Raw genomic sequence first — 115,343 nt, forward strand, 5'->3', positions numbered from 1 at the left:
CCGTTCGACTTGCATGTGTTAGGCACGCCGCCAGCGTTCATCCTGAGCCAGGATCGAACTCTCACGTTAAAATAAGTTCAATTCCAGCCAGAACTAAAACGTTAGCTTTCGTTCTGTCCGTTATTACTTTTGGTTTGTTACTTCTGAATAATTCTCTTGGAATTTTTCAGGGTTGCATTACTGTTTATTTGTCAAGGTGCTATAATTATGACCCTTACTGATTGCGTAAGGCAACGCAGAAGGAGGGATTTGAACCCTCGCGCCGCTATTAACGACCTGCACCCTTTCCAGGGGTGTCTCTTCAACCACTTGAGTACTTCTGCAAAATAGTTGATACACAATAACTTATATTGTTGTAGCAGCGTGTTCATAATTAAGCGGAGCGAAAGGGATTCGAACCCTTGTGGCGTTGCCGCCAAACGGTTTTCAAGACCGCCTCGTTATGACCGCTTCGATATCGCTCCGAGTTAACTTACCACATATATCTCAGATAAGATAACGCTCTGTTTGAGTTGCTGTGGCATCTCGCGCAGCGCAAGATTTATATTAACAAAGCAGGGGGTAGATGTCAACTACATTTTTTAATTTTTTTCTTTTATTTTATAATTTATCAAATTAAAAACGAGCTTTGTGACAAAATAACAAATATCAAATCAGAGAATTGTAGATATTTACTAGTCTTTCCACACTGGCGCTGCTCGAATAATTTTCCTCAACTTTTTTAAAGGCGCTTACTCTAAGTTTATCGGCAAGAGTCTTGTCATTCATAACCTTAAGCACTGCATTTTTCAGCATTTCCGGATCCTTAGGAGGCACAAGCACGCCTGTTTCTCCATCTGTCACCACATCAGGAATGCCCCCAACCTCGCTGGCTACTACAACACAGCCGCCTGCCATAGCCTCAAGGACTGACACCGGGAAGCCTTCATAGTACGAAGGAAGCACGAAGATGCCACATTCGCCCAGGTACTTCTCCTTCTCTTCTCCCGAGATCCATCCCAGGAACTCAACCAGATTGTTACCTTCTATCCTCTTTCTGTAGCTCTCCTCTTCGTAAATTCCACCTATATAAAGCTTTACATCCTTGTTTTCGCGTCCAATCTCCGTAACGGCATCCAGAAGTTCATCAATGCCCTTATCCTTACAAATACGTCCCAGAAAGAGAAGCTTATTCATATCCCTGCAAGACTCCACGCCTTCAGCAAAAGAGATATCTCTTTTAACCGCAACGCAGTTGGGGAAGACTTTGATCTTTCCGGAATCAGTCAAATTAGAGAAATACTCCTTCCAGGAAGGGGTCAGAACCAGCATCACATCTGCCATATCAAGAATAGACTTAAGATACGCTCTTCTCTTATCGCTTATCTGGTTCTCGAAGTAATTCTTGAAATCACCACCATGCTGATGGAGCACGATCTTTTTGTTGCGTCGATAGGCTGCTCTTATAAAGAAAGACTTCCTCATGATGCTGCTGTCTGAGGAGGCGTTAACATGCACAACATCGCACCATGAAAGAGAGCACAAAAACTTAAAGTAAGCAGCGGCAGCTACCAAAAACTTCTTGCCCCTGCTTCCCTCTTTCATTGTTCCTATATATTTGAGGTCGACCTTTTTATCAAGGCCGGCCTCATAGTAGTTGTTAACTATAGCAGCGATTCCGCCGTGGACGCCCCTGTCAGGACCCACCATCAGAACTCTTTTTCTTTCGCTATCCATGTAACCTATCCTTATTTCCTTCCAAGGATTGCCTCTGCTACGGCGATATCCTCTGGTGTAGTGATCTTGATATTATCGTAGGAGCCCTCTACGAGCTTGACCTTTGTGTCTGTGTAATACTCAACAACCATGGCATCGTCGGTGAAGTTGATGCCCTTGGCCATGAGGTCGCCCTCCTCACGATCGAGTCTCTGATAGAGATCCAGTATCATCTTATAAGAGAAACACTGCGGAGTCTGAATAGTCCACATAAGATTTCTGTCCGGGGTTGAAGCTGCAAAGCCCTTTTCGTCAGCGATCTTGATGGTGTCCTTGGCAGGCATACCAACTACGCAGGCCTTGTATTCCTTAACAGCCTGAAGTGCCCTCAGAATAATGTCTCTGTTTATGAAAGGTCTTGCACCATCGTGGATAAAGGCATAGTCGCAATCTGCAGCTGCTGCCTGAAGTCCGAGCCTTACGCTGTGGTATCTTGCAAGTCCGCCTTCAACAACCGCCGTAACCTTATCAAACTTATATTTCTCCACGATTTCTTTTGTCACATAGGAAACGTCGCCTCTTGAGACCACCAGAACGATGTCGTCGATGATGCTCTCCTCAAAAGCCTTGAGAGAATAGTAAATAAGAGGCTTTCCTCCGATCTCCATGTACTGCTTCTTGACATCCGACTGCATTCTGCTGCCGGAGCCTGCTGCCAGAACTACCGCAACTGTCTTCATCTTCGTCCTCCAAAATCCCGCTCAAGCGCATCCAGACGGCTGGCTCTGCCGTGGAAACGTCTCTCGCGATCACCCAGCGGAAGGTTTGGAACTGCGTTCATGTCCAGTCCGAACCTGACGCCTTTTCTGTATTCATAGTATGCTGCTGCACCGATCATTGCCGCATTGTCGGTGCATAAAACAGGACTTGGCCTGTAGAATTCGATATTATTGGCCGCGCACTCTTTTTCCAAAAGCTCGCGAAGTGCAGTGTTGGAAGCAACTCCTCCGGCGATGGCAAGCTTGTTCATGCCGTATTCCTTGCAGGCGCGGATTGCATGTCCGGCGAGGACCTCTACTACTGCCTTCTGGAATGAAGCTGCGATGTCTACCTGGTTGAGCTCCTGTCCCTGCATCTTGGCCTGATTGATGAGGTTTAGTACTGCGGACTTAAGTCCGGAGAAAGAGAAATCGTACTCCGCACCCTCGATCTTGGCCTGAGGGAATACGAAAGCATCGGGATTTCCTTCCCTTGCTGCTTTGTCAATCTTGGGGCCTCCGGGATAGCCAAGGCCGATGGCTCTTGCCACCTTGTCAAAAGCCTCTCCCGCCGCGTCGTCTCTGGTCTGACCGATTATGTCATACTCGCCGTAGTCCTTGACCACTACAAGGTGAGAGTGACCTCCCGATACCACAAGACACACGAAAGGTGGCTCAAGGTCTTTGTTCTCGATGAAGTTTGCGCTGATATGACCCTCTATGTGGTGGACTCCGATAAGTGGCTTGTTTTTGGCAAAAGAGATTGCTTTTGCCGCGGAGACTCCCACCAAAAGAGCACCTACAAGGCCGGGGCCGTAGGTTACTGCTACTGCGTCGATGTCATCAAGCGTAACTCCCGCTTCGTCCAAAGCTGCTCTTATGCAGCCGTTGATCTTCTCGACGTGCTTTCTGGATGCGATCTCCGGAACAACTCCGCCGTAGATGGTATGGAGCGCGATCTGTGATGAAATGATGTTGGAGAGGACTTCGCGTCCGTTTCTGACAACTGCAGCTGCAGTCTCATCGCAGGAGCTCTCAATGGCAAGGATGGTTACATCACCCTCGCTTCCGGTTTCCTGTGCTCTCTCATCATTCTCTTTTATCGACATGAAGATCACGCCGTCGTTTTCTACATTCTTATCTATCTTCATATAATTATCTCTTTAATCCGCCGCCAAATTTAACAAGGGCCTCAGCCTCTTTTTGTCTGTTAACGCTATTTTCATTAAGAAAATCCAGATCATCTTTGCTTGTGATCTGTGAAACCTCGGTAATATCTGTCACGTCTCCGGGATGGAATAATATCTCCATATCCTGAAGCCCCTTATCTGCCATGATGTCTGCTGCCACAGGGATGCACTCTTTTACATTGTCATAGAACATATGGCCCGAGAGCATGACTCCCATGAAAAACTTCCTCTGAACGCCGAGGCTGACGAGCATATCTTCATACTTTCTCTCATTGCGATTTGCAAGGGTGTTCAGCACAAGAACCTTGACTATATTGATGAGCTTTATGCCCTTTATCTTACCGGAGACCTTGCGATAGAGATTAAGGTCTTCCCTTGGGAACCTGATATAGGAAACCTCCAGGTTATGCTCCTTAACAACATCCATGATTGCATCAAAGACCAGTGGGAGCATGTGGTAGTGAACGTGTCCGTCGAGTCTGAATTTGCCGTCGTTCATGTACTCTCTGCAGGAGAGGATCTGCGCTTCCATCTCTCGTCTTATCTGGCGATAGTAGATCCTGCGAAGTACCGGCACGAAGCCTACAAGTAAAAGCTTCCCAAAGCCGATGCTGAAATTCCCGTCTCCGTCGATGAGCTTTGAAGCCTTAGCGCCGGTCAGGGGCTGTCCCTCCACGAGGTTTAAGTGCACGGTTATTGCAATCTTTTTCTTAAAGTCTTTTATTTCATCCATGCACTCAGCAAGGTATGGACTGTTTGGCATGATGCTGATACCATTTAAAGCTCCATTGTGGTAACAGTCGATTATATGACGGCTCTGGGTCCTGAACATCCCATAGTCGTCTGCATGATATTCAATCATCTGATTCTTCCCTCTGTGTCCATCCAAGGATCTTCCAGTTGTTTGTGGTTTGATCCCTTCTCAGGATAAATGTATAGTAATTCGAGTAAGTCGGGGTTGTTGCATTTCTTATGTTAAAGAGGCAGTCACAGCTGCACATCTTGCGACCATCCACCACAACCTCCTCAGGCTCTTTTGTCTGAACGACATATGCAGGGATTGAGTACTGCTGCGCTTTTCTGCTGGTGACCTCGATCCTGATGCTTCCCTCGAAATTCTCGTTGGAAGCAAGAAGCTCATCATCCATAAGTCCCTTAAGCACTGCGATCATGGCATCTCTCTGGTCATCGTCATAGGTCTCTCTGTAAAGAGTCTGCATGATCTTGGCGTAGAGCTCAACGACCTTTCTTGCGCTGGCGGGATAGCTCTTTTCAAGGTTGGTGGTTGTGATCTCGTCCACTACCGTGATGACGTAGTCCTCATCCTTGGCCGGCTGCTTCCTGGTCCTGGTGAGCATCATATAGACACCCAGAACGATCATCGCTCCGAGCACGATCAGAACAATCGATTTAAGTACCGCTGATCCGACACTGCCTTTTTCCATACTTCCTCCTTCTTATTCGGTAAATCTAAGGGTGCAGCTTCGTCCGTCCTTGGCTGCAATGGTATTAGGAAAGATCTTCTTTGTATCCGGCATGAACTCCATGGGATTTACAAGGGATGGGCTGTAGTGGGTAAGCCACATCTCTTTTACCTCGGCGTCCCTGGCCATTTTGGCTGCCTCGTAGAAGGTCATGTGCTTGTATTCCTTGGCCTTCTGGATCTTGTCAGGCTCGCCGTACATTCCCTCGCAGATAAACAAGTCTGACCCGGCAGCGTTTCTTACTATGCTGTCGGTGGGCCTTGAATCCGTACTGTAGGTGAGCTTGATGCCCTTTCTCTCCTCTCCGAGAACCATGTCCGGTGTGTAGGTGATCCCATCATCAGTTGTCACGGTTTCGCCCTTTTGAAGACTGTTCCAGAAGTCTCTGGGAATTCCCTTCTCCTGGGCGGCTTCCACATTGAACTTGCCCTGACGGCGCAGGTTCATGGTATATCCGTAGCAGGTAATATTGTGGTTAACCTTGAAGGCTGTAATCGTGAATTCAGGCATGCCTTCCAAGTCAAAAGACATCTCGTCTCCATTAATCTCTTTGAACTTAATTTCAAAGGGCAGCTCCGGCGCGATTGTGCGAAGGCTGTTTACCACCTTCTCAAGCCCCTTAGGGCCGACCATAAGGAGTGGCTCCGTGCGCTCTGCATTTCCCATGGTCAGCAGCATTCCGGGAAGTCCCGAGATGTGGTCCGCATGGTAATGGGTAAAGCACATTACGTCTATAGGCTTGGCGCTAAGGCCCTTTTTCTTCATGGCAATCTGTGTTCCCTCACCACAGTCGATGAGGATGCACTTGCCGTTATATCTCACAAGAAGTGCTGTGAGAAGTCTGTTGGGGAGTGGCATCATTCCGCCGGTTCCCAGTAGGCATACATCTATCATTAATTCTCTTCTCTCTTCCAATAAATCACTGCGTCGTCCTTGGGATCATCGTAAAATCCCGGGCGAACGCCTTCGCTCTTAAATCCAAGCTTCTCATAAAGTTTTATGGCAGGCGCATTCTGGGCTCTGACTTCCAGCGTATAGTCCTTGATCCCAATGCCCTTGCCTCTTTCAAGGAGCTGCTTGACCATCTTGTAGCCACAGCCTTCTCTGCGGACATCGCCTGAAACCGAGACATTGGTGACTTCACCTTCGCCGGAGATGTTCTGAACTCCGCAGAGTCCCACGATCCTGCCGGCCATCTCTGCAACAAGGTATATGGTGTCGTCTCTTGTCATGGCATCAAGGAGCTGTTTCTGCGTCCAGGCTTCCTTGCCAAGGTTTATCTGTTCAAGCTTCCAGGCATCCTCAACATCCTCGGCGGTCATAGGCCTTATGCGGACTTTGCCCGGTGTGCTGTGGGCTGCTGCCCTCTTCTCTGAAGCTGAAACGGAATCCGATCCCTCTTTTTCCAGAGACTCGCGCTCTGCCTGAGACAGGCGAAGATAATCGGGAGCAAACTCATCGGAGGATACGAACCTGCCGTCTGCAGCGTACTTAAGAGCCAGGGCTGCAAGAGATGCTGCGCTCTGGCGGTTCATATGCAGAGGTGCTACGGTGAAGGGCACCTTAAGGCCCTGTTCAAGCTTGTCATGGTATACGGGAACGCCGTCGCCGAGAAGTACAACGCTCTTGCCGATGCTGTTCAGCTCTGCGATGACATCATCAACGGAAGCAGCGTACTGCTTCTTAATTACACGCATATCAAAGCCTTGCTCAGAGTTCTTCTCCTCAGTTGGGCTTGGTACGAAGGTATATATTCCTGTGTAAACCTGACTGCGCCTTGCATCCATCATAGGACAGATGATCTTCTCGTTGCCGTAGAGGTTGTAGGCAAGACCGTCCACTGTGGGAATAGGGATGATGGGCTTATCAAGAGCCAGCGCCAGTCCCTTGGCTGTGGCAGAGCCTATGCGAAGTCCGGTAAAAGAGCCGGGACCTTTCGCGACAGCTATTGCATCAATTGTACTAAGGTCAAGCCCTATCTTGTCCGTCATGTCTTTTAACATGGGCATCAGAATCTCTGAATGTGTTGTCTTATGTTGTATTGAGAACTGGGCTTTAAGTAAGTCGCCGTCAGTGATGGCAACGGTTGCAACCAGTCCCGAAGTGTCTATTGCTAGTATTTTCATAATCTGTGTTCCTGTTATTAATATGGCTTAGTGCCTTGTCATGGTGATGAGCCTGTAATCAAGGCCCTTCTCAAGGTTCTTTTCAATAACAATCTCTGTGTAGTGCTCGGGAAGCAGCTCCTCTATAAGGTTGGCCCATTCAACAAAGCAGACGCCGTCGCCGTAGAAGTAGTCCTCGTAGCCGATCTCGTCCATCTCACTGATATCGCCGATCCTGTAGACATCGAAGTGATAGAACGGAATCCTACCCTCGTCATAGACCTGAAGTATGGTAAAGGTCGGTGAACTTACAGGTCCAAGGATGCCAAGCCCTGCTGCCACGCCCTGGGTCAGCACGGTCTTGCCAACGCCCAGGTCTCCTATAAGGGTGTAGACCATTCCCGGAGTCGCGCTCTCTCCAATCCTTCTTCCGATCTCGAAGGTCTCTCTAGCACTATTTGTCTCATGTCTGGTTACGATTTCCATAAAAACCCCCGTATGCACAAACTAAACCACTTTTATAATATCACAAAAGAAACGCTGCGGGTAGATTCCGCAGCGCTTCGAGGTATGCGTTATTTGGTTGTATTTGTATTATGCCTCTTCTGCCTTAGCTACTCTCTTGCGAACTGCCATGGGAGTGGTCTTAAGGATAGGGCTGAGCTGCTTGTAAACAAGGAATGTAAGTGCGCTGTCTACTGCACCCTTTAAGAGGTTGAAAGGTGCTACGCAGATTGCACAGAAAGTAAATACGTTGGTTACAAGAGGATTGATGGCTGTTCCGGCCTCAATGAATACGCTGATGTCGCAGCCGTATGCGATTGCGTATGCAGGAAGCAGGAAGAATGCATTTAAGGTTGATCCTACGATCGCGATGCAAAGTGTTCCTGTGATGCAGCTGATAAGGGCAACCTTTCTGGTCTTCTTGAATCTGTAGATGACTGTTGCAGGAATTACGAAAGCTGCTCCAACGCAGAAGTTTGCGATCTCACCTACAAATCCCGGTGTAGGTCCCTGGATAAGGACGTTTAATGTTACCTTGATGAACTCGATCATCACTGCAACCATGGGACCTGCTGCGAATCCGCCGATAAGAGCGGGAATATCGCTGAAGTCAAATTTGTAGAATGGAGGTGCAATGGGAAGCGGGAACTCAAGGAGCATCAGCACGAAGGCAATTGCGGAAAAGACACCTATGATGGCGATCTTTCTTGTGCTGAACATTGCTTCTACGGTTCCGGTCTTTTCAAGCTCCTGCTTTCTTGCGAGCTTCTCGGCCAGGTACGCAATAACAAATGCCACTACGATAAGTAGCAAAAGTGCTGCGAAACGTCCGGGCGCTCCGGTGATGTTTGCGATTGTTTCTTTTAGATTGTTCATTTTTTCTCCTTCTTTCTCATCGGGTGAATTTTTATTTGATTTGAAGGAGAGATAAAGTGGGAATTAATAATGACTTACTTGCACGGCTTCGAGAACCTCAGCTCGTGCTCAACACTCTTCTCTCATCCAGACTATACTGTCGGTCTTGGAATTTCACCAAGTCGGCCACTTGAAGATCAAGCAGTTCGCGGACTATACCGCCGGTTGGGAATTGCACCCTGCCCCGAAGAATTATTTTTTCTAGTAAAATACTATCCCTTGCCGAGTGTACTGTCAAGGATTTATAATAATACATATATCTACGTTTTGACGTATATTCTTTTTGCGAGGGACAATGAAGAGAGTACTCACAAAAAAACTTTTACCCGGAATGATTCTGGCAAGTGATGTGTTTACCTACGATTCCCACACCAAACTCATGGACAAGGGAACCGTACTTAATGACAAAGACATTGCCAGACTTGCATTCTACTCAATAATAGACGTACCTATTGAAGAGGTCCAGCCCAAGGAAGCTGCAGATAACAGCGCCGATGCAGGGCTTACTTATGCTGAGCGTTTAAAGCAGTCAGAGGCCTTCAAGGAGTTCAAGCAGGACTTTGAGCAGTGCGCTAGTAAATTCGAGCACACCATCAGTGATATCCTAAAGGGCAATGAAGATCTTGATATTGATGATATGATGACGCCCATCTACTCGCTGCTGAGCGAGGGCAGAACCACCGCAAACATCTTTGACATGCTCCACAACCTAAGACTTTATGATGATGCCACATATACACACTGCATCAATGTGGCCCTCATCACCAATATAATTGCTCAGTGGCTTAGATGGGATGAGGCAGAGATAGAGTTAGCTACTCAGGCAGGTCTTTTCCATGATATCGGCAAACTCCTGATTCCTGATACGATCATAACCAAGCCCGGTGCTCTGACAGATGATGAGTATAACATGATCAAGACTCATCCCCAGAAGGGATATGAAGCCATGAAGGCGCTGAATATCAGCGCACATGTTAAGAACGCCGCCCTCATGCATCATGAGAGATGCGACGGAACGGGATATCCCTTGAGATTAAAAGGGCCTCAGATCGATAAGTTCGCCAAGGCCGTTGCCATTGCAGATGTATATGATGCCATGACAAGCTCAAGATACTACCGCGGCCCTTTGTGTCCGTTCATCGCGATCTCAATGTTTGAAGAAGAAGGTTTCCAGAGATATGATCCGGAGATGATCATGTGCTTCCTCAACAATATAGTAAACACATATCTTCTCAACACCGTACGCCTTAATACAGGCGAAGTCGGCGAGATCATATTTATAAACAGTTCACACCTCTCAAGGCCTACGATCAAGGTGGGCAATGACTACATTGATCTGTCGAAATGCCCGGGAGTGTATATTCAAGAGATCATCTGAACAAAAAGAAAGCCTGGCATGCTAAGCATGTCAGGCTATTATAATGCGCTTTATGCGTTCTTCAGTTTAAACTTCTGGATATCTCTGTCATCATCTACTTTCTCGATCTGAGCACCAAGGCCTCTTAACTTGACCTCAAAGTCCTCATATCCTCTCTCGATGTACTTGATATCCTCTATTGTTGAGTAGCCTTCTGCTGTGAGGGCTGCGATAACAAGCGCTGCACCTGCCCTAAGGTCAGGAGCTGAAACCGTTGCGCCGGTGTATCTCTCGACACCCTCGATGATGGCTGTGCTACCCTCTACCTTGATGGAAGCTCCCATTCTTGTGAGCTCATCAACATATTTAAAGCGGCTCTCAAAAATACTCTCTGTTACTATACTGATACCACTTGCAAGACCAAGTGCCACGGTGATCTGTGGCTGCATATCTGTGGGATATCCCGGATATGGCAGGGTCTTAACATGTGTGTTCTTAAGTCTCTTGGCAGCCACAACTCTGACCTCGTCGTCAGACTCGTGGATCTGGCATCCCATCTCTACAAGCTTGGCACTGATGGACTCAAGGTGCTTGGGGATGACGTTCTTGACTGTTACATCACCCATGGTTGCTGCTGCAGCCATCATGAAGGTTCCGGCCTCTATCTGATCGGGAATGATCGTATACTCAGTTCCGTGGAGCTTCTCAACTCCCTTGATCCTGATGACATCGGTACCTGCGCCCTTGATATTAGCTCCCATGCTGTTGAGGAAGTTCGCGATATCAACGACGTGTGGCTCCTTGGCTGCGTTCTCGATGATGGTCTTGCCCTCAGCCATTACAGCCGCCATCATGATGTTGATGGTAGCACCTACGCTGACAACATCGAGGTAGATGTGGCTTCCTACAAGCTTATCAGCCTTGGCATAGATGATGTTCTGGATGTTGACCTTGGCTCCAAGAGCAGTAAAGCCCTTGATATGCTGGTCGATAGGACGAAGGCCGATGTGACAGCCACCGGGAAGTGCAACTCCGGCATCCTTATACTTACCAAGAAGAGCACCAAGGAGGTAATAGCCTGCCCTGATCTTCTTGATATAATCATTTTCAATTGTATGGTTTTTGATCTGAGAAGCATTGATCTTCACAGAATGTCTGCCTGTGCGCTCAACAAATGCGCCTATGCTCTCGATAGCCTGAAGCATTGCATTGGTATCGGAGGCGTCCGGCATATTATCTATATAGACAGTCTCATCCGTCATGGTTGCTGCTGCAAGGATTGCCAGTGCAGCGTTCTTGGCTCCGCCGATCTCAACCTCGCCAACCAGCGGATTTCCGCCTTTTATCACGTATTTTTCCATAGGTATCTCTCTTCTTTTTCTTGAACAAATATTAGTTATACCACAATAATGTGTATTTGTAAAACCGATAGTTTAGTTCAAGTAATTAAGCGGGTTAACCTGACTTCCACCCACCAAAATCTCAAAGTGAAGGTGAGGTCCCGTAGATACACCTGTATTACCTGAGAGAGCAATTCTCTGTCCCTGTGAAACCGACTGTCCAACTGAAACCAGGACTTTACTTAAGTGTCCATATCTGGTCTCTCTGCCGTCCGGATGCCTTATGTATACACAGTATCCGTATCCGCTTCCCCAACCGGCTCTTGTAACAACACCGGAAGATGAAGCAACAACAGAAGTTCCGACAGGAGTAGCCCAGTCAACACCCTTGTGATAGGAGCTTGCTCCCTTGGTGGGACGATTTCTTTTACCAAATCCGGAGGTAAGTCTTCCACCGGAAATAGGCTTGATATATGTAGGTGGAACGATGGTTCCTCTCTCAACGATCTTGGGAACAGCCTTGTAGGTGACTTCTTCCTTCTCAATCTCGCGCCCTATCTCGCTGTTATCCATATATGAAACCAGAGCGACAACCTTTCTGTGTCCGGCTGACGGCTCCTGAAGAACCTTGGTCTGGGTTGTGTACCAGCTGTCGTTGTCGACATACTGAACCTCAGCCTCATAGTCCTCTTCGTAGTATTCCTGAATTGTATAGTTAACTGAGAGTTCGGGCTCAGGAACAGTAACGATCAAGTTATCCTGTACCCTTATCATGGTGCGCTCACTCTCGAGCTGTTCGTTCATGTTAACAAGGTCATCGACAGTAAGACCGAACTTCATGGCGATGGTTCCAAGGGTATCGCCGGACTGAACCTCGTAGATCTGGTTGGTCTCTTTGTCCTTGGTAACTTCGTCGATGGCTGTTGCAAGGTCAGTGATCTCGCTGTCGGGAAGATAACTCTCCACGATCTCAACCTTGTCGGCAAAGTCCATGCTCATAAGTCCAAGATCGTAGTCTGAGAAATCCTTGTCATAGGCAAGGGGCTTAGCCTCGTTGACGATCTGTGTGATCTCAGCCTGGAAACCTGCCTGAGGAAGGGAAGTCTCTGCTATCTCTTCTTCCTTCTTAACCTCTTCCTTGCTAAGGACCTGAGGCGTAAGAACGTTAACCTCACGATCTGTATCAAGGATCAGATTAACATCGTAGAGCCCTTCTTCATCATAGTTTGAAAGAGCTGTCGAAAGAAGCTTCATTACATCGTCGGTGCTTGCGAGATTGACTGCAAACTCGTTGATCTTGATGGAATAGGATCTGTTGAGTGTGCTCCTGAGATTCGCCTTAAGGACCGCCGACATCTCTTTTGACATGGAAGAGACAGAGTCTACAGTGCCCCAGAGAACGTTGCTTCCTTCTATGTTAAGGTCTGCCTTGGCAAGAACCAGCTCTCCGTCACTTGATGCGATGGAACGCCTTGCATCTCTGTAGGCCTCGTAAGCCTCCTCTTCAGAGCCTGCTATTCCTACCACTACGTCATTTAATTTTACGGTAAAAATATTGTCGCCGCCCCTTTCAAACTTAACAAAGCTGGGCATAAACAGGATCCAAGCTACGATTATCACCAGTGCTGACTGCAAAAACCATACCTTGATCTTGCGGCGAAATACAGTATTGCTAAAACTCATTTATAAAACACCTAAAATTCTAAGAATATTGAGTACCAGGTCTGCGCCTGCTACTAAGAGAGTGATGATAAGAAGGGGAAGAAGCGCGCTGTTCTTGGTCTCTACTGCTACCTGAACAGACTCTATTTTGTGCTTAACCTCTTTAAACTCATCAAGGCTCTTTTCCTGGCCTTTTTCTACTACGGCCTGGACGTTTCTATATACCTGTACACCTACATCGTGTACCTGGGTTTCGCTTTGTTCCAATCTCTCTGTGAGAGCTGCTACGGTCTTGCCGGTTTCCTGAATGGAATTTCTTGCATCCTCGATGGCTGCCCTGTGCTCCTTTTCATTGGCGCGCAGTTCCTCAAGCTGGAGCTTGAACTGCTCTGCCTCCTGCCTGGTTCTCTCAGCTTCCATAGCTTCTGCCTGTGCATTGGCTCTTATTATGTCCTGTGCACCTATTTTCTCTGCAAGCTTGTCCATAAAGTTCTCCACAATTTTTCCTCCCAACATTTTCGCTTACTCCTCTGATGTAATCATGTAATCCACTGATGTTTTATCCACATAAGCTTATCATTTATTATGCAATATATACAAGAATATAATGATTAAAAGAGATTTATTAGCTACTTTTACTATTTGTTCATGCTCAGTTCATAATTTATTCATAATTTTCCTGTATATTTATACTACAGTCAAGAGCAAGTCATCATGTTAATAACGAAAGATAGATTTTTTCATAATAGGGTAGGCGCAGCGATGTGTCTACCCACTCCTCATTAATGGGGGTTTTTATCCCCCAGGGATTATAATTCCTTCTCTATCGCAAGGATCTCCTCATTCAGAGAGAGCATTCTTGCATCAAGATTAGCCACCATTGTGGCACATTCATGGAGCTCCGAATTGATGTGAGCCGGAGCCTTTCCCTCGAATTTATACTGGATCTTGTGCTCAAGGGATGCCCAGAAGTCCATGGCAACGGTCCTTATCTGGATCTCAACCTTGACGTTTACAATCTTGTCTGAGAGATAGACAGGGAGAGAGACTATCATGTGATAGCTTCTGTATCCGCTGGGCTTGGGGTTCATGATGTAGTCCTTGATGGTATGAACCTGTATATCCTTCTGATTGCTGATCATATCGGCAATCCTGTAAATATCTGATGTAAATGAGCAGATAATACGGATTCCGGCTATATCGTTGACATAGCGCACCATGTTCTCGATGGTGGACTCATAGCCGTTTCTCTTTAATTTCTTGACGATGCTCTCGGGGACCTTGACCCTGTATTTAACGTGCTCGATGGGGTTGTACTTGTGAACCTCCTGGAACTCGTCGTTGAGGATCTCGATCTTGGTCTGCATCTGCTTAAGTGCAGCGTTGTAGAGGAGGTTTACTTCCTCCCATGAATTCATGTCGTCGGATATCTTGACGTCCATTCCTGATAAATCTAATTCCATTTGATAATACCTCGTTAGGTCCTATCGGTAAGCCAATACTCCTTATTAAGAGATAGCTTGGGTAAAAGACCTTTCGGCAGCTTCTTATAGTTTCTGCCAAGCTTGTAGCCGAGCCATCTGCAGCCACACATTACGATGTAATGAGGGATGAGATAAGCCTTGCCGACCTGTCTGAAGTGCCCTATTGTCTCAGATACCATCTTTTTACCCTCAGTTTCTGACCTGATGGAGCCGAAGATCTCAGGATGGTCTGTCTGTGAAACACCGATGTCAAAGTTTCTGTGGAACTGCTGGGCACAGGTGTAGTTGTGGGAATGTATAACTCCTGCCTCAGGCACATAACTTATAGCGTAGCCCTTCTGGCAGATATTTCCTGCATAGACCATATCCTCGTTGAAGATGGTCCTGTGGGTAAATCCCCCTATCTCATCAAACACGGAGCGCCTGTACATGGCACAGACATTGGAACAAAAGTAGGTCTTTATTCCGAGACGCGGAAGGTCTTTCTGTGTCTTTTTCATGGGCTCGTTCGGGTAGTTAAACTTGCGGGAGTAGCGCTCAGCAAGATTACAGTCTGTCTTTGGGTACTGTCTTGCATAGGCTGCTGCCACATCACTGTCCTCAAATGCTTTCACAAGGCTTGAAATAAGCATTTTATCCCTTGGGAAGGCATCCTGTGTCATCATCAGAAAGAACTCCGAATCCGAGTGCTTAACGCCCAAATTTCTGGTCTCTCCGTGATCGAACGAAGCCTTAGTCACATGCTCCACTACTATGTTATCATATTTTTCCTGTGGATTTTCCCTTGATTTTGACAGTAGCTCTTTCCAGTATTTTTCCTCGGTGTTCATGATGATAATCTTTGATGGGCGAAGTGACTGCCTCTCCAGATCATCGATCAGGCGCAAAAGAGCTATATCCGGTTTATAAGTAGGAATAATGATATCTACGGTACTCATTCTTTTCCCTCAAATAGATAAAGAAGAATTAAGGGCCGGGCTCATATGAACCCAGCCCCATAAAATCTGTATTAAAGCATTAAGATCAGCCGATGTACTTGCTTACATCACCCTTGATCTTGTCGCTGTACTTCTGAACATCTGCAGAAGGCTCGTAGTTCTCATCATTGAAGAGGAACTTGTGGAGCCACTTAACGTTGCTCTGAAGGTCAACCGGAAGTACGCAGCTTCCTGCCTTACCCATGGTTCCTGTTGCACGCATCTCCTCGTAAGGGAATCCGTTGTTATCAACAACCCTGTACTTGGCAACGTTCTTGAGCATATCAAGGATCTCAGAGATATCAAGTGATGTGTAAGTCTCTTTGAATGCGTTGTTGGCAACTGTCTCGAGCTGTGAGTAGCTCATACCCTGTGCCTTCTCAAGGCAAGCCATAAGGACTGTTCTCTGTCTCTCTGCACGTCTGAAGTCATCGCCTGCTGTGTATCTGATACGGCAGTAAGCTGTTGCCTGAAGTCCGTTAAGAGTCTGAACTCCTGCGCTGGTCACAGGTGTGTAATTGAGCTTGAGCTCCTGAGCCATTGTGGACTGGTAGTTGTTAAGGTGAGAGATCTCTGCGTCTGTAACATCGATCGTTACTCCGCCAAGGGCGTCAACAACGTCTGTAAGACCTCTGAATCCGATAGTGATGAAGTCGGAAATATCCATATCCAGGTTCATGTTGAGCATTGAAATAGCCTGCTCGGGACCACCCTGAGCGTAAGCTGCGTTACACTTGGTGTAAGTATCGTTACTTAAGTTAAGGTAAGTATCACGGTAAACTGAGCAGAGCTTAACCTCTCCGGTATCATTGTTGATAGATGCAATGATGATGGAGTCGGATCTTGTATTCTTGGTCAGCTGCTCGTCACGGGCATCAACACCAAAGAGTGCGATATTGGTGTATCCCTTCATCTTCTCATCGTTTACAACGGTCTCACTGATACTCTGTGTGATTGCTTCCTCGTTAAGGTTAACCTTACCAACCTTAGTTACGTCAACCTTGAAGAAAAGAGTGTAAGCAACATATACAAGTACGCAGGCAAGGAGCATTTCTGCTACCAGAAGGATTATTGCCTTCTTGTTGTTCTTTTTCTTGCCGTTTCCACCGTTACCGCCTCTTCCGTTACCACCGTTTCCTCTGCCGTTTCCGCCTCTTGAAGATGATGGTCTTGATGAAGAAGGTCTTGAAGATGAACTTCTTGAAGCTGATCCTCTTGATGAAGAAGTTCTGCGTGGATCTCTTGATGATCCTGAAGCTGATCTGCCTGATGCTGATCTTGCTGATCCCTGTGAGCTTCTCCTTGGTCTGTCTTCATAATCGTCGTAGCGATCATCATATCTGTCATCATAGCGATCGTCGTATCTATCATCATAGCGATCGTCGTATCTGTCATCGGTTCTGCGAGATGGTCTGCGACTATCTCTCTCGTAGTATTCGTCGTCTCTGTTTGACATAACACGTCTCCTCGTCCCAACAAAAATTCATGCTAATGCTAATATGGCAAATTAACACCAATATATTCTGCCACAAATGTGTACTATTTACAACCCCAAAAGAAAATGAGAGAGTGGGTGAGTCAGTGGGGACGTTTCAGTTTGACTCATTTTGCCGCGCAAAATGAGTCAAACTGAAACGTCCCCACTGACTCACCCACTCTCTTAATATGCATTTTTATTAACGAAGCCGTGCCTTATGGTTCCAAGCAGTATCTTGAAATCAAAAGCCATGGTCCAGTTTTCGATATAGTAAATATCGTAGTCGATTCTTTTCCTGATAGAAGTATCACCGCGATATCCGTTGATCTGTGCCCATCCGGTAAGGCCGGGGCGAACCTGGTGCTTGACCATGTAGCGGGGAATCTGCTCCTTGAACTTCTCAACGAACTGAGGGCGCTCAGGCCTTGGTCCCACGAGACTCATCTGGCCGATGAAGATGTTGAAGAACTGTGGCATCTCATCGATGCTGGTCTTGCGAAGGAATCCTCCAACTCTGGTAATTCTGGGGTCACCCTTGGTGGTCCAGCCTTTCTTTTCCTCAGCTTCTGTCTGAACCTTCATGGTCCTGAACTTGTACATCATGAAAGGAACGCCGTTCCTGCCGACTCTCTCCTGCTTGTAGATGATGGGTCCCGGGCTCGTTGCCTTGATGGCGATGGCCGAAGCCAGCATGATAGGTGAGAATATGATAATTGCGAAAAGAGATCCCACAATATCCACCGTTCTCTTGGCAAATCTGTTAAAAGAGTTTGTAAGAGGCACATATCTGATGTTGATAACCGGAAGCCCCTGTACATCCTCGGTGTATGGACTGCTGGGGATGAGGGATGTGTAATCCGGAATAAACTTGGTGTGAACGCCGGATTTCTCGCATTCGGCAACCAGTTCCTCCAGGCGATCGTAGTCGTTCAGAGGAAGGGTGATGGTGATCTCATCGAAGCTGTTTTTCTCAAGGAGGTCCGTCAGCTGTTCAATCTTGCCAATGACCTTGATTCCGTGGTAGCTGGTATCAAGGGGAACAAAGTCATCGAGAACGCCCGCGATAACGTAGCCCCACTGCGGATTTTCAAGAATCCTGCTGATGTATGCCTCGGCGGCCCTCGAGTATCCAACCAGAAGAATATGCTTGATATTATAGCCCTTCTTGCGGATGAACTGCAGGAACTTACGCAGCATCCAGTGGGCAATCGTCGTAAGGGTAATATTCAGAGCAAAGAAGATGGCCATCATCCAACGCGAGAAATCGCCCTGCTTTAACAGGTACAGGATAACCGTAAAGCCGATGATGCCCATGATATTGGCCTGGACAATGTCTACGAACTCCTCCCACAGGCGCAGAGCCCTTCTGGAAGTGTAGAGCTGGACCATATAATAAAGAAGAATGTACGCGGGAACCAAAAAATAAAGCGCAGAAAAATAGGTCTCCATCGGAAGTCGTCCGCCGGGCCTTTTATCTGCGAATATAGATTCAAACTTGATATAGTAGGAAAGCACATAGGAACCGGCCACCAAAAGCCCGTCCACGATAACATGTGCCCTATTGAGATGTACCTGATTGTCCTTGATCACAATACTTTTCCATACCTTCCCATAGTTAGGGATATTATATCACACATTCATGATTCTGCGACCAATATTTACCCAGAGCTCGATCTGAAGCCTGAATGCGTTGATGATTTCTTTCTTGCCGAAGATCACGCGATGATTTGCGAACTTTGCAATCTTCTTAAAACCGCCAAGAAGACCTTTTATGTGGGCTTTCCCCAGGCCCTTTCTGACATAGAAGGCGTGCTTGATGGCGATTCCGATGCAGATTGGAATAAAGTTGATAAAGAGCTGGAACGCAGCCATGTTCTTATAAATAAGGAACAGGTTGTTGGCCGCCGTAAGCTCAACCTTGAAAGCGTTGTATCTTGAGCCGCTGGATCCGCTGCCCACGTGATAGACAATGGCTGTCGGCTCCATAACGTTGGCGTAGCCCTTAAGGCGCGCTCTGTAGCCGATATCTACGTCCTCAAGGTAGCAGAAATGCTCCGGGTCAAAGTATCCAACCTTGTCAAAATATTCTTTTCTGTAAATCGCAGCACCTGCACAGGCACTGGTTATGGACTCTCTGCGGCTAAAGTGGCTATTATCCGCATCCTTACCGGGTGTGAATGCCCAGCCCAGAGCACAGTAGAGATCGCCACAATCGTCGATATTGTGGGGCTCTTTCATCTGGAGCATCTTAGCCTGTGCGGAAAAGAGCTTTTTCTTATTGTCCATGACTTTGATGAGCCTCTCAAGCACGTACTCATCGCACATTGTATCGTTGTTGAGCAAAAAGACATACTCAGCGTCAGCTGCCTTGATGCCCACGTTTACTGCATTTGCAAAGCCGGTGTTCTCGCCGAGTTCGATGAGCTCGACGTTTGGCCACTTTTCCTTTATATATTCAACACTTCCGTCCGTGGAGCCGTTGTCGACGATGATGACGTCGAAGGCAACAAAAGTCTGCTTCTCCAGGCTCCTGAGGCAGTCGCCGAGATATTTTTTCCCATTGTAGTTAGGTATTATTACTGTCAAAAATCCCATAGCTTATACCCTCTTTATGATCTGCGGATCCCACATGATGCGGAAGCCGCGCTTTCTGACTTCGCTTCCCAGCTTAATGCTCATATCACGTATGTCCTCGCGGGAGAGGCCGTCGAAAGTGCCATCTATCTGTCTGCCAGTCACCTCTTCAAATACCGGGATCAGTTCGTCCCTGAGTTTAAGGCTCCTGACATCAACTGCGTAAGCGTCCTGCTGGAGCACTGCCCTGTGCTGGAGACCACCGGAGAAGCCTTCCGGGAGCCTGTCGTAAGCAAGTGTTCCGTCCTTTAAGTACATTCCGCCACAGATTCTTCCTTTTTTATCAATTATCTTGCCGCCGATACAGCCAAGGTCTCCTCTTTGGGAAAAGACATCTTCGCCGTAATTGAGTCTGTAGAAACCGACGTGTTTAAGCTGCGCTGCTGTAGCATTTAGCTTGTAGTTATCCGAAAGGTCCTGAAGTGCACGGCGTCCTGCGTCATAGGCGTAGTCTTTGCTGCCGGGATTGGCGGCTGTTGATGCGTCGTGGCATCTCCAGTGGTAGAGGACTTTGTTTACATGTGCGATCTGTCCTGCTGCCAGTGGCATGTTCAGAGTGGCTTCTGCGCAGGCACGCAAGAATAAGTCGTAGTCCTGGGCGCCGTCGAAGTCCTTCCTGAGTTTGAGTCTCTTTATTATGTCTGCCCTCATGACTGTGAAGTGGCAGATGTAGTTGTTGGACATGAGATAGTCCATGTTAAAAGCGGGCTTTTCGTGATGCTCGTAGTATCTGCCCGAATGGTCGTCGTACTTGTCCTCATCGGAGTAGATAAGGCGCAGCGGACAACTGGAGAACTTGACCAGCTTGTTGGTCTTCATGCTCTTTCTGATGACTCTGTCCACCTCGTAGAGCGCATCAGGGGTCAGGGTGTCATCATGGTCTAAAAGACCTATGTAATCACCGGTCGCCTTTTCAAGGCCGCGGTTAGTGTTCTCGGAAATTCCCGCATTGGAATCAAGGTGATAATAGCGAATACGCGGATCAGAGGCCGCGTACTCTTTTGCCACATCAAGAGGTCTTTCTGAAGCGTCAGCAAGGACCAGCTCCCAGTTTCCGTAGGTCTGAGCGATAACAGAGTCGATCATATCCTTGAGATACTTCTCGGGAGTGTTGTAGAGCGGAACTACGATGCTAAAGCGCACCAGGTCTCCTGCCTGCGCCAGCATCTTGTACTCTTTCCTCTGCTCGGCAAGGACCGCCTCGGAGAGTGGTGTGAAGGTGTAATTATCCTTGCGGTTGTCGGAAACCCTCTCAATGGCAGCAAAAAATGCGGCCCTGACACCATTGCGCTTCGCGTATGCTATTGTCTTGGAGACCGCATTTTTTATTGACATGTTGTTACTTCCTTGTAGTTGTATTTTTTGAGTCATTGGGGTTTGTTTCATTTTGAGTCACTGGGGACGTTTCAGTTTGACTCATTTTGTTTAGCAAAATGAGTCAAACTGAAACGTCCCCAGTGACTCAAAATGCCCCCTATAATTTCTTTAGATGAAGCTCTTTACTGCCTCTGTAAGTTCGTCCTGGAGCTTAGCTGCATCCTCAAGGTCTTTTCCCTTAACGCCCATGTAGAACTTGATCTTGGGCTCTGTGCCTGAAGGTCTTGCGCAGCACCATGCGTCATTATCAAGCGCAAAGTAGAGAACGTTGGAGGTTGGAAGTCCTGTGTCGCCCTCTTTGCCTGTTGCCATGTCGATGGTCTTGTGAGTCTTGTAATCACGGAACTCCTCAACTGTCCACTGGCCGAACTTCTTGGGAGGATCGTTACGAAGCTTGTCCATAAGGGCTGCGATCTGCTCTGCGCCTTCCTTGCCCTTCATGGTGATAGCGTACTGACCTTCCTTGTAGTAGCCGTACTTGTTGTACATATCGATCATAGCGTCCCAAACGCTCTTGCCCTGCTTCTTGTAGAAAGCAGCGAGCTCGCAGAGCATCATAACAGCTACAACAGCGTCCTTATCTCTTGCGTGGGTTCCTGCGAGGCATCCGTAGGACTCCTCGAGACCGAATACATAGTTGTTGCACTGGCCGTTCTGCTCGAAGAGCTTGATCTGCTCGCCGATGTACTTAAAGCCAGTGAGAACCTCGATGTACTTAAGGCCGTAGTTCTCAGCAACTGCCTTAGCCATGTTGGTTGTAACGATTGTTGTTACGAATGCAGGGTTAGCGGGCATTGTGCCTGTAGCCTGGCGTTCTCTTAAAATATAGTCACCGATGAGCATTCCGGACATGTTTCCGGTGAAAGCAACGTACTCGCCGGTCTTAAGGTCTTTTGCATAAATACCGAGTCTGTCGGCATCGGGATCAGTTGCAAGCACGATGTCTGCATCCTTCTCCTTGGCAAGCTTAAGAGCAAGCTCGAATGCCTTGGGATCCTCGGGGTTAGGATAATCAAGAGTTGTGAAGTCGGGATCAGGAAGCTCCTGCTCCGGAACAACAAATACGTTCTTGAATCCAAGCTCCTTAAGAACACGTCTAACAGGGAGATTACCTGTGCCGTGGAAAGGTGTATATACGATGGTGAACTTGTCAGCCATCTCGTCGATAACGTCCTGGTGGATGATCTGCTTCTTGAGCTCAACCATGTACTTGTCATCGATCTCCTCGCCAAAAGAAACATAGAGGCCGGCAGCGATGGCATCTTCCTTGGACATTGTCTTAACGTCATGGTAATCAGTGATGGCTACTACTTCGTCGATGATTCCTGTATCGTGAGGAGGTGTAACCTGTGCGCCGTCCTCCCAGTATACCTTGTAGCCGTTGTACTCAGGCGGGTTATGTGATGCTGTTACCATTACACCTGCGATGCAGCCAAACTCTCTAAGAGCAAATGAAAGCTCGGGTGTAGGTCTTAAGATATCGCTGACATAAGCCTTAATGCCGTTTGCAGCAAGACAAAGAGCTGTCTCATCAGCAAATTCAGGTGAAAATCTTCTACAGTCATAAGAAATGGCAACGCCCTTCTTTGGTGCGTCAGGTCCGCCGTGTTTCTTGATATAGTTAGCAAGGCCCTGTGTAGCCTTTCTTACAGTGTACTTGTTCATTCTGTTGGTTCCTGCTCCGATTACCCCGCGGAGTCCACCGGTACCAAACTCAAGCTCTCTGTAAAAACGATCCTCAACCTCTGCCTCGTTATTGCGGATAGCAAGAAGTTCATCTTTTGTTTCCTGATCAAAATAGTCGTCATTCAGCCAGTACTCCAGCTGCTTTGTAGCTTCACTCATTACCTTTCCTCCTTAAATAAACATGCTGTTGATGCACTAAATAATTATACCATGAAATACAGGGGTAGTCACAACAAATCCTCCATGCTACACCCTAATGTTCTGGACAGTTGAAGCAGAGTTTGTCCCTGCGTCTTGGTGATATCTCTTTGCCCCTGCTCAAATAACTGGATCTGTCTGAGCGGAACTCCCGATTTATCTGCAAGTGCGCGCTGTGACAGGCCTGCATAAGCGCGAAGTCTCTTCAGCCGTGAATCTTCTCTGTGCTCCCTCAGGCTCTTATCCATCATGTCGACGAATACTGTAATATCTGCTTCATGAAGAGTCTTATACATCCCGCGTATGGTATCGATTGGAACGCATCTGTCGATATCTGCATATCTGACATTTGATATCCACTGATAATATGCCAGCGCCCAACCGGTCCAGTACTCCGGAGACTTGTCAACGTGCATTTCATCAGGCTTATCTATGTGCAGATCCGTACATGTTTCTATGACTTCCCTTGCCACTTCACAGCCATTCTTGCCAGCGACATATGTGGAATTGCCTATCTCAAACTGATCTGCCATTTTGCTGATCATGAAAAGCTCGTGGAACTCATGGAGCTTCATGCCAATGGTATTTACGGCGTAGTCGTACATGTCGCCCATAACCCTTTGAGCAAGCGGAAGATATAGTTCAGAATATGCGTAGTTCTTCATCCTTCACATTTCCTCTCATGATATCCAAAATGTAAATCTCATCAAGCCTGTTTGTGGAAGGCCTGATTTCCTGATAACTTCTTCTGGCGTTTAGGTCTCTTGCTTCTTTTTTATTGAAGTACACAACGGCTTCAGCTTCTTCATAGGATTTAAAGGACAATTGGTCGAAAGCTCTTTTACTCTTTAATACGATCTGTTCATTCAGTCCTCCAAGCCTCATGGCTTCTGACAACTTCTGTACTGATATGGTTCCCATTATGAAGTCCTGGGCAAAAGAGAAATAGGAATCATCTGCCCTATAGCCCTTGATCACATCAAATTCTGAAATATCAATGAGGTACTTCTCCTGCAGAAAATCCTTGGCATCCTCAGCTATACTCTTGCGCTGCCAGTAGCCTCTGTATTTGGTCAAGAGTGCCATCCAGTTGAGGATGCTGTAATCTCCGCCATTTAAGTCACATATATTAAGGCCTTTTGTGTTTAGTTCATAGCAGTTTGAGAAGCCGTCTTTATTCCTCTTGCATGCCCATTCCTTGGACAATTCGGGATCTTCCGTGCAATAGAAGCCCCTGCCATAGTCATTGGCGGAAGTTCCATGTCCGAAGATGGGATTATATATGATGCTCTCTGAACCGTGATAGATTAACAATTTCAAGGCCTCCATAAAAAGAAAAAAGTATCGCTGTAGAGATACTTTTATTATATCTCTGTAGCGATACTTTTTCAATAAGTGAGATAATGGTGAGTCAAACTGTTACGTCCCCACTGACTCACCAAACTGAACCGGCCCCACTGACTCACAACTGACTTTCTTAGCCGATATGCTCTGCGCCTTGTGCAAGCTCAGCAGCCTTTACATGCGGATTGTGGTAGTGCTCGCGCTTCGTGGAAACGTCGCCGATGGAGATAGCGTTCCTCGGGCAGTACTGAAGGCATCCAAGGCACTGAGTGCAGTCTGTGCCTATGACAGCCTTGTTGTTCTCTATCTTGATGTTGCCTCTTGGACAGATGCTAGCGCACTGTCCGCAGGCGATGCAGTTGTCGTTAACCTCAAATTCCCCAGCCTTCTTCTGGAGAATCTTAGAAAATCCTGCGTTCTCTATGGCGTTGAAGATGTTCAAGCCGGGTCTTCTCTTTGTCTTGCCTGCCATTATGTCATTGGCTATTATTCTGGCAAGGTCCTTACTTCTGGCTTCTGCCTCTCCTACTGAAAGACGTGGCATCATCAGGTTATGCGGGAAAAGCCAGATGCAGCTGCAGTGATGTGTGATCACGCTCCAGTACTTGAGCGGAATGATCTTGTTGAGCCTTGAAAGGCCAGTTCCCTTGTATGCTGCGCAGGAAGTCACGCCAAAGGTGTAGGCGCTGGGGCTAACCTTGATCTGCTTAGCATATTTAAGGACATCTTCCGGTGCTCCGCCGCCGTAACACGGGAATACAAAGCCAACCTTCTTGGCGCTTGTAACATCAGTAGTGGTCATGCCCTTCTTAATCCTTACAAGGTCTGCGCCGCCGATCCCCTTTGCTATATTTCTTGCGATATCCAGGCAGTTACCGGTGCCTGAAAAATAAAATATTACGTTCTCTGCCATAAGAAACCTCCAAGTGAAAATGTGTTGCTTTATATCTATTATTTTAGCACAGGTGAAAGCCCGGGTACATCACAAGGGCCCTAATATGACAGTCTTGGTTGGAAACGGAATTTCGACTCCCCCACAAGACTTCTCCATATAAAAATTAGTTGGAATTTGCAAAAAGACCTTTCGGCGTTTTTTCCGGGAGTTCATAACATGATACCCGTAGGCCCGTTCCTGTGATGCAGGAAAAGAGCTAGACATCAAATTTACTTGACCCATGGCCCTGAAAAATCTTTGCAATTTCCAACTAATTTTCAAATAGAGAATTTTTGTTATGTAATTTAAAAATCAATTCCAACCAATGAGGCTGTCAGCTATGCCTTGTGATGTGATTTTCTGCCGGCATCATCACTCTTCGTTGTCAGAGGAACTTCCGGAGCTATCACGATCCAGCAAAGTAACGGAAAGGGCAATATTATTCTTGCCTTCCTTGACTACGTAGGTTGTCTTGGAATTATATGTAACGGATAATCCCGGGAATGTATCAGAATGCAGAGTCGTCCCTGCAGGAAAGAGGTTCGATAACTCTTTTACCGCAGCAACTTCAGCTGCCATGGAGATTATGGAGTTGCTGTCACTTACAATTCCGGATGTAAATGCAAAAACTCCTGTTAAGATTATGGCTAGCACTCGTTAAATGTGTATTAAATAACCATTTATACAGGGAGTGCTACTGTCCTTTTCTTATTTTTCTTTATAGACAGTAGCTTTTTCTTACGAACCATGTTGTTAGCACAGCCTAACACTGTATTTCTGATCATTTTTAACTGTCCCTGTGCTTTTTTCACTTATGGACAGTAGGCAGTTCACAGTTTCAGGCAAGTTCCCTACTGTCCCTGTCTAAAAAAGTCTTGCAGACAGTAGGTGCTTGTTTAATCTCCTACCACTACTACTGTCCGGGAAGGAAATTTGGATCAGGACAGTTATAATTCAGGCTGATTTCATAGATGCAAATATAGATACAAATATAAATACAAATATAGATATAAATATAGATACAAAAATACCCGGATGCCGGGGATGCGAATCGCTTTCGCTAATCTCTGAAATCCGGGTATTTTTTCTGTTATATCCATCCTGCCTGAAATACAATAATCATATCTATAGCATAACCAGATTCTACTGTGTTCTCAAACTTGAATATCCCTCAACATTCAAACTGAAGTCGCTGCGATCAAGTGAGAAGTTCGGGTTATAGTACGGATCGCCCTTGTCGAGGACTTCTTTCCACTTGGTGCGGAAGTGCTCGGACTCGCCTTCGTAGCGAGCGGCGTTCTTGCCTTCTAGGTCAAGGCCTCGGGACAATGATTCGTAGTGGTAGAGCTCTGCGAAAGGCGTGAATACGTTGAGGTATCCGGCCTGGCGGAGCTTGAGGCAGAAGTCCACGTCGTTGAGGCTCACAGCAAAGCCCTCGTCGAAGCCTCCGACTTCGTCGTACTTCTTACGGCTCACCATGAGGCATGCACCGGTTACGGCACTGACGTCCTGTGCGTAGCACAGGCGTCCCATGTAACCCAGGTTCATGCCGGCCTGACCGTAGTGGGAGTGCCCAGCGGTCCTGTGGGCGCCGAGCTTAAGCACAACGCCGGCGTGCTGGATCTTGCGATCCGGGAAGTAGAGCTTGGCTCCGACGGCGCCCACGTCTTCACGCTGGGCGTACATCAGAAGCTCCTCCATCCAGTTGACGGTGATAACCTGTGTATCATTGTTCAAAAGAACTATGTACTCACCGGTAGAATTCTTGACTCCGTAGTTAACAACCGCTGAGTAGTTAAATCCGCTATCCTTGCCATCGCCACCGGCCATAGCTTTGTAAGCTGTGTAGTCAACAACCTTGACGATGTCCTTAAGGCCACCGTTTGCCAGCTCCTCGTAGTAGCCGCGGATCTCGCTGCCCTTGGAGTTATTCTCAACAACGATTATCTCGTAATTATCATAAACGGACTTCTCATAGATAGAATCTATGCACCTCTTAAGATCTTCCTTATGCTCACAGTTGGGAATCACGATGGAAATCTTAGGTGTTCCCTGAACTTCATAAGTGATCTTGAAGATTGTCTCAAAAGCCCTTGTGCTTGTTATCTTGAAGTGGTCATAACCGTGTCTGCGCAGGTGATCTGCCACAGCGCCCTTGGCTGCATCAATTGCATAAGGCTTGGCATTGATGTCTGATGCAACGCTGCCGGCGTGGCTCCTCCAGTAGTAGAGAAGCTTTGGCACATGCACGATGTGCTCCGCTCTGTCAGTAAGACGCAGGATCATGTCGTGGTCCTGACTTCCATCAAACTTAGGTCTGAAGAGCTCTGTACCATCAAGCAGTGTTCTCTTGAACACACTGAAATGGCAGATATAGTTGTTAGCCCTGAGGTTATCGATAGCATAGTCGGGCTTGAAGTGCATGGTTATCATCTTGTTGATGTCATCACCCTTGAAGGTGGTCTCATCACAGTAGATGTAGTCTGCATTCTCCTCATTTATAGCCTTCACATACCAGTACAGAACTTCCGGATGAAGAATATCATCGTGGTCGAAAAGACCTATATACTCTCCTTCAGCAAGCTCCAGGCAGTGGTTTGTGTTACCGGAGATACCTTCATTTTTCTCAAGCTTCTGATATTTGATACGGCATTTGCCGTCAGGGAAAAGAGCTTTCGGACTAGCCTGATACTCTTTAACAATTGCTTCTACTGTTCCGATGTGCTCAGCATCTGATCCATCAGCAAGGCACAGTTGCCAATTGCCATATGTCTGTGCCAGCACTGACTCGATCATGTCTCGAAGGAACTTCTCAGGAGTATTGTAAAGAGGAACAAGAATTGATATAAGAGGCATCTTCTCAAATACAGCACTCTCCTGCTCTTTCCTGGTCTCCTCGCTCGGGAAGCTCTCTGTTCCGTAGTGAGTCATGGCCTTCTTCTCAATCTGCTTGTACTTGATCTTGGCAATGACTCCGCGAAGTGATCCCTGATTCCTAATCCTATCCCTCTGCCTGATCACCCAGTGCATCGCATTACGCGCCGGTGTAGAAGCCTTCCAGATAGGATTATTCTTGATACGATTCAGCTTAAACTCAAGTTCCTGGTTCTTATCCTCAAGCTCTGCAATACGACCAGCCAAATCCGCAGTCTTCAGCTTCTCCTTCTCGTATGCAGCTTTATAATCAAAGTTCTTGTTATCTTCCATTCTTACTTCCTTGCGTCCTTTATCTTAATCACATTCGGCACCCAGTTGATAAGCTTCAAGCGGCTGGTCTTATCAATCGCCAGCATTCCGATCTGGTAATATCCCGGAGGCAGTGTATTCTTGTCGATCCTGAGCTTGTATCCGGTCAGGTCCACATTCACCTGGTCACTCAGTCTCACACGGATGTCAGGCCTGTACCAGACATAAGGCACAAAGCTGTATACCTTGGGGCCTGTAGGCCCAACAGAGCCGTCAGGGCTCTTCTGGATCTGCCTGAGCACAAGCTTCTTCTCAAAGCATGCATTATCCGAGCCGATGACAAAGCTGTAGCCCTTGAGGAAATATCCCTCATCATGGCCCTTGGCAGTTACGCCGTAGAGCCAGTTGTCCATGGTGCCGTTGTACTCGCAGCCAACGCGCAGGCACTGGTCCTCTCTTGCGCCGCGAATGCCCTTCTCATGGATGGTTGCAGTCGCGTATGGCAATTTCTCAACAGGAGTGTAATCCTCACGAGGAATGATTGCCGAAATAGTCTCGTCCTCAGTCAGATGCGGACTGTAGAAAGGATCCCAGTTGTAGAGATGCGAATGCCTAGTCATAAGGGTATCGCCCTCCACCGCCAGCCTCTCCATCTTCTTGGGATCGAGGTTATCAAGCCCCCTGGTCAGGGACTCGTGATGATAGAGATAAATATGATTGCAGCAGACATTGTAGTAGCCCTTTTCGTGAATTGAATAGCACAGATCCACGTCGTTAAAAGCTACTGCAAGGTCCTCCGGGAATCCGCCTGCATCAAGGAACTTCTTGCGGCTTACCAAAAGACATGCAGCCGTAGCGCCTATCATGTTGTGAATTCCTCTGTTATATCCGAAGTAATGACTCTTGTTGTCGTGCATTTTCTGGAGCTTGTGCACCGGACCACGTCTGACATTAGCGATTCCGGCATGCTGGATAAGGTCCGTATCCGGGTAAATCAGCTTAGCTCCAACCGCGCCGACATGCCTCAGCTGCGCCTGAGAGAGCATCTCGCGAAGCCACCCTTCCTTGGCGCACTCAATATCGTCATTCATGAAAAGCAGATATTCTCCGGTGGAGTTCTTAACCCCCTGATTGCACATAACGGAGAAGTTGAAATCCTGGAGTTTGTAGATATAGTTGATCTTCACAAGGCCGTTCTTACGCGGAGCCCTGGAAGCATAAACGCCGTACTTAACCCTGTTTGCTGCATTTGAACCATTATCAATAATGACAATATCGTACTTGATGTTGTCATCACCTGTGGTCTCTATTATTGAGTTAAGGCACTGCTGCAGCACCTCGGGGTGATCTTTGGATGGAATGATGATACTTACAGTTGCCGGTGCAAGGAGCATGTGCCTTGATGAGTGGAAGCTCCTTCCGTAGAACACGTCCTGCTCGGGGCTTCTGTGGAACAGTATCTGCTTGATATGTCCAATCGGAAACTCCAGGCCGGTTCTCTTGGCGAAGGCGTGCTCATGTATCGCCAGCATGCAGAATAGTACGTCTGCAGACAAAAGAGATGCCTCCAGCCCCGCCTGTTCTACACTGCCGCGCTTGTTTGCCGTTCCGCCCAGCATTTTAACTGCGTTGTCGTATTCCTTTGAAGATGCATGCATGGTCTTGGCTCTGCATGCAAAAAAACTGCCTATATAAAAGGCATTCAGATATGAATCGGGAGACCAGTCAGGCTTGAAATACGGATGAATGTATTTTCCATTGGTGGAAGCCTCGTCCTCATCTCCGTAAACTACGTTGTGTTCGGGGTGCGCGATAAAGTACTGTCTGACAACCTCAGCAGCTTTCTTGATGAGCTTGCCCTTGGGACTTACAAAGAGGTAGACCACGTTGTCATCGCCCTCGTTGTCCTGGACTTCCCATACTTTACCGTAGGGGATCACCTTGACAGTCGGGTCCGGGAGCTTGTGGGGAACCATTTCCCCGTTCTCACCCTGTTCATACATGACAGGTGCAGTGGCCATGACCACAGGCTCTTTTTCCCGGGCGTGCTGCCACTTGTCATAAGCTGAAGACTTGCCGGCCAATACCTTGTTGTATTTAGTTGTGCTCTTCTTCACAAGCCCTGACTTTACCAGACCTTTAAGCATATCCCCTTAATCCCACTCCTCGTCTTTATACATGCGCTCCTCGCGCTTTTCTATGATCTTCTTGCCAATCTTCTTGATCAGATTCTTACCACCCTTTTTAGGCTGTGGCGCAGGCTCTTCCTCGTGAAGAGAATCGGCGATGGCATCCGCTGCATTTCTTGGAATCAGCGTTGTGAGCAGCGTAAGCTCAAGGTGGTTCCTCGCCTGCATATTCAGCTTCTGACTCATAAGCCCAAACTCAATATTCGGATCCTCAGAATTAAAGACAAATGTATCATCGGAAATCCACTGACCATTTACCGGATGGATATCAATGTCGCACCCGGGATCAGAAATTGCCTTGCCATTCCAAAGCGCATCCTTGATGGTAACGATGCATGGTGCAAATGCAGGATCCACGCGGACAGTTCTGCAATCATCGGAAATGCGGAGGTCAAGCTTTATGATGTTGTTGTCATCATAGACCTCCTCCGGGAAGAAGGAATCATCCTCGGAGTAACCATTTCCCTCATCGAGATAGACCTGAACGCAGTCGTCCGGTCTTGCAGCCTCAGCGCCGCCCCTCAGCTCTTTTGGCACGATAGTCTTTCTGCCAAGAGCCTTCCAGAGCTCAACCATGGACTTGCGATTGCCGGTCACGTACTTCTGGAACTGATACTCCTCCTCCAAAAGCTCTTTTGCCTCGTCCTCGGTGATGTCAAGTTTCTTGTAAAGCGGCTTTAGATCGAACTTCTCGCGCTTGCGATCTTCTAATCTGTAGCAGTAGAGCGCTCTCCAGACCTGTTCCTTGGCCGGAATGCACTTACCGTAGGTCCATTCATAATCTATTATAGTCCAGATCGGGCCGTTGACCATAATGTTGGAAAAGATAAGGTCGTAGTCCGAAACGGGATAATCCTCTTTGTAGCTGATTCTCTTGATGTACTCGCCAACCAGCGCGAAGAACCCGTCGGGGTCGTCCCTGTCAACGCACTCATCAAGAAGCGATGCCAGTGGCACTCCGTTGACAAAAGAGAAAACGGCGCAGCCAAGCTTATCATCAATCGAGCAGTCGTTGATCTCAAGGTCGCCTCCCTGGAACCTCTGACGAAGCCCTAAGTATGCGTCGCGAATGCCGAAAACATGCTCCTTGGCAGCTTCGGTCAGCGGGAACTTACGGATGACTCTGCGACCTGTTTTGTCGATGGCGATGTCGGTCCTTATCTTGAACTCATCCACGCGGTCGTTGCTGTACTTGCTGTAGATGGTATCAAACCCGGGTCCAAGTATCACTTCAAAAGAGTTCGCGAACTCCTGATACATGTCCTCACGCACAAGGTCTTCATAAGCTCTTTTCTCATTAAAGAGCACAAGCCTGTCCTGGTCGTAGTTGCGGACGTTGTCCTGCAGATCCCCGAACTTGGGGGTGTAGGAATCCGAGTGCAAAAGAGACATGAACTTGTAGTCAGGATACGGATAATAGAAATGGTACTCATTCATTCCGCATTTCTTGAAGATGTTGATGAGTCCGTTCCTACTAAATGTTCTTGCAACTGAGTCGGGTGAATAGCCTTCAATGCCTGTAAAGTAGCTGCCCAGGTGGTCTTCCTTGCAGCCGGCAAAATACTTAAGTCCAAGTCTGTTCTCGATGGCGATAACGATTCTACCGCCACGTTTTAAGTGTCTCTTCAGCATGCGAAGGAACTTCTCGTAGGGGCTGTCGGTGCCGATGTAGCCCTGGCCGTACTCGAAGACGCCGATGAGGAAGATGTAGTCAAAATCCTTGGGAAGGTCGGGCTCGATGTCCCTGAAATTTCCCACATGGATGGTGACGTTGTCGCAGTCAGCGTTACGGGTTGCGTTGATTTCTGACCTTCTGCGGGAAAGATCGCAGGCCACAACCTCTTTTGCCTTGGATGCGAGCATGCCTGTGATGGCGCCACAGCCTGAGCCGACTTCCAGGACCTTGGCGCGCTTGTCCATTGGGATCCACTCGACGATGTTTGCACGCTGGTCGGAGAGATGGTACATGATGGGCCAGTTGTTGCGCTCCTCGATGACCTTCTGGTACTCTTCTTTTTTGTATTTTTTGACAATCTCAAGAAGGTCATTCTCGATAACTCCGTCGCTGTAGAGATCAACCCCTGAGTAATGTTTGAAATTAAGGCTTACGCCGCCAATCTTTATAACTTCTTGCATTTTGTTTATTCCTTAGCGTCCTGTACAACGCATTTTGATTCCATGTCGTAGTAACCAACTGTGTTCTTGTCGGAGACAACAGTGATGTTCAGCGCATCGTAGAGGCGGTGGTAGACCGTGAAGTCGTTCTGCTCAAAGCCTGTAACTCCGAAGCTGATGAGGTACTCGCCGCCCTGAAGTGTCATTTTCTGGGTAAAAGAGATTTCTTTTACATCTCCTGCTTCTACCGGGTCAAGGAAAGCCTTCTCCACCATGGAGTTGGTTCCTGTGATCTCGATACCCATGATGTTCTTGAATGTGAAGGCAAAGATGGGCGCTGCCACTGTCTGCTTAAAGCGAACCTTCATGTGAACGGTGAACTCGCTTCCTTTGATGATGGAATTGGTGCGCGTTCCGCGGTCGTCGGTTACGTAGTATTCTTCTATGTTTGCTGCGCCGTCGCCGTACTCGAGGGTGTCGGGGTTGGCGGCGGGATTCTTGTCATTTGTTGCAGTGTTGCTCGAATCTTGTTTGGCAGAATTCTTGTTGTCGGTCTCAGACTTGCCGGTATTGCCTGCTTTGACTTTGTTGTCTGCCTTGTCAGATGCGCTTGCTGCTGCCTCGCGGATCTGCTCATCATCCAGGAGATTCTCCGTATCGCCTGCGCTTGGCAGCGGATACTGACCTACAAGAACCTGCTTGTAAATATCGATCATCTTCTTGGGAGTTCCCTCGCCCAGGAGCACTCCCTGATTAAGGAGCACTGCTCTGTCGCAGTACTTGCTGATGCTGGAGAGGTCATGGGATACGAAGAGGATGGTCTTACCCTGCTTCTTGAACTCCTCGAACTTGTGATAACACTTGGCCTGGAAGAACACGTCTCCTACTGAGAGGGCCTCATCGACAATGAGTATCTCCGGGTCAATGTTGATAGCTACTGCAAAAGCCAGGCGGACAAACATACCGCTGGAGTAGGTCTTGACCGGCTGATAAACGTAGTCGCCAATGTCTGCGAACTCAAGAATCGCATCAAGACGCTTGGTGATCTCCTCCTCCGAGAAGCCGATCATCATGCCGTTCAAATATATGTTATCGATTCCGTTGTATTCCATGTTAAAGCCGGCGCCCAGCTCAAGAAGTGCTGAGATGTGGCCGTCTACGTTAACTTCACCGGATGACGGCGAAAGAACTCCTGTAATGATCTTGAGGATGGTACTCTTTCCTGAGCCGTTGGTTCCGATGATGCCGACAGTCTCGCCCTTTTTGACCGTGAGGTTCACGTTGTTAAGGGCCAGATGCTCCTTGTACCTGTTCTTGCGCGCAAGGCCAAGAGAGTCTTTCAGGCGGTCAATTGGCTTGTCATATAGTTTGTAAATTTTCGTGAGGTTCTTGACCTCAATCGCTGTGTCTTTTTCCATATATGAATCCCTGAAATTTAGTTATGATACTACGGATTGCTTCGCAAAAAGCGCTCTCACAATCCTACAAACATGCGGAAATCAATATGCTCATTTCATTTCGCATATCTTTTTTCCTTATGTTTGTTCGGTCTTCAAGGTCACAATAAATCTTACACAAGTGCAAGATTTATTGTGACTTTGAATCCCTAGTATCATAACACGTCTGCGAAATGTGTCTTACTTCTCTTAAATATCAGCGCTCCGAGGCAGAACGAAGCCACCACAAAGAGCCAGAAATACGTCGATGAATAGAAGTGCTCAAAGAACCATGTATCTCCATAGATCGAGTTCCTGAATCCCTCAACAATATATGTCATGGGATTGAGCTTAACCAGCCACTTGTACTTATCAGGCACGATCTCGATGTTCCACAGAATCGGCGTTGCCCACTGGAAGAGCTGCAGCCCAATTGAGATGATCTGCAAAAGATCCCTGAAGAACACCACGATAGCACAGGTTGCGTAGCTGATTGAGAGCACCAGAATAAACTCGCAGCCGATGTAGTAGATCAGCTGGAGCCAGTAAACATTCGGATAATAACCGTAAATGCAGGCGATGATCATCATAACTCCAATGAAGAAGATATGGATGAACATTGCTGCGATGATCTTGATAATGGGCAGGATACTGATTTTGAAGAGTACCTTTTTAACCAGATAGTTGTACTCTAAAAGAGACGTTGTTCCGTTGGTCAGAGCCTCGGAGAAGTAGAACCAGGGCACGAGACCGGCAGTAAGGAACAGAACGTAGGGAACTTCCACGCCCCCGGAAACCGCCTGGGCCTTGGCCGTAAAGACAACGTCGAACACAATATAATACATACAAACAGTGACCACCGGCTGAGCCAGTGCCCACACTATACCCATGTAGGATCCAGCGTATCTCTTCTTGAAATCGTTGATGGCAAGGCGCTTAATGAGGTTTCTGGAATTCCAGAGCTCCACGGGAAGGACCGTGAGCCTGTCGTACCAGGCAAAGACCAAAATGCTGCCGACAGCGATGAGAATACATCCGCAGATCTTTTTCAGCATCGCGGTGTGCGGATCCTCAAGCGGGTTATTATGCAAGATAAGTATCAGCGCCAAAGCAAGCGCCAATGTGTAGAAAACCGCCAAGGCTACCACCTTGGTCGGTTTCTTTTTTGCAGAAATCAAAGCTCCTTAATTCCTCCCCACTTAGTATCTCTCTCGGAAAGATTAAGCTTCATGTCATCAGTGATTGGCCACTCAACCCCAACGTCCGGGTCATCCCACTTTATTCCGCCCTCGCCCTCCGGGTGATAGAAATCTGAGCATTTATATGCGAACTCTGCGTAATCTGAGAGCACCAAAAATCCATGAGCAAATCCCTTAGGGATGAAGAACTGCTTCTTGTTCTCAGCTGTGAGCTTAACTCCGAACCACTTTCCATAGGTCTTTGAACCTTTGCGCAGATCCACTGCCACGTCGAAAACCTCACCGTTTATGCAGCGAACAAGCTTGTCCTGCGGATGCTCTGTCTGGAAATGAAGGCCGCGAAGCACGCCCTTTGTGCTGGCTGACTGATTGTCCTGAACGAACTCGCAATCGATGCCTGCCTCCACGAAATCATTCTTGTTGTAGGTCTCCATAAAGTATCCTCTGTTATCGCCGAATACCTTAGGTGTGATGACCTTAAGTCCTTCAATTTCGCATGTTTCAACTGTTATCTTACCCATTGCTTTAATACTCTCCTAAATAAATTTTATGGTTGTCCAACCGGAGTTCCGGTTATTGTCTGATCTGCCGGGATGTACTGTCCGTAGCCGCCCGCCGGTGCATCAGGAAGGCTCGTAAGGTATCCCGATGAATCCGCAGCACCCTCCAGGCTTGGGTTTGTGAGCTCACCCACAACTGCCATTCCTGTGCCTGGTCTATCTTCTCCTTCGGCAAAAGAGCTTTCTGCGCTCCCCTCATCTGTGCTGGCATCTGATTTCTTGATCACCACTACTGATGGGATCTTCTCGGTCTCATCAAAGAAATCATCATCAAGAAGAAAGGCGTTTAAACTGTCGCCGATCTGATCGCCGTAGATGACCTCTTCCTCAGTGGTTTCTTCAGTAGCAGCTTCGGTGGCCGTCTGTGTCTTTTGCCCCCAGCCGAACAGGCTGTTGATCTTGTCTGTGTTAGTGGCGTATACGATCACCAGCACCAGAATGAAGGCGCTTAGGATGGTAAGTATCGCCATTCTGAAAACTCTTGTGTCCATAACGCTCCCCCAAAAACATTAGTTACAGCCCGTTAGCTACTTCCACTAAGTATTTGCCGTAGTCTGTCTTCATAAGAGGCTCAGCAAGTGCAAGGAGCTGATTCTTGTCAATGAATCCGCGCTTGTAAGCAATCTCCTCGATGCAGGAAATGTAAAGTCCCTGTCTCTTCTGGAATGCGCATACGAAGTCTGATGCATCAAGAAGTGAGTCGTGGTTGCCGGTGTCGAGCCATGCAAAGCCGCGTCCCATGGTCTCAACGCGAAGCTCTCCTCTTCTAAGATACTCGTTGTTGATACTTGTTATCTCTATCTCGCCTCTTGCTGAAGGCTTAACGTTCTCGGCGATCTCGACAACCTTGTTGTCGTAGAAGTAAAGTCCGGGAACTGCGTAGTTACTCTTAGGATTCTCAGGCTTCTCCTCGATGCTGATGGCCTTTCCGTTCTCGTCAAACTCAACAACGCCGTAAGCTCTTGGATCTCTTACATAGTAACCAAAGATGGTTGCGCCTTTTTCCCTTGATGCAACTTCTCTAAGAAGTTTAGAGAAGCTCTGACCGTAAAAGATATTGTCACCCAGCACCAGTGCCACAGAGTCTTTTCCGATAAATTCAGCACCAATGATGAAGGCATCTGCAAGTCCTCTGGGCTTCTCCTGAACTGCGTATGAGAACTTCATGCCAAGCTGGCTTCCGTCACCAAAGAGCTCCTCAAATACAGGAAGATCTCTTGGAGTTGAGATTATAAGTACTTCCCTGATGCCTGCGAGCATCAGAGTTGAAAGCGGATAATAAATCATGGGCTTGTCGTAAACAGGCATCATCTGCTTGCTCATGGCCCTTGTGAGCGGATAGAGACGAGTTCCGCTACCACCTGCTAAGATAATTCCTTTCATGGATGAATCCCTCCAAATATTTCAGTTTGTATTATTACCTGTTGTCATACATCTTTGAATAATACTTCTCGTAATCACCGGATGTAACGTGCTCCATCCATTCTGTGTTCTCGAAGTACCACTTGATGGTCTTCTTGATGCCCTCTGCGAACATTGTCTCAGGCTCCCAGCCAATCTCTGCCTTGATCTTGTCAGGCGCGATAGCATAGCGGCGATCGTGGCCCTTTCTGTCTGTTACATACTTGATGAGGTCGTAAGAAAGATGTGCCTTGCGAGGATCTGAGTCATCAAGCTCCTCTTTCAGTGTGTCGATGATTGTCTTAACGATCTCGATGTTCTGCTTCTCGTTGTGTCCGCCTACGTTGTAGGTTTCGAAGAGTCTGCCCTTTTCCTGAACCATGTCGATGGCCTTGGCGTGATCTTCAACATATAACCAGTCGCGGACGTTCTTACCATCGCCGTAAACCGGAAGGTCTTTTCCCGCAAGAGCGTTGTTGATGATGAGCGGAATGAGCTTCTCCGGGAACTGGTAAGGTCCGTAGTTGTTGGAGCAGTTGGTTATGTTGGCAGGGAACTTGTAAGTGTCCATGTATGCCTTAACCAGCATGTCTGAGCTGGCCTTACTTGCTGAATATGGGCTGTGAGGTGAGTATGGAGTTGTCTCATAGAAGTATGCATTAGGGTCATCATCGAGTGATCCATAAACCTCATCAGTTGAAACGTGGAGGAACTTCTTGCCCTCTTTAAAAGAGCCATCGGGAAGTTCCCAAGCTTTCTTGGCAGCGTTAAGCATTGTCGCTGTTCCAAGAACGTTGGTCTGAACGAAAACCTCAGGGTTAACGATTGATCTGTCAACATGGCTCTCTGCAGCAAAGTGAACAACTCTGTCGATGTCGTTCTTCTCAAATATCTTGTTGATCGCATCGCGGTCGCAGATGTCTGCCCTTATGAATGTATAGTTGTCGCGGTTCTCAACATCGCGAAGGTTCTCAAGGTTTCCTGCGTAAGTCAGGACATCCACGTTGATGATGCGAATCTCGTTGTCATACTTTTTGAACATGTAATGAATGTAGTTGGAGCCGATAAATCCGGCACCTCCGGTAACTAAATAAGTTCTCATCTCTATTCCTTTCCTAGAAAAAAGCATAATTTAACTAAATAAGTATACCACACAGAAGGGATAAGTAGAAGTGGTTGATTGCCGGCGACGGATTTGCATCACAAGCGCCTATATAATTAACACTGGTTGGAAACGGTTTATCGACCACCCCACAACTCCCGTCTATACAAAAAATAGTTGGAAATTGCAAAAAGGATTTTGTGGCCATCTGCTTATACTTGCGGGAAAGTACATAACAAGAGACCCGTAGGCCGGTACTTGTGGGGCAGGAAAAGAGCTAGGCATGAAATTTCAGTTTCCCCGGCCCGAAAAAAAATTTGTAATTTCCAACTAATTTTTCATATAGGATTTTTTGTGATGCTTTTAAAAAATCAACTCCAACCATCAGGCTAATATTTAAAGCCTTGTGATGTGTGAGTCACCGGGGACGTTTCAGTTTGTCTCATTTTGAGTCAAACTGAAACGTCCCCAATGACTCACAATTAAAAAGACAGGAGCCCTAAGCTAAGGCTCCTGTCCTTTAAATCATTTATCCATTGCACCATCAAAACAAATCAGTTATAGAGAATGTTCATATCAACATTTCCGGAAATTCCGGAAACAGATCCCTTTGATGTGTACTGCCACATATCGTAACGAGTCGCAGTGTAACTAACATTAGCTGCGTACTGAGCAAGCCAGATCTTGTAGTTTGTCAATGAAGCAGTATTGATGTTCTTGGTAAACCAGGTCTTGTTGGAGTAAACACCTGCCCTGTAGCCTGCGCTTTGAATGGTTCCGCAGAAAGCCTTGATATTGGCTGTACGCTGGCTTGCGCTGATGGTGTCACCACGGCCGTTACTTCCCTCAACGTCGATGTAGATAGGGAAGCTGAGGCTGTAACCCTTGCAAAGGTTGATGCACATGGACGCTTCCTCTACGGCTTCAACTTCGTTGACCGCCTGTGAGAAGAAGTAAACACCAACTCTGAGTCCTGCTGCCTGAGCGCCTTTGATATTTGCTCTGAACTTAGGATCCTCGATGAGCGCACCTGCTGAAGATCCTCTGTATCCGCAGCGGATGATTACAAAGTTAACACCGTTGTTCTTAACCTTATTCCAGTCAATGTTTCCATTCCACTTGCTGACGTCAATTCCCAGCGTTCCTGATGAAGATGAAAGAGCTCCATCGCTGCCGAATGTGTACTTGGCACCCTTGATGACCTGCTCACCGGTTACGTAGTTACCATTCTTGTCAAAGTAGTAAGTCTTGCCATCGATGGTCCACCATCCCTGCTTAACGTCAGGGCCTGATTTCTCTTTTCTGAGATAGAAGGTTGACCCCTTGTAGTAATCGTCGTAAGTCGCCTCAACATAATCGCCGTTGGCGTTCTTCACATAAACGGTGTTTCCGTTCTTGTCCTTGAGGACTGTAGTCTTGCTGATGACTGTTACTTCTACAGTTCCGTCCTTGTAGCCGTCGCACTTAAAGGTAATTGTTGCGCTACCTGCACCAACACCGGTAATTGTTCCATCACCGCCAACTGATGCAATATCGCTCTTTGCAGATGAATATGTCACCTTCTTGCCTGCATCCTTAGGAGCAAGCTTAAAGGTTCTTCCCTGAACAAGAGTAACCTTGGTCGCATTCATCTCAACCGTCTTGTCGCTGTTCTTGGTTACGGTAACTTCTATTGTTGCGTCCTTGTATCCCGATGCAGAAATAGTGATTGTTGCCTTACCTTCCGCAACACCCTTTACTGTTCCATCCTTAGCAACTGTTGCAATCTTTTCATCGGAACTCTTGAATGTAACAGCATTTGCATCAATTCCTGAAACAGTGAGCTTGCCGGTTGCATCTTTCGCAATGCTAAACGGTGATGGGCTTGATGTGAAGGTGATGAGCTTTTCATCTGCCTTTGCTACATTTACTGTTGCTGTTGCATCCTTGTATCCATCAGCTGTAACAGTGATCGTAGCCTTGCCTTCTGCCTTAGCCTCGATTGTTCCGTCGCTGCCAACTGCTGCGATGTTGTCTGCGCTTGACCTAAATGTAACTGATGAAGGACCTGTGGCTGTGAGCTTTGTCTTTTCCCCGACCTTCATGTTTATGTTTGTGCTGCTGAGTGTCATGTCCTTGAGCACAACTTCAGCCTTCTTAACAGAAACGCTAACGCTGCCATTGTTGTAGCCATCAGCCTTAACCGTAATGGTTGCGCTGCCTTCGCCCTTGGCAGTTACTGTTCCATCGTTTGACACAGTAGCTACCGCCTCATCACTTGATGTGCAGGTAAAAGAGCTTGGACCTGAAACAGAGATATTGGCTGTCTGTCCTACTTCGAGGCTTGAACTTGATATAGAAACAGTCATATCCTTAGGTGTTTCTACGGAAGCATCTGTTGAAACGCCATCTCCTGAAGATGAACCACTGCCTGAATCCTGGCTGCCACCTTCGCCGGATCCGTTGTTTCCGGCATCATCAGGATTGGTGTCATCTCCGGTTCTTCCGGCACCTGCAACTGTCGAACCCTCAGTTGATGCATCTGTGGAAGCACCTTCTGTTCTTCCCCTGGAAGCTGAAAGTCTTCTGATTGTTCCTGTAGGAATCATTGAGCTTGTACTTGGATCAGCAATTGTATCTTTATTTATCTGCTCATAGTTATAATTGCCACTGCCAGAACTTGTACTTCCCTGGTTTGAATCAACCCACTCAACCGTATCAGTAAGCGCTGACTCAACAACTTCCTGGACCGCCGTATCCTCTTTTGCCGCATTGACCTGAGACTCTTTCTTGATCTCGTTGCTGACATCGACAACCTTAGTCTCGACTGTGTCCTTGATGGTCAAGGACTGGGTTCCAAGTTCAAGAGCATAGTTGCTGAATTCAGAAGGCAGTGCGTTAGGTGTAACCTTGTACTTGCCGGCTGTCAGGTTATTCTTGTAGATGATTCCGTCCTTGTCGTGATCATCGTAAGTTACTTTTGTTCCGTCAGGAGTAACAACATCAACTGTGAAAGGCACGTTTGCAACGAGCTTGTTAGTCTCCGAGTTGATGAACTTTATCTTCATGTCGCTCTTGATGGTAGTGAGAGTCATCTTAATGGTAACTCCCTGTGCATCGTCGGCGACCTCTTCCTCTTCTTCCTCTTCTTCCTCCATGACGATGCCTGCTGTCATGGCTCTTGCACGCTCTGCATCTGCCACTGCCAAAAGACCTGTCGAACCAATAACATCATCGAACTGCATTCCGGCTCCAACCTCAGCAAAGGAATTGATCTCAGCAGTCCTTCCCAGAGCATCTCTGTAGAATGACATGGTTATAAGACCACCAATCACGAGAAGAATAGCTACAATAGCCGCTGCGCGCTCTGCAAAAGAGGTATTCTTAACAAATTCAATTATCTTGGCTCCGGCACCTGATCCACCGCGTCTTCTGCGATCTCTGTCTTTTTTGTCACGACCCGATTTCTTGTCAGCTTTTGAAGCACGAGAAGACCTTCCGCTATCGCGTCCGCCTCTTCCACCACGTGCTACGGCAGCTGCAGCGTAGTAATCATCCTCGTCGTCACGGTAGTCTTCATCATATCTGCCGTAATCTTCGTCGTACTCTTCTTCGTATCTATCGTAGTCTTCTGCGTCGCGGTAGTCGCGTTCATCGTCGTAGCGATCATCTATGTCGTCTTCAGGATAGTCGTCCTCATCCTCATAACGATCATCCTCTTCATCAGGATAATCATCTTCATCTTTGTAACGGCCTTCTACCTGATCGCCGTAGTCTTCTTCGAACTCCGGGTCATAATCTTCATCTTCGTAGTCTACTTCATCACGATAATCTGCGCCATCTTCCGCATCTTCTAGCTCGTCGCGATACTTAGCTTCTTCAGAATAGCTACTGTCTTCATACTTCGAATCAGTTTCATACGATTCCTCTTCAAAGTAATCTTCATCACTGTAGTCATCCTCAGGCTCTGACTCAGCCTTAACGGGGAATGGAACCACATTACTATCCTCAGCTACTACATCTTCAGGATACTCATCCTCTTCAGGATATTCTTCTTCCTCAGAATACTTGTCTTCTTCAGGATACTCATCCTCATATCTCTTGCGATTTGTATCCACATCGAAGTCATCATCTTCCCTTAACTCCTGATCGAAGTCGCCATGCTTCTCTCTGCTGTACGACCTGTCCTCGGGATAATCTTCCTCTGGATAATCATCTTCCGGATAATCCTCATCACGATAATCTTCATCATCGTCACGGTAGTCCTCATCACCGTATTCTTCTTCAAATTCTTCGTCGTATTCCTCGTCTTCGTAGTAGTCCTCTTCGAACTCCTCGTCGTAATCCTTGACGTCCTGTCTTCGGCGAGGCTTCTTTCCAATTTTATTAAATAACTTAAGACTTCTTTTCATACTTTCTCTCCTCAAATATGAATGCCTTCTATACTTCCCCACAAGGCACATCAAACGAGTAAAATCATCTCACAATATATTGTATATATCAAGAAAAAAACACAATACTTATGAAGATTTTACCATTTATTAACCATTCTAACAACCAAAGTAGTCAATTGCGGTCAATTGCACTCATTTTCAGCTTGCCGTGCATCACAACTCCTCAGTATTGTTCACATGGTTGGAAACGTTATTCCGACCACCCCACAACTCACTTCCATATAAAAATTAGTTGGAAATTTCAAAAAAGGTTTTGAAGCCGAGCAAAGATATAGGCAAAAAACTACATCACAACGTACCGTTGAGCCGAGTGCTGTGATGTAGCTACAGCGTTAGGCATGAAATTTTAGAAATCCTCCGGGTAAAAAAGTTTTGTAATTTCCAACTATTTTTTCATATAACAATTTTTGTGATGCTTTTCAAAAAGTAAATCCAACCAACAACACCTGATACAGCCTCTTGTGATGCAGTAGCAACCAAGAAGTCATAAAGTCTAACCCCACAGCATCACAACTCCACAATAAAGTCTCCCCAAATAGAAAAAACGCCACAGCCCCAACCAAGGCCCATGGCGCTTAATCAATCAATTACCTCCACTCAAATCCGTTCTCTTCAACAACCTTCCTCATCTCCTCCGCATTCACATCCCAGGACTTGTAATACTCATCCCCGCGATGATCAGGAAGCACTTCCTCGCCATACAGATTCCTTAGCTGCTCGCCAAGATAGTGTGAGAACTTCGTAGCTCCGTAATAATTCAAATGTGACCCGTCATAGGTATCCTGACCACTCTCAAAGTCAATCCCGATATCCCAGTAATGCTGCACAGTGTAATCATAGTAAACATGCGTATTTCCGGCCTCGTTCTGCTGGGCCACATACTGCACAAGCCAATTATACCTAAGATCCTCAGCCTGGATCTGATCCATAACCTGCTCTTCATTGACATGATAAGGCACAATGGTCAAGTACAGCTCAATCCCGTTAGCCTTGGTATAATCCACAATCTCCTGAAGGTACTCCACCGACTTATCGGATGGCGCCAGAACCTCGCTGGGATTGATACTCGGCGCCGAAACAGGATTCATCTGAAAATAAGGCGTAAATCCCTTGAAGTTCACATAATCATATTTAAATTCCTCAATATCCTCATCTTCCAGCGCATCATACCTGTCATGATAGCCAAAGAATCCCGGAAAATACTTGTTCCAGTTTTCCTTCTCTCCATCAAAACTCGCCCACATCATTTTGAGCTTGTTCACCCCAAACTTAAACCCATTCATCGAATCTGCCAGGTGAGTGTACTTGTACTTGTATTCATCCTGAAATGCCGCCGGCGTAAAGAAATCCAGCACCACAACCTTGGGCTTCTGAGTCTTGCACAGCTCCTTCAGGTAATAATACGAAATCCACAAAGGCTGCTCAGCCGACGAAAAGTCAAAGGCCGAAATCCCATACTCCTCCCAAAGCTTAGCCGTATTAACACCATAATGCACATGGCTGGAGCCCAGCATAACAACATCAATAGAATCCTTAGGCTGCTCATACATGGCAAGACACTGCTTAACGCCGTGATCCGTCCTGTCTTTGAGCACGAAATCCGCGCCCCATAGCGCAACCGCCAACACAACTATAGAGAGAATTGTCGCAATTATCTTTTTCATAAAAAACATTTCCCTCCCTTAAAAACTCATGTACATGAAGCTTCTGATTGCTTCACCTGAGCCGTATTTTCCAAACACCAAAACCACCAGAGCGATCACCACAAGGAATATCGAGCGCGCAATATCGCCCCATTCCACAGCAACAACCTCCGGCAGCACACTCTTTTTCATCCAGGCATGAACATCCATGACCACCATCAAAGCCACGGCCAGTACAGCGACCCACCACTCCATGGTAGAAATCCCCAACATCATCTTATCCGCGACCGCCATTCCCGCCAAAGGCGATAGCGAATTAACTCCCGGGATCATGCCACCGACGAACCTGAGCGCCTCAGCAAGGCCATTAGCTCTGAAGAATATCCAGGCAAAAGACACAAGACAGAATGTAATTACCTGGCCCGAAATTCCCTGTATCGCAAACTTAAGCTTCGCCTTCTTACAAAGCCCCGCACAGATATTGAACAGCCCATGAAGCAGGCCCCAAACAAGGAATGAAAGTCCGGCTCCGTGCCAAAGTCCGCACACAATAAACACCACAAGAGTGTTGATCATCTTCCTGCCTTCGCCCTTGCGATTTCCGCCCAGCGGAATATAGATATAATCTTTGAGGAAGTTACTGAGAGAAATATGCCACCTGCGCCAGAACTCAGTGGTAGACTGCGCCAGATAAGGCGTTTTGAAGTTCTGAGTCAGCTCAATCCCAAACAGCCCTGAAATACCAATCATGCTGTTGGTATAACCCGCAAAGTCGCAATAAATCTGAATTGTATAAAGAACCGACGCCAGCATCATGGTCAGGAATCCGCAAGATGCCATATCCGCATACACAGCATCCACCACAACACCAAGCCTGTCAGCAATAACCAGCTTCATAAAAAGTCCCCAGACCAGATAAGACATACAACGAATGAATCTGTCCAGGTCAAATATCTTCGCCCTGCTGCTTTCCTCGATCTGCTCGAAGAACTCCCCTGCCCTCTCAATAGGACCGCTCATCCACTTAGGGAACCACATCATGTAAAGCGCAAACTTAAAGGGATTCCTCTCAGGCTCAACCAATCTTCCCATATACAGGTCCGCAATATAACTGATCGCCTGGAAAGTGTAAAACGAAAGGCCAATCGGCATCGCAGCCAGCGCACCCATGCTACTCTCACCGTTCCCGAACCGTCCCATCATCCACGGAACATATTTCCATCCAAACAAGATCAGCGCCAATAAAGCGATACTGACCGTCATTAGTACTGTTTTGGAGTCATGAGCGCTTCCCATAGCCAGCCCAACCAGCCAAGTCATCAGCGTAATAACCGCCAGCACAGCCAGCCCACTTACGCCACCTTCGCTGTAGATAAACGCCACACTCCCTATTAACAATACATACTTACGAATTTTCCCAGGAGAAATCCTGAAAAGAAAAACCATGACCAAAAGAAAAACTATAGTTGTTGTTTGAAGCAACATATACCTTTACTCTCCCAAATTTTTCGCAAATCAGATCACAGATAAAAAATAACAATTCCGGTAATAATAAGCCCCATTCCAATAAGCTTGTTCCCGGTAAACTTTTCCCCAAACACAACGCGAGACAGGATCATAACAAGAATATAGGCAACAGGCTCCATGATAACAGTTCCCATGTATCCCAGATGTTTGTAGCAGAGAATCCCCACAAACATGGACACAACCAAAAGCCCATATCCCCCGATCACCAGGACATTCAGATATTCCCTGATCCTGCTTGGATATTCCTTCTGCGCACTCTTTTTCAGAAGCACCTGCGAAATTGATGCCAGGAGTTCGCCAAAGATCATTACGAGCATGAAAATGTTAAGCATCTTTGCCCTCCCCCATATTCATCACAATTACGCCGGCCATTACCACAAGGACTCCGATAACTTTCTTAACGGTAATCCCCTGACTGAAGATCAGGAAATTCCACACCATTGACCACAGCAGCGTCATAGCCTTATTAGCATACGCTACCGAAAGCTGAAACCTCTTTATTATCTGCTGCCATAATATGGCATAAACACCCAGAATGCAGAAATCCAGCCCAAAGAACAATATATATCCCGGGCTCAGAAACTCGTGCTTGGACGCCATGTTCCCCGCAACTGTCGACAGTGAGTAGACCATCACCGAGAACTGCAGCATAACTATATCCAGTTTTCTGATTCCTTTTTTACTCTCAGAATTCATTAACCAACTTACTCCACGCCATAGATTACTTTTGCGAAATGCTCTGCCATATGCTTGTTACATGCAGCATTCACATGAATGTTATCAAGAAGCCACTCTGAACTGTTGTCCTCGTGGATAGTTCCGTAGTAGTTGTCGACAAAAGACACTCCGGTTGCCCCTGACACATCGATCATAAACTGAAGATATGTTGTGAGCCTTCCGTTTCCGAAATCGTACATATCGCCGTTAACCAGCGATCCGGTATTGTCATACGCATAGCACATAGGAAAAGACATACATACAATCCTTATGAACGGATATGCTTCCTGAATAGTCTTTATCCCTGCATTCAAAGCGCCGCTGTAAGTCAGCGGATCGGAATCATTGTCAGGATTCATTCCGATTCGCAGATTGATATAATCCTGCGCATCATAGAAGATCACAAGTGTATCAACACTGTTCATATCAAGCGCCTCAAGCGTCTCAGTATGATTATCATAATTTGAATCTTCAAATTTCTGCGCTGCAGAAGCCATCTGTGAGAAGTCACGATTTGCAATGGCCTTGGCCACGTTTACGAAACTGAAGGCATCCAGCGCATAGTCATCAGTATATTCAGCATTCTTAAGCGCCACGGTAGAAGCCGGGAAACCTGCATTGATACAGTTTGCGCCGAGCTTGCTTCCGATCTGCTCAACCACACCCTCTTCATTGCTGTAGTAAGTCAGGATATCATTTCCCAGGAAAAGAATCGTCTCCTGCCCGTCATCCTCGTGCATAGCCTTCTTATCTTCAGGCAGCAGGAATATCTGATCCATGACCTCAACCGAGAAGTCGCCCTCGACAACGCCCTCTGTCTCAGCCGTTCCCTGATTCCAGATCCACAGCTTAACCACTGAGAACACTATAACCGCCAGGATTACTCCAAGCACAGCGACAAACGCCCACTTGGGAATACCCTGATTTTCTTTATTCTGATCTTCTGTTTTGCTCATAATCTTCCGTCCTTTTTATTTACCAATCTTGTGAAAAGAGCTCTTCATAATCAAAGCTCTCTACAATCTCCCGCATCTTCGTCAGCTCTTTTGCCATCTGCTCAGAAGAAGTAATGCGGTGAGAATCGTCACTAAAACATTCTACCATATATCTGTTGATCTCGGGTTTGTAATGAGAATAATCCGCGTAGTTGTTGAGGTCCGTCACCTCGTCCATGGTCTGAAAATAGAAGAGATGAACATTGTCGTACTCAAGGAGCCTGTCAGCAACATACTGATACTGCGCAAAGGCCGCCTCATAGAATCCCTCCTGTTTCAGGTTATGCCAATACAGAATGCTGTAAGGTGGGAAAAAGAAATAGAACTGCGTGTCAGGATTTTCCTCAACGAAAGGCAAAATATTTTTTTCCAGATTCGCCTGAGTCATTGGCAGAACATCATCTGCAGTATAGACAACATCTGACTTCTCCGGCTCCTCATAGGTGTGCATGACCCACTGAATGTTGTAATAATCCGGGGTCCACCAGCTTGCATAAATCTCAGAAAGGTCCGAACCTTTGCCCTGAATAACCGGCCTGAAGATATATTGGAACAGCACGTCTTTGTTCAGGACATACTTCACATCATTGAAGATATTGTCATCATAGAGATGCTCGGGCAGCGGATACTTGGTCTCCTCAGTATCTGCCGTCATGGTCGGGATATCCATCGCAAAGAACACCGCTCCCATAGGCTGCGTGTGCCTTGCATGACTCGACTCATCAAACACAATTGAGAGGATATTGTAATCGTCCTTGGGATAAGCGCCGCTGTAGCTGAGCTTCACTGTGTCGTATCCAAGTAATTCCTTGAAATCATCAGTGTCGAAATTGACCGTCATAGACGAGCCGATGATACATCCGTTGTAATCCATGTTCACAGCCATGCCAGGATTCTGGGAAAGCTGGTTGTCAACAACATAAGGAAAACCCTTTAGCGGAGTATGGTAATGAAAGAAAGGATCCACATACACCACAAGAGCAGCCACCAGCGCCAGCGCCAGCACAACAAAAGCTATCAGGCCCCAGAACAGTTTATTCAGTTTCTTCTGACTATTACTATTATTCATAATCTACCAATCAACAAACTTGATATTTAGAAATTCATATACAGGAATGTGCTCACTCCCGCAAGACTGATGATGCTCCACACAAGAAGTATCGCAGTCGCAACAGTTGTCTTCACGCCAATCTTACAACTCTTAGCAATGCTAATCGCATTTTGGGAAAAGAAAATGATGACCACCGCCACGATCAGGAACAGCCACATGCAGCTCTCCCACGCGAATGTGAGCTTCATGATAGGTGTGACCTTTATCACATACCAGATTTCATCGAGCTGGAAGCAGGCTGATAACTGAGTTGCAATTCTCTTACTTCCTCCAACAAACATACGCGTGATCAGTTCTATCGCCTGACTTATGCTGCTCGCCCTGAAGAACACCCAAGCCAAGGTCACATACACAAATGTTAAAAGAGTCTTCACTACACGCACAGGTACTGAAGGCTTATCTTCTTTCTTGCCACGCACCATTCTTGTGATGACGTACAGAATGCCATGCATAGCCCCCCACACAATGAAGTTCCAGCCATTCCCGTGCCACAAGCCACTTACCAGGAACACTATCATGAGATTAACATACATTCTCGCCATGCCCTTGCGATTTCCGCCAAGCGGAATGTAAATATATTTGGTAAAAAATTTGGTCAGAGAAATATGCCATCTCTTCCAAAAATCAAGGATATTGACCGCTTTGTACGGTGAATCAAAATTCAGTGGCAAGTCAAAACCGATCATCATGCACACAGCAGATGCCATGTCACAGTATCCGCTGAAATCAAAGTACAACTGGAATGAATAGAATATTGCAACAAGAATAGCTTCAAGGCTTCCAAGTCCTGCTACGGCATCAAAGCCGAAATCTACTGCTTTGCCAAATGTGTCCGCGAGGATGACTTTCTTGAAAAGTCCCATGGAAAAGAGGAAAAGTGCTCTGAGGAGGAGGTCGTAGTCTATTGCTGGTTCCGTACCAATAGCCTCATCTAGCTTCTTGCTAAACTCACCGTACCCCATAAGTGGTCCTTGAAGAATCTTAGGGAAGAACAATATGTACGCCAGATAGTCGACCAAGCTGAAGTCCTCAATCTCTCCCTTATACATATCAACAACATAAGAGATCTGATTAAAAGTATAGAAGCTGACAGCTACTGGGAAGAACAATCCCGAGAACTTGAAGAAAAGCAGAGAAACGATATTAGCCAGAAGAGCAATCACAAGAATCATCTTGCTTCTAGAAGTACCTGGATTAGTTCTTACATCTGCATCTGTTTTCCTGTCTATGTTCAGCCTTTCTTTTGCTAAGAGCCTTGCCAGTACCCCATTCACAGCAACACTTGCTGCCAATACCGCAAAATTTCTCACCCCAAAAGGAGCATAAAAAACCAGAGATGCAATGATAATGATCCATTTACACACATCCCTATACTTCTGATTTTTATTAGCCGCATTTCTTGCAACGTAAAACAAGATCACAAACAGCGGCAAGAATAACAAAATAAAACTATAAGAATTAAATAGCATCTAACATCCAATCCCCAACTAATATCACTTCCACTAGTTTAAGCCATCTGAAGTATTCGTGCAAATTCTTGTGAGTCAAACTGAAACGTCCCCATTGACTCATTTTGAGTCACCGGGGACGTTTCAGTTTGACTCATTTTTCATGTGTGGGGAATTATGCGGCCGAAAGTACATCACAAAACCTTTTATAATGGGCTGTTGGTTGGAGCCTGTTTTTGAAAAGCATCACAAAAATTTGTATATGGAAAAATAGTTGGAAATTACAAAAGTTTTTTCATGGCCATGTAGTCAAAATTTCATGTCTAACACTTTGGCTACATCACAACTATCGGCTACAAGGTTCGTTGTGACGTAGTTTTTGCCAGATATTACAGGCAAGTCCAATGTGACGCAAAAACCCTTTTTGAAATTTCCAACTATTTTTTATATAGGAGGAAGTTGTGGGGTGGTCGATATCACGTTTCCAACCAACGTAGAACATATGTCGCCTTGTGATGCAAATTAGAGTCAGCTGAGCCTGAGCAAAGGGACCATTTCGCTCCATTTGTCGAAATCCACAATAATAGGTATAATAGCTTTGTATTTTCGAAACAAGGAGAAATCAAAATGAATATAATCTTACTATCCGGCGGATCCGGAAAGAGACTTTGGCCCTTATCCAACGACATCCGCTCCAAACAGTTTATCAAGATATTTAAGAAGACAAATGCAGATGGCACAGACGAATACGAGTCCATGGTTCAGAGAATCTACGGTCAGATAAAAGCTGTCGATCCTGATGCCACTGTAACCATCGCAACCAGTAAGTCACAGGTATCAGCAATCCACAATCAGCTGGGCTATGATGTAGGCATCAGCGTTGAGCCTTGCAGACGTGATACATTTGCAGCCATCGCTCTCGCAACTGCATACCTTCACGATGTTCAGAAGGTTCCCGAAACTGAAGCAGTTGTTGTGTGCCCTGTAGATCCTTATGTTGATGCGGGATACTTCAAGTGCCTTGAAGATATGTGCAAGGCAGCACAGGAAGGTGACAAGAACCTCGTCCTCATGGGAATCGAGCCAACATATCCATCAGCCAAGTACGGATATATCATTCCTAACGACAATGGCTTTGACTTCACAGAGAAGCCCGATGAGAAGACAGCTGCAGAATACATCAGCCGTCATGCTCTCTGGAACGGTGGTGTGTTCGCCTACAAGCTTTCCTATGTTCTGGAAAAGAGCCGCGAGCTCCTCGGCTCATCAGACTATGAGACACTCTTTAGCAGCTACGACACACTCAAAAAGATAAGCTTTGACTACGCTGTTGTAGAAGCCGAGAAATCCATCGAAGTCCTTAGATACTCTGGCACCTGGAAGGACCTCGGAACCTGGAACACCCTCACAGAGGCAATGTCCGAGAACACCATAGGCGACGTTCGCATGGATACCACTTCCACCAACGTCCACGCCATCAACGAGCTTGGCGTACCGATCCTTATCATGGGAGGCCACGACCTCATTGTGTCAGCTTCCGCCGAAGGAATCCTTGTATCAGACAAAGATCAGAGTTCATATATCAAACCTTTCGTTGACGACATCGATCAGCAGATCATGTTCGCCGAGAAGTCCTGGGGAGACTACAGAGTTCTCGACGTTGAAGAGGGAAGCCTTACCGTAAAAGTAACCCTCAACCCCGGACACAAGATGAACTACCACAGCCACGACCACCGCGATGAAGTCTGGACTGTAATAAGCGGAGACGGTCGCACCATAGTTGACGGCATGGAGCAGAACATCCATCCCGGCGATGTCATAACCATGGCTGCCGGATGCAAGCACACAGTAATTGCTGGCGACAACGGCCTTCAGCTCATTGAGGTACAGTTAGGCGAGTCCATCAATGCCGCCGACAAGAAGAAATATGAGATGCCCTCGTGAAAGGACAGACAAGCATGACCGGTAACGTTCCTTTTCTCCTCAGGCCCAGCAGCAAGGATTACCTGTGGGGAGGAAGCAGACTAAATGATGATTTTAACTTAGGACTGGACTCAGACCCCTTAGCAGAGGCCTGGGTCTGTTCAACGCACCCTGATGGTCCCTCATATACCACTTCGGGAAAAGAGCTTACAGATGTCCTCAAGGCTCATCCGGAATACCTTGGCACCCACGTCCTTAGCCTTACCGATGGCAAAGGTGAACTTCCTATCCTGATAAAGTTCATCGATGCCAAGAACGATTTGTCCGTTCAGGTTCATCCCGATGATGAGTATGCCAGGATCCACGAAAACGGATCTCGCGGTAAGACAGAAGTCTGGTACGTTCTTGATGCCAAGAAAGACTCAAGCATCATCTACGGCTTTAGCATGGATGTGGATAAAGAAACCGTCCGCAAGTGTCTCAATACAAACAAGATCACAAAGCTCCTGAGTAAAGTTCCTGCCCACAAGAACGACGTCTTTTTTATCACCCCGGGCACAGTTCACGCCATCGGATCCGGCTGCCTTATCGCCGAGATTCAGGAGAGCAGCAATGTCACCTATAGATTTTATGATTACGACCGAACTGATAAAAACGGGAACAAAAGAGAACTACATATAGACAAGGCCCTGGAAGTTGCGAACCTTAGATCAACCGCAGCTCCCCGTCAGCCCATGAGAGTCATAAAATACCGCTCCGGCTATGCCACCGAGCTTTTATCAAGATGTAAGTATTTCATCGTTGAGAGAATGCTTCTGAATACAGAAAACAGAATTCTTGCAGAATATAAAACAGATTCCAACAGCTTCCACAGCCTTCTTATCACAGACGGCTGCGGCAGTATCGGATGGGAAGGATGCAGCGGCGGAAGCCTTAACTTCTTTAAAGGTGACTGCATCTTCATCCCGGCAGATTCAGTGCCCCTGACTCTTCACGGAAGAGCACAGATCCTGGATGTCAGCTGTTAAGAAGACACCTGCGGATCCTCATAAATATAGTAATTATCAATAGTCTTAATCAGCTTCAGACCCAGCGTTGTCAGATTTTTATTGATCTTCCTGTCTTTGGCTAGAACAATATATCTGCAGCTGGTCTGTCTGGTAGCGTCAAGAAGTTCTTCAGCATCAATAATCTCGGGCTTCTCCATAACCTCGTAAACAGGGTTATAATAATCCCACTGTGTAACTACCATCTCACGGCCGAAAGGCATCAATATATCAGTATCGTACTGGCGTACAAAGTGCACCAGTTCAGAAGGAAATGCCGCCCTTACCCTGTCCTCGCCATCTGCAGGCGCAATAACATCACATATTTCAATCACATGCTGCGGAATATGATACAGATTCTGTGCCACAGACATGTACTGATTCAAATAAACAAGATGACCTGAGAGCGCCACAACAACAAGTGCAATAACAAGCGCAATTCGCTGCTTCATCTTCCTTTCAAAGCTAAATACCAGCTTGCAGACAGCATAGCCAATCACCACATACATAGGCACAAGCCAGAGCACGCGGTAATAAGTATCACTCTCATCAAAGGCAGCCACATAAACCATCTTTGTCACAGGGAAAAGAAATCCCGCCAGGATCACAATCGGCAGAATCCCCAGAAGTATTTTCTTTTTCAGGTCCTTCTCGGCGACAATGATGTAAATCGCTGATGCCACCAGAAGGATTGCCAGCAGCGGATTGCCAAAATACAACTTCAGAGCAACCCAGCACTCCATAAAAATACCATACATACTCAAACCCTCGACCAGACAGAGAAATAGATTCCAAGATAAATTATATTTGGAATAATGCAGAGGAACGCACCCAGTAGCACAGTCCATCTCTTAGTCACAACAAGCAGTACCAGTGTCAAAAGAGCTATCAGACCACTTCCAAAAATTACACCCAATGAGCTGCATACTCCGGACAGCATATTCACCAGAGTCAGCATTATCCATGCAGTCCTAAAGCTCGTCCTCTCTTCCATCTTCGAGTCCTCAAACATCCAGAGGAACAACCAGAGGATCATCGGGAACACCAGGTTCGAAACCAGTGCCTTGCCCTGCCATGTCCTCATGAGAAAGAAGGTCGCCGGCGTATAAATAGATACATTTCCAAACATCAGAAGGAGCGATACCACGATCATAAACACCGGTATCAGCTGTTGTCTGCTCCTGAACAGTATCCTTCCGATTTCAACATAAGCAAGATAAACCAACGGAATAAAGAACAGCGGAATAATACTGTGAGATACAATGGTTGCGTGAATACCACTGAGCTTAGCCACAAAGGCGATCCACATGGTGATAACAGCCAGCGCATGCCTTATATCAAGCGATGTCGACATACCCGTATATGGAAGAATAGTATTCATAACATCCGCCTGCTGCGCAAGTAGCGACTCAACAACATAATAAGCATCGTCTCCGTCAAAGCTTGCCATCACAATGCTCATGATCATCTGGAAAGCCATGATCGCAATGAATATTCCCCAATAAACCCTGCTCTCCAGGGTGTAGTCAGCCTTGTAAGTCTTAGGATCAGTTCTCGGATTAAGAAGATCTCTTATATCAGCATGAGCTTCGCCGGGGAAAAGAGCTAAGAACTTCCCATCTCCGTCATTTAATATCCTGATACTACGTGCTATTCCAAACGCAGCAAGGAGAAGCACTGCAATAATAAAACTCCTCCTACAGTAGGTAAAAGCACTGTATACAACCTTGAACATACTGGTTATGGCAATCACCTCAAACACAGCCATATAGACCAGATAGCCCAATATAAAGGTTATCCCCACAGTCCTTCGAAACTCAGGCAATATGAAGTTAAAAAGCAGCCCTATACAAAAGGGAACCACCAGCAGCCACAATATCAGCTGCAGAACAGAAATAACAACTCCCACAAGATTGCCCTCTCAATCAAACGAATAGTATATCAGTCAGCCATCATAAGCTTTAAGTGCTCACGAAGAATGTTGATACCTGTCAGGTTCTCGCCGCCGCGAGGGATGATGATATCCGCATACTTCTTACTGGGCTCAACAAACTGCTCATGCATGGGTTTAACAGTCTCTCTGTACTGGCTGAGGATTGACTCAATACTTCTTGCACGCTCAACCATGTCACGTCTTATTCTGCGCATCAGTCTCTCATCAGCGTCTGTATCAACGAAGACCTTGATATCCATAAGGTCACGAAGTTCCTTGCTCTCAAGGATAAGAATACCCTCTACGATGATAACCTTCTTGGGAACAACATGAACTGTCGCATCGGACCTGTTATGAATTGTGTAGTCATAAACAGGCATATCGATCTCCTCATTGTTCTTAAGCTTTTTAACATCCTCGATCATAAGGTCTGTATCAAATGACTCAGGATGGTCATAGTTAAGCCTGCTCCTGTCCTCATAAGAGAGGTCATTGTGAGCCTTGTAGTAGGAATCGTGATTGATGACAACAATATCGTCGCCAAAAGACTCCTTGATCTTTCTTACGATTGTAGTCTTGCCTGAAGCTGTTCCTCCTGCAATACCAACTATGCAAATCTTATCGCTCATAAAATCCCTCCTGAAATAATTAACCCTTAGTATAGTTACTGCCGTATGACTTGTAATAGTTATGTGATAATATCTCCCCCGACTCACTGTCGTAGGTGATTATCTGTATGTCATACTCAAATCTTGAATCGTCGTATAAAAGATTGTTCTCCGGATCCTCATCGGTATAAAAGAGCCTGAACAAGTGCTCTACCGGCTGATAATGGACCGTTCCGAGACTGGTACTCACTCCATCAAGTGTTTCACTGCCGCTGGCCTCATAGATATTACCCGATGCCACATCATTGATCAGAATATAAGGTCCATCCGTATGATAAATCTTGGGTGTCACAGTATAGTTGTGGATCAGCCTCTGGAACTGGTTATCACCAAAAGCCTGTGATCCGTCATTGATATAAATAATGGAACTGACCTTCCCCTCTGACAGGTAGTTGAGCTGCTGATAAATGCTGTCGGAATGAACAGCCATCTCATATATATCATTGTGGAAAGCATCAGTCTTCCTCTGCCAGTCAGCGTAGGCGTCATCACCTCTGTGGTCAGTCAGATCTCCGGACTCTGCCAGAATCTCACCAATGTATTTAGTTGCCTTGATTGATCCAAGAGCATTCATGTGTCCGGTATCATTGAGGTCAGTGTACAGGTCAACTACTCCAAGATCCTGCATGTTAACAAATTCAACACCGTAGTCATTGCAGATAATCTCCGCACTGTCGATAGCTCTTTTGTCATCAGTTGTTGCACTGCAGGTCAGGAAGGTGACAATTACATCGATGCCTCTGCTCTGGCACTCCTCGATGACTTTTCTTAAGTACTCTTCACCAATCGTGTCACCACCGAGGCCATTTTCATCGTCCGGATTAGGATAGATCCCGGGAGTGAGCTCCATTCCATATCTCATCTCAGCGCCAAAGAGCTCATTTCTGTCCTGAGTTCCCCAGAGAGCCTTGTAATCGTTCTTATCAAGCTCTTCCCACCTGTTGTGGTACACATAGAAGTCTGCCAGGAACTGCTTCTTAACTTCATCGTCCTTGATAAGGTCATTTATCGCTTCAACTTTAAGTTCATTAAGCGGCCAACAGTCCATATTCAGGTGAAGCTGCGATATAGAACTCGCACGCTCCTCATCAGAGTAGCTCTCGTCCATTTCATCCAGATACTTGTAGTTCTTCTGAAGCATGAAAGTATCAACCACAACACACTTGGGATTGCAGTATTGGAGCGCCTCTTTAAGCTCCCAGTATGTAGCCTGCATGATGGAACCGTGACCTCCCATGTTGTAGGAAGTTATACCGTACTCTCCATACAGCACCGCCGGGTTTATTGCATTGATAACGTGGGAGGATCCAATGAACAGCACATCGATCTGATCTGCCTTATCAAAGAAGTCTCCGTACTTAAAGTCACTGTCCTTGCTGCGCAGCACGATGGTTGTAGCAAATACGCACACGCATAGCGCTGCAAGAAAAGCTATTGTTTTTAAAATACTTGAAATCTTAATCTTCATTCAAAAGCCTCAAAACTGCTGATATATAAAACTTGATGCATTATAGCCCGCACCCCAGATACCAAATATCAGGATGGCGAGTATTGCCCCGATCATTATGATCCATCTGTACCAGATGCTCTGCTTAATGATCCTCTCCCTCATCTCAACGCCGTTGAAATTCAAGACGTCCATTATTATCAAAAGAACTATACCTGCAATTCCAATGTTGAAACTGCCATGGGAAAGTCCAAACTTGAAGAGCGTCTCATCGCTAAGCACCCAGGGTGTAAATTCAAAGCTCTTTTTGATGATCAACAGTGCCTGTTCCAGAGAACTTGCCCTGAAGAACACCCACGCCAGATTAACCAGGAGGAATGTAAATATCGTCTTCATGGTCCTGTGTGAAAGACCGTTTCTGTCTATCTTCAAAGTCTCAACAACTTTGTCTCTGAGTGGCTGCGTAACAAATCCAAGGATCTGATAAACAGCATGGAGCAAGCCCCAAACCAGAAATGTAAGTGCTGATCCATGCCAGATACCACTTATTGCGAACACAATAAGGACATTGATATACTTCCTGACTGTTCCCTTCCTGTTTCCGCCAAGAGGAATATAAATATAATCCTTTAGCCAGCCAGACAGAGATATATGCCATCTTCTCCAGAACTCAGCTATGCTCTTAGCCATATATGGGCTGTCGAAGTTCTTCATGACATCTATGCCAAGGATCCTTGCAACACCGATAGCAATGGCAGAATATCCTGCAAAGTCACAGTAAATCTCAAATGAATAGAGCACTGTTGCAATTGCAACTATAGTACCTTGAGCCGACTCAGGAGCCTGATAAACAGAATTGACAAATATCGCAAGTCTGTCCGCGATAACGAGTTTTAAGAAATAGCCCCAAAGGCACTGAAGGAAGCCATCCCTGAATCTGTCAAAGTCCACCGTCACAGGATATGCGAACTGAGGCATCATGTTTCCCGATCTCTCGATAGGTCCGGATAATACCTGAGGGAAGAATGATACAAACAGCGCCAACATAAGCGGATTGTGCTCTGCGATATCATCGCCCCTGTACACATCCACCAGATAGCCGATAGATTTGAGCATGTAAAAAGAAATACCGATAGCCCCGAGAATCTTGCCACTTCTGAACACCAGCATAGCAGCGACTTCAATGACAATTGCCAGCGCCAGTATCACAGCGGCCGTCTTAGTTCTCTTTTCGTCAGCTCCGCCTGATACTTTCTCCATCAAAAGAGCTGCAAAGTAAGTCACCACAACGGTTCCTGCCATAACAGCTGCAGCCTTCATATCAAGGCTCAGATAAAAGAGAGCACTGACAACAAGGAGCCAGATATATCTGTATTTTCTTGGAATAAAGAAATTGATCAGCGCCACTATGGGCAACATAATCAGAAATCCAAATGATACAAATTGCATAAACAAACCTTCTTAATCAAAATATAAGGCGGCAAAAACGCCGCCTACATATTTTAGTTATTTAGTCAATTTCTACTTCATCCTCTTCTTCTGATTTGGATTCATCAGTTTCGTGGTACTCTTCCTCAGTGTTAACACTCCAGATATTGCTTCTGTCAGTCACGCCACCAAGGATGTTCTTGACAGTCTCAAAGGAAGTGCACATTGAATGGTCGATATTGTTGTATCTGTGCTGACCGTTACGTCCTACACAGTAGAGGTTATCAATAGTGTTGAGATATTCAACGAGCTTGTCCATCTCATCATAGGTATCAAAGTAAGCAGGATATGCCTTCTTAACCTTCTCCATATGATAGTCGATAACTTCGCCGGCGTTGTTGATAAGTCCAAGAGATACCATCTCGCCGATAGCCATCTTGGCAAACTCATCCTCGGTCATGGTCCACATTGAGTCGCCCTCGAAGCAGAAGTACTCAAGTCCAACCCAGACGGTGTTCTCAAGGTCTTTTACCAAATAAGGTGACCAGTTGTTGTATATCTGGAAACGTCCCATCTTGACTGATCTCTCCTGAACGTATACCCAGTTATCGGGAACGATGTTTCCGATAGTCTTGATGTTGGTCTTATTCTCAAGATTAAGCTTGGGAACAAGAACGCCGAGAGTCATGTAATCACGGTAAGGAAGTCCTGCTGCGATTCTTGCAGGATCTGCAGGAACATCATTCATACCTGCAACAAGGTCCTTAATAGGCATTGAACTGATAACTACATCACCGTCAATATCAATCTCCTGTCCATCCTGAAGATAAGTAACACCCTTCACATGGTTGCCATCCTTGCGGATCTTAACAACCTTGGCATTCATGATGATGGTTCCGCCGAGCTTCTTGATCTCCTCAGCTGTTACATCCCAGAGCTGTCCGGGACCAAGCTTAGGATATTTGAACTCCTCGATAAGGGAGGTGTTGACCTTACGGTTCTTAACCTTAAACACTCTTCCGAGGTAATCTCTGATGATACCAAAGATTGATAATCCCTTTGTTCTCTGCTTGCCCCAGGAAGCATCGATCTCTGATGGATGTCTGCCCCAGAGGTTCTCTGTATAGTACTCAAAGAACATTGAGTATAACTTCTTACCGAAGTTGTTGATGTAGAGGTTCTCAAGATTATCCTCGGGTCTCTTGTGGAATACGGATCCCAGGTATGAGAATCCAACCTTCATGGTGGTTATAAAACCAAAGTTCTTAAATGTCTCAGGCTTAAGTGAGATAGGATAATCATAGAACTTGGAATCGAAAAGGATACGGGAGACACGATGCCTTTTAAGCATTACCCTGTCTTCCTTCTCCGGATCAGGTCCTCCCTGATTCATCTGTATCTGTGTGCCAAGAATCTTGTAGTCGTAGGCGTCAGATCCTTGCTGCGGAAGCATGTTCTCCCACCATTCGTTAACCTCAGGAACCTTGGAAAAGAATCTGTGGCCACCCATATCCATTCTGTTGCCCTTATACTCAACAGTTCTGGAAATACCACCAAACTTCTCAGTCTCCTCAAATACTACAACCTGATAGTCCTTGGATTTCTTTAAAAGCTCATAAGCAGCAGTAAGTCCCGCAGGGCCTGCGCCAATGACAAGTGCTTTCTTCATAACGTCAACCTTCCTGTTAAAATCTAATCAAACAATAACTAAAGTATACCTTAATGAAGGGTTTTCTTCAACTCAAAGGGAATAAACAATATTTTCTCATATTACAATCGCATTACCGTTAATCAATTAGCGTAGGGTAGTTAATTTCTTAAGAATTTCTTAAGATTAACGGCAGATTTTCTTAAGATTGCCCCAAAAGTCTTTTAAATTGAAAATCAAGTGTTAAAATAACTGATGGAAAGACGAGGAGACAAATTATGAAAAAGTATAAAATATTAATATCAACAGTCATGGCTTTCTCCCTTATTCTGGGAGGGTGCTCACTTAATAAAGACGAGGCACTTGAGCCAACAGAATACCTATCAGACGATAAAAATGCAGATGAAGCTAATAACGACGCGGCTTCAACAGACCAGTCAATCGTGGTTGCTGAAAACCTGTTCGAGCCTATTCTTGAAGCTCTGGAGAACGAAGAGGAGCTCCCTAAAACTCAAGAAGAGACAACCGAAGAAAGCAGCGAGGATGACAAGGTACGAATGGTCTTCTTTGGAGATAGCCAGATAGCCAACGGCAGGAACGATGGTTCAGACATCCCCAACATAATGACAACAAGGATTCCAAACTCAGTTGCCTATAACCTTGCAATCGGTGGAACCGCTGCTTCACTTGAGCCTACTTCCTCGGATGCATCACCCGAAAAAATAAACTCCACCTGCTTCCTTGGCATGGCTTACTGTCTATCGGGAAAGGCGGACAGACAGCAGGTACTTGCTCAGCAGCAGAACGTCCTTAGCATAATGAATACCATAGATCCTGCTGAAGTAGATTACTATTTCATTGAGTACGGAGCCAACGACTTCTTCAATAATGCTCCGCTTGATGCTTCCATCTATGACTCAGAAAGCGACAAAGCTCACGCATTCTATAATGCAATGAGCTTGGGAATTGAAGAACTTAAGTCTATAAGCCCTCAGGCAGCCATCTATATCATCACTCCATTCTATGGAATTTATGTCGATGGAAATGGCTCATACATTGGAGATTCTTATATAGTAAGTAATGGTATAGGTACTCTGGCTGATTACGCTAAAAAGGCTAAAAATGTAGCTGAAGATCAGCAGGTAACAATTATCGATACAATGTTTATGGAGCACACAGATTTATATGTCGATACAGCCAGCCAGTACCTGATGGATAACCTTCATCTTACTTTGCTGGGAAGACAGATCTTCTCAAGAATTTTTGCTCACTACGTAAACTTTGCTGAGCACAATGAGCCTTATGCTTACCTTGAGACAGACTACATCAAGATAGCTGAATACGACACCGAAGAATACTTCAGGTGTGATGAAGAGCTCATGAAGAATAATTATCCCGAGTCCTGGGAGAAATATATCAAGGGTGAATTCCCTCTGGCACAACCTTCTCAGGAAGCCCTTGATGCATACAACGCTGAACAGAACGGCGGCTGATAAACATCGGAATATAGTTAAGGCCTGATTCCATCAACTGATGAAATCAGGCCTATTATTTTATCTTAAATCACTGTGTGCCCTCTTTGGCGTAATCCGTTTCTTTATGCCTCTGCAGCATATTGAGCTGCATCTCAAATTCTCTTCTGTTATTAATTGCCAATGTCGACAAAATAACACCTGCAAACATACTCTGCACAGCTGCCATCATGACAAAACAACATACAATCAGTGTCGGTATCCTTGGCACTAAATGAGTAGCCCAGTATTCCTGAAGAATTGGAACAAAGAAAATAATAGAGATCAGAGCAAGTACCGCTGCAATAATACTAAAGAATCCAAACGGCTTATAACTTCTATAAAGTCTGGCAATAGTCTTAAGCACCTTAAAACCATCAGCATAAGTGTTGAGCTTACTTACTGACCCTTCAGGTCTATCCCTGTAATCAATGACCACATTGTCGATCTGCATGTTATTGTAAACCGCATGGATGGTCATCTCAGTCTCAATCTCAAATCCCTTGGACAATACCGGGAATGTCTTAACAAACTCATAAGAGAAAGCTCTGAATCCTGTCATGATATCTCTGACATTGCATCCAAAGAGCTTATTGATACTTCCACGAACCAGGTTGTTTCCAAAGTTATGGAATGGTCTCTTATTCTCCTGATAGTAAGTAGATGAGAGTCTGTCACCAACAACCATATCTGAATTATGGTTCAGCACAAGGTCAACCATTTCAGGTGCTGACTCCATAGGATATGTGTCGTCGCCATCAACCATGACATACACAAGAGCATCTATCTCGCGGAACATACGTCTTATGACATTTCCCTTGCCCTGCATATACTCATTACGCACAACAGCTCCGGCTTCTGCTGCAATTTCAGCAGTTCTGTCCTTGGAATTGTTGTTATATACATAAATCGTAGCATCCGGAAGGGCAGCCCTGGCGTCCCTAACCACCTTACCTATTGTCTTTTCTTCGTTATAGCATGGAATAAGTACTGCTATCTTGTCCATGTTGTACCCCACCTCAATATATTACTTAATGCCGTCATCGTCGTTGTTTTTATTACCAATCTTCATTCTCTCATGACCGCCAAGCTTGTTGGCTGCATCCTGATCTCCGCGAAGAATGGCATTTACGATCTGCATTCTAAATCCGGCATCAATGAAGTCACAGTGCTTACAGAACGGATAGTTCTGACGGCCTTCTGCAATCTTACGCCTAACATTCTGGAACTGCTCACATCCCCAGGCTTCCTTAAGAGTCATCTTGTTAAGATCACCAAAGTCTGTAACCTCAAAGTTGTCACAGCAGCACAGCCCCATCTTACCATTAGGCATGATCCACATATCAGTAAACGGAAGCAGACATGTCTCCTTGATAACCTTCTGTGTCTCCTGCTTGTTAGGAGCACTTCCTGCACGGTTTGTAAGAACTTCCTGAAGGTATCTCATCTGAATCTGGATATCAAGGTCCTTGAACTCATCGGGATGAGCCTTGACATAATCATAAATCTCCTGAAGATTCTTATGAAGCTTCATCTCCATGGAGTAATTGTTGATAATAAGCTGATTGATATATGGTGCAACTTCCTTGACCTTATCAATTGTAAGGATAAGTCCGTTAGTTGACATGAAGATAAAGCTGTCAGGAAGCTTCTCCCTTGCATACTTATGTCTCTCTACAATCTTGGTATCAAGAAGTGGCTCGTTATTTCCGTACAGTGTCAGATGTCCCTTGTATCCCCAGTCAGCAAGCTGGTCAATAATGCTCTTGTAGAGATCATCGTCGATCTTGGCAAGAGGTCTCTTTTCAGCATGTACGTTAGCTGTGCAGAAAGCACAGGTGGAGTTACATCTGTTGATAGTCTCGATATTTACAACATTAGGCATCGGAACTTCCTTGGCATTAAGGAAGTAATCGCAATATGCCTTCTGTGACTTACTTCTTGTTACAAACTGCAGCTTAAGATAAGCGTTACTTGCAAGCATCGGGAAGTGCTTTCTTGCAAACCATCCGAACTTTCCCATAAAACTGTTAACTCTGATTGGCATTTAAAATTTCTCCTTCATAAATACAATTACTCATCCGTTACCGGGTTCTCATTCCTCTGATAGAGGTAATAGGTCTGGTCGAAATTATAGAACTGACAGCGCTCCTGCATGATAAAATCATATCTGTCGCCGAGACCTTCTGCCTCAAGCCCCACAGAAACCACAAAATCGGCCTCTCCGTTGTGAACATACTGCTTCTGATAGTCCAGAACTTCCTGCATATTAAGCGTCTGCGTCTGGAAGTAATAACAGATAGGTTCTACATCAAGAACGGTATATAGTCCAACATCAAAGGTATACTCCAGGATGATCCCCGGATCCTCGACACCGGAATTCTCTATATAGTCCTTGAAATGATACAGCCACAAATCCTCCGCCTTGAGCTTCATGACCTTCACATTCATGGATGTGAATATCACTATCACTACTGCAGCAGCAAAAGAAATAAGACTGAAAGCAAAAGCCAGTCCGGAGTCCAAAATAGCTCCGTCGTAGTTTCTTCCGTGAGTATTTTTCTCAATTCGTCCCTTAAGGAACCTTTCTATTATATAACAAAATGGAATAAAACCAAACACCACAAATCCATTTATAGGGAAAGAGTAGTATGGAAGGCTCACACCACCAATAAAAATCACCAGCATCAAGAATGCAAGCAGCATTCCCATGTTGATAAGTTCAAAAATATCCACATGGGTAAAGAACCTGTCCCTCTTCTTAAGTGAATTTCTATCATCGGGAATATATGTCGATATAGCCGAAGCGATGAAATACAACATTCCAATGGCTATCAACACATATACAAGGAAATTGTTTAATACATGATCCTTAATGATATCGTAGAAAGTTGCCATTCTCTCTGTGAATGTCAGCTTCTTGGAGTACTCAAAAACATTCTTGTAGATATACACATATACCCAGTCATCAATTGCTCCATGAATTCCAAAATAGATGATCCAGGGCAGCGTTGCTATACCCATTCCTCCCAGAAATACAAAGCAGCTTATAACAGCTTTCGCAATTTCCTTCTCCCCTAAAAGATCTGCAAAGAAGACCATTGCCATCCATGCAAAGAAAAGTCCCAATGAATTGAACTTTATATTCAGTACGCATCCGGCAAGTATGCCACCTATCAACACCACTTTATAGGGCATCACCCTGGGATAAACTCCCCTGAAATACCGTAGTGATAAGTACATTCCCCACATAATAAATGGGAAAAGAAATTCTTCCGCGCTTCCACCCCAGTAGAAATTTGCGCTCGAGTAGATAACAGCTCCGGTTATTGGTGTCAGTATATAAGGGAAAGTTCTTGGTTCTAAAAACAGCTGATAGATTCTAAGAATCGCCATCAAAGAAAAGAAGGCAGCTATGATCTCCATGAGAAAAACACCGCGGAAGGTAGTCGCAGATATCAAAGATGCAATGCCATAGATGAAATACAGCAGAATTCCTTTTTGGTCAAAGAGATCACGATATGGCACAAAGCCTCTGAAAATACATTTTCCAACAGTGAAATAGCTGTTAGCATCATCCCATAGATTGAACACATATAGGAAAGAGCTTCTGGTACAAACAAGCATGATTGAAAAGGCGCATAAAGCGCACCACAAAGAAGGCTTTAACAGCCCGTCCTTGTAATCATCATTCAGATCATATTTACCCTTTAACGTGTTTGCGAATAAATCCAAGTAGCACCTTCAATCCGTATGCCCCAAAAGGCAGGTAATATATGTAATACCTCATTATATATCGTGAGGAACCTTCCCAGAACTCGTGGAAAACCATTCCTCCAAAGATCAGGACAAGAAGCAGCATCTCAGGTACAGATACCTTTCTCCCCTTTAGAATGCCTGACAGATAGATTATAACACCTATGTAGCATACAGGCATAAATACATTCATGATCCATATAAGTACAGGCGATCCATAGGGTGATGCAAATACCAGATAATGGCATATAGCAGGCTGATTCTCCACATGGCGGCTTACCAGATCCAGGTTGTGAGTTGAGATACATACGCTGTCAGCCCACTGAGTAGCAAATTTCCTCACAAAGAATTTTGCGCCGTGAAGAGGTCTGTTTGCAAAGTCCTTGAGCGTTGCCATGATATTTTCCTTGGCAGCTATAGCCGTAGCCTCAGAATCAAAGCCATTCTCACCGAACACCTTGTAATTATATCCATTGTACCATCCATCCTCTAAGTCACTCTCCTGAAGGCCCATAGCTATATGAGACCAGGAGGGACTTCCGGCCGGAATCTTATCAAGTCCGGTCAAATTACAGAAGTATGAATTAACTGCAGCCTTAGCTCCAAAGACAAGTATCAGCATGATAGCCGCAATAGCAAGGTTCTGAACAATCTTCTTATTGTCAATTGTACCAAACAGCAGTATCAGCAAAAGAGCTATCAGAGTTATCTCACAATTGGTCTTGATAAGTATTGCAACGGCTATACTAACAGCCGATATAATCCCATATTGCTTAAGCCCTCTCTTAACATACAGGGCCATCATATACAGTGCCAGAGTCTGTGGTGCCATACTCAGGATATCGCCGTAAATGTATGTCACATAGTTGTAGAAGAACAGCGCTCCGCATGACAGGAGCGATACAATACCGCATATTTCCTTATCTTCAAAAAATTCCCAGGTCAGTTTGTATATCAGATAAACAGTGACGAGAATACTAAGTAGCTGCACCATGTCCCAGGCAAAATAATTACTCTTGCCAAAGATACCGACCATCATCTGACCAAACGCTACATAGCCAAGCTGAAATGGCCATATAAAAAGATATCCACCCGCATTTGTCAGGGAACTGTAATCACCATCCACAAACTGATTGATGATATCATCCAAAGTCTTTGAGTCATTTACTGCCTGAGGCTTAATACCCAATATCAACAGCATGCAATAAGCCGAAATAAGGATTAGCGCTGATATCGAGAGCACTTTACACTTTTGTTCGAAAATACCTTTTTTAAATAGAAAGTAGAAAACTCCAATCACGACTGCCACAAAAATAATCAGCAGCGGGAGATTCTCTTTCCCATACTGTGGCCAGTCAACATCTGATCCCATGTCATAGTATATGGTCGTAACACTGCTCACGCACAACACAATAGCAGCAGCCACAAAAAGACAAAGCGCGATTATGTAATTAAAAATGTCCCTGACAGCTTTCACATCCACCACTTAAAGAGCTACGAATGCTCCCTTGCTTCCCTTCCTAACCCAGGTTTTGACCATCTGTTCTTTGATAAAGGCAACAAATCCATCAATCTCATCCGAATGATCAAACACTTCCAAGGCCATGAAATAAGTCTCCTTATCCTCATCAAAAATGACGACCGGTGGAAGTCCTGCCACCATCAGTATATAGTTTAAAAGAGTTCGTCCCACTCTTCCGTTTCCATCAGCAAAAGGATGTATTCTCTCAAAACTGCAATGAAACCAGATTGCCGCCTTTAGCACTTTCTCAGGTGACGCATCACCGTTCCAAAGCCCTGTAGAAGCGATTTCATTACAGATATAATCCATCTCTTCTTCAACATCCTCTGGTGGTAAGCCAACAGAAAGCCCTACACCATAAAAATTCTTCTTGTATTCTCCAGGGCGTTCTCCCTTTGCCCACCGACTCTCATCATAGCAACCATGACATAATATCTCATGAATTTCCCTGATAAGATCACTAGAGAGCAACTCCTTATCTGCTATCTTGCTCTTTATAAACTCATAGCACTCCTTCTGATTCTGAGCTTCAAAAAGAGCCCTTAGATCTCCCGTATATCCAACCACCTTTCCATTCTCAAATATCTCTCTGGTCTGGTGAAAAGACACTCCGGCGTCCTCAATCTTATTGGAATTGTACGCAAAAAGAACACGTATATCAGACAGAGCAACATCGATGTCTGCCACTGTTTGAATATTCTTAGCTCTCCAAGTTTTAACAACCTCTTCAAAACCGATCTCAGCCATAAGATTTATCCTCAATCAAGGCATGCCTTACTTCTTGCCGACTCTCACACTATCTTTACCATAGTATGTAGCAACAATTGTGTTCTCCCACAAAGTTGCATCTTCATAAATATCACTTTGGAAAAGAAGCTCCGGTGTTACTGTATGTGGCTCAAAAACTACATCCTTAACAGAATCATCCTCGAACACTTCCATACGCTGTTCTTTCTCGGCCAGATACTGCTTGTCATCACCACTTACCAGATCCACTATTGCTGAAGTAGTTGAGTAATAGTGTGGGTTTACAACTATTGACAGCGCAGATCCGAATAAGATAAATAATACAACTACTGCGATCAGAGTCGAGGATACTGGAGAAAACCTCTCTTTATCATGCTCTTTAGCCTTGTTTATATTCTGCCTGATCCAACATGCATAGTACACTACAGTAAGCACCAGCATTACCAAAAACTGCATCCACATGGTAGACCTGATTCTTGGTGCATCAGCATTGCCAACAGCATATAATGGCGGTGCTACACAACATGCCATCATACTGAACGAGAAAAAGGCAAACACCACAGGATGGTGTAATTCAAACTCCATCTTCTCAGCCATCTTCCAGGCTATCACTGCAGCTATCACAAGCGCCAGAAGCACTTCCCAGCGCATCATATCATTAAGGCAAACGTCAAGTACACTGTAATATGACCTGAGCACAACCTTGACAGGACTTATATTACCAACCGATGTTCCTCTTATCCTGTTTCCTGGAGCAACTGCTGATACTGCAAGGCCAAGTAACTGACACACAAAAGGCAACCACAGCCACTTAACATTCCCACCGCCTTTTAGCTCGAACTTACCGAGCCTTATCATAAACAGAATAAATAATCCAAGCACAGAGCATACTGCCATTACAAGGGCAGTCATATAGTTGCTCCCGCCGAGAAGAAATCCCAGGGTGCATATCCAAACGAATCTCAATACTCTATGCAAGGATTTCTTACCCTGCTTCCCGATCTCCGAAGTTCCTCGGCCGCCATCTTCGTAGATAAATCTGAATATCATTCCTATCCAAACCAGTGACAGTCCGAACATGAAAGTATAGTTTATTGCTCCGCTCCACCAATAAAAGGCTTCAGCTCTGGTAGTACCATTCTCCATAGACTGCACGATCATCAGGAGAGTCAGCATAGATAAGCCGTACGCCATATGGCCTTCCATCTTCCATACTCTGTGAAGAAGCGCATCAAAAAAGTACATCACGCCATATGTCAGCATCCCCAGCACGATGATAGCATTAAGAGCGCTCCATCTCTCACCGAAAATACTGGGACTTAAACATGTAAGAAAACTCGAAAAAAAATATCCAACCCAATTGTTGTAAATATATATTGTCTTGGTAAATGCGCTCCAAACAGTAACAAAGAAGTTTCCTGTCTGAACAAAAGTCTGATGTGGCTGAAGTGCCATGGAGAAGTCATCCACCGAAGGCCAGTTGTAATAGCCTATAATGATCATAGGAATGATACTGAGCACATACAAAAAAGTCAGAACAACGCATAAATTCTTGGTATTTATATTTTTAATATAGTTGGGCAATCTATAAGTAAACATCTTTAAAATAATTCTCCGCCAGCTTCCCTATTTACCGCATTCATTACTGCTTTCTTGTTCTTATCATGAAGATAAGTTTCATTCAACTTGCTTTTATTGTATGCAAATGGCGTATCCTTAGTTTTATCTATTGTCAGCCTTGTGAAAAAGCGCTCCCAGCTAACATATTCTTCACTTTCTATAAAATCTGATGGATTTTCAAGAATGTTTTTTAGATCTTTCGCTTTAACAAGTCCTGAGTTCAAGATTAACCACTCAAATGACTCCGGCAGGAAGCACACAAAATTTTTTGCATATTTCAGCGACATAACACGTTCCATTTCAGGTCCAAATGCTGCTCCATCTGCAATTACTAAAGTTTTTTCTTCTTTTGTGCCAAGTATACATTTAAATATATTTGATTTTCCGCTGGCTGATTCGCATTTAATATTCTCTTTCTTACAAACCTCATTGAAGAACTGATATGCGGAATTTGAGTCTTCTATGATCACCTTGTCCGGTTTTCCTTGAAACGCTTCCTTGTTGTATAAATGATACAATTCACTATAGAGCCTTTTTGTGCCCTGATACATATTGGCGGAAGTATTTCTTATGCCATAGATTTCTTCTATGCTGTAGGGCAAATTGAAAAGGCTGTCCCTGGTTGCTATGACATAGTAGTTAGTACTCTTTTCGACCATTTCAGCAAACTCAGGTGTCTTTACAAAGCCATTCCCTTCATCTATAAAAACTATACACTCTTCATACTCTTTTAGATCACGTTCCCAATTTCCGCGCTCCAAAACAACGCATTTTTTGTCACAAATTACTTCGATTCCACTTTCCGCGCCATCTGTGATGTAATTCTTTATCATGTCTATGAGCGTCGTCTTTCCTGTAGCACTGTCTCCTCTAAGGATTGTGATATTACGACGTATTATGAACTTGTATCTCTGACGGTTGTTCCTGACAACAACCTCATAACTGCCTTTCATATTATTCCCCTACGAAATATAGTAGCCTGCATACTCAACCAACTCACTCATATCGTGAACAATAGTATTATTATTTACAATTCTTATTGCAAACTTTCCTCTCCCAAAATCCATAATATGGCGGAGATTGACTGTAATATCCTTATCAGCCTTATCAGCAATCCTGAGCAACCACTTTGCACAGTTATCTCCACAAGTCGACGCATTAAAAACCTTTTCAGGCTGATTATAAATCAACAGTAACGTCTTAAGTCCACCGGAAATCCTGGTTGCCGGTATCACACCCAATGCTTTGCTCTTAACTGCCTGTCCACTGAGAACCTCAGCTTTATCAACAGATTTAATCATCTCCTTAGCAAAATCATCAAGCAACCAGGAATCGTAATAAGTATTGTCAAAGTATAGCGACGTATTGTAAACCGCTTCCGGCATTTCGCCATAAACTATATTTAACATCTATTACTCCTTCCCATTTCTCTTTAGTTGCTAATTCTATAATATTCCTTGTACCACTTGGCAAAAGACCTAAGTCCGTCCCTTAAGGGCGTATCTGGCTTAAACCCAAAGTCTTCCTGAAGCGCTGTGACATCAGCGTAGGTTACTTCCACATCTCCGGGCTGCATAGGAACAAGTTCCTTGTGTGATTCAAAGTCATAATCCTGAGGCAGAACTCCTGCTGCCACCAGTTCTTGCTGAAGTATATCCACAAAATCAAGAAGGTTTACAGGATCATTATTTCCGATGTTGTAGACCTTGTATCTGACACCATTCTCGTTCTCTGCCGGTGCTACCTGCATCACACTGATAACACCCTGGACTATATCATCTACAAAAGTAAAGTCTCTCTTGCAATTGCCATAGTTGAATATCTTAATAGTCTCACCCTTTATAAGCTTATTAGTGAATCCAAAGTAAGCCATATCCGGACGTCCTGCCGGTCCATAAACTGTAAAGAACCTAAGGCCTGTCGATGGAATACCATACAGCTTACTATATGCATGAGCCAGCAATTCATTAGACTTTTTAGTTGCAGCATAAAGAGATACCGGATTATCAACCTTGTCCTCAACGCTGTAAGGGATCTTTTTGTTACTGCCATAGACGCTTGAACTGGAAGCATACACAAGATGCTGAACTCCGGCATTTCCATCATCATAGGAATGACGACACGCTTCCAGAATATTGTAGAATCCAATTATATTAGACTCAATGTATGCATCGGGATTCTCAATAGAGTACCTGACACCTGCCTGGGCTGCCAGATTCACAACCACCTCAGGCTTAAACTCAGAAAACACTCTGTCCACCAGATCTCTGTCAGCAATGTTTCCTCTGACAAGTTCAAACTGATCATCATACTGAGCTGCCTCAGCAATCCTGTCGAGCCTGTACTCCTTGATCCAGACATCATAGTAGTCATTCATGTTATCAATTCCCATCACCTTACATTCCGGGAATCTCTTAACCAATTCGCATACCAGATTAGCTCCAATAAATCCCGCTGCTCCGGTCACAAGTATTCTTCTGCCATTTAAATCAATATTACTTTTCAACATATCAAATCCTCCATGCTTCTACTTTCTTTTAGAGCCATCACCTTTTTCACTTGTCTTTCTAATCCTGCCAATAACCGAGGCCCAAAATACTATAACTTTGTTTTTATCTTCAATCTTTTCAGAAATATTATATAGTTGGGATGCTTCTTCCGTAAGAGAATCAAATCTATCATCAAGCATATAATAGGCTTTATTAAGCTCCGGCCTTATAGCATCTGCGGTTTCTAAAAACTGTTCATCAGACATTTTAACTGTATCAACAGCCTGGTAATAAGGCAATCCTCTAACACTTCTTGATAAGAAAAACAGGATGATACCATATTCCATATCAGAAAGCTTAAATAAATCAGAACAAAAAAATTCATTATATATTTGCTGGTAAAATGCTTCCTGACATGGGTTATCCCTTGCAATCAAATGAACATATTCTTGCATAAACCCGAAATATTTAGCACCGATTATCATAGTCTTTTCTTCGAGCTCGGAGGAAACTGCCTCTTTATCAAAGCTAAAATGAGAATTCTCGATTATCTGTTGTAATACCAAATAGTCTTTCTCGTTTCTTGCACTCAAAAGTTTTTTATACAGAAAGACATAAGCGTCCACGATACTTCTTTCTGTAGTAAAAGCATCTTCTATAGTCTTACGCATTTTGTATTTACCTCCTCACTGTCATTTATAAATCTCGGTTCAAAATTAAAACGAACTTTTTGCTCGTTCTTATTGGTAGTACCAAAAGCTCCATTCAACGCCAAATCACGAAACTCATTGTTTTCAATTTTAACATCATAAACAAGATCCATTTTTTGAAGGTTTAAAGCGCTTTCCAAATCCCCCCTGTCAAGATACTCAGTAACTCGTTCTTTGTTATCTTCAATCTTCTTCTCATTTGATTTTAATAATCCAAAATAGCGTATTCCATTATCTGTAAGTTTATAAACCTTATATCTGCCAACTCTACTAGATGTAACATAATCTGTGCTTAATATCTTCTTCATGCATTCAGTCATTGTTGATTCCTGCATGTCTAAATCTCTGCTCATATCCGTGTGATTGCTTGACCGCTTCTTGCCTAGATACAATATAACCTCATCAAAATGTTTGATATTAGAATATGCCTCACTGGCATCATTCCATACATACTCATCTCTCTTTTTTTCATATTCGGAATGACTGTATGCCAATATTGCACCTCGGAGCTGGCCAATTTTATATATAGTCCTCAATATCTCAGAGTCTAATATTTTCCTCTCAAACTGCTTTAAAACAGCATTGCCAAATTTCAGACTCTGTCCTAAAGACTTGGAATCTCCTTGTGCGTCTTCAAATAAAATATTTAAGTTATTGTCAATATAATCGCTGATTCCATCAAACTTACTTGCCGCATATTCTTCGCACATATCAAAATCCGGCTTATACCATTTCATCGTATCATCTCCATTCTGTATTCTTTATAAATCTTTATATTCCAGCTTCTGCTCACATTTTGATTCATAAACTGTTTGTTTGTATACCGGTTGTTTTAGTGGTATCTTGACCACAAAAATACACGCTTTAACTCCATCACATTTCCCATGGCAATCACCTCCTGCAAATATTTCCATTGTATTTCTTCCTGATTTGGAATATGCTCCACAACACTTGTTGAAGTTGTTGGCAGCACCACAACAATTCCCCCACATTATCGTAGTATCTGTATTAAGGTACTCCATGATTTTGTTCAAAAAATCCTGTTCACCAGGTGTATAAGAAGGCACCAGTAACAAAGACACTCCCAAGCATCTACAAAGGATTTCACTCCACCCAGACTCACTATCTGCTAAAAACTCAGAACAAATAAGTGTAGAAATCCTATGCACATTAGGAATGTGAATTATAATATTCTCCTTTTCCTCATAATCTCTAAGCGCTTCCTGAATATGTTCTTTCGTATTTGAATAAGGGATATATTTGTATTGAATTCCCATTACACTCCCATCACTGTGAGTAATAGTAATTCCATTCTCTCTATTAGCCCAAACACTAGGCCATAGCGTGATAGATGGAGCAACAACGCCTTTCCTGATCTGTTCCTGGCAAAGCTTCGAAATCCACTCTACATTTTGAGGATTACTGCCATCAAAACGTGACGTTCCAAGAGTCTCAGGCATGAAGATTATATCTACCCCCTCACTGCATGCCAGCCTCCAGTCATCAATTATTCTCTCATTAACAAAAGAGATGACTTCATCCTTAAGTATTATTTCCTCCGCACTAATGTTATAACCTCTTTTATTTTGTATCACTTTGTTAGTATCGAATGCTTTGCGATCAATAACAGGGGCAAACGCCACAACAACATTATCATTTCCTTTGTCAAGGATTGCCTCGTCTGAAACAATGATATTCTTAATAGTTCTGGTTCCATCCCATCTAAAATAGCTATAATTTGTAAGCATTCCGTTTAACTCATAAAATGAATCACGATTAGCTAATCTCTTAGGTCTTTCGGGATCCATAACATCATATACAGTTCGAATAGGGAATTTAGGATTAATCCATATTTTTGTCTCACGAAAATTAGAATTCAGGGCACCAACTTCAATATAGGTTGTATCATTAACAGAACAGAGTTCCCACAAGGAAATCATCCCAACAGCCTTCGAAGGTTTTAAATAGGTAAACTTATCATCCAGCCATTTAGCTATTGTATATGCCTTTATAAATCTTGATTGTTCATTAGAATATTTTAGATTATTTACAGTCCCTTCCAAAAAGGCATTAAATTCAGTGAGGTTGCCATTCCACCTGCTATCTAAAAGAGTCTCATAACTCTCCTCTTCTTCCTCGAAATTCTCCAATGAAAACAAATCTGTAAAGTGATCATCTCCAAATTCATATAGAATACTCAGAGCAATCGACAACAGATTTACGCAACCCCTAACTTCAACTCCTACACCCATGTTTACACATCCCTTTGTACCATCATAGTATCATCTATTATACATATCAGCAAGCAACGCTTCAAGTTTAATTCAATTTTAATTCCATTTTAATTCAATTTTTACCGTTGTGACAAAACATAATCCCCACATACAAAAAACAACTCCAAAGCATCCTTATGGCTTGCCTTAGAGTTGTTAAAAATCCTTGCTACCTCTCGAATACATACGGTTCCGATTCATAGGTAACACTATCCTTCTGATAGAACAGCCTCGTTCCCTCAATCCAATCGGATGCATCATATGGATAAAGAGAATTTGGATTGACTCCCAAAGGCATAACCAGTACATCACTATCCTCTGACATCAACCTGTTTGTATTCTCTTCCATCTGATATCCGTAATACGCTGCCGTACCATTTTTCAAGTTATCAATAGCCGTTGTTGTGAGATAATGCTGTCCCTTATCCGTCATCATCTCGGTTCTTATTCCAAATAAGCAGATAATTACAGCAACAACAGCAACCAATCCACCAACCAAAGGCGAATACACTCTGAATCCCTTCTGATATAGCCATCCCAGGCAGTATACCACGTCAAACACCATAAGCAGTGCCATGTTGAAATATACTACATTCTCAGTCCTAGCCATTCCTGTAGCAGCTACGAACACAACGTGCATATCATTTGAAGTGCTCTCTACTGCCAGCATCGGGCAATACATGGCGGCGATCAGACAGTAGCTTGCAAACACCACAAGGGCAGGCATGCCAAAAGAAAACCGAAGTTCTTTATCACCAAGCCTATGAAACTCTCTCCATGCTATAACTCCGACTCCCAACAGTACAGCCAACAGCTCCAGGGAGAACTTATCAGCAATATCCATGGCACATACTTTAAAAGCCTCTACCACTATATCCACAGCATTCAGATGCCCGATATCGGCTCCCATTGTGCCGCCTCTGGCTCTGTTTCCGGGAGATAGCATATTCACCATAAATCCGGCCGCATAGGCAATCAGCATTGGGAGAAAAGCCAGGAAACGATCAACCTTATGCCCCTTTTCCCCGAGCACCATAATTGCAACTCCGAGAATGAACATAACAAGCATTCCTGTAAGCGTCGTCACATTGTTTGATCCCGCAGCAATAACTCCTAAAAGACATAGCAATACCGTTAATACAATCTTAGCAAATGGTTTTCTTTCATCCCTGCTTTTGCCAAATACGTACAGGGCTACCATGGAAACAAAGAACACCATCAGGGAATTCATGTAGGTGTAATGAACTGCACCGTTAAACCATGTGAATGCTTCTGCTATACCTATGACTCTCTCTGCCGATATCAGATATGCCAGAAGTGCTATGCTTACAGCACCAGGAAAAGACATCTTCCAAAGCCTTTTAAATACCACAAGCCCCAGAACAATATAAGCACCAAGCATTGACAAGGTCATTATCATTCCTGTCAGGTGGTATAGCCTGATGTTCCACACTGCAGGCTGAAGAGCCATCAGAAAACATGATGTGTATGTCCCCTGCCATTCCTTGTAGACAGCAACAGAAGACTTAAGGGCCGCACCAATCGTCCTGATAACAGAATGCGTGCTCAAATACACCATTCTCGTATCTGTACCGTAACTAAAATCGTCAGCCCACGGATATGCATATTTTGAAACATATATGAAAGGTACCAGTAACGCAATTGTAATCACAGCCAGCACAATTGCAGTTACCGTCATTGCCTTATCCTTTTTTCTCATCCCCATTTAGCGCTATTACTTCGCACCCTTTCCAAAGAGTACAACTCCAACAGTCTGCAGAAGTATCTTAAAGTCCTCAGTCAGACTCCAGTTATCAATATACTTAAGGTCAAGTCTTACCACTTCATCAAAGTCCTGAATATCACTTCGTCCGCTTATCTGCCAGAGTCCTGTAAGACCCGGAGTCATGGAAAGACGTCTTCTGTAATGTTCATTGTACTGCTCAAATTCAGCCTCTGTCGGTGGTCTTGTGCCAACAAGGCTCATGTCTCCCTTAAGAACATTAAGGAACTGGGGGAACTCATCCAGACTGGTCTTTCTGATAAAAGCACCAACCTTGGTTACTCTTGGATCATTCTCCATCTTGAACATGAGACCGTTCATCTCATTCTGTGCCTCAAGTTCCTTCTTGCGCTCCTCGGCATCTATATACATGGATCTGAACTTGTAGATCTTAAATCTTCTTCCATTCTTGCCAACTCTCACCTGGGAAAAGAAAACCGGGCCGGGTGAGTCTATCTTGATGGCCGGCGCAAGGAAAAGAGTAATAATCCCTGTAAGCACTAACCCTACAGCGCCACCGATAATGTCAATAAAGCGCTTAATAAACAGCCTCTTGTAGCTGGCTTTGTTCATGTTATAGGACAGTACAGAATAGTCAAGGAAATCTCCGACCTCCGTAACAGCTTTTCCAACGCTCGGCAGCTCGAGACAGTAATGTGTGTTTACGCCCATTTCCTCAAATCCCAGGATTATATCCTGCATTTTGCTCTGAGGAATATTCGGTGTATTGATAAAGACCTCATCAAACGGATCAGTTATCAGTCTTGAAGTAATGTCCTGAATGCCATAGTGAACATGGACATCTCCAACCATCCATTTCTCATCAGACTCTCCCTTGTCGCAGTCAGCGCAATATGCTCTTACGACCTTATATCCTACACCGGAGCCCCTCTCTACCAGCTTCTTAACAGTTTTCTCCATGAGAGCCTTCTCAGATATGACCACGACTCTCTGTACATTCTTCTCACTGCTGATATGCCTTCTGAGGAACTCTTTGAATAACACTCTCGCCACATAAGTCAAAAGAATGTCCATCCAGATAAAGTTTCCGACAACAAATCTGGACAGGATATTTGTCCACTGTAGGAAGAACACAACCACCAAAGATCCGACAAGCATCACGGCTGTAGCTCTGATGACTGCAAATAACTCCTTGACATATCCTCTGATTATGAAATCCCTGTTCCAGTCTGCAAGGAACGTAAAGATAACGCAAAACAGGAGAAATACGACACACACCATGTAGTGCAGCGTCCTATCTCCCCAGTCTCTTCTGGTGTTGTATCTGAACCATGTGGCAATCATATATGACACAAGAATACAGGCCATATCTATGATCCAGATCGCATAGGTTTGTAATGTCTTATACTTTCTATTCATACCTTTTTCCCGGATAAATAATCTATGGTTAAATACCATATAAACTTGATATTCGTGATAAAATATCTGCTGATAAGTCTCTTGGGATCCTGAAACAGCCTGTACAGCCACTCAAATCCAATCTTTTGAATCCATAACGGTGCTCTCTTGATTGTTCCTGCATGGAAATCAAATCCGGCACCAACCCCCATCATAACGCCGTGTATCTTTCCCTCGTGAGCCTTCATCCACTTTTCCTGTTTTGGTGCCCCCAGTCCGATCCACACAATGTCAGCATCTGCTGCATTGATCCTCTCAATATCTTCCCGGTCCTCTTCAGGTGTAAGCTCCCTAAAAGGCGGTGAATATAAGCCTTTGATCACTATTCCGGGATACTTAGTCTCAAGACTTTCTTTAAGGGCATCCAGTGTTTCCTGCTTTGCTCCGTAGAAATAATGAGATATCTGCCCCTTTTTGGAATCCCTGAACATATGCTCCATGAAATCCGGTCCGGCAACCCTTTGTGCACCAACGATCCCACTTTTCCTTTGAAGCATGGCTATGGGATTTCCATCAGGAAACACGTATGCAGCGTCATTTAATATATCTGCATATTCCTTGTTTTCACGCCCCATGACAGAAGTATGTACATTTGAAAAACATATATACTGCCCGGATAATTCCCTGATATGCCTGATAACATGAAGCACCGCTTCTTCAGTCTTTGCAATGGAATACTTAATGCCAAACAGTGAAAACTTCTCTTTTCTGATAAAGGCAGGAATCGTGGAATATCCGTTCACATCCGTGACAATTCCGGGTTTTACCGTATAATCCAAGGCAGATATACTGCAAAAAGTCCTGATCCCTATGCGTTCCGTTTCTCTTATTATTTTCTCAAGACTATCCTCCGGTACACCTCTGGTCATAATAAATACTTCATCATATTGACCATCTGAGATCCGCTTCTGAAGCTCCTTGCCCTCAGGATATGGATACTCAAGTTTAAGAACTTTTCTCGCTTCACGCACACCATATTTACGTATATGATGTCTTCTGTATAGCATTCTTAATACATAACCAATAATGACGCTCAGTACAAAAAACAACGCCATAACCACTCTGGATGAATCATTACTGATTCTTACTGCGTAATGATATACAAGTGAGAGTGTCATCAGTATAAATCTGCTCTTAAACACTGTGGCAAAGTTTTCCACCGGATCCTGGACAAATATGGATGGCTTACCATTGTCATAAAGCAGATAAACAATGACATGAAAAATGCACATAGTAACTACAACTGAAATGTAACCCCCATTAAAGTATAGAAATGAATGACCTACATCTCTGCCATATCGCATCAAAAGAGCTATAGCCATCGCCATGACTATAGCAATTTCATCAATTATGAAAACCCTTATAATCGGGTAATTAGACCTGTTCTTCATTCGTTCCATTACCTCTCATTATATCCCATTGAGTAGTATTTGTAACTCCCATAAAAGTCATGCATTTCCTTTACATAATCCTTGTAGTTATCTACTGTTACTCTATCCTCATCATTTGCTATCCATTTCAGGATTTCGGAATTGATATCCTTTATATAGTGATAGCCGTCCACATAATAATCATCAAGATTTGTTGTGATATCAAACCTGTTAGCGTAACAATATAACTTGATATTATCACACTCCAGCATCATCTCAATTGTTTTCTCAATGGTTGTGCAGGTATACTCAAATGTATTATCCGATACATGTCCTCTCCACCAGAATTCATTGTAGGGAGGAATGTAATAAATAAATGTAGTATCCGGATGTTCATTTGCCAGCTTAACTATATTCTGACTCACATTTTCCGAGAGCACAGACATATCCTTGTCGGTAAAAGAAACTTCTGCCTCTCCGGTCCGGATAACAGGCTCGTCAGCATACTCCCACTTAGCAGGAAGTGAGTTATAAGTAAGTTCGTCAAAAGACTGACATCCTCCCTCTTTTCCAAGCAGGAAATCCTTTATCATCGGGATGCAATAACCGAACATAACATCTTCGTTACACAAATACGGCAGATCATCAAACACTGAGTCATTATAGAGATAGTAAGGATAATCTCCCAAGTCCTCTCTCAAGGCATCACTGTCTTCAACAAGATGGTTAACATCCAAAGATCTCATAACATATTTGATATTATCATGTGTCTTAAAGGCCTCTTCGAGCAGCTGCTCAGTCTCATAGAAAGTCGCACCGGAAAACTGGAGCCTTACGGTTTTTGCATCAAACAGACTGTCAAACTCACTTGTCATAAAGTTTTCAGTGAGGGAAGTCCCTGTAATTATCGAGTCATAATCGAATTGCTCAGCCATTCCCCTGTTCTGATATCTTTGATTACCTATACTGTAATATAGGCCATCCAGCGGAGCATGATAATGAAAAAAGGGATCTATGACTGCAACCATTCCCATAAGCAGAAACCATATAGCAAAAAAAGCTCCAAGGAACCAATAAAAATACTTCTTCATGTAGATACCTGTCAAAAGTTAAAATATAAAAAGATTGACGTTCTGTTCAGTGTAAAGAGGCTCAAAACCATAAGGACCGCCCCGAGAATTGCAAAACGTCTGCTTACTGTTATTTCTCTGTTATAGTTATTTTCCGGTATTAAGCAGATCAAAAGAGCTGCCAAAAGTAAAATCCACCATGGAAGATAACTGTCAAAACATCCCAGAAACTCTGACGATATAAGCGCAGAGTCAAACGAAAAGATCCTGCCCAAAAGGCTTATCCATTGCCTGACTCCATCAGCCCTGAACAGCGCCCATAACAGGCTTACAATAGCAAAATTTAAGCTCCACCGTATTGCCACCGGCACCTTTTTCCATATATCACCGGCAAACCTGTCTATCAGCATAAGAATGCCATGTATGATTCCCCACAGTATGAAAGTATAATTCGCCCCGTGCCATATTCCGCTGACAGCAAACACCACCATGGTGTTAAAGGCGATCCTCCGGGCACTGCATCTGCTTCCACCCAGTGGAATGTAGATATACTTTGTAAGAAATCTGGTCAATGTCATATGCCATCTCTTCCAAAAGTCTCTTATCGAGAGGGCTTTGTACGGAGAATTAAAGTTCTGTGGCAACTTAATATTGAACATAAGCCCTATTCCGCAGGCCATATCTGAATATCCGCTAAAATCAAAGTAAATCTGAAAGGTATAAGAAAGAATGATCAGCCACGCTTCGAGAGATGTTAATCTCGAGATATCGGTATATCCCCACTCGACTGCTCTTCCCAGCCTGTCTGCGATGAATACCTTTTTAGACAGTCCAAGGGAAAACCAGATCAGTCCCCTGGTTAGATTTTCATAGTTTACATTTATTTTCTCGTGTAACTGGGGAACAAACTCACTATGATAGACTATTGGTCCGGCAACAAGCTGTGGAAAAAAAGAAACGTATAATGCATACTCAAGGAAACTATAATCGGCGTTCTCCCTCTTATACGCATCTATAACAAAAGAAATCTGTTGTATTGTATAAAAGCTTATTCCAAGGGGTAAAACAATAGTGTTTATAAATAAGTCCAGATCAAGGAAATGGTTAATGTTCCACTTAATGAAGTTAAAGTACTTATAATAACCGATAAGGCCAACATTGAAAGCCAGACCGATTACCAGCAGCAGTTTCCTGTATGCATCTTTATCGCATCTGTTCATTATCCGTGTTAATGCATAGTTAAAAACGATGCTGGAAACTATTATGAGCAAATATGAGGGCCTGTTATATGAGTAAAAGACAAGCGAAGCCAAAAGCAGCCATATCTGCGCGCCTCTCCTGCTATAGAGTCCCAGCATATAGTATCCGATAACAACCACCGGAAGAAATATTAAGATAAAAACATAGGAATTAAATAACATAGATCAGCCTGTGTATATCAACCCTTTCATTTACCAATCAAAATCCTTATATAAGGCGTAAGCGAATAAATAAGAGCATAAAAAAGTCCAAAGTTCTTGTTCAGAAAATAAAACCATTGCTTAAAGGGTGCTCCCTTTACGGACTCCTTCTTTTTAAGCCTTTCTATTCTTGAAAGCTTTGCATCTCTCCACGTACCACTTGATGGATTGTTCTCACAGATTCCGGCATAAGCCTGCATTACTTCTATCCTGTATCCCGCTCTCTTAATAGCCAGACCATAATCGAAATCCCCAAGACTATGTTTATAGTGAGAATCCATTATTGGTACGCTACCAAATATACCGGCAGGTATGGCCACAAAATTCGCATTAAAGGTATCACACTGCCTGTCATCATCTTCCGGAGTCACCTTCTTATAATGAATACCACTAGTATACTTGACACCCCCATAAGTGCAATGACCATCAGCTCCTCTCATTGCTCCTACAAGAACAGTGTCGTTACCAGCTAGACTTTCGCCCACCTTATCCAGAATCCCCTTATCAAATGAGACGTCGTCATTAACCAGCACATACAGATCATACCTGTCCTGCTGCCGGGCATACTCCATTGCCTTTCTCATTCCTCCGGAGTAAAAGAGATTGCCATCCCCTTTAATGACCGTCAACTCTTTACCATGCCCCAGCGAATTACGCATATTCTCAAGAGCTTCCACTGTTCCATCACCACTGCCATCATCAACAACATAAAAGTGAATATTTGCATCACTAAAAGAAAGACCATTAATACAGCTAATGGTCTTCTCCTTCCTATTATGGCAAGTCAATAAAACAGCTATGTTCATTTCTGTAATACCTAAAAATCCTCAAAACAGCCGGCAACCTTGTTCCAAACAAAATCGGAAAGGACTCTGCTTCTTGCAGAATCTGCAACTGCCGCTGCCAATTCTCTATCTGTGTCAAGCATCGTAATTATATCACACATGTCCGCTAAAGACACACAGATATAACCGCTTTCACCACTATTAATAATAAAATCCGGCCCGGGAGCCTTTATGGCGATCACCGGGCATCTGTGGCACATTGCCTCTAATATTGCCATTCCGTATATTTCATCGGGATTAAAGTTCACATAATAGTCGCAGGCCTTATAAATATCCCTCATTTTAGCATTAGGAACTGTAGATAAAATTGTAACCCTGTCCGTCAGCTTTTTACTCTGAACCATCTGCTCAATATCGCTGCCAAGAGAGCCCTTTCCTACAATCAGCAGATGATGATTGTCATCCAGTTCTTCTAAAAGTTCTATAGCATCCTGTGGGTGCTTGTAGCTCTCCAGCCTTCCCACAAACAACATGATCTTCCTATCGGCCGGAAGCTGATACTCGTTTCGAATCTCCCGAATGCTTCGTGTTGAAAGAACAGTATCCTCTGCTCCAATCCCAACCGGAGCAAGCTTAGCGCTTATTCCATACATGGCACACTGCTTCTGTACAGCGGGCGTCTTAGCATATACCGGGACAGTCCGGTACGCCTTGATATTCCTGCCGATAAGCATTCTGTTAACTGCCTTTTTAATCCAATTGTTGCTGTCGGTATAAAGTGTTCCAATATAGAGATGGCACCCAATATTGTTCTTCTTACAATACCTGATAACATTAGGCGCATACAGCATGTTATCAGCCATGAAATGAACAAGATCCGCATTCCAATTCAGGAGAATAGATAAATCCAATATACCATGGTGGCCAATCCCTTTAGCAGGAAGGACATGTACTGAGATCCTGTCAGATATACAGTTAACTTCCTCGTGACTGCAGTTTTTTGACAGCAGAATAATGTCAACCCTATGCTCAGGATGAAGCTCAGTTACAGCCTTGGCAAGACCAATTTCCTGTGAATTATAAAACTTATTATTTACTTCACCGGTTATGTATAATTTCAAAAAAACTATATTCATATTTTCTTAAGTATCCAATGCCATTAAGTTTAGAATTATGATAACTGTCATTTAGAAACTATTATCATTTTGTTATGCCCAATGGCGTTTGCTATCACAGTAAATGTGCTGCCATAACTGGCATAGAGTGTCTCCGCTCCTGAAAGTATCAGCATCTCGTATAGAGCAAACCTCATTCCCTCAGAACTCATCCTGGAAACGGTTGAATTGGCCTCAGAATAAATCCTATCCGGATATTTTGTCATTAAGTCCCCAAGTATTTCCGAATCATCAGTTGCTACATATATCTTCTTATTATTCAATTCTTCAATCTTGTCATAAAACAACTCAGTCGGGCTATTTGCAATAGCCTCAACATTATCTGTTCGCCTTATATGCATTGCATCATAAACGCCTATTTTTTTTCTGTAATCTTCACATCTGCTAACTATTTCTCTGTTAAATGAGATACCGGACATATCCAGAGTACCATAAAAAGAATAATATGCCTCAATATAGATATACTTACGCCTATGTTCCAGCACCCATTTCCTTAATGCTTTTTGTTCATCCCCGGACATATTCTGATAAGTGGGAAGCTGAACAGTTTTACTCCAGATTCTGAATCCCCTATAAAAGAGCATATGAATGAACTTATTTAGCACAGAAAAGAACTTTCCCTTCTTCAATAGAGCCCTATAGGAATCTTTTCCAAAATGCATTGTCTTAATCCTGGTCTCCAATGGCAGTCCAGACAAAACATCTTCATAATCGCAACCACACTCGTTATTATTACGCCACAAAAGACGAATGTCTGTAATGCCACAATCTTTAGCCAACTGGTACGCAGATGAAATTGTTAGTAATCTATTTCCCAGCCCCCCGCCGGGTTCTATGATAAGTGTCTTTTTAGCCATATATTGTCTCACCTTATCCCAACACTCTTTTTACCGGCTACGAGTATCTCAATGGAATTTAGCCAGAATCTAACAAACATTTTTGCTTTTTTAGAGAAGGTTCTGTTCTTCCACGCCGTAGAGTGATTTATAGTATCTTTTGTAGACTTCTCTAAAGACACAAAGGATAACGGAAAAGTTACTTTTTTCCTATCATTTATGGACTCTACCCGGTTCCTTCCATTTGGATCATTGTAATGTACTCCGGAACCGTCCATGCCAAGATTGTTTACCATCGTATTGTATGGAAAAATAGTAAGTCCTTTATTAGCAAAGCATGTAAAATACCAGGCTACATCCCAGGTCACTCCGCCATTTTTATACTGATGCATGAAAAGATACGAAAAATCCTGACCATTATCTAGTGCAGCTTTATTTCCCATGACAAGCCTCACATCACGCTTATCAATGATTCTTTTCAGATTCTGCCATCTGTCAAGCCAGGTCGCCCACCCCCAAGAACAAAAGGACCGGGTATATCCGTATACTCCGTCATTTTCAGCTATTGACCTAAAAAAACTGTATCCTGTGATAGAATAGACCTTTTTTTCATCCTCATACTCATTAAGACAAGTGTTCATATAATACAAAAACTGATTACAGACCTGAAGGTCATCTTCAATAACTATTACTTTCCCGTGCTTTTTTATAACATAGGATACTCCATCAACTACAGATTTCTCAATTCCCCAATTGGACTCCCGCTCAGTGACAATAACCTCTTTAAAACCGTCCAAGTCGCAAATGTACTTTCTGACAGTCTCTACGTCTTCAGCATCAGATTCTTTTGCCGGAGCATCAGAATAGATATACAAAACAGACTGCTTTGCCTCAGGATTAGTCTTAAGAGCAGCAACAGTCTTTGTCACATGATCAAGCCTTTTATATACAAATAGTACTATCGGTGCATATTCCATTGTTCAGTCCAAACTCATTTCTGCATCTATAGTAAATGTCAAATAAATCTGTCGTTTACTATAGAACTTACTGTGGATCTCTTATAGCTGTTTCACCTTAACGTATGCTTTATAATACCATACAAGAGCGGAATCCAGTTGCACACAAAATACAATATCCGTCTTCCTTTGCTCCAACTAGTTCTATCAGCCATATTATATACTTTTCTATACTTGTTCCTAAGCTCGTTTAAAATACTTTTATCCTTAAGAAGCTTACTAACCTTATAATAATTCGCCAATATTTCTGATAGATAATATTGGCATTCCCTGTCATACAGAATTTTCTCAGAATTGTCTTTGTAAAACGAAAGGCGATTTTCGTAAGCTTTCAATATGTCTAAACGTTTCTTATCGTAAGGAATTCCGGTAATACTCTCATCGCGACTAAAATAATAATACAGAGCTTCATTACTAAATGCTATTTTGCGGGCATTGTATAAAATCTTGAAAGTAGTTCCCTCATCTTCGTGAATGAATCCCTCATCAAATCTAATGTTTCCTATGCAATCTTTTCGAATTATCTTATTCCACAGCATGATTATAGAGCCATGCATGTCTGTATAAAATCTATCAAAAATCTCTTCCCTGGTATACACGTGGATAGGTGCATCCCAGTTAACACTTCCCTTATAATCCCAATCCTCCGTTACAACATGGTAGCACATGCAGATATCGCAATTGTTGTCCTCCATCTTTGAATACAGGTAAAGAATATAGTCTTGATGAACATAATCATCAGAATCAACAAAGCAAATTAATTCTCCTTTGCAATTATTAAGTCCCGTATTTCTTGCAGCGGCAACCCCCCTATTCTCTTGGTGAATTACATTCACTCTCTTATCCTTTCGGGCAAAAAAGTCACAAATCTCCTCTGATCCGTCGTTAGAGCCATCGTCTACCAAAATGATATCCAAATTCTCATAGCTCTGGTTCAATATACTGTTTACGCATCTCTCAAGGTACTCTTTAACATTATAAATCGGAACTATAACCGATACTAATTCCCTATTATTACTTCGCATCTGCAATACCTATAATTGGATTGAATCCTTCTTCAATACTTCTATACATTACCAGTAACATGCATCTTCTACCTTGTCAGCATTCTCTGGAACATCTCCTTTTGATGGGTATATCCAATATTCGGTCTTCATACTCTGCACCAAAGGATTGTCCTCCCATCTTTTTCCCATTATTCCAAAAAGGAGCTGCACATCGCCCCCCATGTGAACAGCCGATTTTCCCGACCTCTTTATTGCCGAGCAAAGTGGTAAACTATAGGCTCCGCATCCAACCAGCGCTATATCGAAATCCAGTTCACCCACTTCTTTACACATAAAATCTAAGGCTTCAAACCAGTCCCCAAATCTCGGATCCTTGCTTCCTGCGATTGTCTGAACCGCTTTATAGGTTGCAAGCCCAAATTCTGGTAAATAATCTTCACTGTAAATCAGCTTGCGTCTTTTATACTGTGCCTCTACAGCTTCAGCAAAAGGTGTAATCACTAAGACCTTTCGACCTCTAAGCACCGTTCCAAATGGCATATTCTGATATATAACCCCAAGCCAGTCAATATCCTTAATATCCTTTTTACAATATCGCCTAATAAAATACTCTTCTTTTGGATACTGCCATCTGATAAGGTAATCAACGTCGGCAATAGCATCCTTCATCAGCGATGAATACTTTTCAATATTATGACAGATTGATCGATCTTTAAGATTTTGTTTGCCCTCAAAATAAAGTTGTTCCTGGTCTGACTTATTCGCAAAAAAACCTGCATTATTGCACAGTTTCTCATAGGCTGAAGCATATTCACCATCATAGCCAAACTCCGCTACTCTCATGGCCCACAGTTCGAATCCGCCAATCTTCCCTGCAACAAACGGATTACCTTCATTAAGTCTCTTATTCATTTCAGCAAAAAGCGTTTCTGCTTTCATCTTTTTTTGTCCATGCAAATATGAACCTAAATAATATGGCAATTCCTTGAGTCCAACCATCTCTAAGTCCTTCTCTGAATTCAAAAAAAACTGGTTTCTTATCAACTCCCTACATAAACCAACTTCCAGAACTCTTTTTCATAATCCGTTGGTTCGTACTTGTAGCGCTGCATAACCCATTGCCCAAAAATCTCGGAATAAAACTGCTCAAGTTCAGGGTACCAATAGGTATTGACCAAAATTACATCCGGCTTCACATGTCCAAACTCGTCATAATAGTTAATCCACAATTCATTGTAATTCCTATTTGATGTAGGCGCATAGCCGGCTGCAGAGGTAGTTCCCTTTAAATAAAAATTATAGATGGAATCATTGGTTATAAGGGCATAAACCTCTCCATCTTCAGAAATGTGCTCTATGGCATCTACCTTGGCCTTGATCTCATCCATCTGCTCTTTCATTACAAATATACCTGCAGCAGGTCCTTCTGTGAATCTTTCAGAACACTGAAACACATTTGCAGGAGAAGTGTAATTTATCCTGATAAAGTAACCCGAAGCAAATACCACGCTAATGACGAACAAAAGGATAACACTTTTTTCAAACACGTCATCCTTTGAGTTCCATTTCAAACTCTCAGATGCTGCAATTATAACTCCAACCACCGCCAACTCTAAGTACATGGCATTTTCATTAAGTCCCATATTAGAGCCAATAAGTGATCCAAAATAGTAAGCGATTCCAAGCCATAGAAGAAACCTTATAATGTGCTCTTCGCTAGTTTTAAATCCTGCACAGACTCCCAGAATAACAATTCCAATATATCTTTCTAAAAAACCAAAAGGCCCGCTTGGTCTGATACCTGAAATATTAAGGAATATGATCATTAGAGATACAAGCCCGATGAAAATATAAAAGACTTTTATTTCTTTCTTGAAAGCATACTTTACTATAACCCATCCTGCAAATGACAGAGCAATAAAGGCTGCCACCCGTATTGTAGACTTTAACCAGTATCCAATAGAGAAAAAGGAGCCAACCATCGATTCATGATCGCCGCTGTTGCTGATTGCTTTAAGTGTCCCAAGAAGTTCAGGAAAGCTCAAGTACTTAAGTAAATATGCAACAATCACTATTGCGACTACTGCGCATGTTGTAAAAAAGACTATCAGATTTCTTACCTTTGACTTCGTATAATCTTTAAAGTCCCACAAAAGTGCCCACATGAAAACCGGCACACTTACCAACATTGTAGGATATGAAAAGATAGAGATTGCGTACAAAAATGCTGCAATAAGAAGCTTTCCCAATTCGTTTTTATGGGTTTTATTAACGTCAACAATAACAAGACCTGCCGCCAAAGAAAGCCATACAGTTATAGCTCCATATTCCAAATTCTGTGTAGCCCTGGGAAGCATATTAGCTATGACTATAGCAGCTAAAAATGCTGAAGCCTCATTAAAGTATTTTTTTAGCTCACGATAACTCCAAATGGCCACCGCTACCTGAAAAGCAACAGAAATAATTCTAAGATAAACTCCAAGGCCGTCCCATGAACCTCTAACTTCCCAGAATACTTTTGAAAACATAGCAGCCCATATCATGGACGTCTGGTGAAGATCCCACAAATCCTTGAACATAATACTGCCACTTGCAAGTTTCGCTGCAAGCAGTGTCAAATAGGACTGATCCTGGTCCCAGCCGAAGAAAATCCTACAATAAAAGCTGAGTAGCGTAGCAATTAGTAATGCTGCCACAGTTATGCTATTCTTATCCTTTAGCACTTTAAATTCCGCCATTTCTCAATCAATTTCTCTTTACAATGCAATCTTTCTCATAATACATTACTTTTTTAGCATTACTCGGAGTAACTTCCCCGATAATTTCTTTTCTACAAAATAATAAGATAATATTGTTAGCAATGTGGTTGCTAAAACGAACATTACCAAATAACCAACATCATACGTTCTCCATAATTCGTCCAAAACAGTAAATACTAAAATATGGACCAGATATATCGAATAAGATACTGCACTTATACCAGTCACAACCTTGTACACTAAGTTTTTTTCACTAAGCACAAGCTTATTGCCCCTAGATGCCAATAAATACATTGATGCTATGACCGGTGCAACTAGGGAATTGCCACTATCCGTCAATACGCATATTAACACAAGCATGCATTCTGCTGATATCACCCATATAGTGTTCCCTTCCTTTTCTGACAGATAAACTAGGATTCCTAAAAAGAAGAAAAACATATACATGATTGGAGTAGCATTGTTTCCTAATAGTCTCAATGCCACATAAAAAACAATAGCTAAAATCCCCGCTACATAATCTCTTTTTACTAGCATAAAAATAACCGGAGCCAGAATATAGAACAAAACAAAAACCGATATACTCCAAGTAGCGCCAAGATTTATCCAAAACTCGCTATCGGTAGGTACCCATCTGTTAAGAAAAAAGATATACCTTACCCAATATAATCCGGAAGAATCCTCAGGTACACGGTTACGTACAGTAAAAAAAATGAAATAAAAACATATCACAAAATAGTATAAAGGCAAAACGTGCACTGCTCTCTTGACATAAAAAATCCTCACAGCAGCAAAACTATCTTTGCTACGCGAAAACTCCTTTTCCAAAGAAACGTATCCCAGATATCCGCTCAATATGAAGAAAAATCCAACTCCCGTTGATCCCTTTTCAAAAAAGCTTCCTATAGTTCCCGGAAGCATGAACCGCTGGCCAATGTGCACTCCTAAAACCATCAAACAAGCCAACGCCCTTAATAGATCAAGAGAGAAATCTCTATTTGAGTTCTTCATAAGTTACTTCCTTCACTTTACCTTCATTAACTTCATAGATAATGTCACACTGCTTAATTGTCGAAAGTCTGTGGGCAATGATAATCATTGTCTTCTTGCCTGCCAGATTATATATGGCATCCATGACAGCTTTCTCCGTATCGTTATCCAGCGCTGATGTTGCTTCATCTAAAACAATCACATCCGGATCAAAATACAATGCCCTAGCAATTCCGATTCGCTGTCTCTGACCACCCGAAATCTTCACGCCTCTTTCACCAAGGCTGGAATTTAGGCCTTCTTCCTGACCTTTGATAAAGTCTGCAATCTGAGCACCTTCCAGAGCCTTCCACACCTTGTCATCATCCACTTTCTCTTCAGGTACACCAAAAGCAACATTGGCTCTTATGGTGTCATCCATAAGAAAGATAGTCTGTGGAATATAGCCGATATGCTTGTGCCATACCTTATCATTCTTAACAACATCAATGCCCGACACTTTAATTGTTCCAGCACAGGGCTTAAGTACTCCCAAAATAAGATCTGCCAGAGTTGTCTTTCCTGCTCCGGAAGGACCAACAAAGGCAATGGATTTATTATTTGGTAAAATAAGGCTTACTTCATTGATGATCTTCTTTTCAGGATGCGAAGGATAAGCAAAAACAAGATCTTTGATAATGATATCCCCATTTTGAATTTCCTCACTACTGTTCTCTAACGAAGAATCCACCATCAAATGTTCCATTTCCTCCATATCCTGATAAACAGCATCAATAGAAGGTCTGTTAAACATCAGCGCACTTAAGTTGTTACTGATCCTGTTAAAGGATGGAAGCATACGAATAGCTGCTACAGCAAATACAGACATTATCGGAATAAACTTATTGACATCTGCTCCCATTGCAATACGGATTGCCATGAATAAGAGCAGCCCACATATACAAAGCGATTCCATTATAGGACGTGGAATATATGACAAAAGCATCTGATGCTGAGCTGCATAAACAAACCTTTTGAATGCCTTGTCATATCTGTTAACAAAATGTTCTTCCTTGCTGAGGGCTTTTATCTCTTTTACTCCACCAAATGCCTCAAGAAAGAACTTGTTTCTATCAGTGATTGCTTCTCTGGTCTCAATTCCATACATCTTCAACTTTTTTCTAAAAAATTTAGCGAAGATAAGCAAAAATACCACCAGCAACACAACCATTAAAAGGCTCGTGTAAAAATCTGTAATCAAAAGAAAAACAGCCAACATCCCACAGACCAGGATTTCTGTTATAAGCTGCAATCCATTTGTAAGAACTGTAATAAAGTTCTGTACATCTGTATCAATATTTCTCTGGAGTTCGGCTATATTATGCTCAACGTGAAAAAGATATTCCTGATTCATGTAGCACTTCATAAGTCTTACTGACAAACGTCTCTGATTATTTGTAATGAAATGATTTTGAGCATTTGTCATTAGGACAAGATAAATATTCTTAATGATGTAAATAAACACCAGGCTGATAGCCATTATCAGAATAAACATCTTATTATCTTGGATTCCAAGCAGTTCCTTAAAAAAATGATATTTGCTGTTCTCGTCTATGACACTTGGGTCTGTGACAGCAGTTACAAGCGGTAAAATAGCTGAAACACCAAGAGTTTCGAACATCGCTCCTATAAGAATTATAAAAAGGAGCATCAGAAATCTTGACTTCTGATGTCTATCCAAAATACTATACGCTTTCTTAATCATAATAATTCACCATTTCTATATCATTATTATTGGCGCTTAGCGTCAATAGCTTTCTTAAGTTCTTCATCGCCATCGTTCTCAATAGATCCGTCCAAATATACCTTTACCCAATCCTTTGTATCAGGGATAGTAAGCCATTCTTTATCGGGATAAAGCTTAAGCACATAGGTAAATGCACCTGCAATTATGGAAAAAGAGCTTGGGGCTGCTACTATTATATCAGCATGGCAGATATTGATAAATGTATCCTCTGCAGAAAGGCTGGTAAACACCTTGAATTTGTCGGATATACCCTTAAGATCATCAAACTGGGTTTCATCTCCCTCAGAAAAAAGATAGAAACATACATTTTCAGGGGCCATAGAAACATTAAGAATATGCCTCATAACCGCGGCATAATAGCCATTGTCAAGCCATCTATCGAGCATCGACTTATCACCCTGCTCAAGAAGAGCCTTTACATCGCCTCTTCTTACATGGAGTGCCACATTAACATGATTTTTATCATTGTCAAATACAAGAACATCCTTAGACCTTGTGGATGATTTCCAGAAAAGATCTCTGATAAGTCGGTCTCCATACATATCATCTCTATCTGCTGTCCACTGCTCATGTTCGTTTACAAAAACAATCTTTTCCCCTTGATATGAAGCGATGATCTGCTTTATAAGTGCCACCGACTCCTTTGAGTCCATATTGTAATAGGGAAGTCTTATTCTTTTATATCCCTTGTCTATAAGCTCCTGAGCTATAGGAAATCCCTCTCCCAGCCCCATCTTCTCGTCCCAGGAGGAATTTACCATAGGAGAGTATGCATACTTAAGTCCTAGGCGCTCAGCGTTTACCAGTCCCGCCCTCCAACTTCCAAGGCCATGACCAAAACCAGCCAAGGGATTGGGGCATTCTGTCATATAGAGGTTCTCATAGCCATCTGATGTGCCGTCTTTTGGCTTTACATTTCTATGCCTGTAAGAACGATAAAAAGGATAGGCTTTTGTCCTATCCTTGATAATCTTATAAAACAAAGAATGAATTTTTAGTTTTATCTTATCTTCAACCGACGCATAATCGTGACGCACCGACTTATCAATATGATATTTCCCCATATTTTCCTCTGTAAACTCAATACTTCTCAATCGTATCAAGTATTGAACCAACATAAAACTCCGACAAAGTCTTTATGTTTTCTTCGTTGTGCTTAATAACCATCTCCTTAGATGGCCTCTCCCTGTGTTCATCCAGGAGCTTTATCATCTTATCAGCCAGGTCTTCAGGATTCTTGGCCTCGAAATGCCTTATGAGATCTGAATCCTCCACCTCATTATTTACCCTGATATCCGCCATGATAGACGGAATCAGCAGAGAATTAGCATTATAAACCGAGCATCCCCCGGGATCACCCTCAAAAAGAGAAGGCTGGATAAGTGCCACAGAGTTTTTAATCATTTGGATCTGATCCATTTTGGGAATAAAACCAACAAAGAAAATGTTCTTCTCAAGGCCCAGTTCACTGACCGTCTTTTTAATCTCATTACAGTACTCACCGTCTCTATTGTCAGAATACATCCTTCCGGTACAGACAAGCCCCACATCATCATATTTCCGGTCAAACAATATTTTCATAGCCTTAATAGCAGTCATGTGATTCTTGTGAATCCAGAACTGATTAGAGATGATAAAAAATCTCTTCGGAAGCTTGTAGCTTGAAATATCCACATCACACTCAATAAAGGTCTGAGGCGCAAAGGGCGCAAAAGGCTGAACAAAAACCTTGTAATCTCCGGGATAGTACTCCTCAAGATCGTCCTTTACCGACTTAGAGGTTGCAACAAAGAACTTGGTATTCTTGACCTGGTTCCTACTATTATTCTCACGGTAATCCAGAGTTGCCTGATCAAACAGTTCCGGAAGATATTTCTCCTGAAAATCAGCAATATAGCCAATCCAAGGCGTTTCCATCTTGGGATAATAGTCCCTCAAAATAGGAAAACATATATCTGCCTTTAGCTTCTTAAGGGTCCTGTCAAGGCTGTTTCCGCCATCATCATGTATCTTCTTAATGTGCTTCCTGTAGAAAACTACCGGTACCTCAGGGCAAAGGACCTTGAACACACTGGTAACACGCTCAATGTTAGCCTTCTCGTTCAGATCCAGTTTCTTTATCAGCCTTCGTGCCACCCTGATAGGCAGGTATTCACGAGGCAGAACAAGATACATCTTTACATCATAATCACTGGTCTTTTTTGCATTTTGTAATACGCAGGCAATGTTGGACAAAAAGTCTGTTCCGCCATCCCAGGTATACAGGCCATCCGCCAACAGTGCAACAGTTAAAGTCTTCATAAATTATCTTTCATTAAAAAAGCTCTTAACAGCCTCAATTACGTAATCCTGCTCCTCATCTGTAATTGCCGGGAAGCTTGGAAGATTGATGCCACGATATGCAATATACTCAGCATTTGAGTGCTTCTGGTACTTATGAGAATACATAGGCATTGTATGTACCGGATAGAATGTAGGTCTTGTCTCAATGCCTTTTTCCTCAAGGTATTTGCGAAGATCATCCCTCTTATCGGCATCATCAAGCATTGCACAGCACATCCAATATGTGTGCTTAACATCTCCTACCGGTTCAAGTGTGGTAAGAGGAAGACCCTTAAGTCCTTCTTTATAACGAAGTCCGATTTCAATCTTTCTATTAACAAATTTGTCGATATTCTCAAGCTGGGCACATCCGATAGCAGCCTGAATATTAGTCATACGGAAGTTATAACCGATAATATCACTCCAGTACATTCTATACTTGGCATTGCCCTGATCCTTGATACGACCGGCACGCTCATAAAGTGCAATGTCATTTGTCAGGACCATTCCACCTTCGCCGGTGGTGATAGTCTTATTTCCGAAAAAGCTAAAGCATGCAATATCGCCAAAAGATCCTACTCTTCTTCCCTTGTACTCTGATCCGATGGCCTCTGCACAGTCCTCAATAAGGAACAAGTCATATTCCTTACAAATAGCACAAAGCTCATCCATGTCGCAAGGATGTCCATAAAGGTGAACTGCAATAATAGCCTTAGTCTTATCTGTTATTTTCTTCCTGACGTCCTCAGGATCCATCTGCCAGCTATCACGCTTAGAGTCAACAAATACCGGGGTTCCACCGACATAAGTCACGCAGTTTGCAGAAGCCACATAGGTAAAACTCGGAACAATAACTTCGTCTCCTTCAGTAATGCCAAGAGTAAGCATAGCAAGATGAAGAGCCACAGTACCATTGAACACACCCAAACCATACTGCATTCCAATATAGTTTGCAAACTCTTTTTCAAACCTTGGCCCATATTTTCCCTTCCAGGAAATCCACTCTGTATCAATACAATCCATTACATATTCTTTTTCCTTACCAATAAGGCTTGGTTTATATACAGGTACTTTCATCACTTACATCCTTTCGCAAAATTCCATCAATTCAAGATTTACAAGTTTATCTTTTCAGAATAATAACGTAAATGAATTATAGCAAACATTCCCATAATTGCCAAACCAGCAAATTTTCTATGCCATAACCATCTTTATTAGTTTCGACGGAATCCTATATAATATCATTGCCATAGCCATCGATATTGCAAAAATAATAACACAAATCGTTACTGTTTCTCTATATGGCTCCATATACATCGAAGTGGAAGGTATCTATCCTTGTCACAAGAAATCGAATCAATGTCTAAATACATAAATGACAGGATTACAAAGATCGGAACAGCCAAAGAAGAATAAAAATCCAATAAGGTATTTAAAATGCCATCATCTTCAAATGCATAAAAATGGTCTACCACTACCTGGAAGCACATTAAAATGCGTAGTTATGCAATCCCAACATTATACTTTTTCATATTTAGCTCATCCGCCTTACACTCTCATATATATCCTTAAGCAAAGAATAATTGTTACCCTCAGAATACTTGGTCAAAAAGTCCTCTGGCAGCTGTATAGGCCCCCTCATAAATGCTTCAACTGCCTTGGCAAGACCAACAACCGAATTACTCTTAAACTTCATTCCGGAGATGCCCTCTACCACGAGGCTTCCGACATTACCTATATCAGATGCAATGATTGGAGTTCCCATTGAATATGCCTCGGCAATTGTCATTGGAAAGCCCTCATAAAGCTGAGTGGGATGAATCATTGCCATAGATTCTCCAATAATTCGCTTCGCCTCAGAATTTTCAACCTGTCCTGCTAATTCCACATTTTCAAGCTCATTGTTGCTAATGTAATCCCTGCACCAATCCTCAAGTTCACCTGATCCACAGATTATAAGCTTTGGCGCCGTGTTACCAAGTTTCATCCAGGCCTGAAGAAGAATCTCGACACCTTTCTTTTTCTCTAATCTTCCGGCGTAAACCATCTGATTCTTTCGCTGGTCATAAGGAATCACGTCGAAATCCGACTTTGTAAAGTTGGGTTTTAAGTAGATTCTTTCAGGATTAACCTGTCTGATAGTAAGTAGTTTTTCTTTATTAAACTCAGTAAGACAGATATAGTTAAGATATGAGTAAGTCCTTATCAAGCGCTGAATACTCATGGTCATTGCCATAGCCAGTGTCTGAAGCTTACTTCCTCTGTAACAATTGTGAACCAGTGAAGCCTTCAAACCGTATTTAATGCAATTCTCGCAAACATGTTCATTTATATAGCACACTCCGTTAGGACACACTAATCTCATGTTATGCACAGTCTGAACAACCGGTATTCCCATATTTATCCCGGCAATGTAAACTGCAGGACTTATAAGCGCAACTGTGTTATGAACATGAAGGACATCAACCCGTTCTTTTTCTATAATCCTGCAAATATCCTTATATGTCCTGACATTGAATATGGCAGTAAAAGCCAGTTTGAGTTTTGCCCAGAAACCGCCCTCTTTTGCTTCATCATTATTCTTGAAATAAGTTATTACCTTATGTCCGTGTTCTTCGAGCATTTGTTTCTCATTGGCAACAACAATATCTTCGCCGCCGGGAATTCGATAATAATTATGGACAATCAACACTGTTTCTTTATAATCAGATCCAATAATTCTGTTTCTTTTAAGCTGCCTGACTCTGCTCCTGGCAATCCACCAGAACAGGTAAATAAGGCAAGCTATAGTCCCGCCCCAAAGTCCGAAACTCAATGTGTATCTAATGCGTTCCATTTTGGCAACGCTTCTTCTCTGCATTCTATAAAGAGGTGTGTTCTCATCCACATAGCCACGAACAATCACTCCGTCTTTTCGTAATTGTTTAACCTCTTCTTCTGTAAGATAAGTCTCTACTCCGTTTCCAGAAGTCTGCTCCTCAGCCTGAGTAACAAAAATATCTGTAGGCGCAGGAACAATTACTGAATACATGATACTTGTCACTATTCCTACAAGGATTAGTAGTGCAAAAGCACAGATCCAGATATTTACCGGTATGAATGGATTGCCAGCCTTTTTCTTATGTCCAATGCCGTAATTAAGCTTATTTCCATCAATAAGTGCAAATTCCTTTCCATGGATTTTCCCCGTGACACCATACAACCAGGCTCCAACAAATAAAAATGTGAGGTTTTTGTAGGACTGGTTAAAAAGAAATAATTCCAATACCCCATATATAGAAAAACCTAGCAAAAGAGCAATTTCAGCTCTTCTGTCATTTTTAATAGCGTCATACAGTACTACCATTAGCAAGGCAATCAGCATGACAAAAGCAACTGTTCCAAGCCTGAACAGTAAGTACACGTAAGAAGAATCAATAGTATATCCATTATCAGGAACAGGTATAGACTCGATTCCAAAGAGCTTCAGCGGTTCGTAAGTAAGGAAATATCTGGTAAAGGTGAGTCTTCCTGCCAATAACAGGTTTATATTCTCAAATAAATCTTCATTTGTAATAAGTGGTATTCCTACTGCAAACAGTACGCATAGTGGCAAAATCGCCATAAGAAGAATATTCTCAAGCTTAGTACGATTTCCTCTGTTGTAAAGATACATATGTAAGAATACATACAGGCAAACAACAAGGCCGCCATTTCTGCTTACAGAATACATAAACACGTATCCGTTGCCTATAAGCAGTAAAATAGCTATAGCATTTACGTATCGCCTTGACAGATTTCTCGTCAGATACAGAATAAATGCTACCAAAACAAAATATGAGGCATGGAGAGTATTGGGATGTGGATACCCCAAAGAATGCCTTAAAATAGGTGGCCATCCATGTCTGCTTAATGTAAAACTGACTTCAGGAATAACACCTATTACAGAAAGGACATACAAGGATACAAAAGAAGTAAGCCAGATAGCCGTTCCAACCTTAAACACTCTTGAGGTGGACACTCCCTTCATACCAAGAATCATCGTGAAATATATAAGAAGAGACTTCTCTCCGGACTGCTTATAAACAATCAGTCCAAGTCCCAGTAAAGCAGCAGCAATAATAAGCTCAACAAGGTTATGCTTGGTGATGACCATTTTGCACGCAAAGAAGAAAGCCCCAATCACAAGGCAAATATTGTACGCAAGCTGACCTTCATATAATCCAATGGCCTTCGCAGTGAGCATAACTGCAAAATATGCCAAGTATGCGATTTCAGCCAAGGATATAATCATGCTATATGGACTTGTCTTTTCATTATCTGAGGTTACTCTCGTTATAAATGACATTAAATTAGTGCCTCACAGTAGTTTTTGAAATTATCGTTCTAACCACATAGGATACAACACACAACGAAGCTCCTACAGCTATTGCAAAATGCCTGTGAGCCATGTAGAAATGGACGTAAGCATAACCATTTCCCATTCCAATTATTATTGCTAATGGCATGAGAATTAGCAAACCATACCCTATAATAGCGTCAAAGCTAAATTCATCCGATGTTGAACGGCTTTTTGATTGCTTTACTGAAACAACAACAGTGATTAAAACAACACACAAAAAGAAAAGTACATAAACAGGATTATAAATTGGCCAGAGATTTCTCATAATTCTTTCAACCAATATAGAAACAGAACCTTCACTGTGATAACCAAATATCTGACTAATCGCGTCTTCCAGGAAGTTGTAATCAGTCACAATAGTTCCTATGAGCCACTTCATAGACCATGCCACCGCATAGGCTCCAACCCAATAAATACTATTTACAACAACTGTCTTTATAACGTTTTTCTCATCATGAACCCATATTAGCATCAAAAGTGGGATTCCCAATGTGATTCCCGGAAACGACATCATGCTAAGGAAAGCTGTAATTGCTCCTACAATTGCAAAGAAGATATTCCAACCTCCTATAATCTTATCAATTCTGTCGCCAAACAGGAGAATAACTATAATTGCCAGCAACATTGGAATATACTCGGCTGAATACTTAACCGAAATCGCCATTGTAAATGGATTAACAAAAATCATAGTAGCAATAAAAGGTACTAGAAATCTATCTAAGCCTTTCTTTGTCATCAGCCAAATAATTACAAGAAGTATTGATAGCTCCACCATGAAATTAATCATACGAACGTCACAGGCAGTGAAGAACATAAGTAACACTTTTAGAAACAACACACTTCCATTCCAATATCTGGTATATGGGCGCTGGTCATAGTGCATATCTGTTTTCTTGGCATACTCAGCAACGCCTTCATCTCTTGGAAGATTCTCTCCATCCGGATACCACATAAACATAGCCTTCTCGATTGGAGTTCCCTCAGAGTCCTCATTTATGGCCATTCCAAAAAGATCATATTCAGATTGCCCATCAACCTGCGTAGTAGTGTACTGCCAGTCCCATCTTGGATATAGTTCTTCAAGTGCAATCATCGGCGCACTATCTGCCACATGCTTACGCATTCCGAATGTTGGCAGGCAATAGGACAAAACAAGAAGAACACAATTTATCAATGTCAAGGCAATCACTATTCCCAGAGAACAAAAGATTGTTTTAATAGTTTTATTCTTCATCAAAAAGCACATTCTCCCAATATCACCTGTGTAAAATACATTTTTCATCATCATTAACTTCATAATGATAATTCATCGCGGTAAAATAATCAATTATCTTCGAAAGTGCCTCGTTATCTTCTAAATCTTTTATGGCTACGACCTTGTCTGGAAGCTTGTAATCATGAATATCATAATATGATCTTAATTCGTTAACATCAGCTTCAAACCTCGCCACATAAGGTGCAGCGACTACACCATCCGATACCATATATAAAAACGGACTCATCGGTAGAATAAGAACTGATTCCTTTTCATCTATTGCAGCATCTCTAATAATATTGCATAACCTATAGTATTCGTTAGCATTATCACCGGTTGTGTATATGCCCTTGGCTATTCCTGAAGTAATTCTGGTATTTAGCTCCGTAATGCCTTCGTCTCCCCAGATAAATGTCATTCTTAAGATGAAAAGAGATAAAAGAAAGACAGCAATCGTTATCTTGGGAATAATACTTTGAATGAAGTGCTCATGCAATAATTCTTTTTGATAAAATCTTATATTTATTTGGATAGCGGCCAATGCTGAGACAATAAACATGGCTGACATGGACAGCATCTCAGTATTAGTAGCCAGATAGTCACAGAGAGCAAATAAGAATCCGGCTATCAACCAGATGATTTCATCACTATAATCTTTTAATGGGATTTTCCAAATAACAAGAAGAATAACCGTCTCAAGTCCCCAAAAGAACATGGGAACAATCATAAGGTTTATGGATACACTGCCATAAACAAATGCAAATCTTAAAGTCGTATATATGATTGCAGCACTAGTCAGCATGTAAGCCAAGCCTTTTTTCATTCCCGCATCTGATAATTTCTTCTTTGCAACTATAATAATATCTATAAAAGCCAATGGAAGCCAGGCTCTCCAATAAATCCTGATGATCTGGTATTGACTTCTTATCAGTTTAAATAGGAGTCCCTCATTATGCTCTGCATCATTTAATATGTATCCGATATTACCAGTGTATTCCTGGAACGAGCCTCTTGTAAGAATATTTACGCAAAACGGAATAAACAATATCATTATTCCCAGGCTCAACCATAATAAACGCTTTAGGCAAAACAGCTTGTTTTCTTTTCTTTTTATCAGCATCACAATTGTGACAAAAACATACAAAAAATAAATTCCTGCCACATAAGGTATAGATACCGCCGCAAAAGCAAGCGATACTCCTGCAAGGACATCTGTGGTTTTCTTATCCTTCTTTAAAAAAAGTGTCAGAAAAACAAGAAATCCACCTATAGAAACTGTATTGTAGCTATTGCTCATTATCCCGTACGGTGTTGATAATAAATACGCTAATACACAAACTCTGGAGCAGCTGTCTTTCCACCCCATTGCAAACAATAGTATTCCGGCAATAGCAAACTGAAAGCACACATATATCATCCTCAATTGGATCACGCTTATACCATTAATTGGTAAGAAACCTACGATTCGAGAAATCACAAAGCCAAGCATCATTGTAGGCGTATGCCAATCGTCAATAAAAAGCCTGTCGCCGGATAAATATCTTTTTACTGCGGCAGGCTGAGCGAATTCATCTGAAAAGGTCAATCCCAGGCCATAAAAACACCTGAACACCAATGCTATAACAATAACAATTATGCAAAGTAGAAATGCATAATCCCTCCCCCTAAGTTTATTATTCATACAAGTACTCTCTTCTCTATTCTTATTCCGGAATTATAAACGGATTAGGAACTTTTCTATTGAAATCTTCCATGGATCTTATATTTCTGTCTCTTGTAGAATACCATATCTGAGGATACGTACTCCTCTCAAGAACATCTTTAGTCCATTTTGATTCATCATTTCCCCACTGTGACGGATCTCTGTACTCCTTTATACCATGCTTTTTAGATATAAGACTTAACAGTGACTGATCGTGCCTGTGATCAATAAATTCGGGATAGTTGTCTTTCCCCATTCTATTCCTGCTGTCGGTGATCATTCTGAAGTCGCAGCAAGCACTCAACCACTCCTCGACAAAACTTATTGACTCATCATTCTTTTTCAGTACTATATAACCTCCTATTCTCTGATTTGTGTCAGTATACTTAAGCTCATCTGCGTTTAAAAGAATAAACGCATCTCGTTTTGTATATATCTTTTCAATCAAAGATAGTGAAAACACCAGAACAGAGCTGTTTTCACGTTTCATCGTGTCAATCAGACTATATATATTATTAACATACACTGATCCACCATCAGAGTATATAAGATAGTCCCCATCTTTCATCTGCTTAAGAGTCTGCAAAATCACATAAGGCTTCCAGACCCAAAAACCGGCGCCTCTCCACCTTAGTCTCTTACCAGATCTAGCAAAGTATACTCGCCAATTCTTAAGTTTAAAGGATAACGGAAGTTTCTCCGGACCATACAATATAGTATTGTCTGCACCATGTAATTTTGCTGATTCCAGGTTAACCTTGGCAGTGTCTCTATATTTCCTATCACCGTAGCTGATACAAGTTATCATTAGCAAATCCTCAGTCCATGTATAAGTATTAGTATTTGTTCCTGCTCACTTCTGGCGAACCGCTGAATGTACGTTGAATTGATATGTATCGCCTAGCCATTCAACCTTATAGCCTTCTTCTTCCAAAAGGTCAAGCACATCCTGCTTATCCACACCATGATACCCGACAAGGAGCATATTATCTCTAAGCTGAGCTCTCAAATGCTCTATTGAACCATCAATATCTTTTGTATATGCATAGAATTCAGCATTCTCATCTGCCATCAGCGCCGCCTGATAAGTAATGAATGTAGTGTGGGCACCCGAATATAAGAGTAACGAATCAGCATTATACTTGCGTATCCTTTCAAGGTTCTCCCTGTCTCCGGTATACTTGTTGTCAACTTTACCCTTGATATTGACACTGAGTACTTCCAAAATAATAAGTGCAACAACCAGAAAATACTTGAGTTTTTCTTTTCTAATAGCGCAAAAAACCACATAAATAACTATAATAGCTAATTCCGGAAAGACAAAGGAAATATATCTTACCTGCTCATATAAACCAAATATTGTAAAAAAGGCTATATAAGCCATAGTTCCACCTATAATAGCAAGAATAAACGGCGAAAAATAGTCATCATTTTCATCCGATTCTTTATTGGCCTTAGCTACTCGTAATATCATCGCGACTATGACAACTACGATAACCGCAAGCATAACAAAAAAACTTCCAAATACGTATTTACCAAAAATAAAAGCCATATCCGATATTCTTCCCGGTAAATACAAAAGCCTAAATCCAGCAATTTCATCTAATGTAGAAGCAAGTGCCCCCTCTGACCCCGCATATACATTTTCAAAATCGAACAATATATTTAGGTATTCTGTTCGAGTTGCCAAGTAAAATAATCCACCGCCATATACAGGTATAGCGTAAAGGAATCCTTCTTTAACTCCTTTTTTTATGAACAATACTACGGAAAAAGAGATTACAAAGAAAGCAGCATAAATTATCGAATACTGCGCATCATTATATGCCAATAGTAACGACACACCCATTAGTATCAGCAACATAATCCTCTTTGCATACCCTCTGATATCATATTTATCATCATCAAAATATACTAAATGAAGATATGTAAAAAGGCTGACCAAAAGCGTTGCCAACATATAAAATCTTACAAAAATCGTCATTGAAATACACATGCTGCTAAATCCATAGAAAGCACATGCTGCAATTGAAAAAGCCTGATTATTCGATAACCGTTGACACAATTTGAATACCACAAACTGATTTAATACAAAGAAAATAATATTCAAAATAATAGAAGGCCATATTGATAATTCCCCGGGAGAAAGAATAGTCTCTGCCAGATTAAGAAAAACAGGATAATTATGTCTCGTAAAAATTTTTTTAATAGTATCAATAATTGGGTCGTTGATTACTGACTCTTCTTTTGTGACAACAAGAGTTTCCTGCACTCTTGAAAGCGGCAACCACTTTTCGAACCCATACCATTCCTCATCAGTAATATAGTGATCATATGTTGTAGAATTTGAGGCATAATGAGCTTTCTCAAGTGTAAAGTACTCATCCCAGTACAAATTCTCTTTATGTGCCCCCCAATATATGATTATCATTACTTGGATAAATGTAATGATTGATAATAACACCCATTTATTTCTATCAGTAATTCTCATACAAATCCATTTTCTTTCTATTTCTTACTTAGTGTATGCTCAGCAACCGGCTGTTTTTTCAGCCGACGCTTTCGCATAAAATATAACAACAATTGTACCTTGAAATAATCAAAATCAATTTTTTGAATAAAGAAAGCCTTAGCAGGCTATCCAGGTTCATTGAGATGATTGACAGCACAATCGAGCTGCGTGTGGTATCTTCACGCTTTGTCATGATAAGGCCTAGCCCATGGCTGTGCTTTGACAATCCGAACTTACGCTCAACTTCGATTCTGTCTACACTGTCAATGTACTCTGTGCGCTTGTCTATAACAGCATTCTTGCCAGGCCTTCCAAGGCCATCTTCAACACTAAGATCAAGCTTGGCTCCAAACTCTGTAGGCGATTTGCTTTTCCTCTGACAATAGGCCTGATGTATGACTGCGAGATGTTTACAATCCTGTTCTCAACGGTATGAATCTTGTTGTCATACATGTACTGCTGCTGTTCAACAAGCTTATCAAGTGCTTCAAGAAGTGCTGCCTGTTTTTCGTTGTGTGTGTATCCATAACCTGCGAGCCAGTCGATATAACCTCTGTCACGGCGTATGTACTGCAGCTGTTTCTTCAGTGCTTTGCGAATCTTTTTTAGCAGAACGTTTCTTACTCTTGGCAAGAGAAAGGTAATCTTTTCTGGCGTTTTTCCTGTACATCCTTGGTCTTTTGAGGTTGTACACATAGCAGATAGAGATGATGATCTCTTCAAGGTTTTCTCTTGCTTCATTCAAGAGATTAACATCTTGAGGAAAGGCTATATTCTGAGGAGCGCAGCTGGCATCAATGATGAGTGTTCCATCATTATCATTGCCTGCATCGTCATGATTATCAGAGTTATCTCCATTACTATCAGGAGGAGTGTTGTCATCGTCATGCTTATTGTTCTTGATGATCATTTCATTGATCTCGGCAAGCTTTTCATCCGTAAAGCGCTTCTTTATACATAGATTTCCCTCAAGATCATCATATCCTTCCAATAGTTCTTTTGCCTCAAAACATTTTTTATTCCATATATCAAAAGAAGGTATATCCTCCTCCAACAATCGTTCCATAAAGTCCTTTGCATCCAAAGGATATACTTCTTCATCATCTTTTATCTGTCGTCCCAGTTCGTACTGATCAATATCTACTCGAACAAGCTTAGCATTGGGAGCAAATAATTCTTTTTTGTGTCCGATTTGTCTGAGTCCTAATCTTGCCCCAACGGAAATAACAAAATCGCACTCATTGAGTATCATATTGGCAACACGATTACCATAGGTTCCAATAAATCCAATTCTATACTTATCCTGTACCAAATCGACAGCGTTCATTGTCGTCAATGCGGGAATCTTTGTCTTCTCTATAAAATCATATACTAAATGTGATGCCCCGGCTGATCTTACTCCGTTACCTATAAGCAATACCGGCTTTTTGGATGTCAAATGGAAAATCAATCAGAACTCCCCCCTTTCTTCCAGTAGTCGCTAGGTTATATGCTCTGGAAACAATATCAGGAAATGAATCAGCATGATTAGGAGAAACGGAATATTTGGTAATATGTTTGGTCATAGAAACTATTTCCATTTCCTGAAATCCATTTTGCCTAACCCCTGAATACCCCCGCTGTTCATTGGTCGGAACATTACCGCAAATTCCCATAAGGGGCACACCATCGAACCATGCATCCGCCAATCCGCCAAAAGCATTTACTGCGCCAGGTCCTGAAGTGGTAAAATATACGCCTAAATGTCCATTCATTCTGGCATATCCATCAGCAGCATAAGCACATCCCTGCTCGTTATAGCAGACATGTACATTTATCTCATTTTTTCTGGCGTAAAGAGCATCCATGAACGGAACTATATATCCCCCGGAAAATCCAAAAACATCTTTGACACCCTTTTTTATTAGAAAATCTACTAAGTACTCAGAACAATTCATAAGATATCCTTTTTATTTTGAGATATACTGTTTATACGCTTCGTCTAGAATAGTGAAATCGCTTTTCGAATAACTGCTTCCGTATCTTGTCCTCTGCGGAACTGTCATCTCGCCGAGCACCTCATACATCTGCTTAGCCGAGCATGAGTAATTCTTCCTAAGATGATATACATTATCAACGTGAGCATGCTTAGTTCCACAGACATACATCGGTAGATCATAACCCCATTTAACAGAATCTGTCAGCGGGATAATGTACCGTTCAATTGTATCAATCAACGCAGCAATATTATAATTCTTATTAAACTTCTTGTTCAGATAATCAGCAAGTAGTTCCGTACGTGCGTTACCAGCGCCTCTTCCCATTCCAAACAATGAGCCATCCACGCTGACATCTCTTCCGCTTTCAGCGGCCAATGTAATAAGCTCTTCTGCTAAAGCACATGATAATCCAAGATTATCATGGGAATGAAGACCAATAATTATTCTTTTGTCCAGCAGTTCATCGAACTGTTTGAATATCTCTTTCAGATCATCGATATACATTGCCCCGAATGTATCGACAATTGAAAAAGCTGCCGGCAAAACTTTATTTACTTTCTTTATCAGTTCTTCCCTTTCAGAAGCAGTATAGCTGATCGTATCCATTGGGTTAAACTGTACAAGATAGCCTTTTTTCATAGCTCCTTCGCAAAATGTCAGAGAAGCATCTATTTCATGCTTAGCAAAAGATATTCTAAGCCATTTAAAAGATCTTTCATCATATGTATTCAGATTTTCCAATGAATATCTGCTATTATCGCAAAAACCCAGATAATGTGTATTGAGATTGTCAGTTGGCAGATACTTTATCACATCAGTTGAATCATGATAGACCAATGACTCACCTGCACTATTATTCTGTAAAAAGCCTGTTTCTACAAAGTCAATTCCGGCATCTACAAGCCCCTGGATTATGCCTTTAATATACGCCGGGTCCGAGTTCTTGTTTAGCAAATATCCGCCATCCCTGATAGTGCAATCGGTTATAAATACACTCATCTTTTCAAAATCTCCTTGTATATGGCATTACAGATCTCAAAATCCTCCGGATAATCAATATCCATTGCTTCAATCTTGCCGACCTCTTTGATATATGGTTTCTGGCCTAAACGTCTGTTATTACGAATAAAACTATCTTTTGTAAACACGTAAGCAATTGATGTCTCACCATAGATATCAGGCAGATCCTGAGTCCGTGGGAAGTGATCCGGATCAAAGTTTATAGGCTTTCCATTTTCCCATAAAAATGTCTTGATATTCTCAGCACAAAAGGCGCTATCATATTCCCCACTTGCCACATGTTGAATCAGATCATCTATCGTCTCTGATTTAGCAAAAGGAGATGTTGTATGTGCGTTGACATAGATATCCGCGTCTATGGTATTCATAAACTCTCGAATAAAATCATTGGCATTAATGTTGTCACCATCGAGATATTCGGGTCTTTTTAAGAAATTCACTCCCGGAAGCAAATACTCAACAATTGCTTCGTTAGAACAATAAACATATACTTCATCAATACTCTTACAGTCAAGGCATGCTCTTTGTATAAAATGTATTAATGGAGTTCCATCAAAGAATGGTTTTATATTCTTATTATGAACTCGTTTACTATTCATTTTAATTGGAATAAGTGCAACGGTTTTCATATTATTTTTTTAACACCTCATACAGTTCATTTTCAGAGTTAATCACAATAGTATCTAATGCGTTGCCGCTCAAATGTGCCTTTTCAATCGTAGCTCCTACACTGTTATGACAATACTCACTAAATGTGGGCGTCATCTTTCTAATAAGTGGATATAAATAAAAAGCTGTAATGCCTATGTTTGAGAAAAGTTCAGCATTTACAATACTTGCTGAAGCAACAGTCAAAAAGACATTATCGTAAAAGCTATTGGTCAGCTGTATGGCCTCCCAACATACATTGCTGGACTCCATAACACGTATTCCTGCATTTTCAATTATGCCTCTTTTGTCTCTTGGATGAAGTTTTACAATGATATTGTCTTTACCAACTATTTCCGCAACCTTTATTATTAAATCTGTCTCACCTTCTCCGAACCCATCAAATTCTAAAGATGATGCCATAAAAATATACCGTGGAAGATCAATAAGTTTAGGAGTTGAAAGCACCTTGCTTACAACATCAATGTATTCCGTGTCATTAGGCGAAAGCACTGGTAATTCATGAATAACTCTACTGCAATCATCATCTGTCATGTCAGGAAACTGAACATATACATCTCCGGTATACGGATAATGTACCCATTTATGAAAGACTTTCCGTCCTTTGCGTAGTACTTTTTCCCTAAAACATACTGGTGGCTTGAGTTCTCCGTTGCGAAGATAAGTATATGTAAATACGCTCTCCATAAATGCAACACAATTCACTTCTTTGCCTTTAGAAAGCATGAGATCGTATATTCCATAAAACCATGGACAGTAGTTGTAATACCATACCTCGTCATAATCGCTATTCTTTAATTCGCTTTCTCTTATATAGCTTATCCGGTCACCATGTCCGATTATCATAAAAAACAATTCACATATTTTTCTTATTCGATTTCCTTTAGGTGCTGTTTCATTCAATAATATGACATTTCTATACAAACTCGATTCGATGAGCTTTTGTCTTAGTTTTTCACATCCCACTATACTTCTGAACAGTAGAATATCCGTTTCATCAGTGCCAGTGTTCCAAAAACGCATCTGAAAAAACAGCGCCATCATTAACTGAAAGGGATTGCCTACTATGATTAAACGCTTCATATTTAGTTTACCAATTCAACTCTTTCATCTTATCTTCCACAAGTTTTATATGCTCGGGAAGATCAACTCCAATCGTATGATAAGTAGTATCAATAAGCTTAACTTTGTATCCTGCCTGCATTGCCCTCAGCATTTCAACGCCCTTCTCTGCTTTTTCAAGAGGTGAAAGCCCTAGCTTTTTGAATGCAATAAGGAAGTCTCTTCTATATCCGTAAATACCAAGCACTCTATATGATTTAGTATAATCATTATATGGAATTGGAGATCTGGAGAAATATAACGCGTTTCCGTCGCTATCAGTTACAGCTTTTACCGTATTGGGCTTGAGCCACTCTTCCTGACTATCGATAGAGGTTCTTAGTCCCAAATAATAAACAGATTCATCTTTTACAATTACGTCGATTACCTGCTCTATTGCTTCAGGCTGAATAAGCGGTTCATCTCCCTGAATATTCAAATATATATCTCCATCTGTTTTCTCTGCAACTTCTGCAACTCTGTCAGCTCCTGTCACAATGTCATCAGATGTCATCATTACATTCATTTCATATTCTTCACATGTTTTGTAAATACGTTCATCATCTGTGGCAACTACAAGCTCATCTATCCCCTTTGCCTTCATCGCCTGCTGATAAACCCACCAAATCATTGGTTTACCATTTATGGACGCAAGTGGCTTCCCTGGAAATCTTGATGATTTGTAACGTGAAGGAATAACACCGATTATTTTCATTTTCTGTCTTGGGAGTAATAACTCCTCTACCTCCTACTTTTAATCTTTTATTATTCTATGTGCTCGTATCCCTTATAAGCTGATGGGGTAATGAAATCAATTTTCATATTCTTATAATTAGAACGCAAAATATCAATTACCTCTTTATTCTTGTCATCTCCCATTTCCAATCTTTCCAGCACACCTGAAAAGTAATTGGAAGAATTGTGCGTAAAGCCGTCAAATCCGGCAATCTTGATATTATTGCATCCAAGCAACTGCAATAAGTGAATAAGCATTAACGTACTATCTTCACTATATGCCTCTTTATGATATGCCAGTTTTCCATATTCAATAGCAAAGTCGTATTTCTCATTATATCTTATCAGATTCGATGTTATTATTCTTTTGGTATAAGCATTTCCCACCGTCCCTATTTCCATTCTCTTAATGCTGGTAAAGAACGAAAAATTCGGGTTGCAAAATCCAGGAGTAAAATTAACTGAAAAAATAACAGCCCCATCTTTTTCAAACTGCTTAAGCTTATTTTCAACACTTGAAATACTTTTCCCTGGAGCAATTACAACTACATCCTTATTAATGACAATTTCCTGTAACTCATGCAAATCACTTGAATCGTCATGCTTAACATCCAGATAATCCCTATAAAGATTCTCTATGCATTCCTGATTAAAAAGTTCCGATTCTTCTACTGGAACGTCCATAAGAATGTTCTGGATATCACTGGTTTTAAGTCGCCATTTCTTCATCAAATACTCAGCATACGTTCTGTGAAGACGAGCCTGCGCAGACAAAGCATAAGGAATTGTATATCCCCATGGGGTTCTGTTCTTAATAGGAACAACACAATCATCAATTGCATCGTAAGCGGCATTTAGAACATATCCTGTGCCATAATTCGCATTAAGATGATCCATAATCTGCTCAATACAAAGATTTCCAGGTACCCTTCCCATTCCAAGAAGCGAACCATCTATAACTATTCTTCTTTTCGGGAAATGAATGTTTATAAAATGCTGCGCCAGAGAATACGCCAGTCCAAGGTTCTCATGTAAGTGAACCCCAATAACAATGTCCTTATCGAGATTATTCTCCACAAGATAGTATCTGGCTGATAATTCTGATAAACGCATTACCCCAAAGGTATCAACGATTGAAAAACCATATGGCTTAAGTTCGTTAACTTCTTTAATCACTTCAAGATATTCCTCATCTGAATAGACATTACAATTAACAGGATTTATGAAGCACTTGTATCCCTTGGCCTGTAACGTCTTAAGCGTTTTCCATGCCCACTCACGTCTGAACCTTTTAAACGATAATCTGATATAGTCAACTGTGCCATCATTATCTTCAAGATGATCCAGATTTATATAATCTGCCATAAGGCTTATTTTTGAGTTGCCCAAATCGTCCGGCAAAACTCTCTTCACATCAGCTATAGTATGATATCTTGCATAATCCTTTCCTAGATAGGTTTCCCACAAAAAACCCACCTCAATAATGTCCACCTTGGCTTCAACCAGCTTCTTAATCACATGTCTGATTATTTCTTCACCAAAATATCCATCAACAATATGACCGCCATCCCTAAGTGTACAATCCAAAATCCTAACCGCCGGATTATCATTCATAACTTCTGCCTCTTTAAGCTAACTTATCATTTACAATACTTGTTCCTGACATTCAGTGCATCTGAAACAATTCTTTCTATACAACTAAAGCGTTTCTGAGTAAGCTGTGTTCTAATATATGATTCATCAATACATTTTTTATTCTCAATTTGCGCTGCAAGTTCTAATATTGCCTTTAGTTCCTCAGGGCTCCTTACATCATTAAATCCAAAAAGCTCACTTACTCTTGAATACTGTCTGTCATTTATTTCTTCGTTGTAATCGCCAAACAGTTCTATCATCTCTTCTTCGAATGGTTTCATCCATGCGTTATGATCTTGATCAACGCCTCTTCCTTCTATATTTACGCTTCTGCTGGCAGAATAAAACGTCACAGGTTTTTTAAGATATAATGCATAATTAGCTGATGATCCATACCCCTGCATAATAACGTGGTCTGACAGATTAATAAGTGTTCTCAGGCAATAACCAAAATCGTAATTAGCCTGATGTCCTGCCGTTACAGGAATCCATCCATACTTCTGATACTCAAGATATGCCCCTCTTGTAATATCCACATAAAACAAGCAGCAAAGAACTGTATCATAGTTGTACTGTTCAACAATGTTATTAATATAATCCACAAATCTTTTTCTGTTTTCCAGCACAATAGAATCATCACTGCTATGTCGTGGGAAAAGAAGCAATGTTTTGCCTAGATACGACTTAACATCCTGCATTGCTAAATCCGAATAGATATTCTTAGTATAAGGTATTACACCTGGGCCATAGGTAATAATCAGCTTATCAGTCAGCGGCTGCAATGTATTTCTTCTATCATCTGAAGGGACTAAGAGGATTTTCCTGTCGTTATCCCTAAACTCTCCAACATTATCAGTCTTTCCAGCTGTAACAAAATGTTCTGTGGCACAATAAATCTGCTTGTGATAATCACTATACTCCCTTAGGGCATATCCCATTGAGTAAAGATTGTTCCCTGAATAAACCTCACCAACTTTATAGCTTCTCTGCCTTGCATTATAGTGAATATCGAAAATATCCTTTGTCTGAAGATTGCCCTTCTTCCAAATCTTATACTGCTGATTCCACAGAATCTGTTGTAATTCTCCCTTACCCATATCTCATCCTTATCCGAAATCCTGCCCGGTAACATCATTTGCAATACCATCTTTGATTTCATAAACTCTGTCACAATTTTTAATTGTAGAAAGCCTGTGCGCAACTATAACCATCGTTATCTGTCCATGAAGCGCTTCTATAGACCCCATAACAGCATTTTCAGTCTCATTATCAAGCGATGCTGTTGCCTCATCCATTACAAGAATCAATGGTCTGTTATAAAGAGCTCTAGCAATAGCGATTCTCTGCCTCTGACCACCGGAGAACTTGATTCCCCGCTCGCCTACTACCGTGTCCAATCCCTGTGGAAGCGATTCAACAAATGGTTTTAGCTGTGCTCTTTCAAGTGCTTCCCATATATCATCATCTTTAACATCTTTTATGCCAAACGCCACATTAGCACGCACTGTATCATCCATAAGGAAAACATTTTGAGGAACATAACCAACTATATGCGCCCACAGATAAGGCATTTCGAATATATCATTTCCGTTGATTGTGACCGCGCCTTTTTGAGGTTTTAGCAGTCCTAATAGAATATCTGCAGTAGTAGTTTTACCTGCACCTGAAGGTCCGATAAATCCAACAGATTCACCTTTATTGATGCATATAGAGAGATTGTTTAATACATCTTTGTTCTGGCCTTCATATCTCCAGATTATGTTCTTTAATTCAACCTGAAATGGATTGTTCTCATAAATATTATACTCTGCCAATAGCTGTGCATCGTCCACAGTATTGTCATCCAAATACAATCTGTCATATTGCTCAGCTTCTTTAATATTGAGATAAACATTATGCTGCATAGCCTTTGAGAATAGCAGAGTATTAAGGGCGTTAGTGATCTTTCCAACAGAAGGGAGTACTTTAAAAGAAGCCATTGCGAATGCAGATAATTTAGGCACGAACTCCGTCATGGAATCATCTCCAATCATCACTCTTATACAGACTACTCCGATAATACCACTAACACAAATACCTTCTATCACGCGGTCAGGTAACGCGCGGATTATTGCGTATTTCCTGTCAGTAGCTCGTGCCAGTTCAGCAGCTTCTGTGTATGCATCGACAAATATTTCTTTTCTCTGCATTACTATTATATCTTTTATACCCTGGATAGTCTGTGTAATGCTTTTGTTTCTCATAGAAATGGCTGCTTTTGCCACTTTGCCAAGCCGCTTTACAGTTGGCTTAAGAAACATAATAAGGCCTAAAATTGTTATAAGTATCAGCAAAATAACACATATTGCAGTAAAAGCGTCCGTAATAACCAAATAAATACAAATAACAAGAGTAGTTGCAAGTTCCATTATGAGAACAAAAAGATCACTTAACACATGATACAAATGCGTAATATCATCGGAGCACCCCCTCAGGATATCTGCACTATTAGCATTCATAAAATATGTATATGGCCTCTTAATATACGATTTTAACATTTTTACAGAAATATCCTTCTGCCAGCTCATCGCATAAGATATCCTGATTGAGTTAACGAGAATAATAAATGCGTTCTTAACTATATAAATAATTATTAGTGCGATTCCTAATACAACAATTAGTGAACTATAGTCATTAAAGCCAAAGAAATTCCAAATTGCCTGCACATAAAACTTTTCCAATAATTCCTGAGGATTGAGCACTGCCTGAACAAATGGCACTATCGCGCTAACTCCTAACAATTCAAAAAATGACGCAAAAAGCATAAGCACCAATAACAGCAAGGCTTGCTTCCTTTGGTGCTTATTCAATGTATACACTACCTCATATACAATTTGACCGATTCCCCTGATATTGCTTATCATTATTACCATATTCCTCAATAATTCGATTCTTATTGAGTTCTTATCCAATCATGTTTCTCAAAATCATATTTTTTAATCACTTTGGCAGGATTACCCACGGCAATACTATAATCAGGCACATTTTTTGTCACAACGCTCATAGCGCCTATAACGCACCCATCACCGATCGTAACCCCGGCACATATCATTACTTTTTCCCCAAGCCAGCAGTTGTTTCCTATTTTGACCGATGCACGTGAAAGTGGCTGATTCATATATGGAATATTCATTTCGGGACTAATGCCATGATTTCCAGAATCGATTGTGACATCATCTGCACACAAAACATCATTTCCAATAGCGACATCACTCTCACCAAATATCGACATTCTATGGCCCAAATAGCACCTATCTCCTATCGTTATACGAGGAAGATTGCTTGTACTATCCGGATAAATATTAAGGCGAGCGCCCGGTAAAAATTCTGTTCCTTCTCCTATCGAAATACAATTCACATGATCTACCGAAAAAGGATATCGAATTCTTCTATGCCCTTCTGATTTCTTTGGAGAAGCCCCGTTAACCTTGTATCCCATCCTTTGTAGCAAATCAATTTCTTCCAAATTGTAGTAAAGTTGCTTAACCAATCGCATTAGTCGTAACATTCTACACTCTCATCCAAAATAATTATCTTCTTTACTCATAGCAATCTTTCCTGACCCATCCAAGAATACCCAATTATCCTCATATATATCAATTGGCTGATCATTTCTTTTCATCCATAAACTTG

At 43.0% G+C, this 115,343-nt stretch carries 93 protein-coding genes, 2 tRNA genes, 1 rRNA gene, 3 pseudogenes and 1 riboswitch (1 of these 100 running past the window's edge); of the genes and pseudogenes, 4 read left to right on the forward strand and 95 right to left on the reverse strand.

The features are described 5' to 3' along the window. The 12 genes from G632_RS0106135 to G632_RS0106190 all read right to left on the reverse strand — a co-directional run. Positions 1-69: ribosomal RNA gene (locus tag G632_RS0106135) — 16S ribosomal RNA — on the reverse strand; the annotation flags it as partial. A 165-nt stretch (positions 70-234) separates the two neighbouring features. Next, positions 235-323: transfer RNA gene (locus G632_RS0106140), tRNA-Ser, on the reverse strand. A gap of 55 nt (positions 324-378) precedes the next feature. Beyond that, a tRNA-Ser gene (locus tag G632_RS0106145) sits at positions 379-464 on the reverse strand. A gap of 184 nt (positions 465-648) precedes the next feature. Beyond that, the gene (locus G632_RS0106150) at positions 649-1,716 is read right to left on the reverse strand and encodes a glycosyltransferase family 4 protein (RefSeq protein ID WP_022768149.1); all 1,068 of its coding nucleotides are present in this window, start codon (positions 1,714-1,716) and stop codon (positions 649-651) included. Positions 1,717-1,727: 11 nt separating this feature from the next. Continuing rightward, positions 1,728-2,435: a 2-C-methyl-D-erythritol 4-phosphate cytidylyltransferase gene (ispD, locus tag G632_RS0106155; protein ID WP_022768150.1), complete on the reverse strand. Its 708-nt coding sequence runs from the start codon at positions 2,433-2,435 to the stop codon at positions 1,728-1,730. After that, the gene (gene tsaD, locus G632_RS19000; RefSeq protein WP_051154892.1) at positions 2,432-3,562 is read right to left on the reverse strand and encodes a tRNA (adenosine(37)-N6)-threonylcarbamoyltransferase complex transferase subunit TsaD; all 1,131 of its coding nucleotides are present in this window, start codon (positions 3,560-3,562) and stop codon (positions 2,432-2,434) included. The genes ispD and tsaD overlap by 4 nt, the downstream gene beginning before the upstream one ends. Before the next feature lie 46 nt (positions 3,563-3,608). Next, positions 3,609-4,505 carry a ChbG/HpnK family deacetylase gene (locus tag G632_RS0106165; RefSeq protein ID WP_022768152.1) on the reverse strand — a complete coding sequence of 299 codons (897 nt, stop codon included), beginning with the start codon at positions 4,503-4,505 and terminating at the stop codon, positions 3,609-3,611. Continuing rightward, on the reverse strand, positions 4,498-5,088 hold the full coding sequence (locus tag G632_RS0106170) for a DUF6715 family protein (protein WP_022768153.1): 591 nt from the start codon (positions 5,086-5,088) through the stop codon (positions 4,498-4,500). Before G632_RS0106170 ends, G632_RS0106165 begins: the two co-directional genes overlap by 8 nt. A gap of 12 nt (positions 5,089-5,100) precedes the next feature. After that, entirely contained in the window at positions 5,101-6,021 is a 921-nt protein-coding gene (locus tag G632_RS0106175) for a ribonuclease Z (protein WP_022768154.1), read from the reverse strand. Next, positions 6,021-7,253 carry a tRNA (adenosine(37)-N6)-threonylcarbamoyltransferase complex dimerization subunit type 1 TsaB gene (gene tsaB / locus G632_RS21695; protein WP_022768155.1) on the reverse strand — a complete coding sequence of 411 codons (1,233 nt, stop codon included), beginning with the start codon at positions 7,251-7,253 and terminating at the stop codon, positions 6,021-6,023. Before tsaB ends, G632_RS0106175 begins: the two co-directional genes overlap by 1 nt. Before the next feature lie 27 nt (positions 7,254-7,280). Next, entirely contained in the window at positions 7,281-7,718 is a 438-nt protein-coding gene (tsaE, locus tag G632_RS0106185) for a tRNA (adenosine(37)-N6)-threonylcarbamoyltransferase complex ATPase subunit type 1 TsaE (RefSeq protein ID WP_022768156.1), read from the reverse strand. A gap of 108 nt (positions 7,719-7,826) precedes the next feature. Further along, complete coding sequence (locus G632_RS0106190; protein ID WP_022768157.1) at positions 7,827-8,612, reverse strand: ECF transporter S component; 786 nt, start codon at positions 8,610-8,612, stop codon at positions 7,827-7,829. A gap of 110 nt (positions 8,613-8,722) precedes the next feature. Next, positions 8,723-8,847: riboswitch (FMN riboswitch) on the reverse strand. Positions 8,848-8,946: 99 nt separating this feature from the next. On the opposite strand from G632_RS0106190, the gene G632_RS0106195 reads away from it, so the two are divergent. Beyond that, positions 8,947-10,029, forward strand: coding sequence for an HD-GYP domain-containing protein (locus G632_RS0106195; RefSeq protein ID WP_022768158.1), 1,083 nt, complete (start codon positions 8,947-8,949; stop codon positions 10,027-10,029). A gap of 50 nt (positions 10,030-10,079) precedes the next feature. On the opposite strand, the gene G632_RS0106200 is transcribed toward G632_RS0106195, so the two are convergent. The 31 genes from G632_RS0106200 to G632_RS19030 form a co-directional block, all read right to left on the reverse strand. Continuing rightward, positions 10,080-11,369 carry a UDP-N-acetylglucosamine 1-carboxyvinyltransferase gene (locus tag G632_RS0106200; RefSeq protein WP_022768159.1) on the reverse strand — a complete coding sequence of 430 codons (1,290 nt, stop codon included), beginning with the start codon at positions 11,367-11,369 and terminating at the stop codon, positions 10,080-10,082. Between the two features lie 72 nt (positions 11,370-11,441). Then, positions 11,442-13,031, reverse strand: coding sequence for a M23 family metallopeptidase (locus tag G632_RS0106205; protein ID WP_022768160.1), 1,590 nt, complete (start codon positions 13,029-13,031; stop codon positions 11,442-11,444). Continuing rightward, positions 13,032-13,526: a hypothetical protein gene (locus tag G632_RS0106210; RefSeq protein ID WP_022768161.1), complete on the reverse strand. Its 495-nt coding sequence runs from the start codon at positions 13,524-13,526 to the stop codon at positions 13,032-13,034. Positions 13,527-13,819: 293 nt separating this feature from the next. Continuing rightward, a complete protein-coding gene (locus tag G632_RS0106215) occupies positions 13,820-14,473 on the reverse strand; it encodes a GTP pyrophosphokinase (protein ID WP_022768162.1) in 654 nt (217 codons plus the stop codon). A gap of 14 nt (positions 14,474-14,487) precedes the next feature. After that, positions 14,488-15,432, reverse strand: coding sequence for a glycosyltransferase family 2 protein (locus tag G632_RS0106220; protein ID WP_022768163.1), 945 nt, complete (start codon positions 15,430-15,432; stop codon positions 14,488-14,490). A gap of 85 nt (positions 15,433-15,517) precedes the next feature. After that, positions 15,518-16,927: an LCP family protein gene (locus G632_RS0106225; protein WP_022768164.1), complete on the reverse strand. Its 1,410-nt coding sequence runs from the start codon at positions 16,925-16,927 to the stop codon at positions 15,518-15,520. A gap of 204 nt (positions 16,928-17,131) precedes the next feature. After that, positions 17,132-18,538 carry an undecaprenyl-phosphate glucose phosphotransferase gene (locus G632_RS0106230; protein ID WP_022768165.1) on the reverse strand — a complete coding sequence of 469 codons (1,407 nt, stop codon included), beginning with the start codon at positions 18,536-18,538 and terminating at the stop codon, positions 17,132-17,134. Positions 18,539-18,577: 39 nt separating this feature from the next. After that, the gene (locus tag G632_RS0106235) at positions 18,578-19,543 is read right to left on the reverse strand and encodes a glycosyltransferase family 2 protein (RefSeq protein ID WP_022768166.1); all 966 of its coding nucleotides are present in this window, start codon (positions 19,541-19,543) and stop codon (positions 18,578-18,580) included. A 3-nt stretch (positions 19,544-19,546) separates the two neighbouring features. Beyond that, the gene (locus G632_RS20995) at positions 19,547-20,917 is read right to left on the reverse strand and encodes a glycosyltransferase family 2 protein (protein WP_022768167.1); all 1,371 of its coding nucleotides are present in this window, start codon (positions 20,915-20,917) and stop codon (positions 19,547-19,549) included. 150 nt (positions 20,918-21,067) lie between these two features. Further along, positions 21,068-22,804 carry a phospho-sugar mutase gene (locus G632_RS0106245; RefSeq protein ID WP_022768168.1) on the reverse strand — a complete coding sequence of 579 codons (1,737 nt, stop codon included), beginning with the start codon at positions 22,802-22,804 and terminating at the stop codon, positions 21,068-21,070. A 68-nt stretch (positions 22,805-22,872) separates the two neighbouring features. Then, the gene (locus G632_RS0106250; RefSeq protein ID WP_026512423.1) at positions 22,873-23,508 is read right to left on the reverse strand and encodes a helix-turn-helix domain-containing protein; all 636 of its coding nucleotides are present in this window, start codon (positions 23,506-23,508) and stop codon (positions 22,873-22,875) included. Next, positions 23,486-24,157 (reverse strand): DUF3990 domain-containing protein, encoded by a 672-nt coding sequence (locus G632_RS0106255; protein ID WP_022768169.1) that lies wholly within the window; start codon positions 24,155-24,157, stop codon positions 23,486-23,488. The genes G632_RS0106250 and G632_RS0106255 overlap by 23 nt, the downstream gene beginning before the upstream one ends. 163 nt (positions 24,158-24,320) lie before the next feature. Beyond that, a complete protein-coding gene (locus G632_RS0106260; protein WP_022768170.1) occupies positions 24,321-25,100 on the reverse strand; it encodes an EFR1 family ferrodoxin in 780 nt (259 codons plus the stop codon). Between the two features lie 393 nt (positions 25,101-25,493). After that, on the reverse strand, positions 25,494-25,775 hold the full coding sequence (locus G632_RS19010) for a hypothetical protein (RefSeq protein ID WP_022768171.1): 282 nt from the start codon (positions 25,773-25,775) through the stop codon (positions 25,494-25,496). Between the two features lie 489 nt (positions 25,776-26,264). Further along, positions 26,265-28,328, reverse strand: coding sequence for a glycosyltransferase family 2 protein (locus G632_RS0106270; protein WP_022768172.1), 2,064 nt, complete (start codon positions 28,326-28,328; stop codon positions 26,265-26,267). A 2-nt stretch (positions 28,329-28,330) separates the two neighbouring features. After that, the gene (locus tag G632_RS0106275) at positions 28,331-30,454 is read right to left on the reverse strand and encodes a glycosyltransferase family 2 protein (RefSeq protein WP_022768173.1); all 2,124 of its coding nucleotides are present in this window, start codon (positions 30,452-30,454) and stop codon (positions 28,331-28,333) included. 6 nt (positions 30,455-30,460) lie between these two features. Then, positions 30,461-32,632, reverse strand: coding sequence for a class I SAM-dependent methyltransferase (locus tag G632_RS21700; protein WP_022768174.1), 2,172 nt, complete (start codon positions 32,630-32,632; stop codon positions 30,461-30,463). A 5-nt stretch (positions 32,633-32,637) separates the two neighbouring features. After that, entirely contained in the window at positions 32,638-34,029 is a 1,392-nt protein-coding gene (locus G632_RS0106285) for an ABC transporter ATP-binding protein (RefSeq protein WP_022768175.1), read from the reverse strand. 194 nt (positions 34,030-34,223) lie between these two features. Further along, positions 34,224-35,225, reverse strand: coding sequence for an ABC transporter permease (locus tag G632_RS0106290; protein ID WP_081647083.1), 1,002 nt, complete (start codon positions 35,223-35,225; stop codon positions 34,224-34,226). Further along, a complete protein-coding gene (gene rfbC, locus G632_RS0106295) occupies positions 35,222-35,767 on the reverse strand; it encodes a dTDP-4-dehydrorhamnose 3,5-epimerase (protein ID WP_022768176.1) in 546 nt (181 codons plus the stop codon). The genes G632_RS0106290 and rfbC overlap by 4 nt, the downstream gene beginning before the upstream one ends. Positions 35,768-35,793: 26 nt before the next feature. Then, entirely contained in the window at positions 35,794-36,297 is a 504-nt protein-coding gene (locus tag G632_RS0106300) for a hypothetical protein (protein WP_022768177.1), read from the reverse strand. Between the two features lie 22 nt (positions 36,298-36,319). Then, a complete protein-coding gene (gene rfbA / locus G632_RS0106305; RefSeq protein ID WP_022768178.1) occupies positions 36,320-37,189 on the reverse strand; it encodes a glucose-1-phosphate thymidylyltransferase RfbA in 870 nt (289 codons plus the stop codon). 34 nt (positions 37,190-37,223) lie between these two features. Then, positions 37,224-38,309 (reverse strand): dTDP-glucose 4,6-dehydratase, encoded by a 1,086-nt coding sequence (rfbB, locus tag G632_RS0106310; RefSeq protein WP_022768179.1) that lies wholly within the window; start codon positions 38,307-38,309, stop codon positions 37,224-37,226. A 554-nt stretch (positions 38,310-38,863) separates the two neighbouring features. After that, positions 38,864-42,700 carry a GH25 family lysozyme gene (locus G632_RS21000; RefSeq protein WP_051154883.1) on the reverse strand — a complete coding sequence of 1,279 codons (3,837 nt, stop codon included), beginning with the start codon at positions 42,698-42,700 and terminating at the stop codon, positions 38,864-38,866. A gap of 629 nt (positions 42,701-43,329) precedes the next feature. Beyond that, the gene (locus tag G632_RS0106325) at positions 43,330-44,406 is read right to left on the reverse strand and encodes a hypothetical protein (RefSeq protein WP_155828851.1); all 1,077 of its coding nucleotides are present in this window, start codon (positions 44,404-44,406) and stop codon (positions 43,330-43,332) included. 18 nt (positions 44,407-44,424) lie between these two features. Beyond that, positions 44,425-45,870: an MBOAT family O-acyltransferase gene (locus G632_RS0106330; RefSeq protein ID WP_022768181.1), complete on the reverse strand. Its 1,446-nt coding sequence runs from the start codon at positions 45,868-45,870 to the stop codon at positions 44,425-44,427. 35 nt (positions 45,871-45,905) lie between these two features. Next, positions 45,906-46,244 (reverse strand): multidrug ABC transporter, encoded by a 339-nt coding sequence (locus G632_RS0106335; RefSeq protein WP_022768182.1) that lies wholly within the window; start codon positions 46,242-46,244, stop codon positions 45,906-45,908. After that, positions 46,237-46,608 carry a transporter gene (locus G632_RS0106340; protein ID WP_022768183.1) on the reverse strand — a complete coding sequence of 124 codons (372 nt, stop codon included), beginning with the start codon at positions 46,606-46,608 and terminating at the stop codon, positions 46,237-46,239. Before G632_RS0106340 ends, G632_RS0106335 begins: the two co-directional genes overlap by 8 nt. Positions 46,609-46,616: 8 nt before the next feature. After that, the gene (locus G632_RS0106345) at positions 46,617-47,585 is read right to left on the reverse strand and encodes an SGNH/GDSL hydrolase family protein (protein ID WP_022768184.1); all 969 of its coding nucleotides are present in this window, start codon (positions 47,583-47,585) and stop codon (positions 46,617-46,619) included. Between the two features lie 19 nt (positions 47,586-47,604). After that, positions 47,605-48,693, reverse strand: coding sequence for a hypothetical protein (locus tag G632_RS0106350; RefSeq protein ID WP_022768185.1), 1,089 nt, complete (start codon positions 48,691-48,693; stop codon positions 47,605-47,607). Between the two features lie 26 nt (positions 48,694-48,719). After that, positions 48,720-50,027, reverse strand: a complete 1,308-nt coding sequence (locus tag G632_RS19030) for an MBOAT family O-acyltransferase (protein ID WP_196802272.1) — start codon at positions 50,025-50,027, stop codon at positions 48,720-48,722. Between the two features lie 783 nt (positions 50,028-50,810). Between G632_RS19030 and G632_RS0106360 the strand changes: the two genes are divergently transcribed. Beyond that, entirely contained in the window at positions 50,811-52,127 is a 1,317-nt protein-coding gene (locus G632_RS0106360) for a sugar phosphate nucleotidyltransferase (protein WP_022768187.1), read from the forward strand. Then, a complete protein-coding gene (locus G632_RS0106365) occupies positions 52,124-53,134 on the forward strand; it encodes a type I phosphomannose isomerase catalytic subunit (RefSeq protein ID WP_242826712.1) in 1,011 nt (336 codons plus the stop codon). Before G632_RS0106360 ends, G632_RS0106365 begins: the two co-directional genes overlap by 4 nt. On the opposite strand, the gene G632_RS0106370 is transcribed toward G632_RS0106365, so the two are convergent. From G632_RS0106370 to G632_RS0106395, 6 genes are all read right to left on the reverse strand, one after another. Continuing rightward, entirely contained in the window at positions 53,131-53,910 is a 780-nt protein-coding gene (locus G632_RS0106370; RefSeq protein WP_022768189.1) for a hypothetical protein, read from the reverse strand. The genes G632_RS0106365 and G632_RS0106370 overlap by 4 nt on opposite strands. 2 nt (positions 53,911-53,912) lie before the next feature. Then, the gene (locus tag G632_RS0106375) at positions 53,913-55,061 is read right to left on the reverse strand and encodes a DUF6077 domain-containing protein (protein ID WP_022768190.1); all 1,149 of its coding nucleotides are present in this window, start codon (positions 55,059-55,061) and stop codon (positions 53,913-53,915) included. A 32-nt stretch (positions 55,062-55,093) separates the two neighbouring features. Next, positions 55,094-55,714 carry a uridine kinase gene (gene udk, locus G632_RS0106380; protein WP_022768191.1) on the reverse strand — a complete coding sequence of 207 codons (621 nt, stop codon included), beginning with the start codon at positions 55,712-55,714 and terminating at the stop codon, positions 55,094-55,096. A gap of 19 nt (positions 55,715-55,733) precedes the next feature. Next, positions 55,734-57,221, reverse strand: coding sequence for a hypothetical protein (locus G632_RS0106385; protein ID WP_022768192.1), 1,488 nt, complete (start codon positions 57,219-57,221; stop codon positions 55,734-55,736). Between the two features lie 9 nt (positions 57,222-57,230). Further along, a complete protein-coding gene (locus G632_RS0106390) occupies positions 57,231-58,649 on the reverse strand; it encodes an MBOAT family O-acyltransferase (protein WP_022768193.1) in 1,419 nt (472 codons plus the stop codon). A 61-nt stretch (positions 58,650-58,710) separates the two neighbouring features. Then, positions 58,711-60,297, reverse strand: a complete 1,587-nt coding sequence (locus G632_RS0106395) for an NAD(P)/FAD-dependent oxidoreductase (RefSeq protein ID WP_022768194.1) — start codon at positions 60,295-60,297, stop codon at positions 58,711-58,713. A 257-nt stretch (positions 60,298-60,554) separates the two neighbouring features. Between G632_RS0106395 and G632_RS0106400 the strand changes: the two genes are divergently transcribed. After that, entirely contained in the window at positions 60,555-61,769 is a 1,215-nt protein-coding gene (locus G632_RS0106400) for an SGNH/GDSL hydrolase family protein (protein ID WP_022768195.1), read from the forward strand. A gap of 70 nt (positions 61,770-61,839) precedes the next feature. On the opposite strand, the gene G632_RS0106405 is transcribed toward G632_RS0106400, so the two are convergent. The 46 genes and pseudogenes from G632_RS0106405 to G632_RS0106630 form a co-directional block, all read right to left on the reverse strand. Then, the gene (locus G632_RS0106405) at positions 61,840-62,793 is read right to left on the reverse strand and encodes a glycosyltransferase family 2 protein (protein WP_022768196.1); all 954 of its coding nucleotides are present in this window, start codon (positions 62,791-62,793) and stop codon (positions 61,840-61,842) included. Positions 62,794-62,814: 21 nt separating this feature from the next. Then, entirely contained in the window at positions 62,815-63,834 is a 1,020-nt protein-coding gene (locus tag G632_RS0106410; RefSeq protein WP_022768197.1) for a radical SAM/SPASM domain-containing protein, read from the reverse strand. Positions 63,835-63,860: 26 nt separating this feature from the next. Further along, positions 63,861-65,522, reverse strand: a complete 1,662-nt coding sequence (locus tag G632_RS0106415; protein WP_022768198.1) for a hypothetical protein — start codon at positions 65,520-65,522, stop codon at positions 63,861-63,863. Then, entirely contained in the window at positions 65,491-67,020 is a 1,530-nt protein-coding gene (locus G632_RS0106420; protein ID WP_155828852.1) for a glycosyltransferase family 39 protein, read from the reverse strand. Before G632_RS0106420 ends, G632_RS0106415 begins: the two co-directional genes overlap by 32 nt. A 9-nt stretch (positions 67,021-67,029) precedes the next feature. Beyond that, complete coding sequence (locus G632_RS0106425) at positions 67,030-67,812, reverse strand: Fic family protein (RefSeq protein ID WP_022768200.1); 783 nt, start codon at positions 67,810-67,812, stop codon at positions 67,030-67,032. Between the two features lie 27 nt (positions 67,813-67,839). Further along, on the reverse strand, positions 67,840-69,411 hold the full coding sequence (locus G632_RS0106430; protein ID WP_022768201.1) for a DUF6056 family protein: 1,572 nt from the start codon (positions 69,409-69,411) through the stop codon (positions 67,840-67,842). Positions 69,412-69,413: 2 nt separating this feature from the next. Then, complete coding sequence (locus tag G632_RS0106435) at positions 69,414-70,385, reverse strand: hypothetical protein (RefSeq protein ID WP_022768202.1); 972 nt, start codon at positions 70,383-70,385, stop codon at positions 69,414-69,416. A 9-nt stretch (positions 70,386-70,394) separates the two neighbouring features. Further along, positions 70,395-70,841: a DUF4869 domain-containing protein gene (locus G632_RS0106440; RefSeq protein ID WP_022768203.1), complete on the reverse strand. Its 447-nt coding sequence runs from the start codon at positions 70,839-70,841 to the stop codon at positions 70,395-70,397. 23 nt (positions 70,842-70,864) lie between these two features. After that, a complete protein-coding gene (locus G632_RS0106445) occupies positions 70,865-71,941 on the reverse strand; it encodes a GDP-mannose 4,6-dehydratase (protein ID WP_022768204.1) in 1,077 nt (358 codons plus the stop codon). An 18-nt stretch (positions 71,942-71,959) separates the two neighbouring features. Beyond that, complete coding sequence (locus G632_RS0106450; protein WP_022768205.1) at positions 71,960-72,592, reverse strand: hypothetical protein; 633 nt, start codon at positions 72,590-72,592, stop codon at positions 71,960-71,962. Further along, a complete protein-coding gene (locus G632_RS0106455; RefSeq protein WP_022768206.1) occupies positions 72,577-73,368 on the reverse strand; it encodes a hypothetical protein in 792 nt (263 codons plus the stop codon). The genes G632_RS0106450 and G632_RS0106455 overlap by 16 nt, the downstream gene beginning before the upstream one ends. A gap of 24 nt (positions 73,369-73,392) precedes the next feature. Further along, a complete protein-coding gene (locus G632_RS0106460) occupies positions 73,393-74,883 on the reverse strand; it encodes a hypothetical protein (RefSeq protein WP_022768207.1) in 1,491 nt (496 codons plus the stop codon). A gap of 190 nt (positions 74,884-75,073) precedes the next feature. After that, a complete protein-coding gene (locus G632_RS0106465; protein ID WP_155828853.1) occupies positions 75,074-76,630 on the reverse strand; it encodes a DUF6056 family protein in 1,557 nt (518 codons plus the stop codon). A gap of 9 nt (positions 76,631-76,639) precedes the next feature. Next, the gene (locus tag G632_RS0106470) at positions 76,640-78,067 is read right to left on the reverse strand and encodes a sugar transferase (protein WP_022768209.1); all 1,428 of its coding nucleotides are present in this window, start codon (positions 78,065-78,067) and stop codon (positions 76,640-76,642) included. Further along, a complete protein-coding gene (locus G632_RS22295; RefSeq protein WP_242826713.1) occupies positions 78,064-79,497 on the reverse strand; it encodes a WecB/TagA/CpsF family glycosyltransferase in 1,434 nt (477 codons plus the stop codon). Before G632_RS22295 ends, G632_RS0106470 begins: the two co-directional genes overlap by 4 nt. A gap of 8 nt (positions 79,498-79,505) precedes the next feature. Further along, positions 79,506-80,567, reverse strand: coding sequence for a hypothetical protein (locus tag G632_RS0106480; protein ID WP_022768211.1), 1,062 nt, complete (start codon positions 80,565-80,567; stop codon positions 79,506-79,508). An 11-nt stretch (positions 80,568-80,578) separates the two neighbouring features. Continuing rightward, positions 80,579-81,967, reverse strand: a complete 1,389-nt coding sequence (locus tag G632_RS0106485) for an MBOAT family O-acyltransferase (RefSeq protein ID WP_022768212.1) — start codon at positions 81,965-81,967, stop codon at positions 80,579-80,581. A 26-nt stretch (positions 81,968-81,993) separates the two neighbouring features. Continuing rightward, positions 81,994-82,812: a glycosyltransferase family 2 protein gene (locus G632_RS0106490; protein ID WP_026512430.1), complete on the reverse strand. Its 819-nt coding sequence runs from the start codon at positions 82,810-82,812 to the stop codon at positions 81,994-81,996. An 11-nt stretch (positions 82,813-82,823) separates the two neighbouring features. After that, entirely contained in the window at positions 82,824-83,912 is a 1,089-nt protein-coding gene (locus G632_RS0106495; protein ID WP_196802273.1) for a glycosyltransferase family 4 protein, read from the reverse strand. A 62-nt stretch (positions 83,913-83,974) separates the two neighbouring features. Continuing rightward, positions 83,975-84,823: a hypothetical protein gene (locus tag G632_RS0106500; protein ID WP_022768214.1), complete on the reverse strand. Its 849-nt coding sequence runs from the start codon at positions 84,821-84,823 to the stop codon at positions 83,975-83,977. An 8-nt stretch (positions 84,824-84,831) separates the two neighbouring features. Continuing rightward, on the reverse strand, positions 84,832-85,731 hold the full coding sequence (locus G632_RS19035; protein WP_155828854.1) for a hypothetical protein: 900 nt from the start codon (positions 85,729-85,731) through the stop codon (positions 84,832-84,834). A 728-nt stretch (positions 85,732-86,459) separates the two neighbouring features. After that, a pseudogene (locus tag G632_RS22660) lies at positions 86,460-86,843 on the reverse strand (glycosyltransferase family 2 protein); the annotation flags it as partial. 48 nt (positions 86,844-86,891) lie between these two features. Next, positions 86,892-87,824: a GT-D fold domain-containing protein gene (locus tag G632_RS19040; protein WP_022768217.1), complete on the reverse strand. Its 933-nt coding sequence runs from the start codon at positions 87,822-87,824 to the stop codon at positions 86,892-86,894. Positions 87,825-87,865: 41 nt separating this feature from the next. Further along, entirely contained in the window at positions 87,866-89,563 is a 1,698-nt protein-coding gene (locus tag G632_RS0106520; protein ID WP_022768218.1) for a glycosyltransferase family 39 protein, read from the reverse strand. Between the two features lie 45 nt (positions 89,564-89,608). Continuing rightward, positions 89,609-90,595, reverse strand: coding sequence for an acyltransferase family protein (locus tag G632_RS0106525; protein WP_022768219.1), 987 nt, complete (start codon positions 90,593-90,595; stop codon positions 89,609-89,611). Next, positions 90,579-92,318 carry an ABC transporter ATP-binding protein gene (locus G632_RS0106530; protein ID WP_022768220.1) on the reverse strand — a complete coding sequence of 580 codons (1,740 nt, stop codon included), beginning with the start codon at positions 92,316-92,318 and terminating at the stop codon, positions 90,579-90,581. The genes G632_RS0106525 and G632_RS0106530 overlap by 17 nt, the downstream gene beginning before the upstream one ends. Before the next feature lie 26 nt (positions 92,319-92,344). After that, on the reverse strand, positions 92,345-93,424 hold the full coding sequence (locus tag G632_RS0106535) for a hypothetical protein (RefSeq protein ID WP_022768221.1): 1,080 nt from the start codon (positions 93,422-93,424) through the stop codon (positions 92,345-92,347). A 16-nt stretch (positions 93,425-93,440) separates the two neighbouring features. Further along, positions 93,441-94,661: a glycosyltransferase gene (locus G632_RS0106540; RefSeq protein WP_022768222.1), complete on the reverse strand. Its 1,221-nt coding sequence runs from the start codon at positions 94,659-94,661 to the stop codon at positions 93,441-93,443. Positions 94,662-94,664: 3 nt separating this feature from the next. Beyond that, a complete protein-coding gene (locus G632_RS0106545) occupies positions 94,665-95,759 on the reverse strand; it encodes a DegT/DnrJ/EryC1/StrS family aminotransferase (RefSeq protein WP_022768223.1) in 1,095 nt (364 codons plus the stop codon). A gap of 457 nt (positions 95,760-96,216) precedes the next feature. Continuing rightward, on the reverse strand, positions 96,217-99,009 hold the full coding sequence (locus tag G632_RS21005; protein WP_022768224.1) for a glycosyltransferase family 4 protein: 2,793 nt from the start codon (positions 99,007-99,009) through the stop codon (positions 96,217-96,219). A 4-nt stretch (positions 99,010-99,013) separates the two neighbouring features. Then, on the reverse strand, positions 99,014-100,156 hold the full coding sequence (locus G632_RS0106555; protein ID WP_155828855.1) for a hypothetical protein: 1,143 nt from the start codon (positions 100,154-100,156) through the stop codon (positions 99,014-99,016). A gap of 163 nt (positions 100,157-100,319) precedes the next feature. After that, the gene (locus tag G632_RS0106560) at positions 100,320-101,999 is read right to left on the reverse strand and encodes a hypothetical protein (RefSeq protein WP_022768226.1); all 1,680 of its coding nucleotides are present in this window, start codon (positions 101,997-101,999) and stop codon (positions 100,320-100,322) included. Positions 102,000-102,021: 22 nt separating this feature from the next. Beyond that, entirely contained in the window at positions 102,022-102,828 is an 807-nt protein-coding gene (locus G632_RS21010; protein ID WP_022768227.1) for a hypothetical protein, read from the reverse strand. Positions 102,829-102,873: 45 nt separating this feature from the next. Next, positions 102,874-104,511 (reverse strand): hypothetical protein, encoded by a 1,638-nt coding sequence (locus G632_RS0106570; RefSeq protein ID WP_022768228.1) that lies wholly within the window; start codon positions 104,509-104,511, stop codon positions 102,874-102,876. A 58-nt stretch (positions 104,512-104,569) separates the two neighbouring features. Beyond that, positions 104,570-105,484 (reverse strand): annotated as a pseudogene (locus tag G632_RS22300) (transposase); the annotation flags it as partial. 162 nt (positions 105,485-105,646) lie between these two features. After that, positions 105,647-105,982: pseudogene (locus G632_RS22305) on the reverse strand (thiamine pyrophosphate-binding protein); the annotation flags it as partial. Next, entirely contained in the window at positions 105,936-106,469 is a 534-nt protein-coding gene (locus G632_RS0106585) for a thiamine pyrophosphate-binding protein (RefSeq protein ID WP_022768231.1), read from the reverse strand. The pseudogene G632_RS22305 and the gene G632_RS0106585, both read right to left, overlap by 47 nt. Positions 106,470-106,481: 12 nt before the next feature. Next, positions 106,482-107,510, reverse strand: coding sequence for a hypothetical protein (locus tag G632_RS0106590; protein WP_022768232.1), 1,029 nt, complete (start codon positions 107,508-107,510; stop codon positions 106,482-106,484). After that, the gene (locus tag G632_RS0106595) at positions 107,507-108,160 is read right to left on the reverse strand and encodes an acylneuraminate cytidylyltransferase family protein (RefSeq protein ID WP_022768233.1); all 654 of its coding nucleotides are present in this window, start codon (positions 108,158-108,160) and stop codon (positions 107,507-107,509) included. Before G632_RS0106595 ends, G632_RS0106590 begins: the two co-directional genes overlap by 4 nt. A gap of 1 nt (position 108,161) precedes the next feature. Further along, the gene (locus tag G632_RS0106600; RefSeq protein ID WP_196802274.1) at positions 108,162-109,103 is read right to left on the reverse strand and encodes a hypothetical protein; all 942 of its coding nucleotides are present in this window, start codon (positions 109,101-109,103) and stop codon (positions 108,162-108,164) included. A gap of 187 nt (positions 109,104-109,290) precedes the next feature. Then, positions 109,291-110,016 carry a 3-deoxy-manno-octulosonate cytidylyltransferase gene (kdsB, locus tag G632_RS0106605; protein WP_022768235.1) on the reverse strand — a complete coding sequence of 242 codons (726 nt, stop codon included), beginning with the start codon at positions 110,014-110,016 and terminating at the stop codon, positions 109,291-109,293. 50 nt (positions 110,017-110,066) lie between these two features. Then, on the reverse strand, positions 110,067-111,650 hold the full coding sequence (locus G632_RS0106610) for a 4-hydroxy-2-ketovalerate aldolase (protein WP_022768236.1): 1,584 nt from the start codon (positions 111,648-111,650) through the stop codon (positions 110,067-110,069). 26 nt (positions 111,651-111,676) lie between these two features. Further along, on the reverse strand, positions 111,677-112,768 hold the full coding sequence (locus G632_RS0106615; RefSeq protein ID WP_022768237.1) for a hypothetical protein: 1,092 nt from the start codon (positions 112,766-112,768) through the stop codon (positions 111,677-111,679). Between the two features lie 9 nt (positions 112,769-112,777). After that, entirely contained in the window at positions 112,778-114,622 is a 1,845-nt protein-coding gene (locus G632_RS21025) for an ABC transporter ATP-binding protein (protein WP_022768238.1), read from the reverse strand. Continuing rightward, a complete protein-coding gene (locus G632_RS22420) occupies positions 114,604-115,218 on the reverse strand; it encodes an acyltransferase (RefSeq protein WP_022768239.1) in 615 nt (204 codons plus the stop codon). Before G632_RS22420 ends, G632_RS21025 begins: the two co-directional genes overlap by 19 nt. Positions 115,219-115,227: 9 nt before the next feature. Then, a protein-coding gene (locus G632_RS0106630; RefSeq protein ID WP_022768240.1) for an alpha-1,2-fucosyltransferase crosses the window boundary here: on the reverse strand, positions 115,228-115,343 show its end. It continues 904 nt past the right edge of the window; 116 of the gene's 1,020 nt are visible here — the last part of the coding sequence; its start codon lies beyond the right edge, outside the window — the gene reads right to left on this strand; its stop codon occupies positions 115,228-115,230.

The organism is Butyrivibrio sp. NC2007 (genome assembly GCF_000421405.1).
Lineage (GTDB): Bacteria > Bacillota > Clostridia > Lachnospirales > Lachnospiraceae > Butyrivibrio.

Coding starts and splice junctions, on each gene's coding strand:
- G632_RS0106150 (WP_022768149.1), bottom strand. CDS start 1,716: ATGGATAGCGAAAGAAAAAGAGTTCTGATGGTGGGTCCTGACAGGGGC.
- ispD (WP_022768150.1), bottom strand. CDS start 2,435: ATGAAGACAGTTGCGGTAGTTCTGGCAGCAGGCTCCGGCAGCAGAATG.
- tsaD (WP_051154892.1), bottom strand. CDS start 3,562: ATGTCGATAAAAGAGAATGATGAGAGAGCACAGGAAACCGGAAGCGAG.
- G632_RS0106165 (WP_022768152.1), bottom strand. CDS start 4,505: ATGATTGAATATCATGCAGACGACTATGGGATGTTCAGGACCCAGAGC.
- G632_RS0106170 (WP_022768153.1), bottom strand. CDS start 5,088: ATGGAAAAAGGCAGTGTCGGATCAGCGGTACTTAAATCGATTGTTCTG.
- G632_RS0106175 (WP_022768154.1), bottom strand. CDS start 6,021: ATGATAGATGTATGCCTACTGGGAACCGGCGGAATGATGCCACTCCCC.
- tsaB (WP_022768155.1), bottom strand. CDS start 7,253: ATGAAAATACTAGCAATAGACACTTCGGGACTGGTTGCAACCGTTGCC.
- tsaE (WP_022768156.1), bottom strand. CDS start 7,718: ATGGAAATCGTAACCAGACATGAGACAAATAGTGCTAGAGAGACCTTC.
- G632_RS0106190 (WP_022768157.1), bottom strand. CDS start 8,612: ATGAACAATCTAAAAGAAACAATCGCAAACATCACCGGAGCGCCCGGA.
- G632_RS0106195 (WP_022768158.1), top strand. CDS start 8,947: ATGAAGAGAGTACTCACAAAAAAACTTTTACCCGGAATGATTCTGGCA.
- G632_RS0106200 (WP_022768159.1), bottom strand. CDS start 11,369: ATGGAAAAATACGTGATAAAAGGCGGAAATCCGCTGGTTGGCGAGGTT.
- G632_RS0106205 (WP_022768160.1), bottom strand. CDS start 13,031: ATGAGTTTTAGCAATACTGTATTTCGCCGCAAGATCAAGGTATGGTTT.
- G632_RS0106210 (WP_022768161.1), bottom strand. CDS start 13,526: ATGTTGGGAGGAAAAATTGTGGAGAACTTTATGGACAAGCTTGCAGAG.
- G632_RS0106215 (WP_022768162.1), bottom strand. CDS start 14,473: ATGGAATTAGATTTATCAGGAATGGACGTCAAGATATCCGACGACATG.
- G632_RS0106220 (WP_022768163.1), bottom strand. CDS start 15,432: ATGAGTACCGTAGATATCATTATTCCTACTTATAAACCGGATATAGCT.
- G632_RS0106225 (WP_022768164.1), bottom strand. CDS start 16,927: ATGTCAAACAGAGACGACGAATACTACGAGAGAGATAGTCGCAGACCA.
- G632_RS0106235 (WP_022768166.1), bottom strand. CDS start 19,543: ATGGGATTTTTGACAGTAATAATACCTAACTACAATGGGAAAAAATAT.
- G632_RS20995 (WP_022768167.1), bottom strand. CDS start 20,917: ATGTCAATAAAAAATGCGGTCTCCAAGACAATAGCATACGCGAAGCGC.
- G632_RS0106245 (WP_022768168.1), bottom strand. CDS start 22,804: ATGAGTGAAGCTACAAAGCAGCTGGAGTACTGGCTGAATGACGACTAT.
- G632_RS0106250 (WP_026512423.1), bottom strand. CDS start 23,508: ATGAAGAACTACGCATATTCTGAACTATATCTTCCGCTTGCTCAAAGG.
- G632_RS0106260 (WP_022768170.1), bottom strand. CDS start 25,100: ATGGCAGAGAACGTAATATTTTATTTTTCAGGCACCGGTAACTGCCTG.
- G632_RS0106270 (WP_022768172.1), bottom strand. CDS start 28,328: ATGGAAGATAACAAGAACTTTGATTATAAAGCTGCATACGAGAAGGAG.
- G632_RS0106275 (WP_022768173.1), bottom strand. CDS start 30,454: ATGCTTAAAGGTCTGGTAAAGTCAGGGCTTGTGAAGAAGAGCACAACT.
- G632_RS21700 (WP_022768174.1), bottom strand. CDS start 32,632: ATGCAAGAAGTTATAAAGATTGGCGGCGTAAGCCTTAATTTCAAACAT.
- G632_RS0106285 (WP_022768175.1), bottom strand. CDS start 34,029: ATGGAAAAAGACACAGCGATTGAGGTCAAGAACCTCACGAAAATTTAC.
- rfbC (WP_022768176.1), bottom strand. CDS start 35,767: ATGGGTAAGATAACAGTTGAAACATGCGAAATTGAAGGACTTAAGGTC.
- G632_RS0106300 (WP_022768177.1), bottom strand. CDS start 36,297: ATGGACACAAGAGTTTTCAGAATGGCGATACTTACCATCCTAAGCGCC.
- rfbA (WP_022768178.1), bottom strand. CDS start 37,189: ATGAAAGGAATTATCTTAGCAGGTGGTAGCGGAACTCGTCTCTATCCG.
- rfbB (WP_022768179.1), bottom strand. CDS start 38,309: ATGAGAACTTATTTAGTTACCGGAGGTGCCGGATTTATCGGCTCCAAC.
- G632_RS21000 (WP_051154883.1), bottom strand. CDS start 42,700: ATGAAAAGAAGTCTTAAGTTATTTAATAAAATTGGAAAGAAGCCTCGC.
- G632_RS0106325 (WP_155828851.1), bottom strand. CDS start 44,406: ATGAAAAAGATAATTGCGACAATTCTCTCTATAGTTGTGTTGGCGGTT.
- G632_RS0106330 (WP_022768181.1), bottom strand. CDS start 45,870: ATGTTGCTTCAAACAACAACTATAGTTTTTCTTTTGGTCATGGTTTTT.
- G632_RS0106335 (WP_022768182.1), bottom strand. CDS start 46,244: ATGCTTAACATTTTCATGCTCGTAATGATCTTTGGCGAACTCCTGGCA.
- G632_RS0106340 (WP_022768183.1), bottom strand. CDS start 46,608: ATGAATTCTGAGAGTAAAAAAGGAATCAGAAAACTGGATATAGTTATG.
- G632_RS0106345 (WP_022768184.1), bottom strand. CDS start 47,585: ATGAGCAAAACAGAAGATCAGAATAAAGAAAATCAGGGTATTCCCAAG.
- G632_RS0106350 (WP_022768185.1), bottom strand. CDS start 48,693: ATGAATAATAGTAATAGTCAGAAGAAACTGAATAAACTGTTCTGGGGC.
- G632_RS0106360 (WP_022768187.1), top strand. CDS start 50,811: ATGAATATAATCTTACTATCCGGCGGATCCGGAAAGAGACTTTGGCCC.
- G632_RS0106370 (WP_022768189.1), bottom strand. CDS start 53,910: ATGTATGGTATTTTTATGGAGTGCTGGGTTGCTCTGAAGTTGTATTTT.
- udk (WP_022768191.1), bottom strand. CDS start 55,714: ATGAGCGATAAGATTTGCATAGTTGGTATTGCAGGAGGAACAGCTTCA.
- G632_RS0106385 (WP_022768192.1), bottom strand. CDS start 57,221: ATGAAGATTAAGATTTCAAGTATTTTAAAAACAATAGCTTTTCTTGCA.
- G632_RS0106390 (WP_022768193.1), bottom strand. CDS start 58,649: ATGCAATTTGTATCATTTGGATTTCTGATTATGTTGCCCATAGTGGCG.
- G632_RS0106395 (WP_022768194.1), bottom strand. CDS start 60,297: ATGAAGAAAGCACTTGTCATTGGCGCAGGCCCTGCGGGACTTACTGCT.
- G632_RS0106400 (WP_022768195.1), top strand. CDS start 60,555: ATGAAAAAGTATAAAATATTAATATCAACAGTCATGGCTTTCTCCCTT.
- G632_RS0106405 (WP_022768196.1), bottom strand. CDS start 62,793: ATGGACAAGATAGCAGTACTTATTCCATGCTATAACGAAGAAAAGACA.
- G632_RS0106410 (WP_022768197.1), bottom strand. CDS start 63,834: ATGCCAATCAGAGTTAACAGTTTTATGGGAAAGTTCGGATGGTTTGCA.
- G632_RS0106425 (WP_022768200.1), bottom strand. CDS start 67,812: ATGGCTGAGATCGGTTTTGAAGAGGTTGTTAAAACTTGGAGAGCTAAG.
- G632_RS0106430 (WP_022768201.1), bottom strand. CDS start 69,411: ATGTTTACTTATAGATTGCCCAACTATATTAAAAATATAAATACCAAG.
- G632_RS0106435 (WP_022768202.1), bottom strand. CDS start 70,385: ATGAAAGGCAGTTATGAGGTTGTTGTCAGGAACAACCGTCAGAGATAC.
- G632_RS0106440 (WP_022768203.1), bottom strand. CDS start 70,841: ATGTTAAATATAGTTTATGGCGAAATGCCGGAAGCGGTTTACAATACG.
- G632_RS0106445 (WP_022768204.1), bottom strand. CDS start 71,941: ATGTTGAAAAGTAATATTGATTTAAATGGCAGAAGAATACTTGTGACC.
- G632_RS0106450 (WP_022768205.1), bottom strand. CDS start 72,592: ATGCGTAAGACTATAGAAGATGCTTTTACTACAGAAAGAAGTATCGTG.
- G632_RS0106455 (WP_022768206.1), bottom strand. CDS start 73,368: ATGAAATGGTATAAGCCGGATTTTGATATGTGCGAAGAATATGCGGCA.
- G632_RS0106460 (WP_022768207.1), bottom strand. CDS start 74,883: ATGGGTGTAGGAGTTGAAGTTAGGGGTTGCGTAAATCTGTTGTCGATT.
- G632_RS0106465 (WP_155828853.1), bottom strand. CDS start 76,630: ATGGGGATGAGAAAAAAGGATAAGGCAATGACGGTAACTGCAATTGTG.
- G632_RS0106470 (WP_022768209.1), bottom strand. CDS start 78,067: ATGAATAGAAAGTATAAGACATTACAAACCTATGCGATCTGGATCATA.
- G632_RS22295 (WP_242826713.1), bottom strand. CDS start 79,497: ATGAAGAACAGGTCTAATTACCCGATTATAAGGGTTTTCATAATTGAT.
- G632_RS0106480 (WP_022768211.1), bottom strand. CDS start 80,567: ATGAAGAAGTATTTTTATTGGTTCCTTGGAGCTTTTTTTGCTATATGG.
- G632_RS0106485 (WP_022768212.1), bottom strand. CDS start 81,967: ATGTTATTTAATTCCTATGTTTTTATCTTAATATTTCTTCCGGTGGTT.
- G632_RS0106490 (WP_026512430.1), bottom strand. CDS start 82,812: ATGAACATAGCTGTTTTATTGACTTGCCATAATAGGAAGGAGAAGACC.
- G632_RS0106500 (WP_022768214.1), bottom strand. CDS start 84,823: ATGGCTAAAAAGACACTTATCATAGAACCCGGCGGGGGGCTGGGAAAT.
- G632_RS19040 (WP_022768217.1), bottom strand. CDS start 87,824: ATGGTTGGACTCAAGGAATTGCCATATTATTTAGGTTCATATTTGCAT.
- G632_RS0106520 (WP_022768218.1), bottom strand. CDS start 89,563: ATGGCGGAATTTAAAGTGCTAAAGGATAAGAATAGCATAACTGTGGCA.
- G632_RS0106525 (WP_022768219.1), bottom strand. CDS start 90,595: ATGAAGAACTCAAATAGAGATTTCTCTCTTGATCTATTAAGGGCGTTG.
- G632_RS0106530 (WP_022768220.1), bottom strand. CDS start 92,318: ATGATTAAGAAAGCGTATAGTATTTTGGATAGACATCAGAAGTCAAGA.
- G632_RS0106535 (WP_022768221.1), bottom strand. CDS start 93,424: ATGGGGAAATATCATATTGATAAGTCGGTGCGTCACGATTATGCGTCG.
- G632_RS0106540 (WP_022768222.1), bottom strand. CDS start 94,661: ATGAAGACTTTAACTGTTGCACTGTTGGCGGATGGCCTGTATACCTGG.
- G632_RS0106545 (WP_022768223.1), bottom strand. CDS start 95,759: ATGAAAGTACCTGTATATAAACCAAGCCTTATTGGTAAGGAAAAAGAA.
- G632_RS21005 (WP_022768224.1), bottom strand. CDS start 99,009: ATGTCATTTATAACGAGAGTAACCTCAGATAATGAAAAGACAAGTCCA.
- G632_RS0106555 (WP_155828855.1), bottom strand. CDS start 100,156: ATGATTGCACTTGAAGAACTATATCCAAGATGGGACTGGCAGTACACT.
- G632_RS0106560 (WP_022768226.1), bottom strand. CDS start 101,999: ATGAATAATAAACTTAGGGGGAGGGATTATGCATTTCTACTTTGCATA.
- G632_RS21010 (WP_022768227.1), bottom strand. CDS start 102,828: ATGATAACTTGTATCAGCTACGGTGATAGGAAATATAGAGACACTGCC.
- G632_RS0106570 (WP_022768228.1), bottom strand. CDS start 104,511: ATGAGAATTACTGATAGAAATAAATGGGTGTTATTATCAATCATTACA.
- G632_RS0106585 (WP_022768231.1), bottom strand. CDS start 106,469: ATGAATTGTTCTGAGTACTTAGTAGATTTTCTAATAAAAAAGGGTGTC.
- G632_RS0106590 (WP_022768232.1), bottom strand. CDS start 107,510: ATGAGTGTATTTATAACCGATTGCACTATCAGGGATGGCGGATATTTG.
- G632_RS0106595 (WP_022768233.1), bottom strand. CDS start 108,160: ATGAAAACCGTTGCACTTATTCCAATTAAAATGAATAGTAAACGAGTT.
- kdsB (WP_022768235.1), bottom strand. CDS start 110,016: ATGAAAATAATCGGTGTTATTCCTTCACGTTACAAATCATCAAGATTT.
- G632_RS0106610 (WP_022768236.1), bottom strand. CDS start 111,650: ATGAATGATAATCCGGCGGTTAGGATTTTGGATTGTACACTTAGGGAT.
- G632_RS0106615 (WP_022768237.1), bottom strand. CDS start 112,768: ATGGGTAAGGGAGAATTACAACAGATTCTGTGGAATCAGCAGTATAAG.
- G632_RS22420 (WP_022768239.1), bottom strand. CDS start 115,218: ATGTTACGACTAATGCGATTGGTTAAGCAACTTTACTACAATTTGGAA.